Annotated in this window: 108 protein-coding genes, 1 other RNA gene and 2 pseudogenes (2 of these 111 only partly in view); 37 read left to right on the top strand and 74 right to left on the bottom strand. The window is 63.6% G+C overall.

From position 1 onward, the window contains the following. Positions 1 to 235, top strand: partial view of a helix-turn-helix transcriptional regulator gene (locus EN824_RS03620; protein ID WP_189522121.1) — the 3' portion only. The gene continues 512 nt to the left of window position 1, outside the view; only the last 235 of its 747 coding nucleotides appear in the window; its start codon lies off the left edge, out of view; its stop codon occupies positions 233 to 235. 126 nt (positions 236 to 361) lie between these two features. Continuing rightward, positions 362 to 565 carry a hypothetical protein gene (locus tag EN824_RS03615; protein ID WP_127267979.1) on the top strand — a complete coding sequence of 68 codons (204 nt, stop codon included), beginning with the start codon at positions 362 to 364 and terminating at the stop codon, positions 563 to 565. 241 nt (positions 566 to 806) lie between these two features. On the opposite strand, the gene EN824_RS03610 is transcribed toward EN824_RS03615, so the two are convergent. Continuing rightward, positions 807 to 1,610, bottom strand: coding sequence for a L,D-transpeptidase (locus EN824_RS03610; protein WP_135931905.1), 804 nt, complete (start codon positions 1,608 to 1,610; stop codon positions 807 to 809). 355 nt (positions 1,611 to 1,965) lie between these two features. On the opposite strand from EN824_RS03610, the gene EN824_RS03605 reads away from it, so the two are divergent. Continuing rightward, on the top strand, positions 1,966 to 3,426 hold the full coding sequence (locus EN824_RS03605) for an MATE family efflux transporter (RefSeq protein ID WP_245520941.1): 1,461 nt from the start codon (positions 1,966 to 1,968) through the stop codon (positions 3,424 to 3,426). Positions 3,427 to 3,456: 30 nt separating this feature from the next. Here the strand turns inward: EN824_RS03605 and EN824_RS03600 are convergent, their stop codons facing one another. Beyond that, positions 3,457 to 4,665: an MFS transporter gene (locus EN824_RS03600; protein ID WP_135931903.1), complete on the bottom strand. Its 1,209-nt coding sequence runs from the start codon at positions 4,663 to 4,665 to the stop codon at positions 3,457 to 3,459. A 211-nt stretch (positions 4,666 to 4,876) separates the two neighbouring features. After that, entirely contained in the window at positions 4,877 to 5,284 is a 408-nt protein-coding gene (locus tag EN824_RS03595; RefSeq protein ID WP_127871674.1) for an SH3 domain-containing protein, read from the bottom strand. Between the two features lie 240 nt (positions 5,285 to 5,524). On the opposite strand from EN824_RS03595, the gene EN824_RS03590 reads away from it, so the two are divergent. Then, positions 5,525 to 6,100, top strand: a complete 576-nt coding sequence (locus tag EN824_RS03590) for a TMEM175 family protein (protein WP_127280053.1) — start codon at positions 5,525 to 5,527, stop codon at positions 6,098 to 6,100. A gap of 57 nt (positions 6,101 to 6,157) precedes the next feature. Here the strand turns inward: EN824_RS03590 and EN824_RS03585 are convergent, their stop codons facing one another. Further along, positions 6,158 to 6,439, bottom strand: a complete 282-nt coding sequence (locus EN824_RS03585; RefSeq protein WP_023792142.1) for a hypothetical protein — start codon at positions 6,437 to 6,439, stop codon at positions 6,158 to 6,160. Between the two features lie 137 nt (positions 6,440 to 6,576). Between EN824_RS03585 and EN824_RS03580 the strand changes: the two genes are divergently transcribed. Then, positions 6,577 to 7,443 (top strand): SDR family NAD(P)-dependent oxidoreductase, encoded by an 867-nt coding sequence (locus EN824_RS03580; protein ID WP_135931902.1) that lies wholly within the window; start codon positions 6,577 to 6,579, stop codon positions 7,441 to 7,443. Between the two features lie 3 nt (positions 7,444 to 7,446). Here EN824_RS03580 and EN824_RS03575 read toward each other — a convergent pair whose 3' ends face one another. The 3 genes from EN824_RS03575 to EN824_RS03565 all read right to left on the bottom strand — a co-directional run bounded on the left by EN824_RS03575 (position 7,447) and on the right by EN824_RS03565 (position 9,500). Next, complete coding sequence (locus EN824_RS03575) at positions 7,447 to 7,872, bottom strand: low affinity iron permease family protein (RefSeq protein ID WP_127871678.1); 426 nt, start codon at positions 7,870 to 7,872, stop codon at positions 7,447 to 7,449. Between the two features lie 382 nt (positions 7,873 to 8,254). Further along, positions 8,255 to 8,896, bottom strand: coding sequence for a DapH/DapD/GlmU-related protein (locus EN824_RS03570; protein WP_127871679.1), 642 nt, complete (start codon positions 8,894 to 8,896; stop codon positions 8,255 to 8,257). Positions 8,897 to 8,981: 85 nt separating this feature from the next. Next, complete coding sequence (locus tag EN824_RS03565) at positions 8,982 to 9,500, bottom strand: CreA family protein (RefSeq protein WP_135931901.1); 519 nt, start codon at positions 9,498 to 9,500, stop codon at positions 8,982 to 8,984. Positions 9,501 to 9,692: 192 nt separating this feature from the next. On the opposite strand from EN824_RS03565, the gene EN824_RS03560 reads away from it, so the two are divergent. From EN824_RS03560 to EN824_RS03550, 3 genes are all read left to right on the top strand, one after another. Then, the gene (locus EN824_RS03560) at positions 9,693 to 10,271 is read left to right on the top strand and encodes an SCO family protein (protein ID WP_135931900.1); all 579 of its coding nucleotides are present in this window, start codon (positions 9,693 to 9,695) and stop codon (positions 10,269 to 10,271) included. A gap of 65 nt (positions 10,272 to 10,336) precedes the next feature. Next, entirely contained in the window at positions 10,337 to 11,209 is an 873-nt protein-coding gene (locus tag EN824_RS03555) for a 50S ribosomal protein L11 methyltransferase (RefSeq protein WP_135931899.1), read from the top strand. A gap of 231 nt (positions 11,210 to 11,440) precedes the next feature. Beyond that, positions 11,441 to 13,285: an aminopeptidase P family protein gene (locus tag EN824_RS03550; protein WP_135866378.1), complete on the top strand. Its 1,845-nt coding sequence runs from the start codon at positions 11,441 to 11,443 to the stop codon at positions 13,283 to 13,285. Between the two features lie 244 nt (positions 13,286 to 13,529). Here EN824_RS03550 and EN824_RS03540 read toward each other — a convergent pair whose 3' ends face one another. Both EN824_RS03540 and EN824_RS03535 read right to left on the bottom strand, forming a co-directional pair. Beyond that, positions 13,530 to 13,826, bottom strand: coding sequence for an AzlD family protein (locus EN824_RS03540; protein WP_135881907.1), 297 nt, complete (start codon positions 13,824 to 13,826; stop codon positions 13,530 to 13,532). After that, complete coding sequence (locus EN824_RS03535; RefSeq protein WP_127279895.1) at positions 13,823 to 14,551, bottom strand: AzlC family ABC transporter permease; 729 nt, start codon at positions 14,549 to 14,551, stop codon at positions 13,823 to 13,825. The genes EN824_RS03540 and EN824_RS03535 overlap by 4 nt, the downstream gene beginning before the upstream one ends. 221 nt (positions 14,552 to 14,772) lie before the next feature. Here EN824_RS03535 and EN824_RS03530 point away from each other — a divergent pair, with 221 nt between their 5' ends. Next, positions 14,773 to 15,531, top strand: a complete 759-nt coding sequence (locus EN824_RS03530) for an SDR family oxidoreductase (protein WP_127279894.1) — start codon at positions 14,773 to 14,775, stop codon at positions 15,529 to 15,531. A gap of 123 nt (positions 15,532 to 15,654) precedes the next feature. Here the strand turns inward: EN824_RS03530 and EN824_RS03525 are convergent, their stop codons facing one another. The 21 genes from EN824_RS03525 to mraZ form a co-directional block, all read right to left on the bottom strand. Next, complete coding sequence (locus EN824_RS03525) at positions 15,655 to 16,350, bottom strand: TIGR02453 family protein (RefSeq protein ID WP_127871684.1); 696 nt, start codon at positions 16,348 to 16,350, stop codon at positions 15,655 to 15,657. Next, positions 16,347 to 18,551, bottom strand: coding sequence for an NAD-dependent DNA ligase LigA (ligA, locus tag EN824_RS03520; RefSeq protein WP_127871685.1), 2,205 nt, complete (start codon positions 18,549 to 18,551; stop codon positions 16,347 to 16,349). Before ligA ends, EN824_RS03525 begins: the two co-directional genes overlap by 4 nt. Positions 18,552 to 18,684: 133 nt before the next feature. Further along, the gene (recN, locus tag EN824_RS03515; RefSeq protein WP_127871686.1) at positions 18,685 to 20,358 is read right to left on the bottom strand and encodes a DNA repair protein RecN; all 1,674 of its coding nucleotides are present in this window, start codon (positions 20,356 to 20,358) and stop codon (positions 18,685 to 18,687) included. Between the two features lie 183 nt (positions 20,359 to 20,541). Beyond that, the gene (locus EN824_RS03510; protein ID WP_127279708.1) at positions 20,542 to 21,411 is read right to left on the bottom strand and encodes an outer membrane protein assembly factor BamD; all 870 of its coding nucleotides are present in this window, start codon (positions 21,409 to 21,411) and stop codon (positions 20,542 to 20,544) included. A gap of 262 nt (positions 21,412 to 21,673) precedes the next feature. Continuing rightward, positions 21,674 to 22,624: a UDP-3-O-acyl-N-acetylglucosamine deacetylase gene (gene lpxC / locus EN824_RS03505; protein ID WP_127279709.1), complete on the bottom strand. Its 951-nt coding sequence runs from the start codon at positions 22,622 to 22,624 to the stop codon at positions 21,674 to 21,676. A gap of 280 nt (positions 22,625 to 22,904) precedes the next feature. Further along, on the bottom strand, positions 22,905 to 24,584 hold the full coding sequence (gene ftsZ / locus EN824_RS03500; protein ID WP_127871687.1) for a cell division protein FtsZ: 1,680 nt from the start codon (positions 24,582 to 24,584) through the stop codon (positions 22,905 to 22,907). A 66-nt stretch (positions 24,585 to 24,650) separates the two neighbouring features. Then, the gene (gene ftsA, locus EN824_RS03495; RefSeq protein ID WP_010910249.1) at positions 24,651 to 25,958 is read right to left on the bottom strand and encodes a cell division protein FtsA; all 1,308 of its coding nucleotides are present in this window, start codon (positions 25,956 to 25,958) and stop codon (positions 24,651 to 24,653) included. Continuing rightward, the gene (locus EN824_RS03490; RefSeq protein WP_127280469.1) at positions 25,955 to 26,896 is read right to left on the bottom strand and encodes a cell division protein FtsQ/DivIB; all 942 of its coding nucleotides are present in this window, start codon (positions 26,894 to 26,896) and stop codon (positions 25,955 to 25,957) included. Before EN824_RS03490 ends, ftsA begins: the two co-directional genes overlap by 4 nt. After that, positions 26,884 to 27,810: a D-alanine--D-alanine ligase gene (locus EN824_RS03485; RefSeq protein ID WP_127280468.1), complete on the bottom strand. Its 927-nt coding sequence runs from the start codon at positions 27,808 to 27,810 to the stop codon at positions 26,884 to 26,886. Before EN824_RS03485 ends, EN824_RS03490 begins: the two co-directional genes overlap by 13 nt. Before the next feature lie 303 nt (positions 27,811 to 28,113). Beyond that, positions 28,114 to 29,079 (bottom strand): UDP-N-acetylmuramate dehydrogenase, encoded by a 966-nt coding sequence (gene murB / locus EN824_RS03480; protein ID WP_127280467.1) that lies wholly within the window; start codon positions 29,077 to 29,079, stop codon positions 28,114 to 28,116. Beyond that, complete coding sequence (gene murC, locus EN824_RS03475) at positions 29,076 to 30,476, bottom strand: UDP-N-acetylmuramate--L-alanine ligase (RefSeq protein WP_127871689.1); 1,401 nt, start codon at positions 30,474 to 30,476, stop codon at positions 29,076 to 29,078. Before murC ends, murB begins: the two co-directional genes overlap by 4 nt. Beyond that, complete coding sequence (murG, locus tag EN824_RS03470; RefSeq protein WP_127275790.1) at positions 30,473 to 31,600, bottom strand: undecaprenyldiphospho-muramoylpentapeptide beta-N-acetylglucosaminyltransferase; 1,128 nt, start codon at positions 31,598 to 31,600, stop codon at positions 30,473 to 30,475. Before murG ends, murC begins: the two co-directional genes overlap by 4 nt. Before the next feature lies 1 nt (position 31,601). Further along, entirely contained in the window at positions 31,602 to 32,753 is a 1,152-nt protein-coding gene (ftsW, locus tag EN824_RS03465) for a putative lipid II flippase FtsW (protein ID WP_127275791.1), read from the bottom strand. After that, complete coding sequence (gene murD / locus EN824_RS03460) at positions 32,753 to 34,153, bottom strand: UDP-N-acetylmuramoyl-L-alanine--D-glutamate ligase (RefSeq protein WP_127275792.1); 1,401 nt, start codon at positions 34,151 to 34,153, stop codon at positions 32,753 to 32,755. The genes ftsW and murD overlap by 1 nt, the downstream gene beginning before the upstream one ends. Positions 34,154 to 34,161: 8 nt before the next feature. Beyond that, a complete protein-coding gene (mraY, locus tag EN824_RS03455) occupies positions 34,162 to 35,244 on the bottom strand; it encodes a phospho-N-acetylmuramoyl-pentapeptide-transferase (protein ID WP_015317207.1) in 1,083 nt (360 codons plus the stop codon). A 17-nt stretch (positions 35,245 to 35,261) separates the two neighbouring features. Continuing rightward, the gene (locus tag EN824_RS03450) at positions 35,262 to 36,734 is read right to left on the bottom strand and encodes a UDP-N-acetylmuramoylalanyl-D-glutamyl-2,6-diaminopimelate--D-alanyl-D-alanine ligase (RefSeq protein ID WP_127275793.1); all 1,473 of its coding nucleotides are present in this window, start codon (positions 36,732 to 36,734) and stop codon (positions 35,262 to 35,264) included. After that, positions 36,731 to 38,185 (bottom strand): UDP-N-acetylmuramoyl-L-alanyl-D-glutamate--2,6-diaminopimelate ligase, encoded by a 1,455-nt coding sequence (locus tag EN824_RS03445; protein ID WP_127275794.1) that lies wholly within the window; start codon positions 38,183 to 38,185, stop codon positions 36,731 to 36,733. The genes EN824_RS03450 and EN824_RS03445 overlap by 4 nt, the downstream gene beginning before the upstream one ends. 54 nt (positions 38,186 to 38,239) lie before the next feature. After that, positions 38,240 to 39,964 (bottom strand): penicillin-binding protein 2, encoded by a 1,725-nt coding sequence (locus tag EN824_RS03440; protein ID WP_127275795.1) that lies wholly within the window; start codon positions 39,962 to 39,964, stop codon positions 38,240 to 38,242. Then, positions 39,961 to 40,356 (bottom strand): hypothetical protein, encoded by a 396-nt coding sequence (locus EN824_RS03435; protein WP_127275796.1) that lies wholly within the window; start codon positions 40,354 to 40,356, stop codon positions 39,961 to 39,963. Before EN824_RS03435 ends, EN824_RS03440 begins: the two co-directional genes overlap by 4 nt. A gap of 4 nt (positions 40,357 to 40,360) precedes the next feature. Further along, positions 40,361 to 41,377 carry a 16S rRNA (cytosine(1402)-N(4))-methyltransferase RsmH gene (gene rsmH, locus EN824_RS03430; RefSeq protein ID WP_135866365.1) on the bottom strand — a complete coding sequence of 339 codons (1,017 nt, stop codon included), beginning with the start codon at positions 41,375 to 41,377 and terminating at the stop codon, positions 40,361 to 40,363. Continuing rightward, a complete protein-coding gene (gene mraZ, locus EN824_RS03425; RefSeq protein ID WP_127275798.1) occupies positions 41,374 to 41,847 on the bottom strand; it encodes a division/cell wall cluster transcriptional repressor MraZ in 474 nt (157 codons plus the stop codon). Before mraZ ends, rsmH begins: the two co-directional genes overlap by 4 nt. A gap of 407 nt (positions 41,848 to 42,254) precedes the next feature. Between mraZ and EN824_RS03420 the strand changes: the two genes are divergently transcribed. Then, the gene (locus EN824_RS03420) at positions 42,255 to 43,370 is read left to right on the top strand and encodes a cystathionine gamma-lyase (protein ID WP_135866362.1); all 1,116 of its coding nucleotides are present in this window, start codon (positions 42,255 to 42,257) and stop codon (positions 43,368 to 43,370) included. Between the two features lie 8 nt (positions 43,371 to 43,378). Here EN824_RS03420 and EN824_RS36630 read toward each other — a convergent pair whose 3' ends face one another. The 8 genes and pseudogenes from EN824_RS36630 to EN824_RS03385 form a co-directional block, all read right to left on the bottom strand. After that, a complete protein-coding gene (locus tag EN824_RS36630; protein WP_335930821.1) occupies positions 43,379 to 43,558 on the bottom strand; it encodes a type II toxin-antitoxin system RelE/ParE family toxin in 180 nt (59 codons plus the stop codon). A gap of 41 nt (positions 43,559 to 43,599) precedes the next feature. Further along, positions 43,600 to 43,680: pseudogene (locus EN824_RS36625) on the bottom strand (type II toxin-antitoxin system RelE/ParE family toxin); the annotation flags it as partial. Beyond that, positions 43,677 to 43,952: a type II toxin-antitoxin system ParD family antitoxin gene (locus tag EN824_RS03410; RefSeq protein ID WP_135919279.1), complete on the bottom strand. Its 276-nt coding sequence runs from the start codon at positions 43,950 to 43,952 to the stop codon at positions 43,677 to 43,679. The gene EN824_RS03410 and the pseudogene EN824_RS36625, both read right to left, overlap by 4 nt. 178 nt (positions 43,953 to 44,130) lie before the next feature. Continuing rightward, positions 44,131 to 44,530, bottom strand: an RNA gene (rnpB, locus tag EN824_RS03405) — RNase P RNA component class A. A 65-nt stretch (positions 44,531 to 44,595) separates the two neighbouring features. Further along, positions 44,596 to 45,315 carry a transglycosylase SLT domain-containing protein gene (locus EN824_RS03400; protein WP_135931898.1) on the bottom strand — a complete coding sequence of 240 codons (720 nt, stop codon included), beginning with the start codon at positions 45,313 to 45,315 and terminating at the stop codon, positions 44,596 to 44,598. Between the two features lie 211 nt (positions 45,316 to 45,526). Further along, on the bottom strand, positions 45,527 to 46,282 hold the full coding sequence (locus EN824_RS03395; RefSeq protein WP_127871694.1) for an N-acetylmuramoyl-L-alanine amidase: 756 nt from the start codon (positions 46,280 to 46,282) through the stop codon (positions 45,527 to 45,529). Next, on the bottom strand, positions 46,279 to 46,998 hold the full coding sequence (locus tag EN824_RS03390; protein ID WP_127275803.1) for a DnaJ family molecular chaperone: 720 nt from the start codon (positions 46,996 to 46,998) through the stop codon (positions 46,279 to 46,281). The genes EN824_RS03395 and EN824_RS03390 overlap by 4 nt, the downstream gene beginning before the upstream one ends. 139 nt (positions 46,999 to 47,137) lie before the next feature. Further along, on the bottom strand, positions 47,138 to 47,344 hold the full coding sequence (locus EN824_RS03385) for a hypothetical protein (RefSeq protein ID WP_127275804.1): 207 nt from the start codon (positions 47,342 to 47,344) through the stop codon (positions 47,138 to 47,140). Between the two features lie 185 nt (positions 47,345 to 47,529). On the opposite strand from EN824_RS03385, the gene EN824_RS03380 reads away from it, so the two are divergent. The 3 genes from EN824_RS03380 to EN824_RS03370 are packed head-to-tail and all read left to right on the top strand — an operon-like array spanning position 47,530 to position 53,293. Then, complete coding sequence (locus tag EN824_RS03380) at positions 47,530 to 51,282, top strand: hydantoinase B/oxoprolinase family protein (RefSeq protein ID WP_135931897.1); 3,753 nt, start codon at positions 47,530 to 47,532, stop codon at positions 51,280 to 51,282. Positions 51,283 to 51,314: 32 nt separating this feature from the next. Continuing rightward, positions 51,315 to 52,613, top strand: coding sequence for a DUF3419 family protein (locus EN824_RS03375; RefSeq protein WP_135928334.1), 1,299 nt, complete (start codon positions 51,315 to 51,317; stop codon positions 52,611 to 52,613). Next, the gene (locus EN824_RS03370) at positions 52,610 to 53,293 is read left to right on the top strand and encodes a class I SAM-dependent methyltransferase (protein ID WP_135928333.1); all 684 of its coding nucleotides are present in this window, start codon (positions 52,610 to 52,612) and stop codon (positions 53,291 to 53,293) included. The genes EN824_RS03375 and EN824_RS03370 overlap by 4 nt, the downstream gene beginning before the upstream one ends. Here the strand turns inward: EN824_RS03370 and EN824_RS03365 are convergent, their stop codons facing one another. Further along, a complete protein-coding gene (locus EN824_RS03365; RefSeq protein ID WP_135928332.1) occupies positions 53,294 to 54,673 on the bottom strand; it encodes a serine hydrolase in 1,380 nt (459 codons plus the stop codon). It abuts the gene before it with no gap. 287 nt (positions 54,674 to 54,960) lie between these two features. Here EN824_RS03365 and EN824_RS03360 point away from each other — a divergent pair, with 287 nt between their 5' ends. Together EN824_RS03360 and EN824_RS03355 are read left to right on the top strand one after the other, a co-directional pair. Then, on the top strand, positions 54,961 to 55,761 hold the full coding sequence (locus EN824_RS03360; RefSeq protein ID WP_135928331.1) for a GH25 family lysozyme: 801 nt from the start codon (positions 54,961 to 54,963) through the stop codon (positions 55,759 to 55,761). 292 nt (positions 55,762 to 56,053) lie between these two features. Next, on the top strand, positions 56,054 to 57,232 hold the full coding sequence (locus EN824_RS03355) for a lytic murein transglycosylase (protein ID WP_127279250.1): 1,179 nt from the start codon (positions 56,054 to 56,056) through the stop codon (positions 57,230 to 57,232). Between the two features lie 187 nt (positions 57,233 to 57,419). On the opposite strand, the gene EN824_RS03350 is transcribed toward EN824_RS03355, so the two are convergent. Further along, the gene (locus EN824_RS03350; RefSeq protein ID WP_189521739.1) at positions 57,420 to 57,701 is read right to left on the bottom strand and encodes a hypothetical protein; all 282 of its coding nucleotides are present in this window, start codon (positions 57,699 to 57,701) and stop codon (positions 57,420 to 57,422) included. A 249-nt stretch (positions 57,702 to 57,950) separates the two neighbouring features. Continuing rightward, the gene (locus EN824_RS03345) at positions 57,951 to 59,171 is read right to left on the bottom strand and encodes an alanine racemase (protein ID WP_135928329.1); all 1,221 of its coding nucleotides are present in this window, start codon (positions 59,169 to 59,171) and stop codon (positions 57,951 to 57,953) included. Positions 59,172 to 59,450: 279 nt separating this feature from the next. Here EN824_RS03345 and EN824_RS03340 point away from each other — a divergent pair, with 279 nt between their 5' ends. Beyond that, positions 59,451 to 60,368: a DMT family transporter gene (locus EN824_RS03340; RefSeq protein WP_135881928.1), complete on the top strand. Its 918-nt coding sequence runs from the start codon at positions 59,451 to 59,453 to the stop codon at positions 60,366 to 60,368. A 410-nt stretch (positions 60,369 to 60,778) separates the two neighbouring features. Here EN824_RS03340 and metF read toward each other — a convergent pair whose 3' ends face one another. After that, the gene (gene metF / locus EN824_RS03335; RefSeq protein ID WP_135928328.1) at positions 60,779 to 61,696 is read right to left on the bottom strand and encodes a methylenetetrahydrofolate reductase [NAD(P)H]; all 918 of its coding nucleotides are present in this window, start codon (positions 61,694 to 61,696) and stop codon (positions 60,779 to 60,781) included. Next, the gene (locus EN824_RS03330; RefSeq protein ID WP_127279245.1) at positions 61,696 to 62,718 is read right to left on the bottom strand and encodes a metalloregulator ArsR/SmtB family transcription factor; all 1,023 of its coding nucleotides are present in this window, start codon (positions 62,716 to 62,718) and stop codon (positions 61,696 to 61,698) included. Before EN824_RS03330 ends, metF begins: the two co-directional genes overlap by 1 nt. Positions 62,719 to 62,895: 177 nt before the next feature. On the opposite strand from EN824_RS03330, the gene tsaA reads away from it, so the two are divergent. The 4 genes from tsaA (at position 62,896) to EN824_RS03310 (ending at position 65,819) form a co-directional block, all read left to right on the top strand. Continuing rightward, a complete protein-coding gene (tsaA, locus tag EN824_RS03325) occupies positions 62,896 to 63,420 on the top strand; it encodes a tRNA (N6-threonylcarbamoyladenosine(37)-N6)-methyltransferase TrmO (RefSeq protein WP_135916652.1) in 525 nt (174 codons plus the stop codon). After that, on the top strand, positions 63,417 to 63,731 hold the full coding sequence (locus EN824_RS03320) for a DUF2293 domain-containing protein (protein ID WP_135881930.1): 315 nt from the start codon (positions 63,417 to 63,419) through the stop codon (positions 63,729 to 63,731). Before tsaA ends, EN824_RS03320 begins: the two co-directional genes overlap by 4 nt. Before the next feature lie 137 nt (positions 63,732 to 63,868). Then, the gene (locus EN824_RS03315) at positions 63,869 to 64,825 is read left to right on the top strand and encodes a D-amino acid aminotransferase (RefSeq protein WP_135931896.1); all 957 of its coding nucleotides are present in this window, start codon (positions 63,869 to 63,871) and stop codon (positions 64,823 to 64,825) included. Positions 64,826 to 64,979: 154 nt separating this feature from the next. Further along, on the top strand, positions 64,980 to 65,819 hold the full coding sequence (locus EN824_RS03310) for an SDR family oxidoreductase (RefSeq protein WP_135881932.1): 840 nt from the start codon (positions 64,980 to 64,982) through the stop codon (positions 65,817 to 65,819). A 38-nt stretch (positions 65,820 to 65,857) separates the two neighbouring features. Here EN824_RS03310 and EN824_RS03305 read toward each other — a convergent pair whose 3' ends face one another. Next, the gene (locus EN824_RS03305; RefSeq protein ID WP_135866338.1) at positions 65,858 to 66,475 is read right to left on the bottom strand and encodes an MOSC domain-containing protein; all 618 of its coding nucleotides are present in this window, start codon (positions 66,473 to 66,475) and stop codon (positions 65,858 to 65,860) included. Positions 66,476 to 66,512: 37 nt separating this feature from the next. Continuing rightward, entirely contained in the window at positions 66,513 to 67,049 is a 537-nt protein-coding gene (locus EN824_RS03300) for a TetR/AcrR family transcriptional regulator (protein ID WP_281041225.1), read from the bottom strand. A gap of 190 nt (positions 67,050 to 67,239) precedes the next feature. Between EN824_RS03300 and EN824_RS03295 the strand changes: the two genes are divergently transcribed. From EN824_RS03295 to EN824_RS03285, 3 genes are all read left to right on the top strand, one after another. Then, positions 67,240 to 67,659: a hypothetical protein gene (locus EN824_RS03295; RefSeq protein WP_127281080.1), complete on the top strand. Its 420-nt coding sequence runs from the start codon at positions 67,240 to 67,242 to the stop codon at positions 67,657 to 67,659. Between the two features lie 5 nt (positions 67,660 to 67,664). Further along, on the top strand, positions 67,665 to 68,081 hold the full coding sequence (locus tag EN824_RS03290; RefSeq protein WP_135866336.1) for a glyoxalase/bleomycin resistance/extradiol dioxygenase family protein: 417 nt from the start codon (positions 67,665 to 67,667) through the stop codon (positions 68,079 to 68,081). Between the two features lie 117 nt (positions 68,082 to 68,198). Then, positions 68,199 to 68,765: an isoprenylcysteine carboxylmethyltransferase family protein gene (locus EN824_RS03285; protein WP_127278587.1), complete on the top strand. Its 567-nt coding sequence runs from the start codon at positions 68,199 to 68,201 to the stop codon at positions 68,763 to 68,765. 20 nt (positions 68,766 to 68,785) lie between these two features. Here EN824_RS03285 and EN824_RS03280 read toward each other — a convergent pair whose 3' ends face one another. Then, the gene (locus EN824_RS03280; RefSeq protein WP_127278586.1) at positions 68,786 to 69,907 is read right to left on the bottom strand and encodes a beta-ketoacyl-ACP synthase III; all 1,122 of its coding nucleotides are present in this window, start codon (positions 69,905 to 69,907) and stop codon (positions 68,786 to 68,788) included. A gap of 270 nt (positions 69,908 to 70,177) precedes the next feature. Further along, on the bottom strand, positions 70,178 to 70,951 hold the full coding sequence (locus EN824_RS03275) for a helix-turn-helix transcriptional regulator (RefSeq protein ID WP_127278585.1): 774 nt from the start codon (positions 70,949 to 70,951) through the stop codon (positions 70,178 to 70,180). A gap of 82 nt (positions 70,952 to 71,033) precedes the next feature. Between EN824_RS03275 and EN824_RS03270 the strand changes: the two genes are divergently transcribed. Both EN824_RS03270 and EN824_RS35845 read left to right on the top strand, forming a co-directional pair. Further along, positions 71,034 to 71,645 carry an NAD(P)-binding domain-containing protein gene (locus EN824_RS03270; protein ID WP_127278584.1) on the top strand — a complete coding sequence of 204 codons (612 nt, stop codon included), beginning with the start codon at positions 71,034 to 71,036 and terminating at the stop codon, positions 71,643 to 71,645. Positions 71,646 to 71,988: 343 nt separating this feature from the next. Continuing rightward, positions 71,989 to 72,108, top strand: a pseudogene (locus EN824_RS35845) (transposase); the annotation flags it as partial. Here EN824_RS35845 and EN824_RS35840 read toward each other — a convergent pair. After that, complete coding sequence (locus EN824_RS35840) at positions 72,067 to 72,582, bottom strand: hypothetical protein (protein WP_245464384.1); 516 nt, start codon at positions 72,580 to 72,582, stop codon at positions 72,067 to 72,069. The pseudogene EN824_RS35845 and the gene EN824_RS35840 sit on opposite strands and share 42 nt — an antisense overlap. Before the next feature lie 74 nt (positions 72,583 to 72,656). Between EN824_RS35840 and EN824_RS35835 the strand changes: the two genes are divergently transcribed. Further along, positions 72,657 to 73,241 carry a transposase gene (locus tag EN824_RS35835; RefSeq protein ID WP_245520940.1) on the top strand — a complete coding sequence of 195 codons (585 nt, stop codon included), beginning with the start codon at positions 72,657 to 72,659 and terminating at the stop codon, positions 73,239 to 73,241. A 178-nt stretch (positions 73,242 to 73,419) separates the two neighbouring features. Here the strand turns inward: EN824_RS35835 and tam are convergent, their stop codons facing one another. After that, positions 73,420 to 74,190: a trans-aconitate 2-methyltransferase gene (gene tam / locus EN824_RS03260; protein WP_127278583.1), complete on the bottom strand. Its 771-nt coding sequence runs from the start codon at positions 74,188 to 74,190 to the stop codon at positions 73,420 to 73,422. A 47-nt stretch (positions 74,191 to 74,237) separates the two neighbouring features. Next, positions 74,238 to 75,887 (bottom strand): energy-dependent translational throttle protein EttA, encoded by a 1,650-nt coding sequence (gene ettA / locus EN824_RS03255; protein WP_135931895.1) that lies wholly within the window; start codon positions 75,885 to 75,887, stop codon positions 74,238 to 74,240. A gap of 259 nt (positions 75,888 to 76,146) precedes the next feature. On the opposite strand from ettA, the gene EN824_RS03250 reads away from it, so the two are divergent. After that, entirely contained in the window at positions 76,147 to 77,433 is a 1,287-nt protein-coding gene (locus EN824_RS03250; protein ID WP_127278581.1) for a GGDEF domain-containing protein, read from the top strand. Positions 77,434 to 77,482: 49 nt separating this feature from the next. On the opposite strand, the gene EN824_RS03245 is transcribed toward EN824_RS03250, so the two are convergent. Next, positions 77,483 to 78,490 (bottom strand): ribonuclease, encoded by a 1,008-nt coding sequence (locus EN824_RS03245; RefSeq protein WP_135931894.1) that lies wholly within the window; start codon positions 78,488 to 78,490, stop codon positions 77,483 to 77,485. A gap of 189 nt (positions 78,491 to 78,679) precedes the next feature. On the opposite strand from EN824_RS03245, the gene EN824_RS03240 reads away from it, so the two are divergent. The 3 genes from EN824_RS03240 to EN824_RS03230 all read left to right on the top strand — a co-directional run bounded on the left by EN824_RS03240 (position 78,680) and on the right by EN824_RS03230 (position 82,533). Continuing rightward, complete coding sequence (locus EN824_RS03240) at positions 78,680 to 79,612, top strand: alpha/beta hydrolase (RefSeq protein ID WP_135931893.1); 933 nt, start codon at positions 78,680 to 78,682, stop codon at positions 79,610 to 79,612. A 99-nt stretch (positions 79,613 to 79,711) separates the two neighbouring features. Beyond that, the gene (locus EN824_RS03235; protein ID WP_135931892.1) at positions 79,712 to 80,887 is read left to right on the top strand and encodes a CaiB/BaiF CoA-transferase family protein; all 1,176 of its coding nucleotides are present in this window, start codon (positions 79,712 to 79,714) and stop codon (positions 80,885 to 80,887) included. Next, positions 80,884 to 82,533: a thiamine pyrophosphate-binding protein gene (locus EN824_RS03230; RefSeq protein ID WP_135931891.1), complete on the top strand. Its 1,650-nt coding sequence runs from the start codon at positions 80,884 to 80,886 to the stop codon at positions 82,531 to 82,533. Before EN824_RS03235 ends, EN824_RS03230 begins: the two co-directional genes overlap by 4 nt. 133 nt (positions 82,534 to 82,666) lie before the next feature. Here the strand turns inward: EN824_RS03230 and EN824_RS03225 are convergent, their stop codons facing one another. From EN824_RS03225 to EN824_RS03205, 5 genes are all read right to left on the bottom strand, one after another. Next, a complete protein-coding gene (locus EN824_RS03225) occupies positions 82,667 to 83,110 on the bottom strand; it encodes a CHRD domain-containing protein (protein ID WP_127279293.1) in 444 nt (147 codons plus the stop codon). 203 nt (positions 83,111 to 83,313) lie between these two features. Continuing rightward, positions 83,314 to 84,285, bottom strand: a complete 972-nt coding sequence (locus tag EN824_RS03220; RefSeq protein ID WP_027160663.1) for an ABC transporter substrate-binding protein — start codon at positions 84,283 to 84,285, stop codon at positions 83,314 to 83,316. Positions 84,286 to 84,325: 40 nt separating this feature from the next. Then, positions 84,326 to 85,480, bottom strand: a complete 1,155-nt coding sequence (locus EN824_RS03215) for an ABC transporter permease (protein WP_135881944.1) — start codon at positions 85,478 to 85,480, stop codon at positions 84,326 to 84,328. Continuing rightward, positions 85,477 to 86,355, bottom strand: coding sequence for an ABC transporter permease (locus EN824_RS03210; RefSeq protein ID WP_135931890.1), 879 nt, complete (start codon positions 86,353 to 86,355; stop codon positions 85,477 to 85,479). Before EN824_RS03210 ends, EN824_RS03215 begins: the two co-directional genes overlap by 4 nt. Positions 86,356 to 86,751: 396 nt before the next feature. Continuing rightward, a complete protein-coding gene (locus EN824_RS03205; protein WP_127871720.1) occupies positions 86,752 to 87,543 on the bottom strand; it encodes an ABC transporter ATP-binding protein in 792 nt (263 codons plus the stop codon). A 138-nt stretch (positions 87,544 to 87,681) separates the two neighbouring features. On the opposite strand from EN824_RS03205, the gene EN824_RS03200 reads away from it, so the two are divergent. Further along, positions 87,682 to 88,086, top strand: a complete 405-nt coding sequence (locus EN824_RS03200) for a cupin domain-containing protein (RefSeq protein ID WP_127280216.1) — start codon at positions 87,682 to 87,684, stop codon at positions 88,084 to 88,086. Between the two features lie 23 nt (positions 88,087 to 88,109). On the opposite strand, the gene EN824_RS03195 is transcribed toward EN824_RS03200, so the two are convergent. From EN824_RS03195 to EN824_RS03175, 5 genes are all read right to left on the bottom strand, one after another. Beyond that, positions 88,110 to 88,487 (bottom strand): hypothetical protein, encoded by a 378-nt coding sequence (locus EN824_RS03195; RefSeq protein ID WP_127280215.1) that lies wholly within the window; start codon positions 88,485 to 88,487, stop codon positions 88,110 to 88,112. Positions 88,488 to 88,489: 2 nt separating this feature from the next. Then, a complete protein-coding gene (gene hydA, locus EN824_RS03190) occupies positions 88,490 to 89,941 on the bottom strand; it encodes a dihydropyrimidinase (RefSeq protein ID WP_127280214.1) in 1,452 nt (483 codons plus the stop codon). Positions 89,942 to 90,005: 64 nt separating this feature from the next. Continuing rightward, positions 90,006 to 91,256: a Zn-dependent hydrolase gene (locus EN824_RS03185; RefSeq protein WP_135866313.1), complete on the bottom strand. Its 1,251-nt coding sequence runs from the start codon at positions 91,254 to 91,256 to the stop codon at positions 90,006 to 90,008. Further along, entirely contained in the window at positions 91,257 to 91,520 is a 264-nt protein-coding gene (locus tag EN824_RS03180; protein WP_245512112.1) for a DUF559 domain-containing protein, read from the bottom strand. A gap of 139 nt (positions 91,521 to 91,659) precedes the next feature. Then, positions 91,660 to 92,988, bottom strand: a complete 1,329-nt coding sequence (locus tag EN824_RS03175) for an aspartate aminotransferase family protein (protein ID WP_135866311.1) — start codon at positions 92,986 to 92,988, stop codon at positions 91,660 to 91,662. A 225-nt stretch (positions 92,989 to 93,213) separates the two neighbouring features. On the opposite strand from EN824_RS03175, the gene EN824_RS03170 reads away from it, so the two are divergent. Next, positions 93,214 to 93,849 (top strand): TetR family transcriptional regulator C-terminal domain-containing protein, encoded by a 636-nt coding sequence (locus EN824_RS03170; protein ID WP_127279388.1) that lies wholly within the window; start codon positions 93,214 to 93,216, stop codon positions 93,847 to 93,849. A gap of 16 nt (positions 93,850 to 93,865) precedes the next feature. Here the strand turns inward: EN824_RS03170 and EN824_RS03165 are convergent, their stop codons facing one another. Beyond that, entirely contained in the window at positions 93,866 to 94,753 is an 888-nt protein-coding gene (locus tag EN824_RS03165) for a helix-turn-helix transcriptional regulator (RefSeq protein ID WP_127279389.1), read from the bottom strand. 103 nt (positions 94,754 to 94,856) lie between these two features. Between EN824_RS03165 and EN824_RS03160 the strand changes: the two genes are divergently transcribed. Together EN824_RS03160 and EN824_RS03155 are read left to right on the top strand one after the other, a co-directional pair. Next, complete coding sequence (locus tag EN824_RS03160; protein WP_135866309.1) at positions 94,857 to 95,696, top strand: SDR family NAD(P)-dependent oxidoreductase; 840 nt, start codon at positions 94,857 to 94,859, stop codon at positions 95,694 to 95,696. Then, positions 95,693 to 96,415, top strand: coding sequence for an SDR family oxidoreductase (locus EN824_RS03155; protein ID WP_135931889.1), 723 nt, complete (start codon positions 95,693 to 95,695; stop codon positions 96,413 to 96,415). Before EN824_RS03160 ends, EN824_RS03155 begins: the two co-directional genes overlap by 4 nt. 9 nt (positions 96,416 to 96,424) lie before the next feature. Here EN824_RS03155 and EN824_RS03150 read toward each other — a convergent pair whose 3' ends face one another. The 7 genes from EN824_RS03150 to EN824_RS03120 form a co-directional block, all read right to left on the bottom strand. Then, on the bottom strand, positions 96,425 to 96,802 hold the full coding sequence (locus EN824_RS03150) for a DoxX family protein (protein ID WP_135931888.1): 378 nt from the start codon (positions 96,800 to 96,802) through the stop codon (positions 96,425 to 96,427). A 69-nt stretch (positions 96,803 to 96,871) separates the two neighbouring features. Beyond that, on the bottom strand, positions 96,872 to 97,330 hold the full coding sequence (locus tag EN824_RS03145; RefSeq protein ID WP_127871730.1) for a carboxymuconolactone decarboxylase family protein: 459 nt from the start codon (positions 97,328 to 97,330) through the stop codon (positions 96,872 to 96,874). A gap of 28 nt (positions 97,331 to 97,358) precedes the next feature. Then, complete coding sequence (locus EN824_RS03140; protein ID WP_135866435.1) at positions 97,359 to 97,877, bottom strand: Rrf2 family transcriptional regulator; 519 nt, start codon at positions 97,875 to 97,877, stop codon at positions 97,359 to 97,361. Between the two features lie 406 nt (positions 97,878 to 98,283). Continuing rightward, positions 98,284 to 99,597 (bottom strand): NAD-dependent dihydropyrimidine dehydrogenase subunit PreA, encoded by a 1,314-nt coding sequence (preA, locus tag EN824_RS03135; protein WP_135931887.1) that lies wholly within the window; start codon positions 99,595 to 99,597, stop codon positions 98,284 to 98,286. A 14-nt stretch (positions 99,598 to 99,611) separates the two neighbouring features. Further along, positions 99,612 to 100,454 (bottom strand): methyltransferase domain-containing protein, encoded by an 843-nt coding sequence (locus tag EN824_RS03130; RefSeq protein WP_127279324.1) that lies wholly within the window; start codon positions 100,452 to 100,454, stop codon positions 99,612 to 99,614. Between the two features lie 5 nt (positions 100,455 to 100,459). Continuing rightward, the gene (locus EN824_RS03125; protein ID WP_127873167.1) at positions 100,460 to 101,815 is read right to left on the bottom strand and encodes an NAD(P)-dependent oxidoreductase; all 1,356 of its coding nucleotides are present in this window, start codon (positions 101,813 to 101,815) and stop codon (positions 100,460 to 100,462) included. A 116-nt stretch (positions 101,816 to 101,931) separates the two neighbouring features. Then, the gene (locus EN824_RS03120; RefSeq protein ID WP_127279322.1) at positions 101,932 to 102,663 is read right to left on the bottom strand and encodes a gamma-glutamylcyclotransferase; all 732 of its coding nucleotides are present in this window, start codon (positions 102,661 to 102,663) and stop codon (positions 101,932 to 101,934) included. A 177-nt stretch (positions 102,664 to 102,840) separates the two neighbouring features. Between EN824_RS03120 and EN824_RS03115 the strand changes: the two genes are divergently transcribed. Next, positions 102,841 to 103,617: a VOC family protein gene (locus EN824_RS03115; RefSeq protein ID WP_127279321.1), complete on the top strand. Its 777-nt coding sequence runs from the start codon at positions 102,841 to 102,843 to the stop codon at positions 103,615 to 103,617. A 42-nt stretch (positions 103,618 to 103,659) separates the two neighbouring features. On the opposite strand, the gene EN824_RS03110 is transcribed toward EN824_RS03115, so the two are convergent. Then, positions 103,660 to 104,148, bottom strand: a complete 489-nt coding sequence (locus EN824_RS03110; protein WP_135931886.1) for a hypothetical protein — start codon at positions 104,146 to 104,148, stop codon at positions 103,660 to 103,662. 200 nt (positions 104,149 to 104,348) lie between these two features. Here EN824_RS03110 and EN824_RS03105 point away from each other — a divergent pair, with 200 nt between their 5' ends. Further along, positions 104,349 to 104,744, top strand: coding sequence for a DoxX family protein (locus EN824_RS03105; RefSeq protein WP_135866296.1), 396 nt, complete (start codon positions 104,349 to 104,351; stop codon positions 104,742 to 104,744). A 22-nt stretch (positions 104,745 to 104,766) separates the two neighbouring features. On the opposite strand, the gene EN824_RS03100 is transcribed toward EN824_RS03105, so the two are convergent. Continuing rightward, the gene (locus EN824_RS03100) at positions 104,767 to 107,208 is read right to left on the bottom strand and encodes an FAD-dependent oxidoreductase (protein WP_135931885.1); all 2,442 of its coding nucleotides are present in this window, start codon (positions 107,206 to 107,208) and stop codon (positions 104,767 to 104,769) included. Between the two features lie 69 nt (positions 107,209 to 107,277). After that, positions 107,278 to 108,816, bottom strand: coding sequence for a trimethylamine methyltransferase family protein (locus tag EN824_RS03095; RefSeq protein WP_127277959.1), 1,539 nt, complete (start codon positions 108,814 to 108,816; stop codon positions 107,278 to 107,280). A gap of 216 nt (positions 108,817 to 109,032) precedes the next feature. Between EN824_RS03095 and EN824_RS03090 the strand changes: the two genes are divergently transcribed. Further along, a complete protein-coding gene (locus EN824_RS03090; protein ID WP_127277960.1) occupies positions 109,033 to 109,623 on the top strand; it encodes a transglycosylase SLT domain-containing protein in 591 nt (196 codons plus the stop codon). Between the two features lie 13 nt (positions 109,624 to 109,636). Here EN824_RS03090 and EN824_RS03085 read toward each other — a convergent pair whose 3' ends face one another. Together EN824_RS03085 and EN824_RS03080 are read right to left on the bottom strand one after the other, a co-directional pair. Then, positions 109,637 to 111,967, bottom strand: coding sequence for an ABC transporter ATP-binding protein (locus EN824_RS03085; RefSeq protein ID WP_135931884.1), 2,331 nt, complete (start codon positions 111,965 to 111,967; stop codon positions 109,637 to 109,639). 48 nt (positions 111,968 to 112,015) lie between these two features. Beyond that, positions 112,016 to 112,055: the 3' end of an ABC transporter permease gene (locus tag EN824_RS03080; RefSeq protein WP_127277962.1), read on the bottom strand. 1,118 nt of this gene lie beyond the right edge of the window; only the last 40 of its 1,158 coding nucleotides appear in the window; its start codon lies beyond the right edge, outside the window — the gene reads right to left on this strand; its stop codon occupies positions 112,016 to 112,018.

Raw genomic sequence — 112,055 nt, 5'->3', positions numbered from 1 at the left:
CACCTACACCGCCCGAACCCAAGTTCCGACGTGGGATGGTGATCACGGTGAAATGTTCATCTCCAGCCGGACCCCGTACGAGCTGGTTACTATCTGTCGCGTGATTGTAGCCCATTCCGGCCAGGGCGACCGCATCACGACTAAGGCCAATGACATCTTTGTCCCAACAAAGCCGCTCTCGGACGCGCCGACCGAAAACGACAAGAAGCCTTTGGACGACGAGATACCTTTTTAGTCCAATGTAGCTGAGCTGGATTGAGGTATCATCAAACCTGGGACATCCACGAGCTCTCTCAAGCGCTAACGGCGGCGTAATACGAAAGCAGGAAATGATTAACCACCACGGTCTATGGTCTCAGGCATGACGAAGAAAATCGTATCCTTTCGGCTCTCGGCACATGAGATCGAGCTCATCGAGAAAAGCGCGCGAAGATTCAAAGTGAGCCGTTCACAGGCTCTCAGCGCCGCCATTCGAGCGTTCGACCACAACTATATGGCTGAAGACGAAACCTTTGTTCAGCGAACTCCCTGGTGGTTTGAATCCCTTGATGGTGACACAAGATGAGCAAGCTGGATCCGAATAAGCTTATGATGGTTCTCGCAGTGATCACCCTCGTGGTTATTGCCGCGATGTCGGGATACAGGCTGCAGATCGGCCCCAGCGGACTGACATTTGAGCACGGCGGAGCTGCCGATGCTGCTGCAAACTCGAAGCTGATCGCCCGTAGCTATCCCATTGAGCAGTGCGGCCGGCCTTTTTTGGAGTCAGACCGCTTCGCTGCGGTAGTCCACAATTTCTTGAAAACCTACTTCAGGAACTCGGCGTCCTTCGGCACGCCCGCATCGATCGGCTCGGCCGTCCTGCTCGACACGGCCATGATCTTGCCGGCGGCCGACAGGTTGGGCCGCACGAAGACCTGGGCCGGGCCGTTGACGCGGCTGTAGAGGTCGATGATGTCCTGGTTCATGAAGCGCACGCAGCCGGACGACGCGTTCTTGCCGATGGAATCCCATTCCGGCGTGCCGTGCAGCCGATACATCGTGTCCTTGCCGTCGCGGAAGAGATAGAGCGCGCGGGCGCCCAGCGGGCTCTGCGGGCCGGGCGGCATGCCGTCCTTGTATTTCGCCAGTTCCGGCCGGCGCTGGATCATTTCGGGCGGCGGCGTCCACACCGGCCACTTCTTGCGCGCCTGGACCACGGCGCTGCCGGTCCATCCGAAACCGGCCTTGCCGAGACTGACGCCGTAGCGGATGGCCTTGCCGCCGTCGCGCACCAGATAGAGGAAATGCTCGGAAACATCGACGACGATCGTGCCGGGCTTTTCTCCGGTCGGATCGGCCACGACCTGACGCACGAACCTCGGATCGAGCTTGGCAACCGGGATGGCCGGCAGCTGATAGCCCTCATCGGTGCGCGCCGCATACATGCTTGCGGTATCGCCCAAAGCCGGCTCGCTTGGCGCGGCCGACGGTGGGGCCGGCGCCGCTGTCGGCGGCGCAACATCGGTCGTGGTGCACGCCGAAAGCGTCAGGGAAGCGGCCCCCAAAGCGGACGCGCCGAGAAACGCGCGCCGGTTCAGGCGCTCGGAAAAAATCGACCTGTCGGACATGAACCCCCCGGTTTATGCATAAGATCTCGCAAGGAATGCGGCCCCACGTTCAGGACCAATATCCCATTCCGGGAGATTTGAGAACATGATTGGATCAGGGCAAGCGGACTGCCGCCTTCAGTGCATCGCCCGCGATCAAGCCTAAAGCGCGCCGCGTCGAAACGGATTCACGCGTCGCGCTTCAGGGTGTTGCTTGATGCATGTCGTTCTCGCAAAACCGAGGTCACTTTCGCGCGACATGCATTGCACGATCGAACGGTCACCGCTCCTCGGCGTAGGGTGCATCTTGGTTCGGCCTGCGATATCGTCGCCGGCCCGAGTCACATTTGCCAGGTTACCCGCCATGGACGAAAAAATGCCCGCGCGTCGGCGCACCGGCGACCTGACCAGCGGCCCGATCCCGCGCACGCTGCTGCTGTTCGCCCTGCCGGTGCTCGGCTCCAATGTGCTGCAATCGCTGAACGGCTCGGTCAATGCCGTCTGGGTGGGCCGATTCCTCGGCGAATCGGCGCTGACCGCGACCTCCAACGCCAACCTCGTTCTGTTCCTGATCCTCGGCACGGTGTTCGGCATCGGCATGGCGGCCACCATCCTGGTGGCGCAGTCGGTCGGCGCCCGCGACCTGCCCGAGGCGCGCCGCATCGTCGGCACCAGCGCCACTTTCTTTTTCCTCGTTTCGGTGGTGTTCGCGGTCTGCGGCTGGATCTGGGTCGATACCATCCTGGGCGCGCTTGGCACGCCGGCCGACGCCTTGCCGCTGGCGCGCTCCTACCTGCGCATCATCTTCGTCGCCGTGCCGATGATGAACCTTCTGTCCTTCGTCATGACCGTGCTGCGCGGTGCCGGAGATTCCCGCACGCCCTTCATCTTCATGGCGCTGGCGGTGGTGCTCGACATCGTGCTCAATCCCCTGCTCATCCGCGGCATCGGCCCGTTTCCCGAACTCGGCATCGCCGGTTCCGCCACCTCGACGCTGATCGGCCAGACCGTGAGCGTCATCGCCATCCTCGTCGTGCTCTACGCGCGCAAGCATCCGTTGCGGCTGGCCGGCGCCAATCTCGCTCTGCTGCGCCCCGATCCGGCGCTGCTGCGCATCGTCGTCTTCAAGGGCGTGCCGATGGGCCTGCAGATGATCGTCACCTCGGCGGCGGCGCTGACGGTGATGGGCATCGTCAACTCCTATGGTTCGCAGGTTGCCGCCGCCTACGGCATCGCCGCGCAGCTCTGGACCTACATCCAGATGCCGGCACTCGCCATCGGCGCCGCGGTCTCTTCCATGGCGGCGCAGAATGTCGGTGCGGGCCGCTGGGACCGGATCGGCCGCGTTGCCGCCTCAAGCGTCGGCTTCAATCTTGTCCTGACCGGCGCCCTCGTCGCGCTGCTATGGGTCTTCGACCGCTCGATCCTGGGCCTGTTCCTGAGCAGTGACAGCGCCGCCATCGATATCGCTGCCCACATCAACACGGTCGCGTCCTGGTCGTTCATCCTGTTCGGCATCACCATTGTGCTGTTCGCCACGGTGCGCGCCACGGGGGCCGTGATGCCGCCGCTGATCATCCTGGTGATCTCGGTGCTCGTCGTGCGCACCGGCTTCGCCTATTACATGCGCGGCGTGATCGGCGAGGAAGCGCTGTGGTGGAGTTTCCCGGCCGGTTCGATCGCCTCGCTGGTCCTGGCTGCCGCCTACTACCGCTTCGGCGGCTGGCGCAGCTTGCACATGATCGAGAACAGGCCGGCTGCCGGCGAACCGCCCGACACCGGCCTTGGCATGCCGCGCCAGCGCGCGAACATGACGCCTGAAACGCCGCACGGCTGAAGCACCGCTGCCTGCCAGTTGGCGGCTATCTCAGCGTCTTTGCCTGAGCCCGAAGGCAAGCGCCACCAGCGCGAACACGATGATCATGACCGCGAAGGCCAGGCTCGCAGCGACAGGGCTGGCATAGGTCGACACGACGCCGATGCCGATGACAGGCAAGGCGTTGCCGACAAAGCAGCAGACGAAGAAGCTGGACACCACTTCGGCACGGCGATCCTGCGGCGCGATCTCGTTCACCACCTGCAGGCCACCTCGGTAGCCAAGTGCGGCCACGACACCGCAGCAGGCCGTCGCCACGATCATCAGTGCCATCGAGGCCAGCATCTGCGCCGCCACCACCAGCAGCACGCTTGGGATCATCAAGGCCAGGGCGGCCAGCATGGCCTTGCTGCTCTGCATGCGCATCAGCGCCACGATGCTGGCCGCAGCGACGATTGCCAGTTCAAAGAACAGTGCGCCGGCAACGGCATGGTTTGCCTCGTGCAGCTGCTGCGCCAGGATGCTCGGCGCCAACGCGGCATAGAAGCCGACCAACGCCATCGCGCCGAAACCGGTCACCGCCGGCGCGACGAAGCGCGTGCGTATCTTCTCAGGCACGGAGAGGTGCGGCCGCATCGAAATCCGCCCCAGGCCACCCGGTTTCGCCACGGTTTCACGGGTGCGCCAGACCAGGACCGCCACCACCGCGAGCGCCATGAGATAGACGATGAAGACCAGCCGCAGCGGCCAGGGCTCGTATTGAGCCAACAGGCCCGATATCAGCGACCCGAAGCCGAGACCGAGGAAATTGGTGCTGGTGGTGATGACGCTGGCACCTGATTTGTCGGCGGCCGGGAGAAGCTCGGCAATCCAGGCGGTCCCCGTCCCCGCACCGATGCCGATACCAAGCCCGCTCAGGATGCGCGCCACGTCGAGCGAGAGGACATTTCCGGCGAACAGGAAGATAAGCGCGCTGACAATGGCCACGATCATCGCCGCCAGCGCTGCTGGCCGGCGTCCGACCACGTCCGACACGCCACCGAACACCAGCAAGGCGCCGAGATTGCCGACGACATAGACCGCGTAAATCAGCGTCAGAGTGATCTGCGAAAAGCCGAATTGCTGCTTGTAGATGATATAGAGAGGCGTCAGCACCGTGCTGCCGGCAAACAGCACCGCGATCATCGCCGCGACAGCCGGGATCGCGAGGACGTCGCCGCTGGCCTCGTTCTGGGTCTGCGCCAAATCGCGAAAGGCCATGGCCAACCTCGTCACCAGTTTCAGGGATCGCGACGTTAACGCGCCCTTACGACAGGCGTTCCGGTGAACGGCCACGCTCCTGACACCATGGTGGGCCTTGCCCCACCAGGCCCATTGCCAAAAACGCTGATCGGGGCCAGCGGCCCCGATCGGTCACGGCATCCCTTCGTGCCGTATTGGATGCAAGCGGTCTATTTGCAGGAGACCGGGCCTACTTGCAGGGAAAGCCGGGCGCGATCTTGCATTTGCCGGGACGCGGCTTGTGCGGCGGGCGGTGGTGCGGAGGACGGTGATGAGGCCGATGGTGCCAGTGCGGCGGCCGATGCGGCGGGCGCACGATGATGACCGGCGGATGCACGACATGGGTCCGCGAGAGATAGCCGGAACTGGCCCAGCCGCTGACACCGCCGCCATGGATCCTGCACCAGCCAGGCTGGCAGCCGGTCACGTCGACCCTGAAGCCGGCCGGCAGCGTCCCGACCTTGGCGTATCCCGCGCCAGGCCCGGTGCGCACGTTGAGGCTGGTCGTGGTATGGGCGCCGTAGGCGAAGGCGGCGGCGGACGTCCCCAAGACGGCGGCCAGAATGGTCGCTATCGCAAGCAGAAATCGAAGTTTCATCAGTCCCTCCATTCGGTCGCCGGCCGTTCGACTGCTTCGGCCGGGACTGCATCGCAAGGGGAGAGGCAGCGCCAAGAAAAGTCAACAAGTGGCCAACGCCAACCACCACGATCACCGGTCCGGGCGTATGGTTTCCCCTGATATAGTTGAGGATTTTTTCGTGCGCCGTTTATCGGCGCGCCAACATCCGCTAACGATTTACTATCTTTCGGCAATTCGTCGCGGACCGAGGCAGTGATCATGGGCAAAGGCAGGGTCGAGGCATTCACCGACGGTGTGGTGGCGATCATCATCACCATCATGGTGCTGGACCTGAAGGTACCGGAGGGCGAGGATTTTTCGGCCCTGCTGCCGCAGTGGCCGATCTTCCTGTGCTACGTGCTCTCCTTCATCAATGTCGGCATCTACTGGAACAATCTGCACAACATGTTCCACACCGTGCAGCGTGTCGACGGCCACGTGCTGTGGGCGAACCTGCATCTGCTGTTCTGGTTATCCCTAATGCCGGTGACGACCGCCTTCATGGGCGAGAACCATTTCGCCACGGTGCCGGTCGCGGTCTACGGTTTCGACCTTGTAATGTGTGCGACCGCCTACAGCATGCTGGTGATTGCACTGCATCGGCTGCATGGGCCGGATACCGGATTCGCCAAGGCCATCGGTCGCGACCGCAAGGGAAGGATTTCGCTTGCCGTCTACGTAGCGGCCGTTGGGCTGACCTTCCTCGACCGGTGGATCGGCGTGGCGCTCTATGTTGCCGTCGCCCTGGTTTGGCTGGTGCCGGACACCCGCTTTGCACGGGTATTGGAAAAATAGCTTCTTTGTCCGGCGCAATTCCTGAGGGAAAACCACCTCACACGTTCCTGGACTTGCTTAACCGCGCATCGCTTTCAGCTTCTCCGCCACGGAAGCGGCAAGGTCGGCGTAGCGCTCTTCCAGCCGCTCCGCCGCCTTGATGATCGAGAAATCATGGCCGAACTTCTCCAGCGCCATGCGCAGTTTCTCGACGAACTCCGCTTGCTTTTCCAGTGCGGAGAACAAGGTTTTCACCTGAGCTTCGCTGATATCCGGGTTGGCCAGCATCTGTGGCACCTCGCGTCCCATCTGGTCGCCGGTGGCGGTCTGCTCCTTCAGAATTGCAACCCAATCCGTCAATCGGAAATCTCCCTTTTGGCGTCGCAGCATGCGCAGCCACGAGCGGACTGGTCAACCCGACGAGCCCCGACAAAGGCTTGCACAAGCCTGTTCCGGCGCTAAGTTCGGCGCCATTCGAAAAAAGGAAACCACCGCCGATGATCCCCGACGCCGAGATCCAGACAGCCCTGCCAGCGCTTGGCCGAGGCAATACCGCCGTCATCACCGGCGCCGCCAGCGGCATTGGCCTCGCGGCGGCCAAACGGCTGGCGTTGATGGGCATGAAGATCGTGCTCGCCGACATCGCTGGTCCGCGCCTCGACGATGCCTCGCGGGCCGTTGCCGCCATCGCCGGCGACGACGCCGTGCTTGCGGTTGCATCGGACGTTTCGAAGGCCGATGAGGTCGATCGCCTCGCCGACCGGGCATTCGGCGCCTTTGGCGAGGTCTCGCTGCTGATGAACAATGCCGGCGTCGGCGACAATCCTGGAAAGCCCTGGGAAAACCGCGATGGCTGGAAGCGGCTGCTCGACATCAATTTCTGGGGCGTCGTGCATGGCGTCGAAGCCTTCGCGCCGCGCATGCTGGCGGCGGCCAAGCCGGGCCTGATCGTCAACACCGGCTCCAAGCAAGGCATCACCACGCCGCCCGGCAACCTCGCCTACAATGTTTCCAAGGCTGGCGTGAAGACCTTTACCGAAGGCGTGGCGCACGCGCTAAGGAACGAGCCCGGCGGCCGCCTGTCGGCGCATCTGCTCATCCCCGGCTTCACCTATACCGGCCTCACCGAAGGCGCGACGGAAAAGCCCGCTGGCGCCTGGACGGGTGAACAGGTCGTCGATTTCATGCTGGAATCGCTGGTCAGGCGCGACTTCTACATCCTGTGCCCGGACAATGAGGCGGCGCGGCCGCTGGACGAAAAGCGCATGGCCTGGGCAATCGGCGACATTATCGAAAACCGTCCTGCCCTGTCGCGCTGGCATCCCGACCACAAGGACGCATTCGCGGCGTTCACGAAAGGCTGAGCTTCAAGCCGCGCTCTTTTTCGCGCCTCGCTTCTGGGCAACCGCCTTCTTTGCCGCCGTGGTTGCGATCTTCTCGTCGTGCCGCTTAGCGGCTCGCTCGCATTTGGCGCGGATCTCCTCGACCTCGGATTCGGTCAGATGTTCGATGCCGATAAAGTTGTTGTGGCCCTCGCTGACCCGGATCAATTCGTCGAGCTTGGCCTGGATCGCCGCGCCGTCACGGTTCTGGGTGTTCTGGATGAGGAACACCATCAGGAATGTAATGATGGTCGTGCCGGTGTTGATCACCAGTTGCCAGGTGTCCGAGAAACCAAAGACCGGCCCGCTAACCGCCCAGACGATGACGACCAGGCAGCAGCCGGCAAAGGTCAGCGGCAGGCCGGTTATATGGGCGACCCAGTTGGCGGCCTTGGTGAAAAGCTTTTCCATGTATCGAGCGCCCTCAATGTTTGCGGCATTGAGAAACAAGCGGCGGACCTTTGGGTTCCCATCGAGAACCGAATGTAACCGGCGCAATTGAATGCACGCTCAGCGCGCATTCGGCGCAAAACACACCTTATCGGTTCAATGTCATGGTAACCCTGCAGGCAAAGAGCCTGTTCCTCCGCTTCACAGCGGTTTACCTCCAGCCCCTTCCGCCGCGCCACCCCCGCATGGCGGAAGGGGCTTCATTCCGGAAAGCGCGAAGAATAGTTCCCCGAAGAGCCAACTCGCGCCCAGACAGCCGGCCGCTTCACTTACCCGCAGGGCATTGGCCTGTTGATACTCTGCACGGTCGCGACGGCCAGGCCCTGCCGTTCTCTGCCGGAACTCAAACGGCGTCGTTTTCCCAGCGGTCGAGGAAGGCCTCGATCGGCATCGCCTGCATGTCGGGAACCGCCCTGGCGAGTTTTTCCACCGGCCAGTCCCACCAGGCGAGAGCCTCGATGCGCGCCGCTATTTCAGGGACAAAACGCGGCCTGATCGGCTTCGCCGGCACGCCGGCGACGATCGTGTAGGACGGCACGTCCCGCGTCACCACCGCATTGGCGCCGATGACCGCGCCATTGCCGATGGCGATGCCAGGCAAGATGACCGCGCCGTGGCCGATCCAGACATCATGACCGATGGTCACGGCCTTCGACCGCCGCCGTTCGCGGAACGCGGCATCGACGCCCAGCCAGCGAAAATATTCGTTCGGCCGATAGCTGACCTTGTGCTGGGTCAACCGCTCGATCGGATGTTCCAGCGCATTAATGCGGCTGTTGGCGGCGATCGAGCAGAATTTGCCGATCGTCGTATAGATCGCCTCGGCATGGCGTTCGAAATAGGAGAAGTCGCCGACGATGACCTCGCGCAGCACGACGCGTTCGCCGATCGCGGCGTAGCGGCCAAGCTTGCAGCCCTTCATCTCCGCGGTCGGATGGATGCGCGGCTCAGGGTCTTTCGCAACGAGATCTTCGGAACGGTCCATGCCGGCGGCTTTACGCCGGGATGATTGGTCCCGCAAGGCGCGGCCAATCATCGGTCAGAACAGGACCAGGAAGACGTTCGCCCGCCTATTTCGGTTTGCCCTTGCTCCACACCACGTTCTGGCCGTAGAGCGGCACGGTCGTGACCGACATTTTGGCCGAGCCGTTCTGCACCTGGCGTGAATGCGACAGATAGATCAGCGTTTCGTTGGCCTTGTCGTAGATGCGGTTTACCACCTGCTTCTTCCAGATCAGGCTGATACCTTGCTTGAACACCTCCTCGCCGCCTTCGCTCGTATCAATATCCCCGATCGTGATCGGACCTGTCTGACGGCAGGAGATCGAGGAATCGCTGGGATCCTCGAACCAATTGCCCTTGTGCAGGCGGTCGATGACGCTGCGATCGAAATAGGAAACGTGGCAGGTGACACCCTCCACTTTCGGATCCTTGATCGCCTCGACGATGATGTCGTTACCGACCCAGTCGACGCCGACCTTGCCGACTTCCTCGGCAACGGCGCTACCGGCGCCAAGCACGACGCATGCGGCCAAGGCGCTTCCGATCAGTTTCCGCCCAGCCAGTTCGAGCCCAATCAGTTCGAGCAAAGAAGCCTCCTCGGTTCGAGTTGCCGGTCTCAGGTGGTGCGGACTGTGCGGCTTTGCAAGCAGGTGGGTCAACCACAACGGTTGCGGCAACGCGGCACTTTGCCTGCGCGGGGCCAAACCGCTAAGACTGTGGCCGAACAAGGGGCGCATGGTTTGGCCGGCGCCCCATGACGTTACAGACGGACATTTCTGATGATGCGTTCTATCCTGGTCGGCATTCTCGTTCTGATGGCGGCCGGCATCGGCTGGCTGACCTTCGACTGGTATCGCGGCCACTATGGCGGCGAACCCTTCGGCGCGCCCTTCACCCTGGTCGACCAGAAAGGCGCCCCGATCACCGAGGCCGCCTTCCGCGGACAGCCCAGCGTCGTCTTCTTCGGCTTCACCCATTGCCCCGAAGTCTGCCCAACGACGCTGTTCGAGCTCTCCGGCTGGCTGAAGACGCTCGGCGACGACGGCAAGAACCTGCATGCCTATTTCGTCTCTGTCGATCCGGAGCGCGACACGCCCCAGGTCATGAACGCCTATGTCAGCAATTTCTCCGACCGCATCACCGGCATCACCGGCGACCCGGACAAGGTCCACGCCATGGCCAAGTCGTTCGGCATCTACTGGAAAAAGGTCGACACCGGCGATGGCGATTACACGATGGACCACACCGCCTCTGTGCTGCTGCTCAACGGCAAGGGCGACTTCGCCGGCACGATCGCCTATGGCGAGAACGCCAGCACCGCCGTGGAGAAGCTGAAGCGCCTCGCCGCGAAGGGCTAGAGCTTGATCCCGGAAAGTGGAACCGGTTTTCGGACAAGATCAAGCCTGGAGGAACATAAATTCACATGACCCAGACGCGGCTTCATTTCACTACCGGAAAGATCGAGGCTGGTCGCATCTTCGCGGCGCTCGAAACGGCCTTCGAGGATGAAGGCTTGCCGATCGCCGTGCTGGAGGTCGACGAAGACGCCGACATCCACGAGGTCTCGCTCTACGCCGACGGCGACGTCGACGCGGTCGAGGCGCGGCTGAAGGACATTCTCGCCGGCCTCGCTTTGTCGAGACCTGTCGAGCGCGAGGCGCTGCCCGACATCGACTGGGTGGCGCGGTCGCTGGAAGGCCTGAAGCCGGTGCGCGCCGGCCGTTTCTTCGTCCACGGCGCGCATGACAAAAGGAAGCGCCACAGCGGCGAGCTCGCCATCGAGATCGAGGCCGGCCTTGCCTTCGGCACCGGCCATCACGGCACCACCGCCGGATGCCTCGAAATGCTGGAGAAAGTCGTGCGGCGCGAGCACCCGCGCAACGCGCTCGACCTCGGCACCGGCAGCGCGGTGCTGGCGATCGCGGTCGCCAAGCTGGCGCATATTCCGGTGCTGGCCACCGACATCGATCCGGTGGCGGTCAGGGTCGCCGCCGCCAATGCGCGGCTGAACCACGTCAAGGGCCTGATCGAGACGGTGACCGCGCCGGGCTTTCACCACCCGATCTTTGCCAGGCGCGCGCCCTTCGATCTCATCGTCGCCAACATATTGGCGCGGCCGCTGATGCGGCTGGCGCCGCAAATGGCCGGCCATATCGCGCTTGGCGGCTCGATCGTGCTGTCGGGCATCCTCGACCGTCAGCGTGACGCGGTGATCTCGGCCTATGTCGGCCAGAACTTTCGCCATATCAGTACTTTGCACCGCGAGGGCTGGGTGACGATCCACCTCAAGCATTGAGGCCGGCAAGCCGGTTGCCGATCCTCGTAGGTTAATTCCTAGAACTTGATGCGTGTTGGCAAGGCGGCATCACCGAGAGAATGCCGGCGCCGTCCCCTTTCACGCCATGGCTGGACCAGTCTCATTTGGTTGTCACCCGGCAGTCGCTGTAGCAGTTTGCGCCAGCTGGAAATCGATTCCGCTTTTCCAGGCCCATAGGTTACGGTCGCGCGGATACCAAGGAGGCCCACCATGTTCCAGACCTTCGATTCCGCGGGCGACCCGGCGGTCGGCAAGCCGCGCGTGGCGCTGCTGCGCCAATGGCTCAGCGACAATGGCCTCGATGGCTTCATCGTTCCGCGCGCCGACGAGCACCAGGGCGAATACGTGGCCGATCGATCCGCACGGCTGAAATGGCTGACCGGCTTCAGCGGCTCGGCCGGTGTCGCCATCGTGCTGCGCGACCGTGCCTTTGTCTTTGTCGACGGGCGCTACACGCTGCAGGTGCGGGGCGAAGTCGACCTCGGCATCTTCTCGATCGAAAGCCTCGTCGACAACCCGCCTGCCGTCTGGCTCAGGGATCACCTGGGCAAAGGGGCGCGGCTGGGCTTCGATCCCTGGCTGCACACGATCGGCGAGGTCAAGGCGCTGCAGGCCTCCGCCGACAAGATCGGCGCGGTGCTCGTGCCGCTCGACAGGAACCCGATCGACATCATCTGGAAGGATCAGCCCGGCGCACCCGTGACCCCGGTCGAGCTGCACCCGATCGGCTTTGCCGGCGAGCTCGCCAAGGACAAGCTGGCGCGGCTGGCGACGGCGATCGGCAAGGAAGGCGCTACCCATGCGGTGCTGACCGACCCCTCCTCCATCGCCTGGGCCTTCAACATCCGTGGCGGCGACGTGCCGCACACGCCGCTGGCGCTCGGCTTCGCCATCCTCGCCGCCGACGGGGCGCACCAGCTGTTCATAGACAGCCGCAAGTTCTCGCGCCAGGTCGCCGCCTACCTCACCCAGCTTGCCGATCCGCATGAGCCCGGCGAATTCGAGGCCGCGATCGCAGCACTTGCCAAGAGCGGCGCGAAAATCGCGCTCGATCCGGTGCTGGCGGCCGACCGGCTGCGCATGCTGGTCGAGGACAATGGCGGCACGGTGATTGCCGCGCCCGACCCCGCCCGCATCCCTCGCGCCACCAAAAACCAGGCCGAGATCAACGGCTCGCGCGCCGCGCATCGCCGCGACGGCGCGGCGGTGGCCAAGCTGTTGTGCTGGCTCGACCGGCAGAAGCCCGGCTCGCTCGACGAGATCGCGGTCGTCACCAGGCTCGAAGAGACGCGCCGGCAAACCGGCGAGGAAACCCAGATGCCGCTGCGCGATGTCTCCTTCGACACTATTTCCGGCGCCGGCCCGAACGGCGCCATCATGCATTACCGCGTCTCGCGCGCCACCAGCCGCAAGCTTGAGGCCGGAGAGCTGTTCCTGCTCGATTCCGGCGCGCAATACCAGGACGGCACCACGGACATCACCCGCACCGTGCCGATCGGCCAGCCGACCGAAGAGATGCGCGAACGCTTCACGCTGGTGCTGAAAGGCATGATCGGCATTTCCACGCTGCGCTTCCCCGCCGGCACGCGCGGCTCCGAGATCGACGCCGTCGCCCGCATGGCGTTGTGGAAGCATGGCTGCGACTTCGCCCATGGCACCGGCCATGGCGTCGGCTCCTATCTTGCCGTGCATGAGGGTCCGCAGCGCATCGCCCGCACCGGCACCGAAAAGCTGCTCGAAGGCATGATGCTGTCCAACGAGCCCGGCTATTACAAGGAAGGCGCCTACGGCATCCGCATCGAGAACCTCATCCTGGTGACGCCGGCCGAACAGATCGAGGGCGGCGACATCGCCATGCACGCTTTCGAGACGCTGACGCTGGCGCCGATCGACGTCAGGCTGGTGCGATCGGACTTGCTGACCCGTGACGAACTGCACTGGCTCGACGCCTACCACGCCCGCGTCGCGGCCGAGATCGGGCCGATGCTCGACGGCGAAACACTGGCCTGGCTGGAAAAGGCGACGGCACCACTGCCGCACGACGCGAAGATTTGAGTCGTCGGACATTCAGCTTTGGAAGGCTGGCGCTGCCCCTCATCTGCCTGCCGGCATCTTCTCCCCGTATAGTGACGGGGAGAAGGGGCTGATTGCACCCTCGCCGCTTTTTTTCTGCGGCGCCGGCGATTGGCGAAACCATCAGCGAGGGCGTCTTTCTCCCCGTCACTATACGGGGAGAAATGCCCGGCAGGGCAATGAGGGGCGGCGCAAACCTTCGAAGCAATAGCGCCGGCAGGGCTTCTCATCCCACGAACTGCCGTGCCACGATCAACACCGCAGCACCCGCCAGAAACATCGCCATCAGCCCGCCACGCAACGAGACCAGGGCGGTAACGACCAGCGCTGCCCACTCCGCCGGTCCGGCATTCAGCAGTTCCGGCGCCACCAGCGTCGTCAGCACTGCCGCCGGCACCGCGTTGAGGCCGGCTTCTACGCGCGGATGGATGTGGTCGAAGCGGGAGATGACCAGATGCCCGCCGATGCGCGTGAGATAGGTGGCGATCGCGCCGGCGATGATGATCCAGAATGTCGTGCTCATGGCCTTGTCTCCACGCCGCTATGGTGCGGCGGCAGGATGACAGCCAGCAGCACGCCGGCGATGGCGCCGATGGAGACGTGCCAGGGCGAACCCACCGTCTTGTAGGCAATGATGGACGCGCAGGCACTGGCGACGACCACCGGCAGCCACAGCGGCCGCTTGCGGAAGCCCATCACAAGGCCGAGGAAATAGATCGGCAGCAGGAAATCGATGCCCAGCGCATGCGTATCTGGAATGAGCTTGCCGAACAGCGCACCGAGCGCGCTTTCGACGATCCAGAACAGATAGACCGGCAGGCCAAGCCCCAGATACCAGGCGAAGCCCACAGTCTGGCCGGATTGCGCGCGTGCCTCGGCGACCGCGAATTGCGGATCGGTGAGGATGAAATAGCCGAGTGCTTGGCTGATGACAGGCCAGTGCGCGATGCGCCGGCCGATGCCGGCGGAATAGAGCACGTGACGGAAATTCACGGCGAAGATCGAGAGCACGACCAACCATGGCGCGACATGCTGGCCGAACAACTGGATGCCGACCATCTGGCTGGCGCCGCCATAGACCAGCGCGCTCATCAGGAAGGCTTCAAGGACCGAAAACCCATTGTCGACGGCGAGCGCACCGAACAGCACCGCGAACGGCGCCGACGCCACCACAACCGGCATGGAGAGCCTAACCCCTTGCCAGAAATCGCTTTTCGCGCCGCTCTCTGAAATCACGTCCGTCGCCATCGGCCACTCCATGAGGAGTGGCGGTATGTAGGGGGCATGCCCAGCCTTGTCACACGAATTCGCTTGAGCCAAACGATCAGCGGAAATCATCGGCAAGCCTTTCACGCCGGAATTTGGCCCGCGCTCCGTCATATCGACGCGAGATCACAATGGCTCTGCAGTTCCGCGTAAAGGCACGCTATTGTCCGGTGATTGCAGATTGGCGAAAAAAGGGGTTGCGGATGATCGTTTATAATTTCACCGGCAGGCATGCGGTCGTCACCGGGGCTGGCGGCGGCATGGGCGAGGCGATTACCCTGGCGCTGCTCGATGCCGGCGCTTCCGTCACCGCCATCGACATCAAGCCACGCCCGGCATCGCTCGCCGCCTATGACGACAGGCTCATTTTCGCGCAGGGCGATCTCACCGATGCCGCCTTTGTCGAACAGACCATCAATGCTGCGGGCCGTGAGCGCGGCGGCATCGACTATCTTGCCAATGTCGCAGGGGTGCTCTGGTTCGGCCGCGACAAGTCGGCCCTGGAGATGGACCTCGACGTCTGGGATCAGGTCTTCAACATCAACCTGAAATCCTTCGTGCACACGGCGCGGGCGGTCGTGCCACATATGCGCGCGGGCGGCCGCGGCGGCGCCATGGTGCATTTCTCGACCATCCAGTGGTATCGCGGCGATCCGACCCCGCAGGATGCCTACCAGGCCTCGAAGGCCGGCGTCTGCGCGCTCTCCAAGTCGCTCGCCATGCAACTGGCCGGCGATCGCATCCGGTCGAACGCCATCTGCCCGGGCATGGCGCTGACGCCATTGCAGGCGCGCTGGGACACCGAGGAGAAGCGCGCCGCCGTCGCCAGCTACACGCCGCTCGGCCGCATCGGCACGCCGCAAGACATGGCCAACGCAGCACTTTTCCTGCTCTCCGACGCGGCAAGTTACGTCACTGGAATTGAACTGGCCGTCGACGGCGGTCTTTTGATGCGGATGTAGCGCCGCAATCAAAGCGCTGGGCTACAGTATGTCGCGGCGAATAGGATTCGCCGACCTCCTGTAAGCTTCTGATTTTATGCATGTCGTTGTCCCGGAACCGAGGACATTTCCGGGCGACATGCATTAGCTTCCCGGCGCCGTGCCCTCGATCGCCCTGCCCCAGTCGAGCAGTGGCTTGGCGCGCATGGTGAAATCGACGAGTTCCTCGACCAGTCCCGGCCCGTGGATACCAGCCGGATCGATTGCGTGGCGAACGGCGAAGTGCCGGTTGCGGATGGCGGCGACAAGATCTTTGTCGGCGACGTGTTCGAAGCCGCGCGGCGTGCGTTTCATGCCGCCTTCGGCATCGAGTTCGAGGCCATTTTTCCCCAGCGCCGCCACCACGGCGCGAAACGTATCGGGATGGCTTGAGATGGCCTTGCGCATGGCCGTCAGCAGTTCCGGCGCCGGCTGCCACCAGGCGACGCCGGCAAAGCAGCGCTCGAGCCCGATATGGACGAAGAACACACCCTGCTCCATCTTGGTGCCGTCCGGCGACAGGATAGCTGACAGATGCCGGTTATAGGGTCGTTTGTCCTTGGCGAAGCGCACGTCGCGGTTGATGCGGAACAGCGACTTCTTGCGATCGCCACGCAGGCCGAGGCCAGCCTGCGCAAAACGCAGAGTAAGCGTCTCGACGAGATCCCCCAGTGGGTCGCGCAATTCCTTTTCGAACAGGTCGCGGTTTTCCAGGAACCACTCGCGACTCTGGTGGAAATCCAATGCCTTCAGGAACGGAATGGCCTTTGGGCCGAACCCTTTGAATGCCCCGTCCGTCACGATTTGCCGACCCGCTGCAGCCAGGTGTCCTCATCGATGACTTCGACGCCGAGTTCGCTGGCAAGCTTGAGCTTGGAACCGGCGCCAGGACCGGCCACCAGCAAATCGGTCTTGGCCGAAACCGAGCCGGCCACCTTGGCGCCGAGACGCTCGGCCATCGCCTTGGCTTCCGAGCGGGTCATCTTTTCCAGCGAACCGGTAAAGACGATCGTCTTGCCGGCGACTTCGCTGTCGGCCGAGACGGTGACGATATATGGCTTCGGCTTGACCTGCTGCAGCAGCTTCTCGAGCACGTCGTCATTGCGCTCGTTGCCGAAGAAATCGCGAAGCGCATCGATCACCGTATCGCCAATGCCGTTGATCGATGGGAAGACCGCATGCGGATTCTCCGCCGCCGCAGTCTCCTTGCCGACTCGGATAAGCTCCTCGATGGTCGAGAAGGTTCGCGCAAGTACCGCGGCCGTGGTTTCGCCGATATGGCGGATGCCGAGCGCGAAAATGAAGCGGTCGAGCTCCGGCTCGCGGCGCGAATCGATTGCCGCAAACAGCTTGTCCAGGCCTTCATAGTTGCGGTCCTCGACGCTGCGCACATTCTTGCGCGTCTTGCCGGACGCCGCCTCGCGCTGCCTTGCCTGCTCCTCGCGCCGCTCGGCCAGCGCCTTGGTCACGGCGGGGCGGCGCTCCCTCAGCGTGAAGATGTCGGCGGCTGTCTTGATCAACCCGGCATTGAAGAACGTGTCGATATTCTCCGCGCCCAGGCCTTCAATATCCAGGGCGCCGCGCGACACGAAATGGCGCAGCCCTTCCACGGCCTGCGCCGGGCAGATCAGTTCGCCGGTGCAGCGGCGGCGCGAATCCTCCTTGCCGGTCTTCTCGTTGATCTCGCGCGTCGCCGGCGAGCCGCAGATCGGGCAGGTGTGCGGGAATTCGTATGGCACGGCATCGGGCGGACGCTTGTCGATGACGACACTGACGATCTGTGGAATGACATCCCCTGCGCGCTGGATCACGACGGTGTCGCCGATGCGCACGTCGATGCCGTCGCGGATCGGCTGGCCGGTGCTGTCTAGGCCCTTGATATAATCCTCATTGTGCAGCGTGACGTTTTCCACCACGACGCCGCCGACGGTCACCGGCGCAAGCCGCGCGACCGGCGCCAGCGTGCCGGTTCGGCCGACCTGGATGTCGATCTTCTGCACGGTCGTCATCGCCTGTTCGGCCGGGAATTTGTGCGCGACGGCCCAGCGCGGCTCACCGGTGACGAAACCCCAGCGGCGCTGCAGCTCCAGCTGGTCGACCTTGTAGACGACGCCGTCTATGTCATAGCCGAGCGACGAGCGCTGCTCCTCGATCCGGTGGTAGTGCGCGACCAGTTCCTCGACCGATTTGGCCCGCACCATCAGAGGGCTGATCTTGAAACCCCAATCGGCGAATTTCTGCACCGATTCGTACTGGGTCGGCGCCGGATCGGCCGTAGTATAGCCCCACGCATAGGCGAAAAATTTGAGGTTGCGGCTGGCGGTGACGGAGGGATCCTTCTGGCGCAGCGATCCGGCCGCCGTATTGCGCGGATTGACGTAATCCTGGCCGCCGACAGCCGCCGAGCGCGCCTTGAGCGCCTCGAATTCGGCATAGGTCATATAGACTTCGCCACGGATCTCGATGATTTCAGGCCAGCCTGATCCTTTGAGCTTCGCGGGAATGTCGGCGATGGTCCTCAAATTGGCGGTGATGTCCTCGCCGACCGCACCATCGCCGCGCGTCGCACCTTGCACGAAGACGCCCTTTTCGTAACGCAGCGAAGCCGACAGCCCGTCGATCTTCGGCTCGGCGGTGAAAGCGATGTCGAGGTCCTTGTCGCGGTCGAAGAAGCGCCGGCCACGGTCGATGAAATCGGTGACATCTTCGTCGGTATAGGCCTTGGCGAGGCTGAGCATCGGCACGGCGTGGCGAACCTTGGTGAAGCCTTCCGCCGGTGCGGCACCAACCCTGAGCGAGGGCGAATCCTCACGCACCAACCCGGGAAAGCGCTCCTCGATGGCAAGATTGCGCCGTCGCAACGCGTCATACTCCGCGTCCGTGATCGTAGGCGCGTCCTCGGCATGGTAGCGCCGGTCGTGACCGGCGATCTCTTCGGCAAGGCGCTGGAGTTCGGCTTCAGCCTCGCTTTCGCTGAGCGAATCGACGGGTTTTTCGGCCATGCTTTTGTCCCTGAACGGTGGCGCGCCACAATAGAGCATGATCGTGAAAGGTGGGAACCGGTTTTCGGAAAAGATCATTCCTGAACAGCAGGATGGAGCCATATCCTGACTCGCCCCATGACGCCCGATAGTCTCATGCCGCGTTTGTATTCTCGCGCAGCAGCCGCTCGGCGGCGGCGCGCGCCTCGTCGGTGATAGTGGCGCCGGCCAGCATGCGGGCGATCTCCTCCTGCCGCGCCGTCCTGTCCATCTCGGCAATTCCGGTCGCGACACGGTCGGTGCTGCCCGATTTGGAGATCAGGAAATGTGTTGCCGCGCGCGCCGCCACTTGCGGAGCATGGGTGACGGAAAGCACCTGGACACGCTTCGACAGCCGCGCCAGCCGCTGGCCGATGGCGTCGGCCACCGCGCCGCCCACGCCGGTGTCGATTTCGTCGAAAACCAGTGTCGGCGCCGAACCGCGATCGGCAAGCGCCACTTTCAGCGCCAGCAGGAAGCGTGACAGCTCGCCACCCGACGCGACTTTCATCATCGGGCCGGGCCGCGTGCCGGGATTGGTGCGCACCCAGAACTCGATCTGGTCGATGCCCTCCTCCATGCGGCTCTCGGCCTCGCTCTTCATCTCGACGATGAAGGCCGCGCGTTCGAGCTTCAGCGCCGGCAATTCGGCCATCACCGCCTTGGTCAGGCCGACCGCCGCGGCATGGCGAAGCGAGGACAGCTGTGCGGCGGCGATGTCGTAGGTTTCGCGCGCGGCGGCGGCCTGCTTTTCCAGTCCGTGCAGGCGCTCCTCGCCGGCATCGAGGTCGGCTAGATCGGCAACCATCGTGTCGCGCAATTGCGCCAGATCGTCGACGGCGACGCTGTGCTTGCGCGAGGCCGCGCGCAGCGAAAACAGCCGCTCCTCGGCCTTCTCCAACCGTTGCGGGTCATATTCGGTGGCGCGAAGCGCCGCCTCGACGCCCGATTGCGCCGCGTCGAGCGACAACATCGCTTCATCCAGCGACTTGACCACGTCCTCGAGCAGCCCGGGCGCCTCCGTCGCCTTGCGCTGCAGCCGCCTCAGCAGGCTGGCCAGTTGCGGCAAGGGCGAGGACGGGCCCGAAAGCACATCCTGCGCGTCGTGGATTTCGGAGGCGATCTTTTCGGCGCGCATCATATGGGCGCGCAGCTCGGCAAGTTCGGTTTCCTCACCGGGCTGCGGATCGAGCTTGGTCAGTTCGGCGACCGCGGCGCGCAGATAGTCGGCCTCCCGGGCGGCGGCCGCCACCTTGGCGCGATGGCGCGTCAACTCCTGCTCGCAGGCGCGCCAGTGCCGCCATGCCTCGCCTGTCGCGCGGACGGCGCCGAGATGGCCGCCGAAAGCATCGAGCACATCGCGGTGCGCGCCCGGATCGACCAAAGCGCGTTCGTCATGCTGGCCATGGATCTCGACCAGTGCGCGGCCGACATCGCGCATCAGCGTCACGCTGGACGGCTGGTCGTTGACGAACACACGGGTACGGCCGTCCGCCGTCTGCACGCGGCGCAGGATGACGTCGCCGTCATCCTCGATGGCGTTTTCGGCAAGCAGCGCGCGCACCGGATGGTTGCGCGGAACATCGAACACGGCAATGACCTGGCCCTGCGACGCGCCATGGCGCACCAGCGAGGCATCGCCGCGCGCGCCGAGCGCCAGCGACAGGGCATCGAGCAGGATGGATTTGCCGGCGCCGGTTTCGCCGGTCAGCACGGAGAGACCCGGCTGGAAGTCGATGTCCAGCTTTTCGATCAGGACGATATCTCGGATCGACAGTCTGGAAAGCATGAGAAACCGGACCTATTGCATGCCGCCCAGAAGTGGACCCGGTTTCGGGATAACGACAGGCACGAAAACAAAAAAATTAAGGCGGCACCCGACAGTTGGAGTCGCAGCGCCGCACTATCTTTTTGTTTGAGCTTCGGATCAATCCGAAAAAGCACACTGCGCGCTTCGCTCGGAGCTCCGCGGTCAGGCGCCGGTGATCAGCTTCCCGGCCTTGGATATCCACGATCCGGCATTTTCGCGTGGCGCCAGACCGTTGCTCTGCAGCAGCTTATAGGAATCCTTGTACCACGAGCTGTCGGGATAGTTGGTGCCGAGGACCGCGGCCGCCGTCTGGGCCTCCGAGGTCAAGCCCAACGCGTAATAGCTTTCGGTGAGGCGGGCGAGCGCTTCCTCGACATGGCGGGTGTTGGAATAGTTTTCGACCACGGTGCGGAAGCGCTTGACGGCGGCGATGTACTCGCGGCGCTCCAGATAATAACGGCCGATCTGCATTTCCTTGCCGGCGAGCTGGTCGTTGGCGAAGCGGATCTTTTCCTTGGCGTCGTCGACATATTCCGACGTCGGCCAGCGCGTCACCAGGTCTTGCATCGTCTGCACGGTCTGGCGTGCTTCCTTCTGGTCCTGCGTCACGTCCTTGATCTGGCGATAGTAGCTGAGACCGATGATGTACTGGGCATAGGGTGCGTCATCCGTGGACGGATAGAGGGCCAGGTACCGCTTTGCCGACTGGATCGCGTCCTCGTAGCTGCCCTTCCGATAGTCGGCAAACGCGCCCATCACCATCGATTTGCGGGCCCATTCCGAATAGGGATGCTGGCGGTCGACGGCGTCGAACTTCTTGCTCGCCTCGTCCAGGCGTCCCGCATTCATGTTTGCGAGGCCCTGATTGTAGAGAACGTCGGCCGGCTCGGTCTGGTCGACATAGGTCGAAAGGTCGATATCTTTCTCCGACGACATGCAGGCCGACAGAAAGAGCGATGGAACAACCACCGAAAGCGCCAGGAAGACAGACCGCTGCGGCGCTTTCGATTGACCGACTCGCTTGAAGAACATGATTGGATTGCGCCCTTTCGGCGTTATTTTAGTGCCTCTTGCATGCTGTTGTCCCAAAAATGGTCCCCACTTCTAGGCGACATGCATTAATCGACGGCAGCAGCCATAAACCATAACCGCCTTGCCCGGCAACGCTATGTCCAGCCAATCGCACATTTTTGTGGCGACGGACCGCAGCGCGAAAATCTATGCAATTTCGCTGATGGATGATGCATTCATGCAACACCCATACCGCCATGCAATGCGAAAAAGATTAAGAAAATCAGATCATCCATGGCGCATAGAGCGGCGCGTTGACGGCGTTCATCTCGGCGGCCCGGCCACGCTCGCGGCGTGTCGTCTCGACGATCTCGAAGGCCGTGCGGTCCGACAGCAGGCGCCGCAGCGCGGCGGCGTTCAGCCGGTGGCCGCCGCGATAGGAGCGGAAACAGCCGATGAAGCGCGCGCCGGCCAGCGCCAGGTCGCCCATGGCGTCGAGCGTCTTGTGGCGCACGAATTCGTTGGGGTAGCGCAGGCCACCCATATTGATGACGCGGTTGTCGTCACCGATCACCAGCGAGTTCTCGAGCGAGGATCCCAGCGCATAGCCGGCGGCCCACAGCCGTTCGACGTCCTTCATGAAGCCGAAGGTGCGGGCGCGGGCGATGTCGCGGCGGAAAATATCGGCATTGATGTCCGATGCGAACAGCTGGCGGCCGATCGCCGGGCTTTCGAAATCGATCTCGACCTCGAAGCGGGTGCCGTCATAGGGCCTGAACTCGGCCCAGGAGGCGCCGTTCTCGATGCGGACCGGCTTGACCACCCTGATATAGCGGCGCTTGACGGCCAACACCTCGATGCCGGCCTGGTCGATGGCTTCGACGAACGCCATGGCACTGCCGTCGAGGATTGGGACCTCGTGGCCGTCGATCTCGATGATGACATTGTCGATGCCGAGCCCGAACAGGGCGGCCATGATATGCTCGACCGTGGCGATGTGCTCGCCCGAGGGATCGCCAAGCATGGTGCAAAGATCGGTGGCGCCGATCTCGGAAAACAGGGCGCGGAACTCACGGCCCTGCCCGTCGCCATTGAGAAGCTGGAACACGATGCCGGTATCGGCATCCGCGGGCAGGAAACTGATGGAAACTTCTTTGCCGCTGTGAACGCCGGTGCCTGTAAGCGACGCGCGCGTCTTCACTGTCGTCTGGTGGTCGTGCAAGACAATCCCCATAAGCCCGTAATGCCTAGGTCCGCTTCTCCAGCCCGAGGGCGCGGCTCTTGTTAAATCGGCAGGCAGGGCTACTTCCCCCGAAATCCCCGCATACCGACCATGGTAGGCAGCGAAGATAATGTCCCGGCAGGGAGACTCCAAATCACGGTTTCTTACTCTTTGTAACCGCGAACTGGAACCTGTATGACACGATAACCTATTGATTATACAGCCTTTTAAACGTTAACAGGCAAGCAATTTCTTGCTTGCCTGTTAACAATTGTTACAATCCGTTAACCGCTCAGTTGGCCTGGCGGCGCAGGAACGCCGGAATCTCCAGCTGATCATCGTCCTGAGTCGCCCTCACCTGCGGCGTCAGACGGCCCTGGTCGTCCAGCTGGCCGCGGCGCGGCGCGTAGAGCTGGGCGTCCTGGCTGGCGAGGCGGCGCACTTCCGGTGCGGCCTGGCGCAGCTTGGGCTCGCGCGGCTGCGCCGGCTGCAGCCGTGCAGGCTCCTCTTCGCGGCGGGTCAGGCCATTGGTCAGGCGCTTCAGGAGACCCATCGGGCCGCTGTTCTCATGGTCGGCGGGACGGCTCTTGGCGTCGACCTCCGCCTTCACGACCGGCGGAAAATCCTCGACGCGCGGCATGCGCTGCGGCGCCATCGCCACCGGCTGCTGGACCTCACGCAGCATTTCGCGCGGCTGCGCAGCCGGCTGCATCATCTGCTGGACAACAGGCTGAGGCATCGGTTGCGCGGGCGGCGCCTGGAAGATCTTGCTCTGCGGGCGGAAATCGTCCGCATGGGCGACCGGTGCCGGACGAGCCTGCGCCATGGCAGCGGCGTTCGCTTCGGCCAACTGGATGGCTTCGGCAACTGGATCGGCGGCGCGCGGCTCATACACGGCCTGCTGGACCGGCGCCGGGCGGCTTTCCACCGCGGCGACGGCCGGCCGGGCGGCCGGCTTCGGCGGCGCCGTGCGGATCGAGATCGGCGCGGCGGCGATTTCAGCGGCCGACTTGTCGATGCCGGTCGCGACCACCGAGACGCGGATGACGCCCTCGAGTTCCTCGTCGAAAGTGGCGCCCAGGATGATGTTGGCGTCCTGGTCGACTTCTTCGCGGATGCGGGTCGCCGCCTCGTCGACTTCGAAAAGGGTCAGGTCGCGGCCGCCGGTGATCGAGATCAGCAAGCCCTTGGCGCCCTTCATCGAGGTTTCGTCGAGCAGCGGGTTGGCGATCGCGGCTTCCGCGGCGGCCATCGCGCGGCCTTCGCCCGAAGCTTCGCCGGTGCCCATCATCGCCTTGCCCATCTCGCGCATCACCGAACGCACGTCGGCGAAGTCGAGGTTGATCAGGCCTTCCTTGACCATCAGGTCGGTGATGCAGGCAACGCCGGAGTAGAGCACCTGGTCGGCCATCGCGAAGGCGTCGGCGAAGGTGGTCTTGTCATTGGCCAGCCGGAACAGGTTCTGGTTGGGGATGACGATCAGCGTATCGACGCACTTCTGCAGCTCCTCGATGCCGAAGTCGGCCGTCTTCATGCGGCGCTGGCCTTCGAAGTGGAACGGCTTGGTGACGACGCCGACGGTGAGGATGCCCTTCTCGCGGGCTGCGCGGGCAACCACCGGAGCAGCACCCGTACCGGTGCCGCCGCCCATGCCGGCGGTGACGAAGCACATATGGGTGTTGGTGAGATGGTCGAGGATCTCGTCGATGCACTCTTCCGCCGCCGCGCGGCCGACTTCCGGCTGCGATCCGGCACCGAGCCCCTCGGTGACATGCGCGCCAAGCTGGATCAGCCGCGAGGCCTTCGACATGGTCAGCGCCTGCGCGTCGGTGTTGGCCACGACGAACTCGACACCGCGCAGTCCGGCGGTGATCATGTTGTTCACGGCATTGCCGCCGCCGCCGCCAACACCGAACACGGTGATGCGCGGCTTAAGCTCGGTGATGTCCGGCTTCTGCAGATTGATGGTCATTGTCTCCGTCCTTTGCCTTTCACGCCGCTTCGCCGCCGCGGCCGCCTATGGGGCTGTCCCCGTCAATTAGAAACTGTCTCTCAACCACTGACTCATGCGATGCAGTTTTCCGCCCGTTCCGGTCATCCTGAGACCGGAAATACCTTTCGCCGGATGGCTCTCGAAGCTCGCCATCTGCGGATAGATCAGAAGCCCGACCGCGGCCGAGAAAGCCGGGCCTTTCGCTGCTTCTGGCAGGCCCGCCACGCCGAGCGGGCGGCCGATGCGCACATTGCGCCCCAGGATGCGGCGTGCCGCCTCGGGCAGGCCGGCCAGTTGGCTGGCGCCGCCGGTGAGCACGACGCGCTTGCCGACCGCATTGCCGTAGCCGGATTTGTTGAGCCGGTCGCGCAAGAGTTCGAGCGTCTCGTCGATGCGGGCGCGCACGATGCGCGTCATCACCGAACGCGGGATCTGCAGCGGCACGTCGCCATCGTCGCCGATCGGCTGGATCGAGACCAGATCGCGGTCGTCGGCGCTGCCCGGCAGCGCCGAGCCGTGCATCACCTTCAGCCGCTCGGCGGCATCGAGCGACGTCGAAAGCCCCTTGGCCATGTCGAGCGTCACATGATTGCCACCGATGGCGATGGCGTCGCCATGGACGAACTTGCCTTCCGAAAACACCGAGATCGTCGTCGTGCCGCCGCCCATGTCGATGCAGGCGGCTCCGAGTTCGAGCTCGTCGTCGACGAGTGCCGCCAGCCCGCTGGCATAGGGCGTCGCCACCATGCGCTCGACCGACAGGTGCGAACGGTTGATGGAGAGCTCCAGATTTCGCATCGGCGCCGCATCACCGGTCAGCACATGCATGTCGACGCCAAGCGCATCGCCCACCATGCCGCGCGGATCGCGCACGCCGCGCTCCGCATCGAGCGAGAAGCCGACGGGCAGCGAATGGATCACCTCGCGTTCGGCCTTCAGCGCCTGCTTGGCGCCGGCACCGAGCACGCGCTTGATATCGGCCTCGTCGGCCTCGTGGCCGCCGAGGTTGATGGTGGCTGAAAAGGCTTCGCTCTTCAGTCGTCCGGCGGTCATGTTGACGATCAGCGAATCGACCGTCAGCCCGGCCATGCGCTCGGCGGCGTCGACGGAGAGGCGGATGGCATGCTCGGCGCGGTCGAGATCGACGACGACGCCTGACTTCACCCCTTGCGATTTCTGGTGGCCGATGCCGATCACCTGGATCCGGTGAGAGCGGCCGCGCAGAAGCTTGCCGTCATCGTTCGGCTTCAGCTTGGCCACCATGCAACAGACCTTGTTCGAGCCGACATCCAGCACCGTCAGGGTGCCGGACCGGCGCGACGAGGCATCGCCAGAACCGCCAAGCCAGCTCATATCTTCGTCTCCGGCTTGCGCTTGAGGGTTTTCGGCTTCTCGTTGAGCGCGGCCTCGCGCTGCGTCGCCGCCTGCGGCGTCAGCTCCACGACCAGCCGGTCTGTCAGGCGCATGTCGACAGCGGCGATATCGCGCGACAACAGCCCCTTGTCATGGTCCATCTTGACGAGTTCGGCGAGCGCCTGGTCCTCGTCGTCTTCGGGCAGCTTGACGGTGATGCCGTTGTCCAACTTGAGGTCCCAGCGCCGCTCGCCGACGCGGACATAGCCTTTGATGCGGCTGGCGAGGTCGGGATATTGCTCGATCTTGGCCAGGAAATCAGGCGCCTTGGCCGGCGCGCCGGTGCCGATCAACAGCGGCAGGAGCACCTGCTTGCCGCCCGAGAACGGCGCGATGACGGCGCCATCCTTTTCGATGACGGAGAGATCATCGCCCTGCTGCCAGAGCGCGAAGGCTTCGCGCTCCTCGACGCGCACTTCCAGCGTGTGCGGATAGACCTTGCGCACCGCGGCAATCTCGATCCACGGCAAGGTAGCGATGCGCTCCCGCGCGGCCTCGGCATCGAAGCCGATCAGCGACGTCCAGCCATCGAGCTCGAGCCGGTCGAGAATGTCGATCTCGGAAGTCTGGCGGTTGCCGACCACCTTGACCTGATCGACGGCAAAGCCGGTACGGGCGGTGATGCTTTGAATGATGCCGTCGGCATGACCGCCAAGGTAGGCGCCATAGGCCCCGCTCGAAGCCAGCAGCACCGACGACATGATCGCGGCGGAGAAGCGCGGCGCCTGAAATTCACCATCACCCAGGCGCGTCAGGATGCGCACCGGGCGGCGAAGCACGCGCGGCAGAACGAAATGGTCCAACGACAATGGCAGGCCGAACAGCGACGGCCCGGCCGCGCCCCTCACCTTGCCCTGTCCCCATTTCAACGCAGACACGAAGCGTCCTCCACCATCCAACTCAACAGTTCACCAAACGAATGCCCGGCATGGGCGGCAATTTCAGGCACCAGAGACGTCGGCGTCATGCCCGGCTGAGTATTGACCTCGAGCCATACAACCTCGCCATTTTCGGAGTGACGATCGTCATAACGGAAGTCCGACCGGGAAACGCCCCGACAGCCGACAGCTTGGTGAGCCTTGAGCGCCAGTGTCTGTATTTTTTGGTAAATATTCGGTGAAACTTTTGCGGGGCATTCGTGTTTTGATCCGCCCGCGACATATTTTGAATCATAGTCGTAGAAGGAATGGCCCGTTGGGATGATCTCGCAGACGCCGAGCGCCACGTCTCCCATGACGGCGCAGGTCAGTTCGCGCCCATGGATGTAGCGCTCGACCATGACGGTATCGCCATATTTCCACTCGGACGACCCGATGACCTGCGGCGGATGCGACTGCCCCTCCGAGACGATAACGACACCGAAGCTCGACCCTTCGCTCACCGGCTTGACCACATAGGGCGGCTTCATCGGATGCTTGTTCTGGATGGAGAAACGATTGGCGACCTTTGATTCGGCGACAGGCACGCCGACCGATTTGACGATCTTCTTCGCCTGCTCCTTGTTCATGGCGAGCGCCGAGGCGAGCACGCCGGAATGGGTGTAGGCAATGCCGAGATATTCGAGGATGCCCTGGATGGTACCATCCTCGCCAAAAGGCCCATGCAGCGCATTGAAGGCGACATCGGGCTTGAGCTCGGCGAGCACCGAACCGACGTCGCGCCCGACATCGACACGGGTAACCTGATAGCCTTCCTGCTCGAGCGCATCTGCACAGGCCTTTCCAGAAGACAGGGACACGGGCCGCTCGGACGAGAAACCTCCCAGCAATACGGCCACATGCTTGTTCTTCATTCCCCGTCATCCCCTCTCACGGCGGACTAAAAACCCAAGGATTTCCGCAACATTGAGTCCGAGTCTCCCGGCAGGTTGCCCCCCCAGACGGAAAACGCGGGTAACGCGTCGAACGACTCAAATCAGGAAACGCTTTAGGGCAGAGAATCAGAGAGTTGATTCACTGGCAAGTGCTTATGATTCCGAGGGATTCACTTTGTGAGAAAATGAATGCGAAAACCGTCTCGCTGAGTCTTTGCAGCAACGATTTCAAGGCATTTCGATCTCGTTGAAGTTCACGCATCACGTGAACTTCAAGATGCGCTAAAGAAGCTGACCCAGGAACTCCTGCACTGCATGCCCGGAGCGGAAATTGCCGATGCGCTTGATCTCCCACTGCAGCCGGATGCCCGAATGCTCGAGTACCCGCGCGCGCACCGTCTCGCCGAGATATTCGAGGTCGTAGCCGGTCGCGGTTCCGGTGTTGATCATGAAGTTGCAGTGCATCGGCGACATCTGCGCGCCCCCGATCATCAGGCCGCGGCAACCCGCCTTGTCGATTTCCTTCCAGGCCGAGGTGCCTTCCGGGTTCTTGAAGGTCGAGCCGCCCGTCTTCTCGCGGATCGGCTGCACGGTCTCGCGATGGTTCTGCACCGCCTCCATCGCCGCCTTGATCGCTGCCTTGTCCTCGGCAAAGCCTTCGAAGACGGCCGACGTGAAGATCAGCCCGGTCGGTGCCGCCGAATGGCGGTAGGCATAGCCCATCTCGGCGTTGCTCAGCGTCTGGACATTACCCTTGCGGTCGAGCGCACGCACCTCGACGACGCGCTCGCCCGTCTCGACGCCATTGGCCCCGGCATTCATCCTGAGCGCACCACCGATGGCGCCTGGAATGCCGTGGTAGAAATGAAAGCCGCCGATGCCGGCCTCGAGCGCCACCGCCGCCACACGCTTGTCGGGCGTGGCGGCACCTGCCCTGATCCTGATCGGGGAAATGACTTCGGCCTCGCCAAAGCCCTTGGCGGAAAGCCTGACGACGAAACCCGGAATGCCGCCGTCGCGGACCAGAAGGTTCGAGCCGACACCGACAATCGTCAGGGGGATCTCTTCGGGAACCGCCTTGAGGAACGCGGCAAGATCCTCCTCGTCGGCCGGCTGGAACAGTGCCTCGGCAAGGCCGCCTGCCCGGAACCAGGTGATCTTGTCCATCTCGGCATTTGGCGTCATGCGGCCACGCAGGCCGGCCAGCCGGTCGCCAAGTCTGTCGATCAGGGCCTGGCCGTTCATCATGAGGCGGCGAGCTCCTTCGGCAGCGCATAGGCCCATTGGGTAATATTGCCGGCGCCCAGGAAGACGACGAAGTCGCCGGGCTTGGCGATGTCGCGGATGACAGGCGCGATATCGGCCGGCCCCTCGATGTAGCGCGCGTCGCGATGGCCGCCGGCACGTATGCGCGACACCAGCGCGTCCGAGGTCACGCCGTCGATCGGCTCTTCGCCGGCGGCGTAGACCGGCGCCACCATCACCGTGTCGGCATCGTTGAAACAGGCGGAGAACTCGTTGAACAGATCGTGCAGCCGGGTGAAGCGGTGCGGCTGGGCAATGGCGATAACACGCCCATTGGTGGCGCTGCGCGCCGCCTTCAGCACCGCCGAGATTTCGACCGGGTGATGGCCGTAGTCGTCGAACACGTCGACACCGTTCCAGGATCCGGTATGGGTGAAGCGGCGCTTGACGCCGGCGAAGGACGACAGGCCCTTCTTGATTGCCTCGGCCGACAGGCCGAGTTCGTGCGCGACCGCGATCGCGGCCGTCGCGTTGGACACATTGTGGCGGCCAGGCATCGGCAGGCGCAGGCCCGCTATCGTCGTCTGGCCGCGCCCCTTGCGGTCGCGGATGATCACGTCGAACTCCGAGGTCGCTCCCGCCATGCGGTGGTTGGTGAAGCGCACGTCGGCCTGAGCGTTCTCGCCATAGGTGATGACGCGCCGGTCCTCGATGCGCCCGACCAGCGCCTGCACTTCCGGGTGATCGGTGCACATCACGCCGAAGCCATAGAAAGGCACGTTCTCGACGAACTGGCGGAACGCTTCGCGCACATTGTCGAAGTTGCCATAATGATCGAGATGCTCGGGATCGATGTTGGTGACGACGGCGATGTCGGCAGGCAGCTTGAGGAAGGTGCCGTCGCTTTCGTCGGCTTCGACCACCATCCACTCACCGTCGCCCATGCGCGCATTGGTGCCGTAGGCATTGATGATGCCGCCATTGATGACGGTCGGGTCGAGCCCGCCGGCTTCGAGCAGGGTCGCCACCATCGAGGTCGTCGTCGTCTTGCCATGCGTGCCGCCGATGGCGACAGCCTGGCGGAAACGCATCAGTTCGGCCAGCATCTCGGCGCGGCGGACAATGGGCAGCAATTTCTCCCGCGCCGCCTTCAGTTCCGGATTCGACTTCTTGATCGCCGTCGAGACGACGATGACCTCGGCGTCACCGAGATTCTCGGCCTTGTGACCGACGAAGCATTCGATGCCCTTGTCGCGCAGCCGTTGCACATTGGCGCTGTCCGCCTGGTCGGATCCTTGCACCTTGTAGCCGAGATTGTGCAGCACCTCGGCGATGCCGCTCATGCCGATGCCGCCAATGCCGATGAAATGCACGAGGCCAATGGTCTGCGGCATCTTCATGGGTGCGTCCCCTTCCTGAAATCCGATACTGTTTTGCGGGACGCAATAGCCTCTGTGAGATCGGCGAGCAACCGTGCCGCGTCCGGCCGGCCGACCGATTTGGCCGCGGCAGCCATCGTCGCGAGCCGCTCCGGCTGGTCTATCAGGGCGCCGAGCAGTGCCGCGATGCGCTCGGACGAAAGCGATGATTGCACATGCACTTCGCCGCCGCCGGCGGCGGCAAGCGCCGCCGCATTGGCCGCCTGGTCGTGGTCGAGCGCAAAGGGATAGGGCACCAGCAGTGCCGGCCGGCCGATGACGGCGATCTCCGAGACGGTGGAAGCGCCGGAGCGCGAGATCACCAGATGCGCCGCCGCAATGCGCGCCGCCATGTCGGTAAAGAACGGCGAGACCTCGACGGCGACGCCGAGCGCGGCATAGGCCGCCTTCACCCGCGCCACGTCGTCCGCGCGAGCTTGTTGGGTAATGACGAGGCGTCTGCGCTGTGCATCGGAAAGCAGCGCGACTGCCCCCGGCATGGCATCGGAAAAGAATTGCGCGCCCTGACTGCCGCCGAACACCAGCAGGCGGAAAGGCTCATCCCCGGTTGAAGCCACGTAAGGTGTCCTGGCTGCTTCGAGCACCGCTGGCCTGACCGGATTGCCGGTCGTCACCGTCTTGGCGCCGGCCGCACTCTCATCTTGCGGCAGGAAGCCGCCGGCGATCGCGTCGACGCGGCCGGCCAGCGCCCGGTTGGCGCGCCCCATCACCGCGTTCTGCTCGTGGATCAGCGTCGGCACCTTGCGCCGCGTCGCCGCATAGAGCGGCGGCAGGGTCGGATAGCCGCCAAAGCCCACGACGGCCTCCGGCTTGATCCTGCCGATGACGGCGGAGGCCTGACGCACGCCGCTCCAGATTTTCCAGAAGGCGCCAAGCAGGGCGAAGGGGTTTTTCGAGCCCAACGTCGCCGACTGGATGGGATGGATGGCCGCTGCCGGGAAATGGCCGGCAAACCGTTCGGCGCGGGTGTCGGTCGCCAGATGCACCGCCCAGCCGCGCTCGATGAGTTCATGCGCCAGCGCTTCGGCTGGAAACAGATGTCCGCCGGTTCCGCCCGCGGCGAGAAGGATAACGCCTCTGGCCATGTCACTCCGCCGGCATGGCGCGCTGCGGCAGCGCAAAGCCCATCTGCTTGCGCTTTTCCGGCCGCTTGCGCGTCAGCGCCAGCACCATCCCCATCGAGATGGCGATGGCGATCTGCGAGGAGCCGCCATAGGAGATGAAGGGCAGCGTCATGCCCTTGGCCGGCACCAGCTGCAGGTTGACGCACATGTTGATGACGGCCTGCAGGCCGAACACGGTGACCAGGCCGCCGACCGCATAACGGGTGAAGTCGTCATGCTCCTTCAGCGCCGTGTTGAGACCGCGCAGCACGATGAAGGCGAAGATCGACATGATGAAGAAGCACATGATCAGCCCGAACTCCTCGCCCGCGACCGAGAAGACGAAGTCGGCATGGCTGTCGGGGATGACCCGCTTGACGGTGCCCTCGCCCGGCCCGACGCCGAACCAGCCGCCATTGATCAGCGCGTCACGCCCCATGTCGACCTGGAACGTGTCGCCTTCGCCGGTGAGGAACTTGTCGATGCGCAGCGCGACGTGCGGAAACACCGTATAGGCGGCGAAGACGCCGCCGACGCCGGCCGCACCGAGCACGATGATCCACAGCCACGGCAGCCCGGCCATGAAGAACATGATGCCCCAGGTGCCGGTGGTCAGCATGGTCTGGCCGAGGTCCGGCTGCGCCACCAGCAGCGACACGACCAGCACCAGCAGCAGCATGGCGAACAGATTGCCGGGAATGTCGGGCTGGCGTTTGTGTTCGGCGAACAGCCAGGCGCACATGATGACGAAGGCCGGCTTGAGGAATTCCGACGGCTGGATCGACAGGCCGGCGAGCGAGACCCAGCGCCGTGCGCCCTTCACCTCGACGCCGACATAGAGCACCGCCACCATCAGCACCAGCATGAGGCACAGCATGATCAGCGACATGCGCCGGATCTCTCTGGAATCGAGGAAGGAGACCGCCAACATCACGCCGAGCGCGGGCACGGTGAAGATGATCTGTCGGGTGGCGAAATGGAAACTGTCGAGGCCGATGCGTTCGGCGACCGCGGGACTTGCCGCGAAGGACAACACGATGCCGAGCCCCATCAGCGACAGGAACGCCGCCAGGAACCAGCGATCGATGGTCCACCACCAGGTTGCGACCGGACTTTTGTCGAGACGGCTCTGCATTATCGTGCCCCTCCGATGGGTTTGACGCCATCTATAGCGCTCGCAGCTTGCCTGAAGGCTTCGCCGCGGACCTCGAAATTCTTGAATTGGTCGAAACTGGCGCAGGCCGGCGACAACAGCACCACCGCCTCGCCGCTGTCGTCCTTGGCCGCGTCATGCGCGGCATGCTCGACCGCGGCCGCCAGCGTGCCCGAGATTTCGTAGGGCACGGCCTCGCCCAGCGTCGCCGAAAAGGCGGGGGCGGCCTCGCCGATCAGATAGGCCTTGGCGATGCGCGGGAAGAAGCCGCGCAACGGTTCGATGCCGCCCTCCTTGGGCAGACCGCCGGCGATCCAGTAGATGCGGCTGAAGCTGGACAGTGCGGGAGCAGCCGCATCGGCGTTGGTCGCCTTGGAATCGTTGACGAACAGGACATGGTCCTTGCGGCCGACCTGCTCCATGCGGTGGGCGAGGCCCGGGAAGCTTTCGAGCCCCGACTGGATCTCGCCGAGGTCGAGACCGACCTTGAGGCAGGCGGCGACGGCGGCCAGCGCGTTCTGCGCATTGTGCTGGCCGCGCAGCGAGCCGATGCCTTCGAGGAAGGCGACACGGCTGTAGCGGCCATGCACCGCTTCCATCAGGTTGGTGCCGTCGGCGAAATAGCCGTCGGTCAGCGGCAGCCGCTTGGAAATACGGATGACCTGCCGCCCCGCCCGCTCCAGCCGCTCGGCGATCTGCGCGCACCAGGAATCGTCGATGCCGATGATCGCCGTCTCGCTGCCCGCCACCAGCCGCTCCTTGATCGAAGCATAGTGCTGCATGGTGCCGTGGCGGTCGAGATGGTCGGGCGTAAGGTTGAGCAGGATGCCGGCCGTCGGATTGATCGAGGGCGCAAGGTCGATCTGGTAGGACGAGCATTCGACCACATAATGCCGGTCGGGCTTCGGCGGATCGAGCGTCATCACCGCGCGGCCGATATTGCCGCCCATCTGCGTGTCGCGCCCGGTAGCTTGAAGGATATGCGCCGTTAGCGCCGTCGTCGTCGACTTGCCGTTGGTGCCGGTGATGGCGATGAAGGGAGCATCCGGAGCGCTGAGTGTCCTCTCCCGGCAGAAAAGCTCGATGTCGCCGATCACCTCGACGCCTGCGCCACGCGCGAGCTCCACCGTCCAGTGCGGCTTGGGATGGGTCAGCGGCACGCCGGGCGACAGCACGAAAGCGGAAAAGCCGGCCCAGTCGGCGCCACGCAGGTCGCCGGTTGCGATGCCGGTGGCGGCGGCCTTGGCGACGCTGTCGGGATTGTCGTCCCAGGCCAGCACTTGCGCACCGCCCTCGATCAGAGCGCGCGCCGTGGCGATCCCCGAGCCGCCGAGCCCGAAGAGCGAAACACGCTTGCCTGCGAAGGATGCGGCGGGGATCAAATGGCAGCCTATCTGAGCTTGAGGGTGGAGAGGCCGACCAGCGCCAGGATGACGGCGATGATCCAGAAGCGGATCACCACCTGGCTTTCGGTCCAGCCGAGCTTTTCGAAATGATGATGGATCGGCGCCATCAGGAACACGCGCTTGCCGGTCATCTTGAAGTAGCCGACCTGGATGATGACCGAGAGGATCTCGACCACGAACAAGCCGCCGACGATGACGAGCACGATCTCGTGCTTGGTGGCGACCGCGACCGTGCCGATCAGGCCACCCATGGCGAGCGACCCGGTATCACCCATGAAGATCGCCGCCGGCGGCGCGTTGAACCAGAGAAAGCCAAGGCCGGCGCCAATGACCGCGCCAAGCACGACCGCCAGTTCGCCGGTGCCCGGCACGAAATGGATCTGCAGGTATTCAGCGAAGACCGCGTTGCCCGAGAGATAGGCGATGACGCCGAAGGACGCCGCCGCGATCATGATCGGCACGATCGCCAGACCGTCGAGGCCGTCGGTCAGGTTCACCGCATTGCCGGCGCCGACGATGACGAAGCAGGAGAACGGGATGAAGAACCAGCCGAGGTTGATGATGAATTCCTTGGCGAAGGGGAATGTCAGTGACGACGAGAACGGCGCCTGGCCATTGTGCATGATCGCCCAGGCGGCGATGCCGGCGATAACGAATTCCAACGCAAGCCGCGCCTTGCCGGAGAAGCCGAGATGCGACTGCTTGGTCACCTTCAGATAGTCGTCATAAAAGCCGATCGAGCCGAAGCCGAGTGTCACCAACAGCACCACCCAGACATAGATGCTGGACAGGTTCGCCCATAGAAGCGACGAGCCGATGATACCGGACAGGATCATCAGTCCGCCCATGGTCGGCGTACCCGCCTTCTTGAAATGCGTCTGCGGCCCGTCGGCGCGGATCGGTTGGCCCTTGCCTTGCCTGAGCCGCAGCGAATTGATGATGGTCGGCCCGAAGATGAAGACGATCAGCGCCGAGGTGATCAGCGCCCCGCCGGTGCGGAACGTGATGTAGCGGAAGACATTGAAGACAGAGACCTTGTCCGCGAAATCGACCAGCAGTGTGAACATGCGCTTTCGTCCCCCGACTAGGTCTGGTTGCTGGTTGTCGTCTCGGCCGGGAATTTGCCCAGCAGCGCATCGACCAGTTTTGCAAAACCGATGCCCTTCGACGATTTGATCATCACCACGTCGCCCGGCCTTAGCGCGGCGAGCAGCAGCGGCTTCAACTCCTCGACGCCGGCGCGGTATTCCGTCCTGATATCGTCCGGCAGCGCTTCCGCCAGCGAGCGCATCTCCGGCCCGCCGAGAAAGACTGTCCGCGTGCCCGTGCCGACGATGAGATCGGCAAGGGCGGCATGCAGCTTTGCCGAATGGTCGCCGAGCTCCAGCATGTCGCCGAGCACCGCGATGCGTCTGCCCTCGCCTGTCACCGGCGTTGCGTTGAGTAGCGCCATGGCGGCCGCCATCGAGGCCGGATTGGCGTTGTAGCTCTCGTCGATCAGCGTGATCGGGCCACCGTGCATAGGGCTACCGGGCTGGCCCGAAGTCGGGCCACCGGGATGCCGCAGCACATGGCGCTTGCCGCGCCCGCGCTCGGCGGAGAGATCGGCCAGCGCCAATGCCACCTTGTCGAGATCGGCGCCGACCAGATGCGCGGCGCCTAGCACCGCCAGCACGTTCTGCACCATGTGCCGGCCAGGCGCTCCGATACGAGCGATCATATCGTGGCCGCTGATCCTGGCGGCGATGTCGGAATGGTCGGCATGCAACTCGCACTTGACCAGCTTGAACGTCGAGCGCGCATTCTCGCCGAAGCCATAGACATGCTCGACGCCGGCAGCTTGCGCCATCTTGTCCAGCAGCTTGAAACGCGCATCGTCGCGGTTGAGAACCGCGGCGCCCTCGGGTTCCAGCCCTTCAAAAATCTCGGCCTTGGCCCTGGCGATCTCGTCCAGATTGCGGAAGAAGCCGAGATGCGCGGCCGCGATCATGGTGACGATGGCGACATGCGGCCGCACCATCTTCACCAGCGGCCGGATCTCGTCGGGATGGTTCATGCCGATCTCGAACACGGCATAATCGCAGTCATCGGGCATGCGCGCCAAGGTCAGCGGCACGCCCCAATGGTTGTTGAACGACTGCGCCGAGGCATGCACCTTGCCGACGGCCGAAAGCACGTGGCGCAGCGCCTCCTTGGTGGTGGTCTTGCCCGCGGAACCGGTGACCGCGATGATCTTGGCCTGCGAGCGGGCGCGCGACGCGACACCGAGCTTTTCCAGCGCAACCAGAACGTCCTCGACGACGATGATCGGCGCGGTCAGCCGGCCAAGCGACGGCAGCTTGCCTTCTGCCACCACCAGCACGCCGGCGCCGGCCTTGATGGCCGCGGTGACGAAGTCATGGCCGTCCATCGTCTCGCCCTTGATGGCAAAGAAGGCGTCGCCCGGCTGCAGGCTGCGGCTGTCGATCGAAATGCCCGATATACCTTCGGGCATGGGGCCGAGCGGCCGCCCGTCCGTGGCGGCAACCAGCGCTTCCGAAGTCCACAGCAAACTCATGCGGCACGCTCCCTGAGCGCGGCGCGCACTTCCTCGTGGTCGGAGAAATGCAGGGTTTCCGAGCCGATCGTCTGGCCTTCCTCATGGCCCTTGCCGGCCACGATCAGCGTGTCGCCGGCATGCAGCATGCGGACAGCCTCGTGGATTGCCTTGCGCCGGTCACCGATTTCGATGGCGCCGGGCGCCGCGGCAAGAATGGCGGCGCGGATGCTTTCGGGCACTTCGGAGCGCGGATTGTCGTCGGTGACGATGACGACATCGGCGAGCCGGGTCGCGATCTCGCCCATGATCGGTCGTTTGCCCCGGTCACGGTCGCCGCCGCAGCCGAACACGACCATCACGCGACCGGTGGTGAACGGACGCACCGAGGCCAGCACATTCTCCAGCGCATCCGGCTTGTGGGCGTAATCGACATAGACCGGAGCCCCGCTCGCCGTGGTACCGACAAGGTCGAGCCTGCCCGGCGCGCCTTTCAATTTCTCCAATGCCCCCAAGGCCTTGGCGACAGGTGTTCCGGTGGAAATGGCAAGCCCCGCCGCAACCAGCGCGTTGGCGATCTGGAAATCGCCGGCGAGCGGCAGGTCGATTTCGTGGATCACACCGTCGGCTTCGACCTCGGCACGCTGGCGATGACGCTCATGCTCGACCCGCTTCAACCTGAGGAAATCGCCATGACGGCCGACCGTCAGCACGTCGAGCCCGGCGGCCCGAGCTGCCTTTATCGTGGGTTCCGACCAAGGATCGTCGGCGAAGACGATAGCCGGTGCGCCCTTCGGCAGCAGCGTGTCGAACAGGCGCAATTTGGCACGGTGATAATCCTCGACCGTCGGATGGTAATCCATGTGGTCGCGGCCGAGATTGGTGAAGCCGCCAGCCGAGAGCTTCACCCCATCGAGGCGGCGCTGGTCGAGCCCGTGGCTGGAGGCCTCAATCGAGGCGTGGCTAACGCCGGCATCCGCCAATTCCCGCAGCAACTGATGCAGGGCGACCGGATCGGGTGTCGTCAGTGAACCATATTCGTTGCGGCCAGGCGCGACCACGCCGGTGGTACCGATCGAGGCGGCAGCGTATCCCGCCTGCTCCCAGATCTGCCGGGTGAAGGCGGCGACCGACGTTTTGCCACTGGTACCGGTCACGGCGACCATGGTTTGCGGCTGCCTGCCGAAATAGCGGGCGGCACTCAACGCCAGTGCCAGGCGCGGATCATCGACCGCCAGCACCGGAACCGGCAAATCGGCCAGGCCACTGCCTTTGCCCGTGACGATCGCTGCAGCGCCACGTCGGGCCGCGTCGGCGGCGTAGCTCGCGCCATCGGCCTTGGTTCCGGCAAGCGCGAAAAAGACGACGCCGGGTTTCACCTGGCGGGAATCGGACGAGATGCCTGTAACCTCCAGATCGACGGAAGCTGTTCCTTCGACTGGCAGGATACCGGCTAGATCTTTGAGCTTCATCGAGTCCCGTTCACCGCAACAAAATAGCGCGCAGTTGCCGGCGCGCCCCAAGAATCACTGATAGGAAACCAGCGTTGCACCATTTTCATGGCTGAAATCTGGCTTCACGCCAAGCATGGCCGCTGCACGCCTGATGATATTGCCGGCCATGACCCCCGCATTGTTGGCCGCGACGTCGGTCATCCCAGGCTTTTCCGGATGCGGGGCGTCGGCGATCGTGAACACCAAATATTGCGGATCGTCCATCGGGAAGGCGGCGACAAAGGTGTTGAAATTCAATTCCTTCGAGTAACGGCCGTTGATGACCTTCTCGGCCGTTCCGGTCTTGCCGCCGACGCGGTAGCCGGGAACCCGGGCATTTCTGGCCGAACCCTTCTCGGCGTTGAGCGAATAGAGGTAGCGCATGCCCTCGACGGTCTTTTCGGTAACCACTTTCTTGGCCGCCGCCATCGCATCCTCCTGGCTGCGGACCAGAAATGTAGGCTGCATCAGAAAGCCGCCATTGACCAGCGCCGCGCAGCCGACAGCCGCTTGCAGCGGCGTCGTCGACACGCCATGGCCGAAGGCGATGGTGAACGAATTGACCTGCTTCCACACCTTCGGCTCGGTCGGGCGGGCGACTTCGGGCAGTTCGGTCTGCATCTTCTCCAGAATGCCGAGGCGATGCAGGAATTCGCGGTGCGCCTCGATGCCGACCAGCTCGGCCTCCCTGGCCGACCCGATGTTGGACGAATAGAGGAAGACCTCCGGCAGCGACAGCACACGGTTCTTGCCGTGGAAATCGTGAATGGCCTGGTGGCCGACCCGGATTGGATGCGAAGCGTCGAAGCGGCTCGACATCGTCGCCTTGCCGGAATCGAGCGCCATGGCCGAGGTGAAGCTCTTGAAGGTCGAGCCCATCTCATAGAGCCCCGCCGACATCCGGTTAAGCCGGTCCTTGTCCTGCGCGTTGTAGGGATTGTTCGGATCGAAATCCGGCACCGAGGCCATGGCCACCACTTCGCCGGTCTTGACGTTGAGCACGACGGCGCCAGCGCCCATGGCGCGATAGCGCTCCAGGCCGGCGGCGATCTCGTCGCGCACCACATGCTGGACGCGCAGATCGATCGAAAGCTTCACCGGCCTGAGATCCTTCGCCACCGCCAGGCCCGACGCCTGCAGGTCGCTCAGGCCCTGCTCATCGATATATTTCTCCATGCCGGAGATGCCCTGGTTGTCGATGTTGGTCAGGCCGACGATGTAGGAGGAGGTCTCGCCGCTCGGATAAAAACGGCGCTTTTCGGTGCGGAAGCCAAAGCCGGGAATGCCGAGCTGCATGATGTCGGCCTGCTGCTTGGGCGTCAGTTGCCGCTGCAGCCAGACGAAGCCGGCGCCGCTCTTCAGCTTGTGATAGGTCTGCTCGTAGTCGATTTCGGGCAGCACCGTCGACAGCTTCTCGATAGCCTCATCGGCATCGACGATGCGGCGCGGCTCGGCGAACAGCGACGCCGTCTTGATGTCGGTGGCCAGAACTTCACCGTTGCGATCGACAATGTCGGGACGTGACGCCGTCACCCGGCTTTGCGGACCGCCCGACAGGTCGGGTGTCTGGAAACCGAGATAGACCAGCCGCCCCGATATGGTCGAGAAGATGCCGAAGAACACCGCCATCGTCATCACGATGCGGGCCTTGCCCTTGCCGCCGGTCGCCTTGCGGGCGCCTTCGACCACGATCGACCCGTCCTCGCTTGTCCTGGCGCGGCCTACCGTGGCGAAGCGCTTCAGCAGTTTGCCGATCATTGGGCGATGTCTCCGGTGACGACGGGATCCTTGTCGCCCGAGGGCGCCTTGTCGGAATTGTCGGCCACGGCGCCCTGGCGCCCGTTCAGGATGTCCTGGATGTCGAGCGCCTTGGCCGGCAGGTCGCCCAGGCCCACGATCTGCCGGCCACTGACCGGCTCCAATGCGAGCTGCGCCTTATAGAGTTCGGCCAGCTTCTGCAGCCGCGACGGCTGGGTGAGCAGGCTCCAGTCGGCCTTGAGCAGGTCGATCGTGTCCTCCTCAAAGCGTATCTCGGCATGGATCTTCTGCACGGCCGCCAACTGGTCCTCGGCCTCGCGCTTGGCCTTGTAGGTCAGGGCCGCTGCCGAAACCATGACGGCGATCAGGACAATGTCGCTGGTACGAAACACGTGCTTACCTCTCCCCCGGCCGATCGATGCCGGGAAGCTTTGGAAGGCCGAAAATCGAAAAATCGTCGCCGCGCGCCGGCGCCTCGGTGCGGACCGCCGCGCGCAGCCTGGCCGAGCGGGCGCGTGGGTTGGCCGCAACCTCGGCGTCGCCTGCCGTCACGCCGCCACCAGCCTTGCGGAAAGTCGCGGTGCGCGCCTGCGCCTCCGGCATGTGGCGCGAGCCGGTCATGGCGTCGGCGCGATCGGCGATGAAGCGCTTGACGATGCGGTCTTCAAGCGAATGGAACGTCACCACGACAAGTCGGCCGCCTGGCTTCAGCGCGCGTTCGGCCGCGAACAGCGCCTTGGCCAATTCACCGAGCTCGTCATTGACGAAGATGCGCAGCGCTTGAAAAACGCGGGTCGCCGGATGGATCTTGTCCTTCGGCGCGCGGCCGATATGCGTCTCGATGGCGTCGGCGAGTTCCAGCGTGCGCTCGAACGGCCGTTTTTCCCGGCGCGCCTCGATCATGCGGGCGATACGGCCGGCGTGACGCTCCTCTCCGAGGAAGCCGAAGATGCGGGCAAGGTCGCCCGGCTTGAAACTGTTGACGACATCGGCGGCGCTCAGGCCCGCCTGCGCCATGCGCATGTCGAGCGGGCCGTCGAAGCGGAAGGAAAAGCCGCGCTCGGCCTGGTCGATCTGCATCGAGGAGACGCCGATGTCGAGGACGACGCCATCGGCGCTGTCGATGTGTTCGTCGAGCGTCGAGAACGGCGCCTGCACCAGCCTCAGCCGACCGCCGGACTGCGCCTCGAGGTCGCGGCCTGCCGCGATGGCATCCGGATCGCGGTCGATCGCAACCACGGACGCGCCAGCCGCCAGGATGGCCTTCGTATAGCCACCGGCGCCGAACGTACCGTCGATGATGATGTCGCCCTCCGCCGGCGCGAGCGCTTCCAGCACTTCGCCAAGGAGGACCGGAATGTGGCGGACCGATCCGCCAACGGCGTTGTTATCATCGCCGTGGCCCACCATCATTCCGGTCGCTCCCCAGCCTTGGCCTCGTGAGCCTTCGTCCCCTGCCGAAGCTGCAAAAGCCTGGCCCGCGCCTGCGCCCCATAGGTCGCAAGCCGTCCCGGCTCCCAGATCTGAAAGAAATTGCCGCGCCCGACAAAGGCCACTTCCGCGGAGATGCCGGTATGTTCGCGAATGAAATCGGTCATGGTTATGCGGCCGTCCTGGTCGAGTTTCAGGAACGCTCCGTCGCCATGGCAGAAGAACGACATGTCGTCCGCCGTCTGCAGGAAGGGGTCTTCCCGAGCGATGCGCTGCTCGTAACGGTCGAGCAGGTCGAGCCCGCCGACATCCATCGCCGTCAGGTCCAGGCAACGCAGCGCGTAGAGTTCCGAATAGCCGCGCTTCTGCACCACGGCACGAAAATGCGCGGGAACGGACACCCGCCCCTTCGCATCGATCCTGCTCACCGTGTTCGACAGAAACCGGTCCATCACACGTTACAGCCGCTTGCGCCGCCGCACCCCTCTTCATCGTGTCGCACGCGCCACCGCCGCGCGTTGCCTGCCCCGCACCCACCTCGTCCACAGGGGAGAAAACCGGCAAACGCACAGCCGCCGCGGCTGCCCGATTGGCGAACGCTTTACCCTGACGCGGAACGAAGGCTTTGATGTCGAAATGGGATATCATGGGGCACTATGGGCGTCAACGGGAATAGGCTTCTCAGACACGCGCGCCACGCCGACGAGAAAGGCTTTGACAGCGCGCCTCGTCTTTATGATCCATTAAGCCTAACGAAGCGTTTAGAGCCTGCCTGGCCCAACTGGAGGCGCCTTGCCGCAAACCGCGGCCGGGCATAGCGTCTCGTCCATCTCACCGACCACCAAGGGATTTGAAATCGATGCCTGAAACTGCGAAGTCGCGCGCTGCGGCCCTTCCCCATTTGCGTCGCAGCGGGTTCGCCATGGGCGATTCCATTCCCCTGCCGCTGACCATGGCCGCCATCTTCCATGCACCGGGCGACGCCACCGGCTTCAACCAGTACGGCCGCTTCAGCAACCCGACCTGGGATGCCGTCGAACACATGTTGTCCCATCTGGAAGACGCGCCTTGCGTCGGTTTTCCCTCGGGGATGGCGGCGATCTCGGCGGCATTCTTTGCCGTGCTCAAGGCCGGCGACCATATCCTGCTGCCTTCGGACGGCTATCACACCACCAGGGCGCTGGCCGATCGCTTCCTGAAGCCGCTCGCGGTCACCTACGATGTCAGGCCGACATCGACCTTCCTCGACGGCGGCTTCGCGGGTTACCGCCTGGCCTTCGTCGAAACGCCCGCAAATCCGGGACTGGACATCTGCGATATCGCCGCTGTCGCCGAAGCCGTTCACAAGGCCGGCGCGCTGCTGGTGGTCGACAACACAACGATGACGCCCTTCGGCCAGCGCCCTCTCGATCACGGTGCCGATATCGTTGTCGCCGCCGACACCAAGGCGCCCAATGGCCATTCCGACGTCCTGTTCGGTCATGTCGCCAGCCGCAATGCCGACATCATCGCCGCCGTGACCGGCTGGCGCGAGGTCTCGGGCAGCATCCCCGGCCCGTTCGAAGCCTGGCTGGTGCATCGCGGCCTGGAAACATTGGACGTGCGCTTCGACCGCATGTGTTCGTCGGCGGAGGTGATCGCGCGGCGGCTGCAGGGCCATCGGGCAATCAGCGGCCTGCGTTATCCCGGCCTGGAAGGCGACCCCTCGCACAATCTTGCCCGCGCCCAGATGGAGCGCTTCGGCTTCCTCATCTCCTTCGAACTCGCTTCCGAGCAGAAAGCCGAGGATTTCATCAACGGCTGCGAATTGATGCAGGCCGCGACCTCCTTCGGCGGCGTCCACACCTCGGCCGAGCGGCGTTTGAAGCGAGGCGACGCGGTGCCGGCTGGCTTCGTACGCCTGTCGGTCGGCTGCGAGCCGGTGGAAGAACTCTGGAAGGCGATCGAGGCCTCGCTGGACAGGGTCAGCGGCTGAGCGAACCGTCAGGGATTGAGATCATCGACCTCGATCTTTCGGCGACCATGCAGCACACGGACGATTTCGACGGCATCGGCACCGACTCGGTACAAGGTGAGGTAGTCGCCGACGACCAGGTGACGAATACCGGTGCTATGTCCTCGCGCGGCGCGCCTGAAAAGGGGTAAGCTGCGAGTTGTAGCCATCTCGCCTCGAAACGATCAAGCAACCGATCGGCTGCAACCTCGTTGTCGCGCGCAATATGAAGCCAGATCGCAACCAAATCTTCTTCCGCACGCGCGCTTCGCTGGATGGTCAGCAAATTCATGCCGCATCGTGGGATCGCAAACGCCTGCGGGCCTCGGCCTTGATTTCATCCATTGACGCGAAGCGGCCCGGCCCGCTGTCGATCCCCTCCTGCACCAGCTTGCGCAGTTCTTCGACCGTGTAGCCCATCAGGTCGCGGCGGTCCTTCCATTGCCGCAACGCATCGCGGATCACCTCGCTCGCCGAGGCGTATTCTCCAGCCGCGACCACATCGTCGACCGCCCGCGCCAGTTCCGGCGAAAGCGTGATGCTGCGTTTGTCCACCTGACCCATGATAGGCTCCCGATGATGAGCCGCGATGGTACGATTTAATCGCACCAGTTTCAAGGAAGTCGGCGGAGATCTCTGGCTGTGGCGACGCAAAGTAGCGCCGCGCCCTTGAATCAGAAGCTGTGCCCAAGGGCGCAACCTTCTGATATCGAAAGACTTAATCCATATATGATGGAGAAAAATTGCCAGCCGGCCTGTAAGCCGGGTTTTGTATGGCCCTCGCCCCTTGCGAGGCGAGAACGTGGCGGCCATTCATCTTGGGCGCATGTTGCCATGCGCCTCACGCAACCTACCCGGACGGTGAGCCGGAAACAGCCCTCGAGGGTTTCCCCTCGCACCGCCCCTATTCGGTCTTGCTCCCGGTGGGGTTTACCGTGCCGCTCCTGTTGCCAGTCGCGCGGTGGGCTCTTACCCCACCCTTTCACCCTTACCCCGACAAAGTCGTGGCGGTTTGCTTTCTGTGGCACTTTCCCTGGGGTCGCCCCCGCCGGCCATTAACCGGCACCGTGTCTCCATGGAGCCCGGACTTTCCTCACCCGCGGCCTTTCGGCGTTTGCGGGTGCGGCCGCCCGGCCAGCTGGCAGAGCGTATAAAGGGGTTCACACCCCAAAACGCAACCGAAAAAGCCGATTGTGACCGGTTCTCGTCAAGCCGGCGCGCCGACAGCCGCCAGCTGAACCTTGACCTTGCTGCAGTAAGCCGCGGAAACCGGGTTCATGCGAGTGGCGCCATGGCCGGCATTGTATTTGAGGATCGTGCCGCAGGTCGTGCCGCCACCCAGGTCGCGCGCCATGGCGAGGTACTTCATGCCGTATTTGATGTTGGTGTCTGGATCGAACAGGCCCTTGGCCGACCCGTTGTAACCCATCATCCGCGCGGTTGCCGGCTTGATCTGCATCAGGCCGATCTCACCGGCGCCGCCGACCATGTTCGGCCGATAGTTGCTCTCGATCTTGATCACGGCGTGGGCCAGCGACACCGGAACCCCGTAGCTCGCCGCGTAGCGGGCGACAATCGCGGAATATTGGCCGCTGCTCGCCACTGCCGCGGTCGCCGCGGCGACGTTGCTGAGACCGATCGATGCCGTCGTCGTCATGTCAACGGTCTTGCGGCCGCGTTTCGTCTGCCTTTTGGCGGGGGATTTCCTTGCCTTGGTCCAGCTTGCCTTTTCCACTTTCGCGGAAGCCTGCTTCGTCGTCGCCTTCGCACTCTTGGTGCTTTTGGCCGAAATGGCCTTGCCTTTGGCGGATGTCGCGACCAGACCCTGGTCGGCCCGCTGGCTTAACGGTGCGGCGTCGGCCGCGCTGAAGGCAAAACTCATTACCCCGGCAGCAAGAGCTGCCGTTAAAACGGTCAATTTCTGCATGTGATCCTGTTCTGTTGGGACCACGCGAAGATTTTCGCGCGGCATCGCTTGATCAATATCGGATCACCCGGGGGCTGGACGTCCGACAAACTGTACGAAAGGCCCTTTGAAGCCCGATTTGGCGCCAATGAAGGCGGGGCAAGTCACTTTAAGTGACAGGTTGTAACTTTACGGTTGAGGAGGATTACTTGGACCGGCTCTTGACGTGAGGTCAACTCGTGACGGAGGCAAGCAGCCTCTGGAGCGTGCGCATCGTCGAGCCGTCGGCAACTCCGTCGACCCGGCGCGGTCGGAAATGCCGTTGGAAGGCCTCGACGACGATCCGTGTCCGATCGTCGAAAACGCCTGTTATCTCGACACCATAGCCATAGAGCGACAGCATCGACTGCAGCGCCTCGACATCGGCACCGTAATCGCCTGGCTTCAGCGCGGCTCCGCGCCTGACGGGCGCGGCTGGCACGAGATGACCGACACCGGCCTTAAACAGCACGGCCCATGGAAACTTCTCGCCAGGATCGATCTTGCGACCAGGCGCCACGTCGGAATGCGCCAGCACCCGCTCGGCGGCGATCGCATGCCGTGCTGCAATCCCCTTGCACAGCCTGATCACCGCATTGATCTGGCGTCGCGGAAAGCCGGGATAGCCCAGCGAATGGCCCGGATTGACGATTTCGATGCCGACCGAGCAGGAATTGATGTCGGTGTGTCCGAACCAGGAACTCTGGCCGGCATGCCAGGCTCGGTCGCTTTCCCGGACCATCTGCACGATGTGGCCATTCTCATGGACGAGATAGTGCGACGAGACTTCACTCGCCGGATCGCACAGCCAGGCTTCGGCACCGATACCGGTCGCCATGCCCGTATAGTGCAGCACGATCATGTCGGGCTTCTGCCTGTCGCGCCTTGGCCCGAAATTCGGCGATACCCTGACCTCGGCACTCGGCTCGTCGGGCAGGAAGCCGCTCATGCGTGCCGCAGGCCCCGCTCGATCATCTCGTAGGCGGCGTTGATCGCCGCGACCCTGGTCGTCGCGATCTTGATGAATTCCTGCGGCAGTCCGCGCGCGATCAGCCGGTCCGGGTGGTTGTCGGACACCAGCTTGCGGTAACGCTTCCTGACCTCCTCGAACGGCTTGCCGCGCTCGATACCAAGCACGACATAGGGGTCGCCGGCGCCAAGATTGACATGCCGCGCCATGATCGATTCGTAGTGCGCCTCGTCGATGCGGAAGATCTCGGCGATACGATGCAGGAAAATGCCTTCGCGCTCATGCACCAGCCCGTCGGCCTTGGCGATGTGGAACAGGCCGTCGAGTATGTCTTCCAGCATCACGCAATTGGAGTGCCCGGAGCCGCACATCTGCGCCATGCGCTCGGCATAGGTTTCGAAACCGGCCACATCCCGCTGGGCGAGATCGAACAGCCGCGCGACATTGCGCGTCTCTTTCGCCGGCACTTCGAAGATTTCCTGGAAGGCGCGCACCTCATCCTGGGTGACGATGCCGTCGGCCTTGGCCATCTTGGCCGAAAGCGCGATCATCGCCACTGAGAAGGCGACGCGGCGGCGCAGGTCGGCGTCGCCGGAGAAAACCGTGCGCACAGCCTCGACCACGTCGGCGACGCCAGACGTGGTTGAAGACGAAACCCGGGTGATGAAGTCGCCGAGGCGGTCCCAAATCGACATGGCCAGCTTCATAGAGCCAACCGGTCCCCGCTATCAAGCCAATAACGGCCAACTTGTGGGGCCTGTGAACGAAGGGCCCCTACGAGAAAAAGGCCGACATCAAGCCGGCCTTCCTCCCAAGACACTTACTGCTTACAAACTACTGCGCGGGCGCAGGAGCAGGCGTTGCCGGAGCCGGCTCGGCAGGCTTGGTCGAATTGTCAGCCGGGGCCGCAGGCTTCATCGGCTGCTCGGCGGCCGGCGGATTGGTGCTCTGGGTCGTGGTCTTGTCGGTGCCGCTATCGCTGCATGCCGCGACGCCAAGCAGGACAAGCGCCGAAACCGACGCAAGAATGAGCTTTTTCATGACATCTCTCCTTCAACACACGCTCACGTTGCAGTGAACGGTCGAAGGGAAAATGCATGACCGGGCCAAGGGTTTCGTAACGTTGCGTTTCCACCTGTAACATCAATGGCATGCAGGCGACATTGCTGCCGGCGCTTCGGCGCTTTAACAACGACACCGGACAACGGAATACCGGAGACAACCGCATGACCGCCAAATGGGATTTCTGGATCGATCGCGGCGGCACCTTTACCGATATTATCGGCCGTGACCCGCAGGGCGGGCTGCATCCGCGCAAGCTGCTGTCGGAGAATCCCGAAGCCTATGCCGATGCCGCCATTCAGGGCATCCGCGATCTGCTCGGCCTTGGACCGGCCGCCGCGATCCCGTCCGGCCTGATCGGCGACATCAAGATGGGAACGACGGTGGCCACCAACGCCCTTCTGGAGCGCAAGGGCGACCGTGTGTTATTGCTCATCACCAAGGGGTTTCGCGATGCGCTCAGGATCGCCTACCAGGCGCGACCCGACATTTTCGCCAAGGAAATCATTCTTCCCGAGCAACTCTACGAGCGCGTCATCGAGGTCGGCGAGCGCGTGCTCGCCGACGGCCGCGTCGAACGGCTGCTCGATATCGCGGCTTGCCGGCCGGCCATAGAACAAGCGAAAGCCGATGGCATCGATGCCGTTGCCATCGTCTTCATGCATGCCTGGAAATATCCAGACCACGAGAAGGCGGTGGCCAAGGTCTGCCGCAAGCTCGGTTTCGGCCAGGTCTCGGTCAGCCACGAGGTCTCGCCGCTGATCAAGCTGGTCGGGCGCGGCGACACCGCGGTGGTGGATGCTTATCTGTCGCCCATCCTGTCGCGCTATGTGCAAAGGGTGGCGGGAGAACTGGGCGCGGCGCCAATCTCCCCCCTCGTGGGGGAGATGTCGGCGAAGCCGACAGAGGGGGGCGCTGCCCCGCCAACGTCTCGTTCTGTCGCGCCCCCCTCTGCCCTGCCGGGCATCTCCCCCACAAGGGGGGAGATCAGCCAGTCCCCGCCTCGTCTGATGTTCATGATGTCTTCCGGCGGTCTCACCGCCGCCGACATGTTCCAGGGCAAGGACGCGCTGCTGTCGGGTCCGGCCGGCGGCGTCGTCGGCATGGTCGAGACGGCCAAGCTCGCCGGATTCGAAAAAGTCATCGGCTTCGACATGGGCGGCACCTCCACCGACGTTGCCCACTACGATGGCGAGTACGAGCGCGCCTTCGACACCGAGGTCGCCGGTGTGCGCGTCCGCGCGCCGATGATGCGCATCCACACCGTCGCCGCCGGCGGCGGCTCGATCCTGCATTACGAGGCCGGCCGTTTCCGCGTCGGACCGGACTCTGCGGGCGCCAATCCCGGCCCGGCCGCCTACCGGCGCGGCGGCCCGCTGGCGGTCACCGATGCCAACGTCATGCTCGGCAAGCTGCAGCCCGATTTCTTCCCCTCGATCTTCGGCCCCGGCCAGGACGCGCCGCTCGACGCGCAAACCGTGCGCGCGAAATTCGCGGCACTTGCCGCCGGGATCGGCGATGGCCGCTCACCGGAGGCGGTCGCCGAAGGCTTCGTCACGATCGCTGTCGAGAACATGGCCAATGCGATCAAGAAGATTTCCGTGCAACGTGGCTACGACGTCACCGAATATCTGCTGAACTGCTTTGGCGGCGCCGGTGGCCAGCACGCCTGCCTGGTCGCGGATGCACTCGGCATGGAGGCGGTGCTGATCCATCCTTTCTCCGGCCTGCTTTCGGCCTATGGCATCGGGCTGGCGTCGGTCTTTGCCTCACGCCAGCAGGCGCTGCTCAAGCCGCTCGCCGAGGAATCCAGAGCGGAGATCGGCAACCTCATCGCCATCTTGAAAAGGGCCGTGGTCGCGGAGCTTGCGGCGCAAGGCATCGCCGAGGGCTCGGTCGCCACCAGGCCGGTGCTGCACATCCGTTATGACGGCACAGATACGGCACTGCCGGTGAATTTCGAGGCAGACTCGATCTTCCAGGCCAGGCGCGATTTCGAAATCGCCCACAAGGCGCAATTCGGCTTCGTCTATGACGACAAGCCGATGATCGTCGAGACCGTCGGCGTCGAAGGCACCGAAACCGGCCAGACGACCGCCGAAGCCTATGCGCCCACCGGACCTGCAAGGGTCAACTCAGCCGCTTCCGAGAGCCGGCGTATCTATACGGAAGGCCGGTGGCATGAAGCAGGCGTCTACCGTCGCGAGAACCTCAGGCCGTCCAGTCTGGTCGCAGGCCCCGCCTTGATCACCGAGCCGAACCAGACCATCGTCGTCGAGCCGGGTTGGCAAGCCGAAATCACCAACCTCAATCACGTCGTCATACGCCGCACGGAAAGGAAAGCGCGCGCCGCCGCCCTTGGCACGCAAGCCGATCCGGTGATGCTCGAAGTCTTCAACAATCTGTTCATGTCGATCGCCGAGCAGATGGGCGTGACGCTGCAGAACACCGCCTATTCCGTCAACATCAAGGAAAGGCTGGATTTCTCCTGCGCCGTCTTCGACCACACCGGGGCGCTGGTCGCCAATGCGCCGCACATGCCGGTGCATCTCGGCTCCATGGACCGCTCGGTCGAGACCATCATCAGGCTGAACTCCGGCGACATCCACGCCGGCGATGTCTTTGCCTTGAACGCCCCCTATAATGGCGGCACGCATCTGCCCGACATCACCGTGGTGACGCCGGTCTTCGACGATACCCAGAAGAACATCCTCTTCTGGACGGCCTCGCGCGGCCACCATGCCGACATTGGCGGCACCGCCCCCGGCTCGATGACGCCGCTCGCCACCACGGTCGACGAGGAAGGCGTGCTGTTCGACAATTTCCGCATCGTCGACCGCGGAAAATTCCGCGAGACGGAGCTGCACACGCTGCTCACCGAGCATCGCTATCCGGCCCGCAACCCGCACCAGAACATCGCCGACCTGAAGGCGCAGATCGCAGCCAACGAGAAGGGTGTGGCGGAGCTGCGCAAGATGGTCGCGCATTTCGGTCTCGACGTCGTCGAGGCCTATATGGGCCATGTCCAGGACAACGCCGCCGAAAGCGTGCGCCGCGTGCTGGAACGGCTGCCGGACACGTCGGATTATGAATATCCGACCGATACCGGTCAGGTCATCAAGGTGAAGATCACGGTCGACCGGCAAAAGCGTGAGGCGACTGTCGACTTCACCGGCACGTCGCCTGTCATGAAGAACAATTTCAACGCGCCCGAGCCGGTCGCCCGTGCCGCCGTGCTCTACGCCTTCCGTGTCATGGTCGAGGACATGATCCCGATGAATGCCGGGTGCCTCAGGCCGATCAACATCGTCATCCCCGATGGCTGCATGCTCAAGCCCACCTACCCTGCCGCCGTCGTCGCCGGCAATGTCGAGACTTCGCAGCACGTCACCAACGCGCTGTTCGGCGCCATGGGCGCGATGGCCAATGCGCAAGGCACGATGAACAACCTGACTTTCGGCAACAAGCAGTACCAGTATTACGAGACGATTTGCTCCGGTTCGCCCGCCGGACACATGAACTCCGGCCGCGGCTTTGCCGGCACGTCGGGCGTGCACACCCACATGACCAATTCGCGCCTCACCGACCCGGAGGTGCTGGAGCTGCGCTTCCCCGTGGTGCTGGAGGATTTTCACATTCGCGAGGGTTCCGGCGGCAAGGGCAAATGGAATGCCGGCGACGGCACCAAACGCACCATCCGCTTCCTCGAGACGATGGAATGCGCGATCCTGTCCTCGCACCGCAACCGCCCGCCGGAAGGACTGGACGGCGGCGGCGACGGCGAGACCGGCTCGACCAAGGTGCGCCGCAACGACGGCACTGTTGAGACGCTGAAGGCTTGCGACCAGACCGTGCTCGACGCTGGCGAAGCCGTCATTGTGACCACGCCGACGCCCGGCGGGTTCGGCAAGTTGTAAGAAAGGCGTCAACAGGCTGTCACCGGCCTGTCATGACCCTGCGTTACCCGCTTGCGCCAAAGCAAATGGGGAATCACTTTGCCATGACGGACGTCTCCTCGGATCTGGTTTTTCGCCGCGGCAAGGAAGTTGGAAAGGCCGTCTACCAGAACCGCGCGCTTTCGAAAGCCGGCATCTCCGAGCGGCTGTTCGCCTTCCTGTTTTCCGGCCTCGTCTATCCGCAGATCTGGGAAGACCCCGACGTCGACATGGACGCGATGCAGCTCGGCCAGGGCCACCGCGTCGTCACCATCGCCTCGGGCGGCTGCAACATCCTGGCCTATCTGACCCGCTCCCCGGCACAGATCGACGCCGTCGACCTCAACGCGGCCCACATCGCGCTGAACCGCATGAAGCTGGAGGCGGTTCGCCATCTGCCTTCGCAAGGCGACCTGTTCCGTTTCTTCGGTGCGGCGGACACGAGCCACAATTCCGAAGCCTACGACCGCTTCATCGCCCCGCATCTCGATCCGGTCAGCCGCCATTACTGGGAGCGCCGCAACTGGCGCGGCAACAGGCGCATCGGCGTTTTCGATCGTAATTTCTACCAGACCGGCCTGCTCGGCCTGTTCATCGCCATGGGCCACCGCACGGCGAAATTCTTTGGCGTCGACCCAGCGGGCATCATGCAGGCCAGCAACATCGGCGAACAGCGCCGCTTCTTCAACGAAGAACTGGCCCCGGTCTTCGACAACAAGCTTCTGAAATGGGCGACCTCGCGAAAAGCCTCGCTGTTCGGTCTCGGCATCCCGCCGGCGCAATATGATTCGCTGATCACCTCCGGCGACGGCACCATGGCCAGCGTCCTGAAGGCCCGGCTGGAAAAGCTCGCCTGCGATTTCCCCCTGGAAAACAATTACTTCGCCTGGCAGGCTTTCGCCCGCCGCTACCCGGAACCAGGCGAGGCCGCCCTGCCCGCCTATCTCGAAAGGCAAAACTACGAGACCATCCGCGGCAATATAGACCGCGTCGCCATTCATCACGCCAACCTGATCGAATTCCTCGCCGGCAAGGATGCCGGCGCCGTCGACCGCTTCATCCTGCTCGACGCGCAGGACTGGATGACCGACGACCAGCTCAATGCGTTGTGGTCGGAAATCACCCGGACCGCCTCGGCCGGCGCCCGCGTCATCTTCCGCACCGCCGCCGAGCCCAGCCTGTTGCCGGGGCGCGTCTCGACCTCGCTGCTCGATCAGTGGGACTATCAGGACGAAGCATCGCGCGAATTCTCGGCCCGCGACCGCTCCGCCATCTATGGCGGCTTCCACCTCTATGTGAAGCGCCCGGCATGAGCACGACGGAACTGCCGGCCAGCCCCGAATTCAAGGCTAACCATGCCGAACTGATGGACGGCGTCTACCGCTGGCAGCGCCACATCTATGACCTGACCCGCAAATACTACCTGCTTTGCCGCGACCGGCTGATCGCGGGGCTGGACGTGCCGCCTGGCGGCGCCGTTCTGGAACTCGGCTGCGGCACCGGCCGCAATATCATCCTGGCTGCCCGCGCCTATCCCGATGCCCGCTTCTTCGGCCTGGATATTTCGGCCGAAATGCTGGAAACGGCGAGCAAGGCGATCGACCGCGAAGGCCTGTCGGACCGCGTCGTGCTGGCACGAGGCGACGCCACCGATTTCGACGCCAAGGCACTATTCGGCAAAGGCAGCTTCGACCGGGTCTTCGTCTCCTATTCGCTATCGATGATCCCGGGCTGGGAGAAGACGGTCTCGGCAGCACTTGCCGCGCTGGCCCCGACGGGCTCGCTGCACATAGTCGATTTCGGCCAGCAGGAAGGTCTGCCGGGGTGGTTCCGCGCGTTGCTGCGCGGTTGGCTGAAGAAATTCCACGTCACGCCACGCGAATCCCTGCGTGATGTTCTGGAATCGCAGGCCGAGCGAACCGGCGCAACCTTCCGTTTTCGCACGCTTTATCGTGGCTATGCCTGGCTGGCGGTGATTGGGCCACACAGCTAGCTAGTGCAGCGCCTTCACCAGCGCCCCCACCATCGCCCGCGGGCGATAGTTGAGTTTGGCCGGCGTTAGCCCGAGCCTCACCACGACCAATTGCTCGGACGGGATGATGGCGACGGTCTGCCCGTCATGCCCTTCCATCCAGTAAGTCTCCCTGGGCAGGCCTGCCGCAACGCCGGCGCCGGGGTTTTCCTCGTCGCCCGGTGCCTCGATCCACAGCTGGCCCTTGCCGTAGACTTTCGAGGCGGGCGCCGGTTCGCGCATCCAGTCGACGAAGCCGGCCGGCAGCACCTGGTTGCCGTTCCACACCCCGCCTTGCAGCAGGAACTGGCCGAAGCGAGCCCAGTCATGCGCCGTGGCATAGAGGTAGGACGAGCCGACGAAGGTGCCTTGCTCGTCGGTTTCGAGCACCGCGCTGTGCATGCCGAGCGGCTCGAACAGAGCCGTGCGCGGCCATGTCAGCGCCTTGGCCTTGTCGCCGATCGCGTCCTGCCAGAGGCGCGACAGCATCACCGCCGTGCCGCTCGAATAGGAAAACATCTTGCCGACCTCGCCGGTGAGCGGCTTGGCTTCGGCAAAACCCGCCATGTCGGGTTCGAGATAGAGCATGCGCGTCACATCGGCGACGTCGCCATAGTCTTCGTTGAATTCCAGCCCGCTCGACATCGCCATCATGTCGGCAAGGCTGATCGCGGCGCGGCCGTCCCTCTTCCAAGGCGTAAACAGGTCCTTGTTGTCGACCGCCATCTTGCCGTCCTTGACCAGCGTGCCGACGATGGCGGCGTTGACCGTCTTGGTCATCGACCAGCCGAGCAGCGGCGTCTTGGCCGAAAAGCCGTCGCCATAGCGCTCCGCGACCACCCGCCCGTTCTTGACCACGACGATCGCGCGCATGCCGGCGCCGGCCATGGCATCGTCGCCGACGACCTTCGAGACCTCTGGATTCTGCGATGCATCGACCCGTTCGCCCTCCGGCCACGGCGCATCCTGGTTTGTCGCCGCGGGTTCGGCATGGACCGTCGTGCGCCGCGCCTTGCCGACATCGCCGTCCGGAACCGAGGCGCAGCCCAGCCCGTCGCGGGCGACCGCCTCGCTCTTGCCGAGGAAGCCGAGCAGGCCGGCCGAAACCGTCCCCCGGTTCTTGTCGACGGAGACCCGCATCAGCCGTAGCAGCGGATGGCCGGGCGCCTGCACATCGACGGCCAGCACCTCATTGGCGTCGCGGCCGGCGATGAAGACGTTGGAGCAGACGATCTTGGCCGAATAGCCCGAGCCGACGCGGATGAGTTCCGGCGGCGCGATATAGAGCCAGGCAAACAGCGCGGCGACCGCCAGCACGATCAGGCCAAGCAGCCATTTGACGATCTTGACGACGAACCGCATCCATTGCCTCCCAGGCGCTCGCCTGACCTTATGTCATCGATTTGCCGCCATTGCTTCCGCAAAATCGGTGCTCTTGTCGAGCGCCATCAACGGATTATCAACCATGATCGGCGATCACAGGGATGCATGTCGCCCAGAAGTGCGCAGCGGTTTTGGGACAACGACATGCACGAAAAACGACTATGCTGGGCGATGCGTGGGGCGATCGCCTGGAGGGGGCCAGACCAACTTCGGCCATCGGTGCACAGACCCATCAGCGACCGGCTGATTCCGGCTTGGAAGTTGCGATGCGCCGTCTTGCGGTCCTTTTCATGCTGACGCTGCTCGGCGCCTGCTCGACCGTCGACGATTTCTCGCCGCTGTCGCCGTCCGCATCGAGCAGTCCGACGGTGGCCGTGCGCGCGCCGCGCTTTGCCGATTCCAAGCCGCATGAGTGGGACAGCGGCGCGCCGTGGAACTATGCCGTCCACGGCACCGACGTCTCCAAATACCAGACCTCGGTCGACTGGCCGACGGCCAAGGCCAGCGGCATCTCCTTCGCCTTCATCAAGGCAACCGAGGGTGGCGACCGCTTCGATGAATATTTCAGCGAGCACTGGGCGCGCACCAGAGCCGCCGGCGTTCCGCGCGCTGCCTATCATTTCTTCTATTTCTGCACTCCGGCGGCGCAGCAGGCGCGCTGGTTCATCCAGAACGTGCCTGTCGACCGCTCCGCCATGCCGCCGGTTCTCGACATGGAATGGAACCCGAAATCGCCGACCTGCCGCCTGCGCCCCGACCCGGCCACCGTGCGAGCTGAGATGACCACCTTCCTCGAAATCGTCGAGCGGCATTACGGCAAGAAGCCGATCATCTACACCTCGGTCGATTTCTTTGATGACAACGAACTGTCGACCTTCCGTGGCTATCCCTACTGGCTGCGCTCCGTCGCCGGCCACCCGCGCGAAAAGTATGGCAGCCACCCCTTCACCTTCTGGCAATACACCGGAACCGGCATCGTTCCCGGCATGACCGGCAAGTCCGACATCAACGTCTTCAACGGCTCGGAAGCCGCCTGGAACAAGTGGCTGCGGCAGAACACACGTTGACCCCGTGGCAAAGGCTGCGAAGACACCAGGAATAGGGCCGCCGCAGAAGACCCGTTGACACCATGGCAACGGTAGCGAGGCCGGCTGGATTGGTGGCTGCGGCAGAAGACCCGTTGACACCGTGGCAACGGCAGCGAAGCCGTCTGGAAGAAGGGCCACCGCAGAAGACCCGTTGACACCGGGCCTGCCGCCTGCTTTTCGACACTACCAGCGGTAAAGAGTGCAACCGCTGGTAATTCAGGGCGTTGGCCTCCAGGCACGACAAAGCCCTCTTCGTTTCGAAAGGAAGCTGATGCGACTGCGTTCTCAAGCCCTCGCGGCGCTGTTCTTGTGCGCCACGGCCTTGCCGGCGATGGCGCAGGAATGCGGCGGCGATTTCGAAACCTGGAAACAGGGTGTGGCGGCGGAAGCCAAGGCTGCCGGTGTCGGCGCCGTCGGTCTCGATGCGCTGGAGGATGCCAGGATCGACGAGAAGGCTCTGGCTCGCGACCGCGCCCAGGGAGTCTTCACGCAAACCTTCGTCCAGTTTTCTAACCGCATGATCTCGGCCTACCGGCTGAAGCAAGGTGCGGCGAACATGAAGAAATACGCCGATATCTTCGCCCGCGCCGACCAGCAGTTCGGCGTCCAGGCGCCTGTCATCACCGCCTTCTGGGCGCTTGAAACGGATTTCGGCGCCGTCCAGGGTGATTTCCACACGCTGAGCGCACTGGTGACGCTGTCGCATGACTGCCGCCGCCCGCAATTGTTCCGGCAGCAACTGGTGCCGCTCTTGGAACTGATCGATCGCGGCGTGCTGCCGGCCGACGTCACGGGCGCCTGGGCCGGCGAGATCGGCCAGACGCAGATCCTGCCATCCGACTATCTTGCGCGCGGCGTCGACGGCGATGGGGACGGCAAGATCGACCTGCGAAACAGCGTGCCGGACGTGATCATGACCACCGGCAACAAGGTGCTGTCGCGCGGCTGGAAGCGCGACGAGCCCTGGATCCAGGAAGTGCGCGTGCCCGACGAGATGCCATGGGACCAGACCGGCCGCACCAACAAATTGCCGCTGACACAGTGGGCGCAGTGGGGCGTCACCAACCCCGACGGCTCGCCGCTGGTCGACAAGGGCCTGCAGGCCGGCCTGGCGCTGCCCATGGGCCGCAAGGGTCCGGCCTTCCTTACCTATGAGAATTTCGACGTCTATCTCGAATGGAACCAGTCCTTCACCTACGCGCTGACCGCGGCCAATCTTGCCGCGCGGCTGGCGGGCGCACCGCCCCTCGATCCGCGCAATCCCGAGCCGGGTCTCAACAACGACCAGATGAAGGCGCTGCAGACCAAGCTTGAGGCCAGCGGTTACGATGTCGGCACGGTCGACGGCATTCTGGGCACCAATACCCGCGAAGCCATCCGCAAGGAGCAGATGCGGCTAGGCCTGCCGGTTGATGGCTGGCCGACGCCGGAGTTGCTGGGAAAGCTGTAGCTCCCTCTTCCTTCTCCCCTTGTGGGCCTGTTGCGTAATTGGCTGGTTGTGATTCTCTGAGATGAAACTCGGATGAATCGCAATGGCGGTGAAGCAAACGGGTCAGCTTGGCGGAGGTTTTTCTTGGCGGCAAGGTGGCTGGCGGGTCTTTCGCATTTCCTCCCCAGCGCTCCGATTCTGTCGAAAATCAGCCTAAATAGCAGATAGAATTATTTTCTGGATTTATTTTCACAAATAATTTTTCCCCCACATCCATCCTGTCACTAACTTTGTGTAAATTGTCACGGAGGATAGAATGGAAAAGTCTCCCGTTAAATTCGTATCGCACTTCCAGGCAATAATCCGGAGGATCGGATCCCTGCAAAAGACGATCTATTACTGTCGCTTCGACAGATGGCCAGTGAGCAGATTTCCTTTTATAATACGCATTTTGAACATAACCAGAAACGGCAATAATAAAAGCCGCCATCAAAATAACGCCTATAAGGAAATATAATACCATAGTAGCCGCTCGATACAAACTTCCACCGACGCCCTAGACACTTCTCTTCGGCTTAGCGTCCATCGTCAAGTAGCTCTTTCGCAGGTCCATGCCGCAAGAACTCTTCGCCCCGAAGGTGCTGGACCTGGCCCGCATTGCGATTCCTCCGAGCTTCATCTCAGGGAATCACAACCAGCCAATTACGCAATAGGCCCACAAAAGGAGGAGGAAGAAAGCTTAATCCGCCATCGTCTCCAGGCTCGCAAATCCCTGTGGCGCGTCGCCCTCGTCGAAGGGCGTCGTCACCTCGACGAAAGTATCGGGATAAAAGCCATTGAAGCGTGTCCTGAGCGACAGCGAGTAAGCGCCGATATGGCCGATCTCGATCCAGTCGCCGGTATCGACGGTTTCCGGCAGCCAGAACGGCCGCGACAGGATATCGACGGAATCGCAGGTCGCGCCGCACACTTTGAACGGCACGATGTTGTTCTCGTCGCCATTGCGCGTGCGGATCGCCGGATCGGGGATGAAGCGCGCCGGCAGCGTGATCTTGCCGGTCCATGAATCCGATAGCGACGCCCAGATGCCGTCATTGATGTAGAGCCGCTTGCCCTTGCGCAGGAGCACGCGCACGATCAGCGACAGGCAGCGCGCCACGATCACCCGGCCCGGCTCCGCCACGAGCGGTACCTGGTCGAATTGATATTCCTTCAGGTCGCCGGAGAGCCGCGACATGATCTGGCCGAGCGACGGCATCTCGATCTGCTTGCGGTTGGGATCATGTCCGTATTCGGCCGGAAAACCGCCGCCGACATCGAGCCCCGCAATGTCGAAGGTCAGCCGGTTGCGCACCCAGTCGGCCGAGGCCAATGCCCGCTCATAGGTGTCGGGGTCCTCGATCTGGCTGCCGACGTGGAAGCACAGGCCGACCTTGTAGCCGGTGCGGTTCAGCCGCTCGGCGAGTTCGACCGCATAGGCCGGCCCGGCGCCGAATTTCTTCGACAGCTCGTAGGCGGCATGCCCCTTGGTCTGCACGCGCACGAAGACGGTGACCGCGCCCGGATCGATATCGAGCGCCCGCACCACCCGGGTCAGCTTAGTGATCTCGTCCTCATGGTCGAGCGAAATGACGCGGATGCCGTATTTTTCCAGCGCCAGCTTGATGTCGGACTGTGCCTTGACCGGGTGCATGTAGAGCATCTCGGCATCGGGCGAGACAGCGCGCACGGCGGCGAACTCGCCTGGGGAAGCGACGTCGAAGGCAGTGACGCCGGCCTCGACCAGCGTCTTCAGCACGATCTGCTCGCCATTGGTCTTGACCGCATAGGCGGTCTTGCCGGGGAACATGCCCATGAACTGCCTGGCATCGGCCTTCAGCACCTGCGGGCGGAAGCAATAGACCGGATCGTCCGGGCGAAGCGCCAGTGCCGCCTCGCGGGCATTCTCGAATCGCTGCATGGACGAATCCTCGACTTCGACTGCGCACAATTAATCCAAGCTAGCGGCTAGCGCATGACCCCGAAAGTCAATTTCGACTTTTCATCTTGCAGCGTCCTTTGCGCGTCTCTGGAGACGCGCGGCGCTGCAATGAATACAATTCTCTGTCTCGCGCCCCCTGACGGTGCCGCATTGGCTTGTCAGAAGGCCATCGGTCCAGTTTCGGGTGGCCCTTGTCGGCGAACCGGATATGGCTTCTGCCTTGTGGTTGGCATTCCGGCCATCTGGGGGAGGATTCATATGGCAGTGACCGCTACATCTGCGTCACGTGGACCGATGGCGCTCAAGGACTGGGGCCAGTTGCTGCTGCTCGGCGCGATCTGGGGCGGCTCGTTCTTCTTCGCCCGCATCGCGGTGGCGGAACTTCACCCGCTGGTGCTGGTGCTGTTTCGCGTCGCCATCGCCGCGATCGCGCTGCAGCTCTATCTCGGCTTGCGCGGCCCGTCTTTCCGCCTCGCTCTGCCGCATGCCGGCCTGTTCTTCCTGCTGGCCTTCACCAACAACGTCGTCCCCTTCTCGCTGATCTTCGCCGGCCAGACCCAGCTCGGTGCCGGCGTCGCCTCGGTGCTGAACGCGACGACACCGTTCTGGACGCTGATCCTCGCCAATGCCCTGACCTCGGACGAAAAGCTGTCCTGGAACAAGCTCGCCGGCATCGGGCTCGGTGTCGCCGGCACCGCCGTGATGATCGGTCCCGGCCTGCTCGCCGGGCTCGGCGGCCCGGTCTGGGCCAAATTCGCGCTGATCGGCGCATCGCTCTCCTATGGCGTTGCGCTGATGGTCGCCCGCCGCTTCAAGGGCGTGCCCTCGCCGGTCGTCGCTACCGGACAATTGACGGCCTCGACCATCATCATGATCCCGATCGTGCTCTTCGCCCATGGCCCCGCCGGCCTGTTCTCCGCCTCGCCGCCGGTGTGGGCGGCGGTGCTGGCGCTGGCGCTTCTATCGACGGCCTTCGCCTATATCCTCTATTTCAACCTCGTCGCCTCGGCTGGGGCCACCAACGCCTCGCTGGTCACGCTGATCGTGCCGGCCAGCGCCATGCTGCTCGGCTTCCTGTTCCTCGGCGAACGGCTCGAACTGTTCGAGATCGGCGGCGTGGTGCTGATCGGTCTCGGCCTTGTCACCATCGACGGGCGCCTGTTCGGAAGACGTTAGTGCGCGGCATGCCCGCATCGCGGTAGCGCTGTCATGACACGCCAACGACACCATCCGGCCATAATTTATTCACAGGCATGAAGCCGGCTTTTGCCGAAGAGTTTCAACGGCTAACGGCAAAACCGAGGTCGCGAATTCCACATTTACGTCGCAATGCAGCACATTTTCCGCTTGCCTGTGGCACAAATGAACCTAGACTCCGGGGCATAGCTCTTTAAGAGGAGGCTATGTCATGGGACTTACGAGGCCAATCAACGCATTGATGATTTGTGCTGCGTTTGCTTTCATCGGCGCCCTCATTATGGGCGTCCTTCCCTGAACCCGCCAAGACGGGGAAGACCAGCACCTAATAGTCCAACCAATTCGAAAGGCCGGGTTTTTACCCGGCCTTTTGCTTTTCCAGCCGACCGTTACGCAGCAGCGGAACCCGCGACCTCCGCCTCGTGCGAGCGGATGCCGATCATGTGGCAGACGGCGAACACCAGATCGGCCCGGTTCATCGTGTAGAAGTGAAAATCACCAACGCCGCGCTCGACCAGGTCAAGCACCTGCTCGGCGGCCACCGCGGATGCCACCAGCGCATGCGTCTGTGGGTCGTTCTGCAGGCCGTCGAAGCGCTCGGCCAGCCAAGCCGGCACCAGCGCGCCGCAGCGCGCCGAGAAATTGGCGACCTGGGTGAAATTGTGCACCGGCAGGATGCCGGGCACGATCGGGATGTAGATGCCGGCGCGGCGCGCGCGCTCGACGTAACGCTCGTAGAGATCGTTGTCGAAGAAGAACTGGGTGATGGCCCGCGTCGCGCCATTGTCGACCTTGCGCTTCAGCATGTCGATGTCGGTGGCGAAATCAGGGCTTTCCGGATGCTTTTCCGGATAGGCCGAAACCGAGATGTCGAAATCGCCGGCGCCCTTCAGCGCCCCGACCAGCTCGGCGCCATTGGCGTAGCCGTCCGGATGCGGCCGGTAGGCAGCGCCGACGCCTTCCGCCGGATCGCCGCGCAAGGCGACGAAGCGCTTCACGCCCATGTCGGTGAATTCCCGGATCACAGCGTCGACCTCATGGCGGGCGGCATCGACGCAGGTCATGTGCGCCGCCGGCGTCAGGCTGGTCTCCTTCAGGATGCGGCCGATGGTGCGCGCCGTGCGCTCACGTGTCGAGCCGCCGGCGCCATAGGTCACCGAGACGAATTTCGGCTGCAGCGGCTCCAGCCTTGTGACCGTATCCCACAGCCTTGCCTCCATCTCGTCGTTCTTCGGCGGGAAGAACTCGAACGAAACCCTGACCTTGTCGCCGATATCGGGACGGCGGGAAAAACGAAACTGGTTCATCAGGCGATTTCCCCTATCGAGCTCACTCTGGTCTGCTGGCTGGCGTTGGCAGGATCGGCGATCAGCAGGCGCCGGTCGCGGCCAAGCCAAAGCTTGACGGTGAGCCTGGCCTCGTTGCCGCCGCGCGGTTCGAATTCCTGGGCATCCTCGAGATCGAGGCCGGCTTCGGAGAACCACTCCCCGATCTGCCGGTCGGAAAAGCCCAGCCGCATATGCGCATGCTCGTCGCGCAGGAACTCAAGCGCGTGCGGCGCGAAATCGACGATGACCAGACGGCCCGCCGGGCGCAGCAGCCGCGCTGCCTCGTGGATGGCGCGGGCCGGATCGTCGAGATAGTGCAGCACCTGGTGGATGGTGACGAGATCGAAGGCATCGCGCTCGACCGGCGGCGAGAAGATATCGCCCTGCCGCACCTGCGCATTCGAAACGCCGGCCTTGTCGAGATTGGCGCGCGCCACGGTCAGCATCTCGCGCGACATGTCGATGCCGATGCCGCGCCGGTAGAGCGGCGAGAAGATTTCGAGCAGCCGCCCGGTGCCGGTGCCAAGGTCGAGCATCGACTGGAACGGCCGCTTGCCGACCAGCTTCAGCATCGCGGCCTCCACGGCGCGGTCGGGCACATGCAGCGAGCGGATATGATCCCAGCTTGCGGCATTCTGCGAAAAATACTCGGTGGCGCGGTCCTGGCGCTTGCGCTTGACCGAGGTCAGCCGCTCCAGGTCACGCTCGACCTGCGGGTCGGCGCCCCGAATGCCGGAGACCAGCCCCATAACGAAGTCCCGCGCGGAATCAGCGTCCGACAGGCGGAAGAAGGCCCACGACCCTTCCTGGTAACGGCCGATCAGCCCGGCCTCGAGCAGCAGTTTCAGGTGCCGCGAGACACGCGGCTGCGACTGGCCGAGAATTTCGGTAAGGTCGGAAACGGTGAGGTCGCCGCGCGACAACAGTGCCAATATGCGCAGGCGGCTGGATTCGGCCGCCGCCTTCAGCGTATCCACCATGGTGTCGAGCGAGACATGCATTAGCGTATTCTCTTTGAAAAAGATATAAACATATGTTTATGTCGATTTTCGAAAGCACGCAAGCGCTATGTCGCTTCCGGACAAGAAAATGCCGCATGCGTGATTTTTCGGTGCATGGCGTCCAAAAACGTGTAGCGGTTTTGGAACAATGACATGCATCAGCAGGAAGATCGGCCGATGAGCGAACCGCGTGAGATGTTCGAGGCACGCGAAGGCGAGCGGAGACTGGACCAGGATCCGGCGACGATGCCGCCGGATGGCGGCATCGTCTTCATCGGCCGTATCGCCTCGCCTTGGACCACCCGGGAAAGCTGCCCGAAGAACATGCGCGCCGCACGCGAAACGGGACAGCCGGCGGTGCTGACCATCGACGCGCCCTACCGCAGCGGCCTGCAAGGCCTGGAGCGCGCCAGCCACGTCGTCATCCTGTCCTGGCTGCACCACGCACCGCGGAATCTGATCGTGCAAAAGCCCCGCCATGCGGCTGATGCCAAAGGCGTATTCGGGTTGCGCTCCCCTGCCCGGCCGAACCCGGTCGGCCTGCACGTGGCCAAGCTCGTCGCGCTCGACGTTTCCACTGGGCGCATCGACCTCGACGCCATCGACGTGCTCGACGGCACGCCGGTCATCGACATCAAGCCCTATTTCGCCTCGACCGATGCCATTGCCGAGGCGACCGTTGGGGGGCGCGAGGAGCGATGACCGCTCCGACCGGCCGCCGCCGCGCCATCGCCAAGGCGCTGACAGCACTTCTGCCGCTGGCCCCCTATGCCGACATGGAGAAGATTCGCACCGACGCCGGCTCGGTGCATATGAAGACCTTGCCGCCCACGATCGCGGTCTGGCTGGCGACGATTGCCCATATCCGTCACATGCACACCGACTACGAAAAGCTGCTGGCCGAGGGCTATGATCGCGACTCGGCGCGTTTCTTCGTCATCGAGCAGACCAACATCGTGCTCACACGCTGGCGCGCCACCCGCCTGCTCGACGCCGATGACGAGGAGGAATGAGGTTGTGCCGGGCCGCATGGCGCTCACCGCGTCATGCTGGCCGGGTCTTCATCTCGAGGATGACTGAAGTCGGACCACTGGCTCTATGCGCTCGGGCTGCCGGCAATAGCTTGTGACGCCATGGCTAGGAGCTGCCGATGAGCCAAATCGCACAAGATATACCGTCCCTGCCCCAGGTCGGCGACCACCACGTAGACCCGCATTCCTATCCCGACGGCATCGCTTTCCTCGACGGCCAGTACCTGCCGATGTCGCAAGCCAAGGTCTCGGTGCTGGATTGGGGCTTTCTGCACTCGGACGCCACTTACGATACGGTGCATGTCTGGAACGGCCGCTTCTTTCGCCTCGATCTGCATCTCGATCGTTTCTTCGGCGGGCTCGACAAGCTGCGCATGACGATCCCATTCGATCGCGATGGCGTGGCCGGGATCCTGCACAATTGCGTAGCACTTTCGGGTCATCGCGCCGCCTATGTCGAGATGCTGTGCACGCGCGGCGCTTCGCCGACCTTCAGCCGCGACCCGCGCCAGGCGATCAACCGCTTCATGGCGTTCGCCGTGCCGTTCGGCTCGGTCGCCAATGCCGAGCAGTTGCAGCGCGGCCTGCGTGTCGCCATCAGCGACAAGGTGCGCATTCCGCCGGCCTCGATCGATCCGAAGATCAAGAACTACCACTGGCTCGACCTCGTGCGCGGCCTCTACGATGCCTATGATCGCGGCGCCGAGACGGCCCTCATTCTCGACTTCAACGGCAATGTCGCCGAAGGTCCGGGCTTCAACGTCTTCCGCGTCAAGGACGGCAGACTGTCGACGCCGGCCATCGGCGTGCTGCCGGGCATCACCCGCCGCACTGTCTTCGATCTCTGCGCGGAGGCCGGCCTCTCGGCAACGGCCAAGGACGTCAGCGTGGCCATGTTGCGCGGCGCCGACGAAGTCTTCATCACCTCGACCGCCGGCGGCATCATGCCGGTGACGGAGATCGACGGTGCTGAGATCGCGGACGGCAAGGTCGGGCCGATCACCAGCCGACTGATGGCGCTCTACTGGCAAAAGCACGACGACCCTGCCTGGTCGACCCCGGTGAACTACCCCTGATTCACACGATTTCTTGTTCTGCGGGGAAGCCCCGAGTTCAAAAAGGTTCCCCTCGCCTCTGGAAAATCACCGGACAGGCCGTATATGCCCGGAAGCGGAGAAGCCTCCGTTTCCATCCAGAAATTGCGCCCGCAGGGGCAAGGGATCCCACATCATGACATCAAAGGTTTGGTTCATCACCGGTTCGTCGAAGGGCTTTGGCCGCGTCTGGGCCGAGGCCGCATTGGCGCGTGGCGATCGCGTTGCCGCGACCGCCCGTGACACAGGCACGCTCGCCGATCTCGTCGAAAAATACGGCGACAACATCGCCGCGCTAAAGCTCGACGTCACCGACAAGAAAGCCGTCGATGCCGCTATCGCCGAGGCGCACAAGCGCTTTGGCCGGCTCGACGTCGTCATCAACAATGCCGGCTACGGCCATTTCGGCGCCATCGAGGAAGTCAGCGAGCAGGAAGCCCGCGACCAGATCGAGACCAATGTGTTCGGCGCGCTGTGGGTCACCCAGGCAGCCCTGCCGATCATGCGGGCGCAGCGGTCCGGCCACATCATCCAGATCTCGTCGATCGGCGGCGTCAATGCCTTTGCCTCGCTCGGCCTCTACCATGCCTCGAAATGGGCGCTGGAAGCCTTCAGCCAGTCGCTAGCCATCGAGGTCGCGGAATTCGGCATTCATGTCACGCTGGTCGAACCGGGCGGTTTCTCCACCGACTGGTCGGGAGCATCGGCCAAGGTCTCCAAGCCGATCGAGGCCTATGCGCCTGCCCGCGCCAAGATGGCCGAGCGCCGCGCCAACTCGGTTGCCGGCGACCCCGAGGCGACAGGGCCGGCGATGCTGGCCATCGTCGATTCGGCCGAGCCGCCGCTGCGGATATTCTTCGGCGATGGCGGCCTGCCGATGATCCGCCAGGAATACGCCAACCGCCTCGCCACCTGGGACAAGTGGGACCACGTCTCCGTCATGGCGCAAGGCGCCAACAAGAACCGCAAGGGCTGACATCTGGTATTTGCTGCGCCGCCTCCCGGGCGGCGTAGCTATGCCTGGTAGATCCACTGCTCCGGCACGCGCACCGAAATCTCTTCGCCGGTGCTGACGATGCCGGGCTTTTCAACCCAGGCGACCACGCCGCGCAACCGCTTCGCCGCCTTGGGAAACAATAGCGCACCGGCTTCGACATCGGCCATTCCGACGTTCTCGGCGATCGATCGTCCGGCGATACGGCATGGTCCGTTCTGGGCGTCCACCTTGAGGGTCACGCCGCCCTTGAAGAACAACAGCGTGCCGGCCGGCAGCATCGACAGATGCGGCACGTCTTCGATCACCAGATTGGCACCGATCCACTCGGGCTTGATTTCGGCGAGCCCCATCCGTTCGGCGACAATGGCCAATTCGTCCGCCGCCACGATGGACAATTGCCTTTCATTGCGCATCTCGGTGCCGCGCGGGTACCACGGCTCGCGTCCGCCCGAGCGCCGCGTCGGCCCGGCATGGAAATCGCCCGATATGCCGTCGAAACCCAGCCGCAATTCGTCCACCGAACGCGTCTGGAAATGATCCGATGGCGCGACATAGAGCGCGGCCGCGCGGGCTGAAAGCTTCTTCGCCGGGATGATTTCGACCGGCTTCTCGGCCTCGGGGAAGAGATCCAGCATGGGCTTCAATCCTTGATGACGCGCTCTGGTTTTGCCCTTAGGCCGGCAAGGCCGCAAGAGCGGTTTGGGCCAAAACGCGCAACTCTTCGGCCGACGCACCGTCCCGCGCCTGGATCGACATGCCATTCATGACACCAGCAATATATCTGGCGAAGTCTTCGACAGAGAGGTTTTGGGGCAAATCGCCTTTTGCCTTGCCTTTGGCAAGCCGCGCCGCGATCGCCGCTTCGCTTTCCTTGCGGTAGGTCCTGAGTTCATCCGCAATGGCTTGTGCCTGCGGTGAAGCCGCCAGCGCGCCACTGACGAAAAGACACCCTCCCGGCTTGCCGGGCCTGGAATAGGCCTCCGCGGCGCCCAGCAACAAGCGCCGCATCGCCTCCCCCGTCGACACCGGCGCGCTCAGCGCTTCCAGGGCGAAGCCTATCTCGGTCTCGTGGTAGCGCATCAACGCCTTGCGGAACAAAGTCTCCTTGTCGGTGAAGGCGTTGTAGATCTGTGGCGGCGTCAGCCCCATCGCTTCGCGCAGCATGGCCAGCGACGTCGCCTCATAGCCATGCTCCCAGAAAAGATGCATCGCGGCATCGAGCGCCCGGTCGGGGTCGAATGCGCGCGGCCGGCCGCCGCGTTGCTTGTCCGAATTTTCCATAGTGATCGATACGAAACCTGTTGACTCGCCTTTCCCTTATAACATATCAATTGATACGAAACTTGGCAAGCCGGAAGATGACCTCCCGGTGAGGCCGTACACCCGAGGAGAAAATCAAATGCCGATCACCGTGACAGCGCCGGAAGGCGTCCTGACCCCGGCGGGAGAGCGCGAAATCCTGCCACGCCTGAGCGCTGCCCTCATCGAAGCCTCCGGCGCCGCCGGCAATTCATTCTTCACCGCGATCGTCGGCGGCACCGTCCATGTCCTGCCGGCGCGCAACATTTACGCCGGCGGTGCCAACCGGCCAGTCGTCATGGTCGAATTGAAATTGCCCAATATCGGCCTTGGCTCCGTCGAAGCCCGCGAGACCTTTATCACTGCCGCCGCCCGAATTGTCGGCGAACTCTGCGTACCGGGGCACAGGCCGGAAAACACCTGGATCAACATCGTCAACGCGCCCGACGGCGGCTGGGGCATCGGTGACCGGCAGTATACAGGCGACGCGCTGATCGCGGCCGCTGCCGCCGCGCATTGACGAACATGCGGCTCTCCCCTTCGCTGTTCTTCACCACCAACTGCGAGCCCGCGCTGGCCTTCTACGAACAATGCGGTCTTGGCCGGGGAACGATCCTGCTGCGCTGGGGCGACAACAATATGCCGGTGCGCACCGAGGCCATGCGCGGAAAGGTCCTGCATGCTCGCTTCGAAGGTCCGGGTGTGCTGTTCCATGCGTCGGACAATGACGACGCGGAGCCGATGAAGGGCTCCGCCATGATGCTCGAATTCGACGGGCCCGCCGCGGCGCCAGAGGTTCTCGCCCGCCAGGAGCTTTTCGCCCGCATGGCCGAGGGCGGCCGGATTACCGTGCCGTTTGCCCGGCAATATTGGGGGACCAGCTTCGGCATGCTGGTCGACGCCTTCGGCGTGCAGTGGATGTTCAGCTGCTCCAATGAATAGACGCCGGTCGCCAACCGCCTCGATCACGACCTTCTTACCGAAGAACGGCGCCACGCAGCATTGTCGCCGCGCTGCGTCGGCTTCATGGTGAGGTCGAGACCGTCGACGGAGGTTCTCATGCGTCCCGGAGCGGCAATCGCGGCGCTTTGGTTGATCTGGGTGGTCACATGGCTCGCGGCTGCCCTATGGGCCGATCCGGCCCAAAAGCGCGCCACCATTGGGGCGGAGGCTCGCTATCGCGTCTTCTGGCTGGCCGGCACCGTCCTGCTGTTCGTCCCAGCGCATGGCTATGAGGGCCGGCTGAGGTTGTGGACGCCGACCCTTGCCGAAGCCTGGACCTGCGTTACCGTGATTGCGGTCGGGATCGGCTTCGCCTGGTGGGCGCGTATCCATCTCGGGCGGTTGTGGTCCGCCACGGTCACCGCCAAGGCGGAGCATCGCGTGGTCGACACCGGCCCCTATCGCCTGGTCCGGCATCCGATCTATACCGGGCTGCTGTTGGCAGTACTCGCCACCATGGTGGCGAAGGGCACGGTCTGGGGCATTGCGGGCACGGCCCTGCTCATCATCGGCGTCGTTGTGAAAGCCAGGCTGGAGGAGCGTTTCCTGCGCGACGAACTCGGCCCAACCTATGACGACTACGCCAGGCGGGTGCCGATGCTGGTTCCCTTCACGCCGGCCTGACGCGGCGCGGCGTCCTCCATTCAGAGCATGCGCAAAAGCGCGCCGCCGATCGAATATCCCGCCCCGAACGCGCAGATCAGGCCGAAATCCCCTGGTTTCATGTCGGCATGGTTCTCCGACAGCGCGATGATGGCGCCGGCGCCCGCCGTGTTGCCGAGCCGCTCCAGCACCATGGGTGCGCGGTCATGGCCAACATCGTGGCCGAATGCCAGTTTCAGGATCATCGCATTCATGCGCGCATTGGCCTGGTGCAGCCAGAAGCGCCTGATCGCCTCCGGCGTCAGCCCGTGTTCGGCGAGGAATTCGACGATGAATTTGTGCCCGGCGACGGTGACTTCCTTGAACACCTTGTTGCCGACCTGCTTGATGAGATTGCCCTCCAGGTCGATCATGTAGGGATCATCCTGGGCAGTGCGGGTGTGATAGCCGAGATTGGTGCGGATGTTGTTCGACATCTGCGTCCAGAGGCGCGTGTCCAGCACCTCGAATCGACCCGGCCGCCTCTCGCCCTGGGTGAGCCCCTCCACCACCATCGACACCGAAGCGTCCCCAAAGATGAAGTGCGTCTGCCGGTCGCGGAAATTGAGATGGCCGGTGATGATCTCGGGCGTGGTCACCAGGATGCGCTTGTGGGCGCCCGAGCGCACCAGATTGACCGCCATGTGCAGCGCCGCCGCCGCGGACGAACAGCCAAGCCCCATATCGAAGCCGGCACCCCGCGTGCCCAGCGCCTCCTGCATCTCGATGGCGATCGCCGGATATGGCCTCTGCTGATGCGAGGACGAGCAGATCACCAGATCGATGTCCGACGCCTCGATGCCGGCGTGCTCGATCGCCTTCCCCGCCGAAGCGACGCCGAATTCCGCCTGCAGCGAGAGCGCGTCGTCCGGGCGCGCCGGAATGCGCGGCGCCATGCGGGTCGGGTCCAGAATGCCCTCCCGTTCGATCACGTGGCGGGCGCGCACGCCCGAGGCATGGACGATGAAGTCGGCATCCGATTTCTGCAGCAGCGTCTCGCCGGCAGCCTGGCGCCGCGCGTTCTCCGTGTCGACCCAGGCGTTGAAACTGGCGACCAGTTCCTCATTCGTGATGACAGGCTTGGGGATTTCGGCGCCGATGCCGCTGATGATGACGCGATGCATGTTTCAGTCCGTCCCATCCGCGAGCGATGCGGCTTCATGTGGGCGCCGAAACGCTTCGGCGCAACACTTTTCTCATCAGGCCGGTTTACGCCGGATTAAACCAGGCAGTCCGTCTGAAAACCCTCGGAGCGGTTCCTGATAAGGGTTTTCAGACGGACTGCCTAAGTTTCGCGACTGATTCACGCGATATGCTCAATTGTAGAGATGGGATGTATCGCGTTGGACCGCGTTAGAGATATGACGCTATCGACATTCCCGGGGGCGAGATCGTCAGGGATCGAGAATACGCGCTGGTGTCTGGCCGAAAAGATTCCTGAAGGCCACGATGAACGAGGAAACGTCCGCATAGCCGACGGCTAAGGCGGCTTGAGTGACGCTCTCACCGACCGCCAAATGTTCGAGTGCGTGCTGAAGCCGCATTTGTTGCCGCCATCGACCAAAAGTCATTCCCGTGTCGCGAAGAAACCAGCGCGCGGCCGTGCGCTCAGTCAGCGCAGCTTCGGCAGCCAAGATCGAGAGTGGGCGATTACAGGCTGGATCGAGAAGGAGGCGGTCGGTAATGCGGTGCAACCGTTCATCGACAGGTTCGGGAAGCGCTATATCCGATGGCCGCAGACCCTGCAGACGATCGAGAAGGACGGACATGAGCCGCGCTTCCGGTCCGTCCTCTGGATAGGAATCGCCAAACTTCGACGCGGCAATCAGAAGTTCGTCCGCGAGCCGATCCACCGCGACAACGCGAGGCATGATCGGGATGTTCACACGTTCCGGTTCGACGTAGCAGGTGGTTAGCCAGAAAGGAGATCGGGCCTCGATCCGGTGTTCGATCCCGCCACCCATCCATACGGCGCGCTGTGGCGGTATGACGAAGCGCGCCGTTCGCGTTCTGACCGTCAGAACGCCAGTGCTGACATGAATGAGCTGAACGCGCCGGTGGGAGTGCCACGGTACATTTACCCGGTCGTGCCGATCGGAGAGAACGAACACAGGGCGTAACGATGCGTCCGGATCGACGATTGGGTTACGAGTTGTCTGTTTGGCCATATTTTTTGACACCTATGGGCGAGACTACCATACTGTGGCCGTCTACGCTCTCTCCATCGACAGAAACGACGGAGATGCGTTGATGAAAATCGTAATTCTTGGCAAGGGTAACATGGGTACCCCCCTTGCGCTTCTCGCGCAGGCGGCAGAGCATCAGGTCCAGAGCTTCGACAGCAAGACGAACCCTGTGGCGGCTCTACAGAGCGCGGACGTTGTGATCCTCGCGACGAAGTATGAACAGGCGCTGGCACTCCGCGAAGACAGAGCCGTCGTCGCGGCGCTTAGCGGCAAGGTCGTGGTGGATATCACCAACCCGCTCGCGACCGACTACATGAGCCTGACGGTCGGCCATACGAGCTCGGCCGCCGAGGAAATCGCGCTGCGCTTGCCTGGCGCCCATGTCGTGAAAGCGTTTAATACGGTCTTCGCCGCTCTTCTTGCTCAGCGCGCTGCCGGCAACCGCGTCGAAGTTCCGGTGTTCATTGCGAGCGATCACGAGGCCGCCGCGCAAACCGTCGCTGGTCTCGCGGGGGCGATGGGGTTCACAACGATCTTTTCTGGTCCGCTCTCAAACGCCCGGTATCTGGAGCCGATGGCGGAGCTGATGATCCAGCTCGGCTATGGTCTCGGCCATGGTGATCGGATTGGCTTCGTGATGCGCGACGAAGGCAGGGCGACTGCCGCCGCCGCCTGAACTTCGGACGCCGAAATCAGCGTTCGCTGCGCTGTACGGATTGCCCGCATCTCAGTCGATCTGGATGCGGGCATTCTATATTTCTGATGAAAGGATCGAGCCCGCCGTACCAGCGGAGATTCCTTACGCTAGCCTGCCATGATATATTTTCCCATGGGACGTCTATCAGGAACAGACCGCTCACAACTACTCCTTGTGCCTGAATCAGTAGACGAATATGTCGGGCCGGATAATGCGGTTCGCTTCATTGAGGCCTTCGTTGATGGCCTTGATCTTGCCGCTGCTGGCTTCGAGCGGGTGACGGCGAAGGAGACGGGTCGCTCCGGGTTTCGATCCTGCCGATCTGCTTAAGCTGTACGTTTACGGGTATATCAACCGCGTCCGGTCGAGCCGACGGCTGGAAGCTGAGGCTCATCGCAACCTAGAGGTGATCTGGCTTCTGCGGCACCTGAAGCCGGATTTCCGCACGATCGCCGCCTTCCGCCGGGTGAACCGCTCCGCGTTTCGGCAGGTGTTTCGCGAGTTCGTCATCCTGTGTCGGCAACTCGACTTGTTCGGCCGAGAGCTGCTGGCCGTCGATGGCACGCGCATCAAGGCGGTGAACAACAAGGATCGCAACTTCACACGCGGGTCGCTCTCGAAGTTCATCCGTGAAGCGGATGAGAAGCTGGCCGATTGCATGAAGCGGCTCGACGAAAGCGATGCCGATGAGGACAAGGTCGGTAGCGGCACTGGCCCCGGCGGTCATGGCGGCGGCCTTGCGGAGAAGATCGCGGCGATAAAGGGCAAGCGGGATCGCCACAAGGCGATGCTGGACGAGTTGGATCGCACCGGCGAGGACCAGATCTCGCTGACCGATCGCGATGCCCGCGCCATGGCACGCATGACGAAGGTCGGCGTCGGCTACAACGTGCAACTGGCCGTGGACGTGAAGCACAAGCTGATCGCCGAACAGGAGGTGTGCAACCAGGTGCTCGATATGGGCTTCTGGCGCCGGCGGTCTAAGCGGCGATGGAGACGCTGGAGGTCGAGCGCATCGAGGCAGTTGCGTATCGGGGCTACTTCAAGATCGAGGATATCGAGGTCTGCGAGAAGGCGGGCATCACCGCTTATGTGCCCAAGCCGATCCGCGGTCCTGCCGTCGCTCAAGGCTTCTTTTCCAAGGAGGACTTCCGCTACGATCTGGAAAAGGACGTTTATCTCTGCCCGGGCGAGCATGTGCTTTCGCCGCGTCATTTTGGTAAATCGCGCGACAATGTGAAGATCGACTACGTCAACCGCGATGCTTGCAAGGCGTGCCACCTGCGCGAGCGCTGCACCAAAAGCTTCCGCCGCGTTTCTCGCCTTGAGAACGAGGCGGTGCTCGACCGCATGGCGGCGGGGCTAGCTGACCGGCCCGACATTCTCGACCGGCGGCGCGAAAGCGTCGAGCATCCGTTCGGCACGATCAAACAGTGGATGGGTCAGGGTACGTTCCTGATGCGGCGACTCGACAACGTCCGCGGCGAGTTCAGCCTGACCGCGCTCGCCTACAACATCAAAAGAGCCATCACGCTCATTGGCGTTCCCGGCCTGATCGCGGCCCTACAGGCATAGGGTGGCTCGTTTGCGGTGTTCTGGCCCAAACAGACATCGTTGCGCCTTGGGAACGCCGCTCACACGCTCAGGAAGCGGAAAACTACGAAATCGCGCCCGAAGCTGCCGTTCACGCCGGAATCGAGCTACCCTCTATCGCTAGAAGAGTTCTCGGACGGTCTGCAAGATTTACGCGAGCCTATCCAGCCCGTTTGGCGACAATGAAAATGCGGGGGAACCGCAGCAGCACCTTGCCATCGGCGGTCTTCGGATAGGCCTTGGCGATCCTGGCCGTGTAGCTGTCGAGGAACAGCTTGCGTTCGTCCGCTTCCAGCGGATCGAGGAACGGCTTCAGCCCGGTGGCCTTGACCCACTCGACGATCGCCTCGGCGTCGGCCAGCGGATGGTTGTAGATGGTGTGCCAGATGTCGAGCCGAGCGGAGAGCAGCGACAACAGGTCATAGTAGAACGATACCGGCGGCAGCGGCGCACGCGCCGCTCCCTGTATCTTTGCCGCGAAAGGCGCTTCCGCGGCGGTTTCCCGCATCAGGCGGTGCGAATCCTCGCCCATATTGTCGGGCATCTGGATCGCCAGCGCGCCACCGGGCGCCAGAAAACCCATCAGGCGCTGGAACACCGCCGGATGTTCCGGCAGCCACTGGAAGACGGCGTTGGCGAAAATGACGTTGACCGGCGCGGCCGGCTGCCATGTCGCCGCATCGGCGAGGTCGAAGCTGACATTGGGCAGGCGCGCCCTCGCCTTTTCGATCATGTCGGGCGAGGTGTCGAAGCCGCTCACTTGCGCATCCGGCCAGCGCTCGACCAGAAGTTCGGTCGAATTGCCCGGCCCGCAGCCGATGTCGACGACCCGGCGCGGAAAGTCGACCGGCACCTGTGCTACGAGGGCACGCGCCGGCCGTGTGCGTTCGTCCTCGAATTTCAGATATTGGGCGGCGGACCAATCAGCCATTTGAGCTCTCCTCGTATCCCAGAGAAATTCGCCGCCCAATCAACCCCTTACCGCGTCAGCCGCTTGTGCGTCATGCGGTGCGGGGCCGCTGCTTCCGCGCCCAGGCGGCGCAGCTTGTCCTTCTCGTATTCCTCGAAATTGCCCTCGAACCATTCGACATGCGCGTCGCCCTCGAAGGCGAGCATGTGGGTGGCCATGCGGTCGAGGAACATGCGATCGTGGCTGATGATGACCGCGCAGCCTGCATAGGCTTCCAGCGCGTCTTCTAGCGCGCCCAGCGTTTCGGTGTCGAGGTCGTTGGTCGGTTCGTCGAGCAGCAGCACATTGCCGCCGCCCTTCAGCATCTTGGCGAGGTGCACGCGGTTGCGCTGACCGCCCGAGAGATTGCCGACCTTCTGCTGTTGGTCGCCGCCACGGAAGTTGAAGGACGAGCAGTAAGCGCGGCTGTTGATTTCGTGCTTGCCGAGCTTGATGATCTCGGCGCCGCCTGAGATCTCTTCCCACACCGTCTTGTTCGCATCGAGTGCGTCGCGGCTCTGGTCGACATAACCGAGCTTGACCGTCTCGCCGATGCGCACTGTGCCCGCGTCCGGCTTCTCCTGGCCGGTGAAGGTCTTGAACAGCGTCGTCTTGCCGGCGCCGTTCGGGCCGATGACGCCGACGATGCCGCCCGGTGGCAGCCTGAACGACAGGTTCTCGATCAGGAGCTCGTCGCCAAAGCCTTTGTTGAGGCCTTCGACCTCGATGACGACGTTGCCGAGGCGCTCGCTCGACGGGATGACGATCTGCGTGTCGGTCGGCTTGCGGTTCTGCGACTGCTCGACCAGTTCCTCATAGGCCTTGATACGCGCCTTGGACTTGGTCTGGCGTGCTTTGGGCGACGACTGGATCCACTCGCGCTCGCGCCAGATCGACTTCTGGCGGGCATCGTCCTCGCGGCCTTCCTGGATCAGGCGCTTGGCCTTGGCGTCGAGATATCTGGTGTAGTTGCCCTCGTAGGGAATGCCGCGGCCACGGTCGAGCTCGAGGATCCAGCCTGTGACGTTGTCGAGGAAGTAGCGGTCGTGGGTGATGATCAGCACCGAGCCCGGATAGTCGCGCAGGTGCTTTTCCAGCCAGGCGGTGGTCTCCGCGTCGAGATGGTTGGTCGGTTCGTCGAGCAACAGCAGATCCGGCTGTTGCAGCAGCAGCCTGCACAGCGCGACGCGGCGACGCTCACCGCCCGACAGGTTGGTCACTTCAGAATCGGCCGGCGGGCACTGCAGCGCGTCCATCGCCATCTCGACCTGCTGCTCGAGATCCCACAGGTTGAGCCGGTCCATCTCGTCCTGGAGCTTGGCGGACTCATCCGCCGTCTCGTCGGAATAGTTCATCATCAGCTCGTTGTAGCGCTCGATGATGGCGGTCTTCCTGGCAACGCCGTCCATGACGTTTTCCATCACGGTCTTGCTGTTGTCGAGCTGCGGCTCCTGCGCCAGGTAGCCCACGGTCGCGCCCTCGGCCAGCCAGGCCTCGCCCTGAAACTCCTTGTCGAGCCCGGCCATGATGCGCAGGATCGTCGACTTACCCGAACCGTTGGGGCCGAGGATGCCGATCTTGGCGTCCGGATAGAAGGACAGATGAACGTTATCGAGCACCTTCTTGGTGCCATAGGCCTTCGACAGGCCGGACATGTGATAGATGAACTGGCGTGCCACGCGCGCTTTCCCTGAAAAACTGACTGGATTTGCCGAATTGAATGGAGGTTGGCCGCTATGTAGGCGATGCGGCGGCGAACGGCAATCGCTTTTGCCAGATCGGGCCAACCACACGGACAAGTGTGCACCGGCAGCCAAGTTTTCAACCGGTCGATGGCGCACGGAAATCTCCGGTTAACCCTTCCGCGTCAAAACAGGATCGGGTTGGAATCGCCGGCTTGCCCCGATTCCTGGCGCGAGAGAGATCGGATCGACGGCATTGCTGAACAGTTTCCTGCTCCTTGCCGAAGCGGTCGTCTACTTCAGCGTCATGGTGACGCTTTTCCGCTTCCGCAAGCGCATCGGCCTCGGTGTCTTCGTCTGCGCGCTCGGCGTCATGCATTTCCTGGAGACTTATCTCGCCAGCGTCTTTTACGTCGCCCTGCCGTTCGGCATGGTCTCGCCAGGCTCGGCGGTGCTCTTTTCCGGCAAGCTCGTGATGCTCCTTCTGCTCTACATGAAGGAAGACGCCGCCACCGTGCGCCAGCCGATCTACGGCCTGCTGCTCGGCAATGCGCTGATGATCGGGCTGGTGCTGCTGCTTCGCATGCACGCCATCGCGCCGCTGCCGGACGGCCGGCTCCCCGACATCGGCTTCATCGACGAGATGGGCTGGCTGATGGTGTGGGGCACGACGCTGCTGGTCATCGACGCCATCCTGATCATTCTGCTCTATGAAAAGCTTGGGCGCACCCTGCGCAAGGCACAGTTCGCGCGCATCCTGATTTCGGTCGCCTGCGTGCTCACCTTCGACCAGGCCGGCTTCTTCACCGCGCTGCATTTTGTTGCCGGGGCGCCGATCGCGGTCTTCTTCGGCGGCTGGTTCGCCAAGATGGCGGCGGCACTGACTTTCAGCGCCATGCTGGTTGCCTACCTCAAATGGTTCGAGGTCCGGGACGTCCAGATGCCGCGTGGGCTGACCGACATTTTCGAGACGCTGACCTATCGCGAACGCTACGAAGCGCTGGTCGAGCATGTCGGCCGCGACGGCCTGACCGGCCTGTTGCACCGCGGACGCTTCGACGCCGACGGTGAAGCCGCCGTCCAGGCCAGCCTGCGCACGGCGAGGCCACTCAGCCTGCTCATCGTCGACGTCGACCACTTCAAGTCGATCAACGACCGTTTCGGCCATGCCGAGGGTGACAAGGCGCTGAAGGCGGTCGCAACCGTACTTTGCGAGGCGGCGGGCGCCGAGGACCAGGTGTTCCGGATCGGCGGCGAGGAATTCGCCATCCTCAGTTCGCGTCCGCATTCCGTCGCCAGGCTGTTTGGCGAAAGCGTCCGCACCGCGCTCAAGGCATCGGCCGCCACCAGCCGGTTCGAACTGACCGTCAGCGCCGGCGTTTCCAGCGTCAGCGAAACGACGCAGTGCCTGGCCGACCTGTTCGCGCTCGCCGACCAGCGCCTTTACAAGGCGAAATCGACCGGACGCGACCGCGTCGTCGGTGAACCCGGCGGGCATGAGGCCGACGCTGCGATCGCCTGGACCAGGTCAGCCCAGGTTTAGCCCTATCCGCGACGGCCGCGCCGGCTTGCCGGAAACGGCGATCCCGCACTTACTGGAACCCGATCGCGTCGACCGTGCCGGTCGGGCAACCGGCCTTGTTGGTCGGCACCGAGGCCAGCAGCAGGTCCTTGAGCGAGCTGTTCGGGCCGATCGGACCGGCAAGGCCGAGTGTCAGTTCGCCGATCAGCCGCCGGCCGTTCGACGGATCGATGACGCAGGACACCCGCACCCTGTCGCCTGCTCCCGCACCGAAGGCCTGGTCGAAGGCACCGCGAATCTGGTCCGCCGTCAGCTTGCCACCGATATTCCTGGCGAAGAGGTCGTGCACGGGCGAGCTGTTGACCTCGCGCATCAAATGGAGGGCGTCGGAAAAATACTCCTGCTGGCTTTTGCCGTAGCAGGTGCCGTGCTTGATCCATTCATGCCGTTCCAGCTTCGAGGCGGTGCCCGGCATCACCTTGTCGAGCTCCGCGCGGGTATCGGCATCGAGGTTGACCGGCGGCAGGTCCTGCCAGTGGGCCGGATTGTCATTGGCCTTGTCGCTGGCCGAAGCCTGGCAATAGAAATTGCCGTTCGGCTGCGGCCACAGACCGTGCAGCGTGAAATTGGTGGCATCGAATTCGCCAGGATTTTGCGCCTTGCATTCGGTCTTGTTCGACTTGGTCTCGCAGAAGGCCGGCTGCCAGCTCAAGGCGAAGACATATTCGGGTTTTCCCGAGGCGGCGGGCTTGCCTTGCCCACCCGGCGCCGCCCGCACGGTCGCCGCGCTGCTGCCCGAAAGGTGGCCGCAACTCACCTTCACCCAGCGGCGCTCGGGATCGGCGCCCGGCACCTGGATGAGGTAGTGGGTCGGCGTGTCCTTGTTGCCGGCAAGCAGCTGATAGCTCTGTCCGGCATCGGTCGAGACATTGCCGGGGTTCTTGCCGTTCTTGATCGCCTGAGTCGCCGGACACGCAGCGTCGGCCACGAAGGTGCCGCTCATCTTGACGTCGGCATGCGCCGCGCCTGCCAGCGAGCCCGCCAACAAGGCCAATCCGAAAATAACAGCAATGCGCATGGAGAATCCCCGGCTGGAAGAAAGTGGGCGACAGACTGAAGCTGTCTCCATGTCAGAATTGCGATAATTTGCGGGCCCGTGGCAAGAAAGATCGTCGCGGAAAAGCCGGCAGGCCAGATTGACGCAAATCTGGCACCGGCGCACACGTTTGGACATGACAAAGGCGGAACCAGGGGGAGACCGGCCGGCATGCCATTCAGCCAGCAGCGCGTGGTTCGCTCGTCGACCGGCGCAGACCTCAATCTGTTCGTCCGGCGGGCCGACAGCCCTGCGCGTGCGGTGGTCCAGATCAATCACGGCCTGGCCGAACATGCCGCCCGCTACGACCGCTTCGCCGATTTCCTCGCTGCCCGGGGCTTCCACGTCTACGTTCATGACCACCGTGGCCATGGCGCGACCAAGGCGCCCGACGCGCCGCTCGGCAGATTCGCCGACACGGACGGCCCGGCCAAGGTGATCGCCGATGTCGACGCCATCCACGATCTCATCGCCGGCGAGCAGCCTGACCTGCCGGTAATCCTTTTCGGCCACTCGATGGGCGCGTCCGTGACGCTGAACTACCTGTTGCGCCATTCCAGGCGCATTCATGCCGCCGCGATCTGGAACGGCAATTTCTCACAGGGCCTGCTCGGCCAAGTGGCGCTCGGTATCCTCGCCTGGGAACGGATGCGGCTCGGCTCCGATGTCCCGTCGCGCCTGCTGCCGAAACTCACCTTCCAGGCCTGGGGCAAGGCGATGCCCAACCATCGCACTCTGTTCGACTGGCTGTCGCGCGACGAGGCGGAGGTGGCGAAATACATCGCCGATCCGCTCTGCGGCTGGGATGCCTCCATCTCGATGTGGCGCGATGTGGTCGCCATGGCGCTCAACGGCGGCAAGGATGCAGGCTTTGCCGCCGTTCGCCGCGACATCCCCGTCGCGATCGTTGGCGGCGAAAAAGACCCGGCCTCGGACTACGGCAAGGGGATCACCCATCTCGCCAATCGTATGCGCAAGATGGGCTTTTCGAATCTGGTTTCAAAGGTTTACGCCGACACCCGCCATGAAAGCCTGAACGAGGTGAACCGCGACATCATCATGGACGATTTCGCCAGCTGGGCGGACAATGTCTTGAAAGCGTGACGGGTTGGCCCATTGCAAGGACCGTGACAGCCGCTGCCGGGCTTGATAGAGGCACTGCTTTCGCGGCAATCACGGTGATTGCGGCAACCACGGTGATTTATGGCCGAACCCCCGCTGAAAGGCGTCCGCGTTGTCGAACTCGCCCGCATTCTTGCCGGCCCCTGGGCCGGGCAGTTGCTTGCCGATCTCGGCGCCGACGTCATCAAGGTCGAGAGCCCGGATGGCGGCGACGACACCCGCAAATGGGGTCCGCCCTTCGTCATGAGCCATGACGGCGAGAACCTGTCAGCCGCCTATTACCATTCCTGCAATCGCGGCAAGCGTTCCATCGCCATCGACTTTTCGACGCCGGAAGGCGCCGAGACGGTGCGCCGGCTGGTCGCGACGGCGGATGTGCTGATCGAGAACTTCAAGCTCGGCGGCCTGAAGAAATACGGGCTCGACTACGGCAGTCTGAAGAAAATCAACCCTCGCCTGGTCTACTGCTCCATCACTGGCTTCGGCCAGGACGGGCCTTATGCGCCACGCGCCGGTTACGACTTCATCATCCAGGCCATGGCCGGCATGATGTCGATCACCGGTGAGGCCGGCCGCGAGCCGCAAAAGGCAGGCGTCGCCATCTCGGACATCTTCACCGGTCTCTATTCGGTGATCGCCATCCAGGCCGCACTTCGCCATGCCGAACAGACCGGCGAGGGCCAGCACATAGACATGGCGCTGTTCGACACCCAGATCTCGGCGCTCGGCAACCAGAACCTCAACTATCTCGTCTCGGGCAAGTCGCCAGTGCAGATGGGCAATGCGCATATGAACATTGCCCCGTACGAAGTGCTTCCGGTCAGGGACGGCCACATCATCCTGGCTGTCGGCAATGACGGCCAGTTCGGCAAATTCTGCGCCGCCGTCGGGCTGGACGATTTGCCGGCGAATCCCGATTTCGCCACCAATCCCGCCCGCGTCGCCAACCGCGTGGACCTTCGCGCACGCATCATCGAGGCGCTGAAGACCTGGGATCGCGATCCGCTGCTGGCGCAGCTCGAAGCCGCCAGCGTGCCGGCAAGCCCGATCAACACGATCGGCCAGATGTTCGCCGATCCGCAGACCATTGCCCGCGGCATGCGGCTCGACCTTGACGACGGCCATGGCAACCGCCTGCCGTCGGTGCGCGCCCCGATGGTGATGTCGGGCACACCGCTCAGCTATGAGCGCCCCTCGCCGCGTCTCGGCGAGCACACTGACGAAATCCTTGCCGAACTGGAGAAGTCTGGGAAATGAAGACCGGTGGACAACTGATCGTCGACGCCCTCGAAGCCAACGGCACCGACCGTATCTTCTGCGTGCCGGGCGAATCCTACCTTGCGGTGCTCGATGCGCTGCATGACTCTTCGATCCGCACCATCGTCTGCCGCCAGGAAGGCGGCGCCGCCATGATGGCCGACTGCCAGGGCCGGTTGACCGGCAAGCCCGGCATCTGCTTCGTCACCCGCGGCCCCGGCGCCACTAACGCTTCGGCCGGCGTCCACATCGCCATGCAGGATTCGGTTCCGCTCATCCTGTTCATCGGCCAGGTCGCCAGCCACGCCAAGGAACGCGAGGCGTTCCAGGAGGTGGACTATGTCAGGTTTTTCGGCGACATTGCCAAATGGGTGGTCGAGATCGACGACGCATCGCGCATCCCCGAATTCGTCACCCGCGCCTTCGCCGTGGCAACGTCGGGCCGGCCTGGCCCGGTGGTCATCTCGCTGCCGGAGGACATGCTGACCAGCGAGGTCAAGGCGCCGCAAGCACTTCCCCATACGCCGGTCGAGACCTATCCAGGCGGGGCCGAGCTCGACGCGCTGGAAATGCTGCTGAGCAGCGCGAAGCGTCCGTTCGTCATCCTCGGCGGCACGCGCTGGAACGCGGACGCCGTGGCGCGGATGCACGAAATCGCCGAGACCTGGTCGCTTCCTGTCGGCTGTTCCTTCCGCCGCCAGATGCTGTTCGACCATCTGCACCCGAACTATGCCGGTGATGTCGGCATCGGCATCAATCCGAAGCTGACGGCGGCGATCAAGCAGGCCGACGTCGTTCTCTTGATCGGCGGCCGCATGGGCGAGATGCCATCTTCGGACTACACGCTGCTGAAGAGCCCTTATCCCGACCAGGCACTGGTGCACGTCCATGCCGATGCCGGCGAACTCGGCCGGGTCTACCGCCCGACGCTGGCGATCAATGCATCGCCCGCGGCTTTCGTGGAGGCTTTCGCCAAGCGCAAGCCGGCCGGAATGCCGGCCTGGGCGGAAGAAACGCCAAAGTTGCACGCCGCCTATCTCGACTGGTCGACGCCGCCGGAAAGCGGCCCCGGCCCGGTGCAGATGGGGCCGATCATGAATTACCTGGAAAAGGTATTGCCCGACGACGCCATCCTCACCAATGGCGCCGGCAATTACGCCACCTGGGTGCATCGCTTCCATCGCTTCCGCCGCTTCGCCACGCAAGGAGCACCGACCTCCGGCTCGATGGGTTACGGCACGCCAGCGGCCGTCGCCGCCAAGGCGCTTTATCCGGAGCGCACCGTGGTCGCCTTCGCCGGCGACGGCTGCTTCCTGATGAACGGCCAGGAATTCGCCACCGCCGTGCAATACGACCTGCCTATCATCGTCGTCGTCGTCAACAACGGCATCTACGGCACCATCCGCATGCATCAGGAGCGCGAATATCCGGGCCGTGTGGTCGGCACCGACCTGAAAAATCCCGACTTCGCGTCGCTTGCCCGCGCCTATGGCGGCCATGGCGAGACTGTCGAGAAGACCGAAGACTTTGCGCCTGCCTTCGAACGTGCCCGCGCCAGCGGCAAGCCGGCGATCGTCGAAGTCCGGCTCGATCCCGAGGCGATCACGCCGACCCGCACGATGACGCAGATTCGCGACAAAAGCTGAAGGAACCGATCGGCTCCAAAGAGAAGGTGCTGCATTCCAAGCTGCCGATCTCCCCCCAGGTGGGGGAGATGTCCGGCAGGACAGAGGGGGGCGCTGTCCCGCCGGCCTTCAAGCGCGAGCGGCGCTCCGGACCCTACATCGCCTTTTCGATTTGGCCACGAATCTCGCCGTCCTTGTGGGCGGCCGTGTGCACGTTGACGTAATACTTGCCGGCCTCCAGGTCAGCGGCCTGCGCATCGGTCAACGTGGCCGACCCCTTGATCGGGCTCTTCAGCTTGCCTTTGAACGGGATCACGGGATCAGCGTTTTCACCCATTGCCGCCGGGCCGTGGATATGCGCGGCCACTGCCGGGCCACTGAGGCCGGAATACTTCACGTTCCAGCTGAGCTTCTTCTTGGTCGTGTCGAAGGTGAGAGTGGCCGTCCCCTTGCCTTTGGTGGTGACGGCCGGGCTCTGCTGGCCGCCATCGAGGGTCGCCTTGTATTTCACCATCTCGGCCATTGCCGGTGATGCGAACAGGAAAGCGGTGGAAATAGCGAGCGCCGATAGCGCCGGAAGGAAGGAGTGAGCGCGCATGAAGAACCTCCGATTGAATATTGAATAAAGCATGCGTCGCGGTTCCCCCGACGCGCGCATGCTTCATTGCAACGGATGGGCGGCGCAATGTATCCCTGCACACGGTTTTGTGATTGGAGCGCATGGAAAAGGGGCGGTCGCCCGCCCCTTTTGGTATCAGCCGTCAAACCGGTCGCAGGCGCTGTTGATCACGCCAGTCCGGCTTACTTGACCGCCTTGTCGGTAATGGCCGTGGTGTAGGCGCCGGTCGGCTCCTTGGTGATGATCTTCTGGTCGAGCAGCGCCTTGGCGGTGCGCTCATAGGTCGCCGGGTCGAGCTTGCCGTCGGCATTGTCGATCAGCTTGGCGACTTCGCTCATCATGCGCTTCTGGTGGTTCTCGTCCTGGCCACCGCCGTCCATGACGATCCCGGCAGCTTCGTCATTGTTGTCGACGGCGTATTTCCATCCCTTCATCGAGGCGCGCACGAAGCGCACCATCTTGTCCTCGAAGGCCGGATCCTTGAGCTTGTCTTCCGAGGCGTAGAGCCCGTCCTCGAGCAGGTCGTTGCCCATCGCCGAGTAGTTGAACACGGTGAGCTGTTCGGGCTTGTAGCCGGCGTCGATCAGCTGCCAGTACTCATTGTAGGTCATGACCGAGATGCAGTCGGCCTGCTTCTGGATCAGCGGCTGCACGTCGAAGCTCTGCTTCAAGACGGTGACGCCGTCCGGGCCGCCCTCGGTCTTGAGCCCGAGCTTGTTCATCCATGCGTAGAAAGGATATTCATTGCCGAAGAACCAGACGCCCAGCGTATGACCCTTGAAGTCGGCTTCGGTCTTGATCGGCCCATCCTTCGGGCAGACCAGTTCCATGCCGGCCTTCTTGAAGGGCTGGGCGATGTTGACCAGCGGCACGCCCTTTTCGCGCGCGGCGAGCGCGCCACCCATCCAGTCGACGATGACGTCGGCGCCGCCGCCCGCGATCACCTGCTCGGGTGCGATGTCGGGGCCGCCCGGCTTGATGTCGACATCGAGGCCTTCGGCCTCATAGAAGCCCTTGGCCTTGGCGACATAGTAGCCGGCAAACTGCGCCTGCGTGACCCATTTCAGCTGCAAGGTCACCTTGTCGGCGGCCATTGCCTGGAACGCGGCCAGCGACATCGCGCCGGCCAGAACTGGAATAATAAGTCTTTTCATTTTTTTACCCTCTGAAGTTAGTGCCCTAAACCCACCGCCCCTATCCACCACGGACAGAGGGATGCCAAAACGTGACGGCCCTTTCGACAAGGGCGACCACGCCATAAAAGACCGAACCCGCAAGTGCTGCAACTGCGATTTCGGCCCAGACCATGTCGATGTTCATCCGCCCGACCTCGGTCGAAATGCGGAATCCCATGCCGACTACCGGCGTGCCGAAGAACTCGGCGACGATGGCGCCAATCAGCGCCAGCGTCGAGTTGATCTTCAGCGCGTTGAAGATGAAGGGTGCTGCCGCCGGCAGCCGGAGCTTGATGAGCGTCGGCCAATAACCGGACGCATAGGTGCGCATTAGGTCGCGCTCCATATGGCCGGACGCGGCGAGCCCGGCGACCGTGTTCACCAGCATCGGGAAGAAGGTCATGATGATGACCACGGCCGCCTTGGACTGCCAGTCGAAGCCGAACCACATCACCATGATCGGCGCCACGCCGATGATCGGCAGCGCCGAGACCATGTTGCCGATCGGCAAGAGCCCGCGCCGCAGGAACGGCACGCGGTCGGCAAGGATGGCGGTGATGAAGCCGGCGCCGCTGCCCACGACATAGCCGAAGAGCACCGCCTTGAAGATGGTCTGCCGGACATCGGCGCCGAGTATCGGCAGCGAACCGGCGATGCGCGCGCCGATCGCGCTCGGCGGCGGCAGCAGGATGAAGGGGATGCCGGCGCCCCGCGTCACCGCCTCCCAGATGATCAGTATCCAGGCGCCGAAGATGGCGGGGATGATCAGACGCAAAGCGGTCCGCGCCCAACCCGCTATCGGGCGGAGCCCCGACAGCACCGCGACGCAACGCCAGCCTAGCAGCCAGACGGCCGTCAGCAGCAGGAAATACGGCGCCAGTGCCGCGCCTTCGAAACCTGCGATCCCCGATATCAGCAGCCAGGCGACGAGATGCGCGCCGATGAACAGCACGACGGCCTCTGCAACGGATGGAATCCTGACCATCGAGATCAGCGCCGCGACCACGGCAAGGCCGAGCATCAAGCCCTTCGTTCCCAGATAGGGATAGTTGATGCTCGCCGTCGGGTCCGCAAGCGCTGCCGCTTCCGGCCTCGACATGGCGCCAAGCGCGACCGCGATCAGGCACAGCGCAATCGCCAGCACCGCTTGCCAGGAAGGTTTCAGCCAGTTCATGCCGGCCTCCCGCCCATGGCGCGGTCGACGATGCGGCCGGCAATGCCGACCACCATGACCAGAAGTGCCGCCACGATCGAGCCCGCGACCAGCGCCGACCAGATGTCGATCGATTGGCTGTAATAGGCGCCGGCCAGAAGCTTGGCGCCGATGCCGGCGACCGCGCCTGTCGGCAGTTCGCCGACGATGGCGCCGACCAGGCTTGCCGCCACCGCCACCTTCATCGAGGTGAACAGGAACGGCACCGAGGCCGGCACGCGCAATTTCCAGAAGGTTTGCGTGCGGCTGGCATTGTAGGTGTGCATCAGGTCGAGATGCATGATCTCGGGCGAGCGCAGGCCCTTCACCATGCCGACCGTCACCGGGAAGAACGACAGATAGGTCGAGATCATCGCCTTCGGGATCAGCCCGGTGATGCCGATCGCCGCCAGCACGACGATGATCATCGGCGCCACCGCCAGGATCGGAATGGTCTGCGAGGCGATGATCCACGGCATCAGGCTGCGGTCGAGCGTCGCCACATGCACGATGCCGACGGCAATGACGATGCCGAGCGCGGTGCCGAAGGCAAAGCCGAGCAGCGTCGAGGACAGCGTGACCCAGGCGTTGTAGACGAGGCTGCGGTTCGAAGTGATGGGCCGCAGAAAGGTGTTCTCGAAGAAATTCACCGCCACTTGATGCGGAGCCGGCAGCGTCGGCTTCGGCTGCGACAGCGTCTTGCCGATGAACTCGACAGTGCCGGGGGTTTCGTTGGCACGGGTGTCGAGATCGCGCTGGAAGGGCGCGTTGAGGATGACGGCGAAAACGTACCAGAGCACGATGACACCGGCCAGGATCGATGTCACGGGGACGAGTTTGTCGCGGAAGGTGTCCATCAGGAGGCCTCGCCAGCGAGGCGCCCTCCTCTCCCCATCGGGGAGAGGGTGGCCGGAGCGAAGCGGAGGTCGACCACCTTCGCGCTCGTCATCCTAGGGCGGAGCGACGCGAAGCGTCGCGCAGACCCTAGGATCCATTCCGTGACGTCGATCAAGGAGTGTAAGCAGTAGAGAAAATTCCCCTTCGAAGGCACAGCGGAGGGTGCATCGTTTTGCACCGTTGCGGAGCTCAGAAGTAACGGCATGGATCCTAGGGTCTGCGCCGCGTCGCTTCGCTCCTTGCTTCGCCCTAGGATGACGAAATCGCGGCGGGCGGCTTCCATAACGCAGGCCGCTGCGCGCCTGCTCCACCCCAGGATGACGAAGGCGAGGTTGATCGCTCGCTTGCCGGGGCGCTCAATCATCATAACTATGCCCCGCCCTCAACCCGTCGCGCACCCGCGCGGCGATCGCCAGGAATTCGGGTGTCTCGCGGATGTCGAGCGGCCGCTCCTTCGGCAGCGTCGATTCGATGATGTCGCTGACCCGGCCCGGACGCGGCGACATGACGACGATGCGGGTCGACAGATAGACGGCCTCCGGAATGGAGTGGGTGACGAAGCAGATGGTCTTGTTGGTCCGGCCCCACAGTTGCAGCAATTGCTCGTTGAGGTGGTCGCGCACGATCTCGTCGAGCGCGCCGAACGGCTCGTCCATCAACAGGAGGTCGGCGTCGAAGGCCAAGGCGCGCGCGATCGAGGCGCGCTGCTGCATGCCGCCTGAAAGCTGCCAGGGATATTTCTTCTCGAAGCCGGTGAGGTTGACGAGGTCGAGCGTGCGCTTGATCCGCTCCGCCTGCTCGGTCTTGGACAGGCCCATGATCTCCAGCGGCAGCGCCACATTACGCTCGATGGTGCGCCAGGGAAACAGGGCGGCTGCCTGGAAGACATAGCCATAGGCGCGTTTCTCGCGCGCCTGTTCCGGCGTCATGCCGTTGACCGAAATCATCCCCGAAGTCGGCTTCTCCAGATCGGCGATGACGCGCAGCAGCGTGGTCTTGCCGCAGCCGGACGGCCCGATGAAGGAGACGAACTCACCCTTGCCGATGGTCAGGTCGACATTGGACAGCGCCTGGACCGGGCCGTCATTGGTCTGGAAGGTGAGGCCAAGCTTGCTTGCCGAAACGACGGCTGGCGAAGATCCCGTCATCGGTTGCGGCCTGCCTTGTCACCGCACCGGGGCGCCGGCTGAAATCCGGTTGCTTTTATCGCGATGTTGTTTTCCACTTGCCCTGTCCCATTGGCCCACCGACCTTGTTCCACTCAATCGACGCCCGGAGTTTCCCCGATGTCGCCCAAACCCACTTGTCGTCTTATTCGCCCTGACAGCACCTATGAAGGCAAGCAGGGGTTGACCTATCTGGCCGGCATCGCGACCGAAACGGTCGGCTCATCCGGCATCTGCATGCACGTGCTGACCATGCCGCCCGGCGCCCGCGCCAAGGCGCATCTGCACGAGAACCACGAAACGGCGATCTACGTGCTCTCCGGCGAAGTCCATACCTGGTATGGCGACCGGCTCGAACATCACATCGTCGTCAAGGCCGGCGACCTCTTCTACATCCCGGCTGGCGTGCCGCATCTGCCGGCCAATCTCAGCAACGCCCCCTCTTCGGCCGTCATTGCCCGCACCGATCCCAACGAACAGGAAAGCGTCGTTCTGCTGCCGGAACTGGATGCGCTCGTCGCCTGACACCGACGCGAGGGTTGTCGCCATCATTTGCACCGGGAGACTTCACCCATCACATTGCCGTCTTCGTCGACGACAGACAGTTTCTTGGCATTCTTGGCGCTGTGCTTGATGGTGAAGGTGGCCGGCGACTTGCCGTCCTCACCTTCGGCTTCGCACTCGGCCTTGATCGTCAACGAGCCATCGGCCTGCGCCTTCGTCTCGGTGAAGGTGCAGGCGCTGGCCGCCGTGATCAGTTCCTTGTCGGTCAGAAGCAGCATCTGATCGGCGGCGACTTCCTGACCGTTCTTGTTGATGCAGCCATACTTGTCGCCATAAGGCTTGCTGAGATCGATCCCGGCTGCCGACGCATGGCCCGCTGACAAAAGCGCCGCGGCGGCGATGGCAAGATGAATGGCGCGCATGGTCAAACCCCCGTCGCCGGGATGCCCGTCCGCTCGACCTTGCGCGGCGCGGTGATCTCTTTCCACGTCGACAGCGCCCGGTTGACCGCGGCGTTCGGCTCCCTTCCGACGAACTCGCCATGGCCGGGCTTCGCCTTCACGTCCGACTCCTCGATCGACAGTTCGCCGCGCGAGAAGACGAAGCGCGGCAGGCCGGTCACCTCGACGCCTTCGAACACATTATAGTCGATGACAGACTGCTGCTTCTTCGAAGATATGGTCTTCTTGCGCTGGGGATCCCAGACGATGATGTCGGCATCCGCGCCTTCGACGATGGCGCCCTTCTTCGGATACATGTTGAGGATCTTGGCGATGTTGGTCGAGGTCACCGCGACGAACTCGTTCATCGTCAGCCGTCCGGTGTTGACGCCTCTGGTCCACAGCACCGGCAGCCGGTCCTCGAGCCCGCCGGTGCCGTTGGGGATCTTGGTGAAGTTGCCGACGCCGAAACGCTTCTGGTCCGTGGTGAAGGCGCAATGGTCGGTCGCCACCACCTGCAGCGATCCGGCCTGCAGGCCGGCCCACAGCGAATCCTGGTGTAGCTTATTGCGGAAGGGCGGGCTCATCACCCGGCGCGCCGCATGGTCCCAGTCCTTGTCGAAATACTCGCTCTCATCGAGGGTCAGGTGCTGGATCAGCGGCTCGCCGAACACCCGCATGCCTTTCTGGCGCGCCCGCCGGATCGCCTCATGGCTCTGCTCGCAGGAGACATGCACGACATAGAGCGGCACGCCGGCCATGTCGGCGATCATGATGGCGCGGTTGGTCGCCTCGCCCTCCACTTCCGGTGGACGCGAATAGGCGTGGCCCTCAGGCCCATTATTGCCGGCCGCCAGGAGCTTCTGCGACAACGCCGCGACCACATCGCCATTCTCGGCATGGACCAGCGGCAGCGCGCCAAGATCGGCGCAGCGCTGGAACGACGCGTACATCTCGTCGTCGTCGACCATCAGCGCGCCCTTGTAGGCCATGAAGTGCTTGAACGAGGTGATGCCCTTGTCGACCACCGTGGCCATTTCGTCGAACACCTGCTTGCCCCACCAGGTGATTGCCATGTGGAAGGAATAGTCGCAGGCGGCCTTGGAGGTCTTGTTGTCCCACATCTGCAAGGCTTCGAGCAGCGATTGCTGCGGCGCCGGCAGGCAGAAATCGACCACCATCGTGGTGCCGCCAGCGAGCGCCGCGCGCGTGCCGGATTCGAAATCATCGGCCGAATAGGTGCCCATGAACGGCATTTCGAGATGGGTGTGCGGGTCGATGCCGCCCGGCATGACATAGCAGCCGGTGGCGTCGTACTCATGGTCGCCGTGCAGGTCCGAGCCGATGGCGACGATCTTGCCGTGGCTGAACAGCACATCGGCCTTCCACGTGCGGTCGGCGGTGACGACAGTACCGTTCTTGATGACTTTGGTCATTTATCTGTTCCCTGTTCTCTTCGCGCTTCTTGGTGAGCGGCGTTTCGAATGTAGATCTCTTAGTTCACTCCACGATGACGGCCGTCTCCACCACCGCGTGGAACAGCACATCGGCGCCGGCCGATGCCCATTCCTTGGTGATCTCCTCGGCCTCGTTGTGCGACAACCCGTCGACGCAAGGGCACATCACCATGGCGGTCGGCGCCACGCGGTTGATCCAGCACGCATCGTGGCCGGCACCGGAGACGATGTTGCGGTGCGTGTAACCGAGCCGATCGGCGGCATCGCGGATTGCCTTGACGCAGTCCTTGTCGAAGGTGACCGGATCGAAGTGGCCGACCTGCTCGATCTCGTATTTGATATCCAGCGCGTCGCAGATCGTGTCGATGCCTTCGCGGATGCGGCCATCCATGGCATCGAGCACTTCCTTTTCGGGCGAACGAATGTCGATGGTGAAGATGGTGCGACCGGCGATGATGTTGCGCGAGTTCGGATAGACTTCCATGTGCCCGACAGCGCCGACCGCGTCGGGCTGGTAGTCCATGGCGATCTCGTGCACCAGCTCGATCACGCGCGCCATGCCGAGCCCGGCGTTGCGGCGCTTGGGCATCGGGGTCGAGCCGGTATGCGCCTCCTTGCCGGTCAGCGTCACCTGCAGCCATTTCAGGCCTTGGCCGTGGGTGACGACGCCGATGTCGATGTCTTCGTCCTCGAGGATCGGGCCCTGTTCGATATGCAGTTCGAAGAAGGCGTGGATCTTGCGGTCGCCGACCTTTTCGGTGCCCTTCCAGCCGATGCGCTCCAGTTCCTCGCCGAATTTCTTGCCGTTCTTGTCCGTGTGCTCGTAGACGTCGGCCTGGTCGAGCACGCCGGCGAACACACCGGAGGCCATCATCGCCGGCGCGAAGCGCGCGCCTTCCTCGTTGGTCCAGTTGGTGACGACGATCGGATGTTTCGTCTTGATGCCGAGATCGTTGAGCGAGCGCACGATCTCCAGGCCGCCGAGCACACCGAGCACGCCATCATATTTGCCTCCGGTCGGCTGCGTATCGAGATGGCTGCCGACATAGACCGGCGGCAGGCTGGGGTCGGTGCCTTCGCGGCGGGCAAACATGGTGCCCATTTCGTCGACGCCCATTTCGAGCCCGGCCGCATCGCACCAGCGCTTGAACAGATGCCGGCCCTCGCCGTCCTCGTCGGTCACGGTCTGGCGATTGTTGCCGCCGGCAATGCCGGGGCCGATCTTCGCCATCTCCATCAGCGAATCCCACAAACGGTCTGAATTGATTCGCAGATTTTCGCCGGGTGCGGCCATTCAAAACCTCTCCAATTGCGCGGCGTCCCCCTCCCCCTCGAGGGGAGGGTAGCCGCGAAGCGGTCGGGTGGGGTCGCCTGACATAAGCTCGACCTTCCCCTTGACCGCCTGCGCGACATGCCAGGCGCTGTTTATGACATCGGGCTCGTCAACGCGAAAGATATCGAACCCGAGCGAACGCAGATAAGCATCGCGAACGGCGTCGTGCCGTTTGCCCTTTTCGTGTTCGTGCAGATCGCCATCCGCGCGCGCCTTCTGGCGCATTTCGAAACTCACGCGAGTCCGGGGCATCAACGGCGGCCTCGCGGCAAAAGATCAGGTCGGCGCCCGGTCGCACCGACCCCACCCGACCGCTTCGCGGCCACCCTCGCCTCGAGGGGGAGGGATATCCGCGCCCAGATCTTCAATCGATCGACCTCAATACATCCCGCACATGGTCGATCAGTTCGTTGATCTGGCCCTTGGTGATGATCAGCGGCGGCGACAGTGCGATGATGTCGCCGGTGGTGCGGATCAGCGCGCCGCGCTCGAAGGCCTTGACGAAGGCGGAGAAGGCCCGCTTGGTCGGACTGCCGGCGATCGGTGCCAGCTCGATCGCGCCGATCAGGCCGATGTTCCTGATGTCGATGACATGCGGCTCGCCCTTCAACGAATGCAGCGCATCTTCCCAATAGGGCGCCAGTTCCTCGCCGCGGGTGAGCAGTCCTTCTTCCTTGTAGGTGTCGAGCGTGCCGAGTGCGGCAGCGCAGGCGATCGGATTGCCCGAATAGGTATAGCCGTGGAAGAACTCGATCATGTGCTCGGGGCCGGTCATGAAGGCGTCGTGGATTTCCTTCTTCACGAACACCGCGCCCATCGGGATGACGCCGTTGGAGACACCCTTGGCGGTGGTCATGATGTCGGGCGTGACGCCGAAATAATCGGCGGCGAACGGCGCGCCGAGGCGGCCGAAACCGGTGATGACCTCATCGAAGATCAACAGGATGCCGTGCTTGGTGCAGATCTCGCGCAGCTTCTCGAGATAGCCCTTCGGCGGCAGGATGACGCCCGTTGACCCGGCGACCGGCTCGACGATGACGGCGGCAATGGTCGAGGCGTCATGCAGGGCGACGATGCGCTCCAGCTCGTTGGCGAGCTCCGCGCCATGCTCCGGCACGCCCTTGGAGAAGGCGTTCTTCTCCGGAAGGTGGGTGTGGGGCATATGGTCGACGCCGCCCAGCAGCGTGCCGAACATCTTGCGGTTGGTGACGATGCCGCCGACCGAGATGCCGCCGAAATTGACGCCGTGATAGCCGCGCTCGCGGCCGATGAGCCGGGTGCGCGAGCCCTCACCCTTCACGCGGTGATAGGCGATCGCCATCTTCAGAGCAGTCTCGACCGATTCCGAACCGGAATTGGTGAAGAACACATGGTCCATGCCCTTGGGCGCGATGTCGACCAGGCGGTTCGCCAGTTCGAACACGATCGGATGGCCCATCTGGAAGGCCGGTGCGTAGTCGAGTTCGGCGGCCTGGTGCTGGATCGCCTCGGTGATCTTCGGGCGGCAGTGGCCAGCGTTGACGCACCACAGGCCGGCGGTGCCGTCCAGCACCTTGCGGCCGTCGCTGGTGGTATAGTGCATGTCCTTGGCGGACACGAACATGCGCGGCGCCTGCTTGAACTGCCGGTTTGCCGTGAACGGCATCCAGAATGCGCTGAGATCGTTCGGCGTGACTTTCAGCCGGTTGGACATGACCAAGACTTCCCCTTGTAACCTGTTTCGGTGCGTCCAACGCTTGGTCTTTGCCGTGCTTTCATGCTACGCAAATTTTGACCGATTGGACAAACGTTAGCACCGCCCTGTCGGCGGTCAAGGATTACTAGCGGAAATGCGGCTCCTGAAGTGCGTTCCACAGGCTAGGGAAAAACTGGTCCAGAGAATTGGTCCAGATGACCGTCAATGCGAGGGTCCGCAACGGTGACCATCAGCACGCAAGCCCCTCGCCGCACCCGCATCCAGCAGGAAAAGCGCGAACTGATCCTGGAGGCCGCACTCGAAGTGTTCTCCACCAACGGCTTCCGCGGCTCAACCATCGACCAGATCGCCGAAGCCGCCGGCATGTCGAAGCCGAACCTGCTCTACTATTTCCGCCGCAAGGAAGACATTCACGAGACGTTGATGGAACGGCTGCTCGAAACCTGGCTGGCGCCGCTGAGGGAACTCGATGATATCGGCGATCCGATGACCGAGCTCAGGAGCTACATCAGGCGCAAGCTGGAAATGGCGCGCGACTTTCCGCGCGAGAGCCGGCTGTTCGCCAACGAGATCCTGCAGGGGGCACCGCGCATCATGCCGCTGCTGGCGGGCGAACTGAAGACGCTGGTCGACGAGAAAGCAGCGGTCATCAAGGGCTGGATGCGCGCCGGAAAGATCGCGAGGACCGATCCCTGGCACCTGATCTTCTCGATCTGGGCGACCACCCAGCACTATGCCGATTTCGACGTCCAGGTCCGCGCCGTGCTCGGCCCGAACCGCGGCGGCGACGGCCGATTCGAGGATGCCGCCCGCTTCCTTGAGCAATTGTTCCTCGATGGGCTGAAGCCGAAGGGCTGACCAATTCCACAAGGCCTCACGCGCTGCGCCGTTCGGCCGGCATCGCGTCGAGCAATTGTTGCAGCTTGGCGACCGAGTTCTGCTCGGCAAGCGGTGTATAGACGATCAGCCGCATGTCCGAGCCGTCGTCGATCGACAGGCTCATATGCTCGAAAGCCATCAAGCCGGCCTTGGGATGCCGAACGTGCTTCACGCCGGTCAGCCTGCGCGCCACGTCGCGCCGCGGCCACCAGTCACGGAACTCGGGACTTGAACTCATCATCAGGGCGATCAGCCTGTCGAAATCGGGATCGCCGACATATTTGGCGCTTTCGGCACGAAACGAGGCGAGCACCACACGGGCGAGTTCTTCCCAGTCGACCAGCAGGCGGCGATGGTGCGGATTGGTGAACACCATGTGGACGATGTTTCTGCTGTCGCCCTCCAGCAGGCCATAGTCGCCGAACACAGCCGCCGCGGCCGGGTTCCAGGCAAGCACATCCCAGCGCCGGCCGACCACTTGGGCCGGCTGCAGGACGAGGCTTTGCAGCATATGCAACAGCGTAGCGTCCACCTTCTCGGGCGCCGCCACACGACGTTCCGGCTGCTGGCGGCCGGCGAGAATGAACAGATGCCGCTTCTCGACGGCGTCGAGGCGCAACGCCTCGCAGAGCGCCGAGAGCACTTCGACCGAGGGCCGCACGTCCCTGCCCTGTTCGAGCCAGGTGTACCAGGTAGTGCCGACACCGGCGATCATCGCAACTTCCTCGCGCCGCAGACCCGGCGTGCGCCGTCGCGGACCTGTTGCGATGCCGGTGGCCAACGGCGTCAGCCTTTCCCGGCGCGAACGCAGGAAGGCGCCGAGTTCGCGCCGGCGGCTCTCGTCGGCTGATTGGGTGGGGGCAGCAGAGATGGAAGCGTTCATACCGGCTATTATAGCAGTATTGATACCAGGATAAAGTTTGAACTGTTTGCCGTGGGCGAAGCGTCCCATCTTGCGTTCGGAGCAGCAACAGGAGGCTCTGAACATGGAATTGAAAGACAAGACCATTCTCATCACCGGATCGACCGACGGCGTCGGCCGGGTCGTGGCGCAATGGCTGGGCGCCTCCGGCGCACGGGTACTGGTGCATGGCCGCGATGCCACACGCGGCAAAGCCGTTATCGCCGAGATCGAAGCCGCCGGCGGCAAGGCCGAGTTTCTCGCGGCCGATCTCGCGTCGCTGGCGGAGGTAAGGCGCCTCGCCGAGGCCGTGCGCGCCAGGACGAGCCGCCTCGACGTCCTCATCAACAATGCCGGCGTCGGCACGGCTGGCGACAAGCGACAGACGAGCGCCGACGGCCACGAACTTCGCTTTGCCGTCAACTATCTCGCCGGCTTCCTGCTGACCTCGGAGCTGCTGCCGCTGCTCAGGGCAAGTGCCCCGGCGCGCATCGTCAATGTGGCGTCCGCCGGCCAGCAGGCGATCGACTTCAACGACGTCATGCTGACCCACGGCTATAGCGGCGTGCGCGCCTACTGCCAGAGCAAGCTGGCGCAGATCCTGTTCACCATGGATCTGGCCGAGCAGTTGAAAGGCAGCGGCGTCACCGTCAACGCGCTGCATCCGGCGAGCTACATGAACACCACCATGGTCCGTCAGGCGGGGGTGAAGCCATGGAGTTCGGTCGAAACCGGCGCCGACGCCATCTTGAACCTCGCCACCGCGCAAAAGCTCGAAGGCCGCAGCGGCCTCTATTTCGACGGACTGCGCGAATCCCGCGCCGACGCCCAGGCTTACGATGCCAGGGCAAGACAGCAATTGCGAAGCCTGAGCCTCGACCTCGTCGGGCTGGCTTCGCCAAAATCGAAGGAAGAACCGTCATGACCGTCACAACCGAACACACAGTCATCATCGGCGGCTCGTCCGGCATCGGCCTGGCGACAGCGCGCAAACTGCTCGGCCCGGGCATGAAGGTCACCATCACCGGGCGCAACCAGGACAAGCTCGTCAGCGCCTGGAAAAGCCTTGGTGGCGCAGCCGACAAGGCCGCCTTCGACGCGTCGAAGCCCGATGAGGTGCGCCAGTTCTTCGATCGGCTCGGTCCGTTCGACCACCTCGTTCTGGCGGCGAGCGGCGGCAAGGGCCTCGGACCGTTCGAGACGCTCGATCTCGCCGACATCGCTGGCGGCGTCGACGAAAAGGTGCGGCCGCAACTGTCCTGCCTGCAGGCCGCGTTGCCGACGTTGAGCAAATCCGGATCGGTCACCTTCATCTCGGCGGTCTCAGCTCAGGTCACCATGCCCGGTGTCGCCGGCATCGGTGCCGTCAACGGCATGCTGCTGACCGTGACGCCGATCCTGGCTGTCGAGCTGAAGCCGCTGCGCGTCAACGTCGTGGCGCCCGGCGTCATCGACACGCCGTGGTGGGACTTTCTGCCGGAGGAGCAGCGGCAAGCAGTCTTTGCCGAATATGCGGGGAAAACGCCGGTCGGCCGCATCGGTCGCGCCGAGGACGTCGCATCGGCGATCGCCTTCCTCGTCTCCAACAGCTTCATGACCGGCCAGGTGCTGACCTGCGACGGCGGCCTGCGGTTCGCGGCCTGACTTCGGCCATCAAACGGATTGTGCGATCAGCGTCAGGAACCCACCGCCGAGCGCGACATTGCCGATGAAACCGTTGATGCGGGACGCCCGGTCCGGACCCTGATGATCCCAGAAATTGTGGAACATCGGCGTCGCGACGACCAGGAACAGCACCAGCGCCGCGCAGGCGATCACGGTCCAGAGGCCTGATATCACCAGCGCCCCTGCAATGACCTGCAGGACAATGCCTGCCCACAGTGCCAGCCGAGCCTGCGGCACGCCGCGCGCGGCCATCAACCCGGTCAGGAAGGCCGCGTTCTGGATGTTGCGCAGGCCGGCGAAGACGAAAGCGCCGCCGGCCAGCAGGCGGCCGAAAAACAGCAAGGTCGAAGGCAAATCGGCAGGCATCAAACGCTCCCCTTGAAACAGTAGAAGCGCCGCCTTATTCGGCGGCGCCCCAACAAACATCCGGACCGATCAGGCCGCCTTGGCGGCCGGCATCGGATGGATGGCGTGGAACGGGATGCAGAGCCGGTTCCAGGTGTTGATCATGCCGACCGCGACGGACAGCTTGACCAGTTCCTCTTCCGAAAAATGCTCCAGCGCGCGCGCATAGAGCTCGTCCGGCACCCCGTTGTCGGCGACCAACGTCACCGCTTCGGTCCAGGCCAAGGCGGCGCGTTCGCGCTCGGAAAACAGCGGCGATTCCTTCCAGGCGGAAACCAGATAGAGCCGTTGCTCGGTCTCGCCGTCGCGCCTGGCTTCGCGGCTGTGCATCTCGACGCAGAAGGAACAGCCATTGATCTGCGAAGCCCTGAGCTTGATCAGGTGAAGCAAGCTCACCTCCAGCCCGCATTCGTCGACCGCCTTGTTGAGCGCCGAGACCGCCTTCATGATTTCGGGCGCCTTGGCGAAGAACTGCATTCTCTGTTTCATCGTCTTTCCTTTCGCATCGTCGGGAGGGTTAGGTTTGGTTGGTTGAACTGGATTTCTGCGGCCGCTGATGGCGCTCGACAAAGGCGCAGCTCGCGGCAAACGATCTGGGGTCGCCTTCCGCCGCGTAATCCGCCACGATGTCGGACAGTTTCACCTCGGCCAGCGCTGCCCGATAGGCGCGCTCCGCCTTCAGCATCGCGGCATTGATGCCGCAAGGTTTGACATAGGCCGAGGCATCGATCTTGACCGGACCGTTGCGGCGGATCTCGCCGCAGCGAAACGCGGGTTCGCGGCCCTCGACGGCCAGCACGATGTCGAGCAGTGTGATGCGTTCCGCAGCCCGCGCCAGCCGATAGCCGCCCGCCGGACCCGGCACCGATTCCAGAATGCGCGCCGCGCTCAACATATTGAGATGCTTCAGGAGATAGCTCGGCGACAGGCCGAACGCTTCCGCCAGTGCCGCGCCCGGCATGGTGCTGTTGCCGTCCACACTGGCCAGCGTCGCCGCACAGTGGATGGCCGCCTCAACGCCCTCGCCCAGCTTCATCGTGATGATCTCCAATTCATGGACATCTTTTATCGTGGATAATTTTTATCGGCAATAGGAAAATGGAACGTCCTGCTTTTTAGAACGGGAACACGTTGATGATTGGCGAAATGGGCGAGGACAGCGTCTTTCTCCCCGTCACCATACGGGGAGAAATGCCCGGCAGGGCAATGAGGGGCGGCGCCAACTTTGCGATCCAATTACTGAGATCATAGAAAATCGCCCGGTGCCAAACACCAGGGCAGGTTGCGCAGATCGTCAGTGACGCCCGAGGTGCGGGTGCGGTGCGCAGATTATCTCAAAAGGTCGCGCTGCCCCTCATCCGCCTGCCGGCACCTTCTCCCCGTATAATGACGGGGAGAAGGGAAAGCTGCTGCGCCCTCGGCGCTCTTCTCGTGACGAAACCCTACTCCGCCGCCACCTTGGCCATCGGGTTGTTCGGGTGCGTCGTCCAGTTGGCGTAGACCGGCGACACGGGCTTACCGGTGCGTTGGTCCATCACGCCCGCCGCCAGCGGCTCCATGGTGATGCAATTGTCGACCGGGCAGACATTGACGCACAGATTGCAGCCGACGCACTCGGCCTCGATCACCTCGAAGTGCCTGACGCCGTCGACCATGTTGGTGATCGCCTGGTGCGAGGTATCTTCGCAGGCGATGTGGCAGCGGCCGCATTTGATGCAGGCGTCCTGGTCGATATGCGCCTTGGCGACGTAGTTGAGGTTGAGATACTGCCAGTCGGTGACGTTGGGCGTGGCGCGGCCGATGACGTCGTCGAGCGAGCGGTGGCCCTTCTCGTCCATCCAGTTTTCCAGACCGGCGATCATCTCCTGCACGATCTTGAAGCCATAGGTCATCGCCGCCGTGCAAACCTGCACATTGCCGGCGCCGAGCGCCATGAATTCGGCGGCGTCCCGCCACGTGGTGATGCCGCCGATGCCGGAGATCGGCAGGCCGCGCGTTTCGGGGTCGCGGGCGATCTCCGCCACCATGTTCATGGCGATCGGCTTCACCGCCGGGCCGCAATAACCGCCATGCGAGCCCTTGCCGTCGATGGTCGGCATCGGCGCGAAACTGTCGAGGTCGACGCCGGTGATCGAATTGATGGTGTTGATCAGCGACACCGCGTCGGTGCCGCCGGCATGGGCAGCGCGCGCGGGTTTGCGGATGTCGGTGATGTTGGGCGTCAGCTTGGTGATGACGGGCATGCGCGTATATTGCTTGCACCAGCGCACCACCATCTCGATGTATTCCGGCACCTGGCCGACGGCCGCGCCCATGCCGCGCTCGGACATGCCGTGCGGGCAGCCGAAATTGAGCTCGATGCCGTCCGCGCCGGTCTCCTCGACCAGCGGCAGGATGGCCTTCCAGCTCTCTTCCTCGCAAGGCACCATGATCGAGGCGATCAGCGCGCGGTCGGGCCAGTCCATCTTGACCTGCTTCATCTCGCGCAGATTGGTCTGCAAATCGCGGTCGGTGATCAGTTCGATGTTATTGAGGCCGAGCAGGCGCCGGTCGGCGCCCCAGATCGCGCCGTAGCGCGGGCCGTTGACGTTGACCACCGGCGGCCCCTCTTCGCCCAGAGTCTTCCAGACCACACCGCCCCAACCCGCCTTGAAGGCGCGGATGACATTGTAGGCCTTGTCGGTCGGCGGCGCTGACGCCAGCCAGAACGGGTTGGGCGACTTGATACCGACGAAATTGTTTCTGATATCAGCCATGACAGGGGTCCCTTTCAACCGAGACGAAGAAGCAGTTCGACGGGCGCGAGAATGCCGCCCTCGAGGGCAGCGATGAGGTTGGCCATCTTGGTGCGGGCGTCCTCGCCCATGACGAGGCCGAGGCCTGGCGATGGCTTCCTGCCTTCGGCTTGCGCGGCGGCCAGCCGGGCACGCATCGCGGCGAAAAACTCGACGGCGAAGGCGCCGCGCGGCCGCTCCGCGGTCACCGAGAAGCCCGCCGCCGCCGCGGCCGAGCGGTAATCGTCGGGCGTGGCGACGAAGGATATGGTCTCGTTGGATGCCCACGGAAGCGGGTAGGTCAGCGCTCCGTCCTTGAGCCGCATCACGTCGTAGACGGCAAAGACGCCGCCGGGCTTCAGCACACGGGCGGCCTCGCTCATCAGCTTCGCCTTGTCGGGAAGGTTCATGCCGACATGCAGGATCATTGCCGCATCGAAGCCGGCCTTGGCGAACGGCATGTCCAGCGCGCTGCCTTGCACGAAGTGGGTCTTGTCGGCCATTCCCGTCCGCTTCGACAGGCTGGTGGCGATATCGACATAGCTTTGCGTCAGGTCGATGCCGGTGACGTCGACGCCAGCGTTGTTGGCGACAAAGCGGGCCGGTCCCCCTATCCCCGATCCGATGTCCAGCAGCCTGGCTCCAGGCTTCAACCCAAGCTGGCTGATAAGGTCCCTGGTGGCGGCCACGCCGCCAATGTGGAATTCGTCGACCGCTTCGAGATCGCCGGCGCGCAAATGGGCAACATCGACACCCGCACCGGCGAGCGCGGCAAGGATTCGCTCCTCCAGGCCTGAAATCTCGTAGTGACGGGCAATGCCCGGTTCCACCGTGGCCATGATCCTTATCCCTGGGTCAGACTCCTGTGGATGCTCTCAGCCGCGTCGCGCCCTTGCGCCACGGCGGACACGGTGAGGTCGTCGCCACCGAAAATGCAGTCCCCGCCGGCCCAGACCTTGGCGAGCGACGTGCGCCCTTCCCCGTCGACCTTGATGCGGCCGGCTTCGAGATCGATCGATGCCCCGCTGCCATTGAGGGCAGCCGGGACAAAACTCTGGCCAATGGCCTTGAACACCTGGTCGGCAACCAGCGTCAGCGTCTCGCCGGTGCCGGCAAGCCTGTCGCCGTTGAGCGCGGTGTATTCGAGTTCAATGCCCGACACCTTACCACCTTCGGCAATCACCCGCTTCGGCTGCAGCCAATGACGGATGGTGACGCCGTTGGCGGCCGCCAGATCCTGCTCGAATTCGGAGGCGTTCATATGGTCCTGGCCGCGCCGGTAGCAGATCGTCACCTCCTCGGCGCCAAGCAGTTTCGACTGCACGGCGGCATCGATCGCCGTCATGCCGCCGCCAATGACGACGACGCGGCGGCCGACCGGCAGCCCGGAGAGGTCGCTGGCCTGGCGCAGTTCGGCAATGAATTCGACCGCGTTGGTGACGCCGGCCGCATCCTCGCCATCGGCGCGCAACGCGTTGACGCCGCCCAGCCCCATGCCGAGGAACACCGCGTCGTAATTGCGGATCAGGTCGGAGAGCTGGTAGTCGCGGCCGAGCGCCTTGCCGTTCTGGATGTCGATGCCGCCGATCGCGGTGACATAGTCGACCTCGGCCTGGGCAAAGTTGTCGACGCTCTTGTAGGCGGCGATGCCGTATTCATTGAGGCCGCCGGCCTTCGGACGCGCCTCCAGGATGGTCACGTCATGGCCATGGCGAGCGAGCCGGTGCGCGGCGGCAAGGCCGGCCGGGCCGGCGCCGACCACGGCGACCGTCTTGCCCGTCGCTGTCGCGCGCGGATAAAACTGCTTATTCTCGGCCATCGCGACATCGGTGGCGTAGCGCTGCAAACGGCCGATCTGCACCGGCTTGCCTTCCGCCACCTCGCGCACGCACACCTCCTCGCACAGCGTCTCGGTCGGGCAGACGCGGGCGCACATGCCGCCCAGGATGTTCTGGTCGAAGATGGTCTTGGCCGAACCGATCGGGTTGCCGGTCGAGATCTGGCGGATGAACAGCGGAATGTCGATCGAGGTCGGGCATGCATTCATGCACGGTGCGTCGTAGCAGAAATAACAGCGGTCGGATTCGACCAGCGCCTCGTGATGATCGAGCGGCGGATGCAGGTCGGAAAAATTGTCCGCGTATTGGTCAGCCGCAAGGCGGCCGCCGACAATACCCTCTTTGAACTGACCCTCTGGCATTTTCAGTTCCCCATGTTTTCGTTTTGGGGAAGGCTAGCACGTTTTATTTTTTTATCAATTGGTCAATTTTTGAGGCAAGTTGCTGAAAAGACTGGATAAAAACATGATAATTGCGGTCAAGTTATTGGCGGCGGTGACGCGAGGATATGGCCGCCGTCCATGCCAATGCCATGGATCGACCTGATCTCATCGGCGACCAATTTCTGCAACGTCCAGAGATTGCGGTCGCGGATGCCGAATTCCTCGAGATGGCTGACCGTGTTGTAAAGATATTCCGCGCCTGAGCCGACATGGCCGCAGGCGCGCGCCAGCACCCGTGCCACGGCTTCCAGCGGCTGCCCGAGCGAAGTGCCTCTGCCCGTCACCCCGACCCAGAAACCCAGCGCCCGCAACGGCCCTTGCGCGGTACGCACCGGAACCCACCGGACCGAAGCGACGCTCTCATGATCGTCGATCTCGCGCCGCAACAGTCTTTCGATCTGAGCAGTCTTCTCCCCTTCCGGTAACCGATAGATCACACCATCGCATCGGCCGCCGCGTTCGAGCGCCATCATCAGTCCAGGCTGCGCGGCGCTGCCGCGCCAGCGGACCATGTCGATGCAGAAGGAGCGGTGCCAGCCATGGGCGGTGGCGCGCTGGCGTTCGACGGACTCGAAAGCCGGCTTCCAGATCAGCGAGCCATAGGCGAACACCCATAGCGGCCCCGCATCGGCTTCATTGGACAGCCGCGCCGAAAGGTCCCGAAAATCCTCGTCGCTCAGTTGCGTCCAGCTGCCGCTAGGCCCGGGATCGGCCTCCTCGCGATGGCACAGTGCAACAAGCTCGGCTGTAAGTGACATCTGCCGCATGGATCGAGCCCCCCTTTTCGAAGCCAAGCAAAGGCGAAAATCGCAAGGCACGCAAGATTGCCAGAAGGCTGCGCCTTGCCGTTCCCGATTTCTAGCCCAGATGTCGGATTTCTGTCGTCGAGATCGTCCTAGGATGGATCGAACGACGATCGGCGCACAACGGTGAGGAGACCGACCATGCCAAAATCCCCGATGCCCTTCTTCTGGTACGAACTAATGACGTCGGACCTCGACGCCGCGGAGGCTTTCTACACAACCGTGGTCGGCTGGACGGCGCAGCCCTTCGACAAGGCGCCCGGCATGCCGCGCTATATCGTCATGAATGTCGGCGAGCGTGGCGTCGGCGGCCTGATGACGATGCCCGAGGATGCGGCCAAGATGGGCATGCCGCCCGCATGGCTGGGCTATATCCACGCCAGGGATGTCGACGCGGCAACAGCGTCACTGGAAAAGGCAGGCGGTGCCGTTCACCGCCGGCCCGACGATATTCCAGGCGTTGGCCGCTTCGCCGTCGTCGCCGATCCGCAAGGCGCCACCTTCATGTTCCTGCAGCCGAACGGTCCGGACCAGCCCGTCGTGCCGGCCAGCACGCCCGGCCATATCGGCTGGCACGAACTCTACACGAGCGATTGGAAGGCCGCGTTCGATTTCTATTCCGGCCAGTTCGGCTGGGCCAATGCCGGCGAATTCGACATGGGGCCGATGGGCATCTACCAGACCTTTACCGCCGGCCCTGAATCCGGTGGCGGCATCATGAACAAGCCCGAGCAGATTCCGGTCCCGGTCTGGCAGTTCTATTTCAATGTCACCGGCATCGACGCGGCGGCCAAACGCGTGACCGACAATGGCGGCAAGATCCTGATGGGACCCATGGAGGTTCCCGGAGGCAGCTGGGTCGTGCAATGCCAGGATCCGCAAGGCGCGCATTTCGCTTTGATGGCGCCGGTGCGGTAAGCGTCCGCGCCACCCGCTGAAATCACGCTTGCTGGCGTCGGCTCATTCCGGCGCCAATACCGCGACCTTCAGGTCAGCCTTCTTGGCACCGCTAAACTGGACAGTGGCTGTGCCGGCGGCCAGCTTGAAGCGCACGCTCTTGCGGACACTGGGGCAAGTCTTGACGCCGCTATAGCCGGACGATTTCACGGCCTTGCCGTCCTGGATGACATCGATCCAGGCCTCGCCCGACAGGCTGATCTGGATGGCGCCGTCCGGCGGCACCGCCACGCTGGCAACGGCGCCGAACGTGCCCTCCGCAGGGGCGCGTTCGGGCGGCACCGCGAAGCCGGCCTTTTCGGCCGGCAGCAGCGCCAGGTCCGCGGCGGCCCCCACCGCCAGCGTCGCTCCGGACGGTGTCGAGGGTGCCTCTGCAAACAGCGCCTGTTCGCGCGTCACCGGCCATTTAAAAGCCTCGCAGCCGGCGTCCTCGGCCATGGCGAGGCTGGTGCCCATAAGGATTGCGAACAGGCTGATGACGACTTTTTTCATGGCAAGGGACCCACATGTCTGGAGTACTCACAATCAATACAACCATAGCGATATAATTGCAACCCTGGCGGGCACAATATCAAAAGCCGGACCGGGGAACATTTCCAATCACCAATTGTTGATGGCAGGCCGGGGGAAGTGAATGGTCCGTTGCCCGGTGATAATCTATGGCCGGCCGGGAAGCTGAAATGGAGTTTTAGATGAAGCTTTTCGATGGCCTCTCCAAATACCAGCCGCAGGCGCTTGCCGCGCTGCGCATCATGACCGCGCTGCAGTTCGTCGAGCACGGCACGCAGAAACTGTTCAATTTCCCAGCCAGCGACCACGCCGCCGCCGCCTTGAGCGGACTGCCGCTAGCGGCCGGTATCCTCGAATTCGCCGGCGGCGTTCTGCTGGCGCTGGGCCTTTTCACCCGCCCGGTCGCGTTCCTTCTGGCCGGCGAAATGGCGATCGCCTATTTCATGGCCCACTATCCGCGCGACTTCTTCCCCATCAACAACAGCGGCGATTCGGCGATCTCGTTCTGCTTCATCTTCCTCTATCTGGTCTTCGCCGGCGCCGGCGCCTTCGCGCTGGACAACCGCCGCAACGCGTGATCCCCCATGTGGGGGTGAGCCCTCACCCCCGCATCCGTTCGAAATTCGCATCGAACAGCGGCGCCGCCTGCATGCGCGCCGCATGGCGCTTGCCGAGTAGCTCTATCTCGAAGCCGTGGCTCTCGTCGGCGATCTCCTTCGGCACATAGCCGACGGCAACCGACTTCTTCGAATGATGGGCATAGCCGCCCGACGTCACCCAGCCGCGCACCGCGCCGCCGAACCAGATCGGCTCATCGCCGATGACGTCGGCATCGTCGGAGTCGACGATGAAGGCGCGCAGCCTGAGCTTGCCGCCCTGCTTGCGCTCGGCCAGCGCCGCCGCCTTGCCGATGAAATCCGCGTCCTTGCCGTAAGCGACGAAACGGTCGAGCCCGGCCTCCAGCGGCCCGTAGATCGGCCGGTATTCGCGCCCCCATGAGCCGTAGTTCTTCTCCAGACGCAGCGCGTTAAGGGCGCGCGAGCCGAACAGGCCGATGCCGAACTCTTCTCCCGCCGCCATCAGCGCCTGATATGCGGCGCGCTGATATTCCGGTGCCACCCAGATCTCGTAGCCGAGATCGCCGGTGTAGCTGACCCGGCCGACCAGGCACGGCGCCATGCCGACATCCATCCTAGCTATGGCCATGAACGGAAACGCCGCATTCGATATGTCGGAGCGCGTGGCTTTCGCCAGCACGTCCCTCGCTCTGGGACCGGCGATCGACAGGCCGGTGAGCTTCTGCCCCAGCGCCTCGATGTGGACGGAGCCGTCGTCAGGCAGATGCTGTTCGAACCAGCGCATGTGATATTGCTCGGCAATGCCGGAACCGGCCAGGAACCAGCCCGCTTCTTCCCGATCTTGGGCGCCCAGATTGGCCAGCGTGAAATCGCCGATCAGCCTGCCGTCTTCCTTCAGCATCGGCGCCAGGGTCATGCGGCCGGGCTTCGGCAGCTTGCAGGCGAGCATCCGGTCGAGCCATGCCGCGACCCCCTCGCCGGTCACCTTGTATTTGGCGAAGCTCGATATCTCCGACAGGCCGACGCCCGAGCGCACCGCCGCCACTTCGGCGGCGACATGGGTGAAGTCGCTCGAGCGCCGCCACGAGAACTCGTCCTTGACGCCTTCCGGCGCGTACCAGAGCGGCACCTCCAGCCCATAGGCGACGCCCCACTGCGCGCCCTTGGCCGACAACAGGTCGTAGACCGGCGTCGTCTTCAGTGGCCGCCCGGCGGGCAGTTCCTCATTGGGGAAGCGGATCGAAAAGCGCCTGGAATAGTTTTCGCGCACCTTGGCGTTGGTGTAGACCATGGTCGCCCAGTCGCCGTAGCGGGCCACGTCCATAGCCCATATGTCGGCGCCGGGATCGCCCTCGATCATCCAGTTGGACAGCGCCAGGCCGACGCCGCCGCCCTGGCTGAAGCCGGCCATCACGCCGCAGGCGACCCAGAAGCCCGGCAGGCCGCGCACCGGCCCGACCAGCGGATTGCCGTCGGGCGCGAAGGTGAAAGGCCCGTTGATGATCTGCTTGATGCCGGTGTTCTGGAAAGCCGGGAAATGCCGGAAGCCAACCTCGAGCGACGGCGCGATACGGTCGATGTCGGGCGCCAGCAATTCATGGCCGAAATTCCATGGCGTGGAGAATTCGGACCACGGTTTGTTGGCCTTCTCGTAGGTGCCCATCAGCATGCCGCCGCGCTCCTGGCGCAGATAGAGCTCGCCGTCGAAATCGACCGCATGGATGATCTCGGTGCCGGTTTTCTCGTTCCAGGCGGCGACCTCCGGCATGTCCTCGGTGATCAGGTACATGTGTTCCATCGCCAGAACCGGCAGTTCGAGCCCGACCATGCGGCCGACCTCGCGCGCCCACAGGCCGCCGGCATTGACGACATGCTCGGCCACCACCTCGCCCTTGTTGGTGATGACGCGCCACATCCCGTCGGGACGGCGCACAATGTCTTCCACCTTGGTGAAACGTTCGATCTCGGCGCCCAGCTTCCGCGCCGCCTTGGCATAGGCGTGCGTGACGCCCGAGGGATCGAGGTGGCCGTCCTCCTTGTTGCGGACGGCGCCGACGAACTGGCTGGGGTCGAGCAGTGGCATCAGTTCGGCCGCCTCTTTCGGCGAGATTTCCTCCAGCTCGATGCCGAGATAACGGCCCTTGGCGACGACCCCGCGCAGCCAGTCGAGCCGCGCCTCGGTGGCAGCCAGAAGCACGCCGCCGGTCAGGTGGACGCCGGTCGCCTGGCCGGACAGCTCCTCGATCTCCTTGTAGAGGTTGATGGTGTATTTCTGCAGCTTGGCGACATTGGGATCGCCATTGATCGTGTGCATGCCGCCGGCCGCGTGCCAGGTCGAGCCGGACGTCAGCTCGTCGCGCTCCAGCAGCACGATGTCCGTCCAGCCATGACGGGCGAGATGGAACAGCACGGAACATCCGACGACGCCGCCGCCAATGACCACGACCTTTGCATGCGATTTCATGGATTTTTCTCTGATATCAATGAGTTGGATGGGTGAGATGAATCGAGACGGGAAGAGCGGACGCTGAAATCACGGCTCGCCCTGCCCGATCGCTTCCTTGCGTCTGGCCACATAGGCCTCGAGCTCTTCGCGCACGGCGATGTCCATCGCCGGCTCGACATAGTCTTCAAGCGCCTTCTTCCACAGCCGCGTCGCGCGCGCCGTCGCGTCGAGGCCGCCGGCCTCCTGCCAGGCCTCGAAATTCTGCCAGTTGGACAGCATCGGCTGGTAGAAGGCGGTCGCATAGCGCTCCAGCGTGTGCGGCTCGCCGAAGAAATGGCCGCCTGTCGGCACCGCACCCAGTGCCTCGACGGCAAGCTCGGCCTCGTCGACCACGATCGGACGCAAAAACTCCATCATGTGCTGGATCATCTCGACGTCGATGATGAATTTCTCGAACGATGCCGTCAGCCCGCCCTCCTGCCAACCGGCGGCGTGGTAGACGAGATTGCCGTGGCCGAGCACCGCGCCCCAGAGCGCCATCAGCGTCTCATAGGCGCCTTGCGCATCGGCGGCGTTGGAAGCCGAGCCGGGCGTCGTCCGGTATGGCAGGCCGTAACGCCGCGCCAATTGCCCCGAGGCGATGTTGGCCTTGGTGTTTTCAGGCGTGCCGAAGGCCGGCGCGCCCGACTTCATGTCGACATTGGAGGTGAAGGCGCCGTACATGACGGGCGCGCCCGGACGTACGAGCTGTGTCAGTACCACGCCGAACAGCGCCTCGGCATTCTGCTGCGCCAGGGCGCCGGCCAGCGTCACCGGGCTCATCGCCCCCATCAGCGTGAACGGCGTCACCGCCACCGACTGGCCGTATTCGGCCATCGTCACCAGCCCCTCGGCCATCATCTCGTCGAAACGGCGCGGCGAGTTGACCGAGATGATGGTGGCGATACCGGGATCGTCGCGCATCTGATCCAGCGTCAGCCCGCGCGAAATCGCCATCATCTCGATGCCATCCAGCGCCCTGCCCCGGCCGATCGCCGAGACATGAAAACTCTTGTCGGTCAGCGTCAGATTGGTGAAGTAGGTGTCGAGATGGCGTGAGTTGGCCGGCAGCTCGACCGGCGCGCAGACCTGATTGCCGAGCATGTGGATACAGTTGAAATGCTGCGCCAGCCGGGTGAGATCGGCATAGTCACGCAGGTTGCCGGCACGACGGCCGCGCTCCATGTCGTGCACGTTCGGCGGCCCGGCGACCAAGGTGAAATTAATGGTATTGCCGCCGAGGTGGATCGACTTGGCCGGATTGCGCGGTGTCAGCGTGTAAGTGGTCCGCGTCGTCTTCAGCGCCTCTTCCACCATGCCGCGATCGACGCGCACATTCGCCGTCGCATGGTCGACCGTGGCTCCGGCCTTCTCGAACAGCGACAGCGCCCTCCGGCTCATCACCTCGATGCCGAAATTCTCCAATATGTGCATCGACGCCTGATGGATCGCCTCGATCTGGTCAGACGACAACAGCGCCATCGGCGGATAGGGATTCGTCACCCGTCTGGGCGGCAGCTGCGCGATGGGCGCTGGCCCCCTGTTGCTGGTGCGCTCGGCGCCGCGCTTGCGTCTTGGTTCGGTCATGCCGGCATCAAAGCTTCGGCAGTGCGGCCGGTCTGTCAGAAATACGCCGTTTGCCGGCGTGATTTTAGCCAAGGCGGCATTTTCTCGACACCAGTTTATAAGAGGCGACCGTGTGCGTCGGAATATTGATATGATGTTTTCTCATCTGCTCGTGCCGACGAAGCGTTAACGGCCGCAGCAAGATTCCCTTTATGATTTCGGCCTATTGCTCCTCCCATGCGTAGGTCGAGTTTTAGTAAAATTGTTGCGGTTTGCGCGCTGTTGGCGCTTTCGGCTTGCGCCACCGCGCCCAGCCACATCAACAATGTCTGCGCCGTCTTCGACCAGAATGACGGCTGGTTCGACAATTGGCAGTCGGCCGCCGAGCGCTCGTCGCGGAAATACGGCGTGCCGGTGCCGGTGCTGATGGCCACCGTACGCAAGGAATCCGGCTTCAAGAGCAACGCCCGGCCGCCGCGCACCAAGCTGCTTGGCTTCATCCCCTGGAAGCACGTCTCCTCGGCTACCGGCTTCTCGCAGGCACTGGACGGAACCTGGTCGCAATATCAGCGCGAAACCGGCAACTGGGCGGCACGGCGGACGAAATTCGCCGATGCCGTCGATTTCGTCGGCTGGTATCATTCCAAGACAGCCGACAGCTACGGCGTCGCGCGCAACGACACCTACAACCTCTACCTCGCCTACTATCTCGGCTGGAGCGCCTATGGCCGCGGCAACCGTGGCGACGCCGGCGTGCAGGGTTACGCCCGGGCCACCGACAAGATGGCCCGCGACTATGACGCGCAGCTACGGCAATGCGGCTCCTGATACCTGCTTCAGGTTAGTGCCGCCGCGTCGTGTCTTTCGGCTTCGAAACACCGGTCTCCGAAACCTCGTCGCGCACTTCGTGGCGACGGGCTCGCATGCCCGCCTCGCCCTGCTCCGCGGCGTCCCCGATCTGGTCGGCTTCCGCGCTGCCCTTTTTGCCACGCGGCCGGTTGGGCGCTGTCCCCGCCAAGCCCGGTCCGGTGCCGTGCGCATCGTCCGGCACGCCCTCATGCGCGGCATGTTCCTTGTCGAACTTGATGACCGGCTCCATGGTCTTGAGCACGTCGTCGGAAAGCCAGCACAGGCTCATATGGCCGTCGCCGAGATTCTTCACCGGCGGCACCTTGGTTTCGCAGAGATTGTCGGGCACCAGCTTCTTGTAGCCGCAGCGGGTCTGGAACGGACAGCCGGTGGGCGGGTTCATCGCCGAGGGGATGTCGCCTTCCAGCACGATGTGCTTCTTCACCACGCTGGTGTCGGCAATCGGGATCGCCGACAGCAGCGCCTCGGTATAGGGATGATAGGGCGGCGCGAAGATCTGGTCTGTCGTGCCCTGCTCGACGATATAGCCGAGATACATCACGACGACGCGGTCGGCGATGTAGCGCACGACGGACAGATCGTGGCTGATGAACAGCATCGTCGTCTTGTTCTTGCGCTGGATGTCCATCAGCAATTCGGTCACCGCCGCCTGCACCGAAACGTCGAGGGCCGAAACCGGCTCGTCGGCCACGACAACCTTGGCGTCGCCGGCAAAGGCGCGCGCCACGCCGATGCGCTGCTTCTGGCCGCCGGAAAGCTGGCGCGGCTTGCGGGTCTCGAAGGCGCGCGGCAACTTCACCAGGTCGAGCAGCTCCAGCATGCGCTTGCGCCGGTCGGCGACCGTCTTTCCGATATTGAATTTTTCCAGCGTGCGGATGATCTGCGACCCGACCGAATGGCTGGGGTTGAGCGTATCGAACGGATTCTGGAACACCATCTGGATCGACGACACGGTGTCGACGCTGCGGCTCTCGATGCCGGTCGACTGGATTTGCTTGTTGCCCAGCGTCACGGTGCCGGCACTTGCCGTCTCAAGTCCGAGCAGCACCTTGGCCAGCGTCGATTTTCCGCAGCCGGATTCGCCGACGATGGCGACCGTCTCGGATTCGCGCGCCATGAACGATATCGTCTCGTTGGCCTTGACGACGCGGCCCTCGCTCGAGCCGAACACCTCGCTGCCGCCGACCTTGTAGTATTTCCTGAGATCCTCGATCTTGAGCACCGGCGCGCCGGGCACGACCTTTTCGTTGACCTTCTTGGCGCCGGGCGGCAGCGCTTCCCAGTCGATCTCGTTGAAGCGTACGCAGCGCGAGAAATGGCCCTCGTGTCCGGCGACTTCGACCATCGGGATTTCGGCGGCGTTGCAGACGCCCTCGACGAAATGGTGACAGCGCGGACCGAAATTGCAGCCCTTCGGCCGCTCATGCGGCAGCGGCAACTGGCCGGGGATGGAGATCAACGGCCGTGAATTTTTGTCGGCGCCCGGCAGCGGGATCGAGCGGAACAGCCCTTGCGTATAGGGATGGCGCATCCGGTCGAACACGTCCTTGATCTTGCCGGTCTCGACCGCCTCGCCCGAATACATCACCGTGATGCGGTCGCAGGTTTCCAGGATGAGGCCGAGATTGTGCGACACGAAGATCATCGAGGTGCCAAACTTCTCGCCGAGACCCTTGACCAGATCGACAATGCCCGCTTCAACCGTCACGTCGAGCGCGGTGGTCGGCTCGTCGAGCAGAAGCAGCGCCGGCTTCGACAGCAGCGCCATCGCAATGACGATGCGCTGCTGCTGGCCGCCGGAGAGCTGGTGCGGATAGGAGCGCATCATGCGCTCGGGATCGGGCAGCTTGACCGCGCGCACCATTTCGAGGGAGCGTTTGTAGGCCTCTTCCTTCGACACCTTGTCGTGGATCAGCGGCACTTCCATCAACTGCTGGCCGACCTTCATCGCCGGATTGAGGCTGGCCATCGGCTCCTGGTAGATCATGGCGATCTTGTTGCCGCGGATGGCGCGCAGCTCCTCGTCGGAGAGCTCGCCCATGTCCTTGCCCTGGAACTTGATCCTGCCGCCGACGATCTTCCCGATGTTGGACAGGTCGCGCATGATGCCGAGCGACACGGTCGACTTGCCGCAGCCGGATTCACCGACGATGCCCATCGCCTCGCCGGGCATGACCGTGCAGGAAAAATCCATCACCGCCGGTATCTCGCCCTTGCGGGTGAAAAAGGAGATCGACAGGTTCTCGATCTCGATGATCGGCCCACTGGTCGGCTTGGCGGGATTTCGAACTGCCTCGTTCATGGGTCGCTCCAATCCAAATTGTACCAGACGCGGGTCAAGGCCCGTCAATCAGTCTTTCATCGATTGTTCACGCAGCGAGTCGGCCAAC

The sequence above is a fragment of the Mesorhizobium sp. M8A.F.Ca.ET.181.01.1.1 genome (assembly GCF_004792025.1).
Lineage (GTDB): Bacteria > Pseudomonadota > Alphaproteobacteria > Rhizobiales > Rhizobiaceae > Mesorhizobium.
Note: the sequence above shows the minus strand (reverse complement) of the source record. Positions and strands in the feature narration are given on the sequence as shown.

Bases quoted from the DNA above. Each gene is read 5' to 3' on its own strand.
- EN824_RS03100 (WP_135931885.1), bottom strand. From the start codon at position 107,208: ATGAAATCGCATGCAAAGGTCGTGGTCATTGGCGGCGGCGTCGTCGGA.
- EN824_RS03280 (WP_127278586.1), bottom strand. From the start codon at position 69,907: ATGCATCGCGTCATCATCAGCGGCATCGGCGCCGAAATCCCCAAGCCT.
- EN824_RS03350 (WP_189521739.1), bottom strand. From the start codon at position 57,701: ATGGCGGCTTTTATTATTGCCGTTTCTGGTTATGTTCAAAATGCGTAT.
- EN824_RS03365 (WP_135928332.1), bottom strand. From the start codon at position 54,673: ATGCGGTTCGTCGTCAAGATCGTCAAATGGCTGCTTGGCCTGATCGTG.
- EN824_RS03355 (WP_127279250.1), top strand. From the start codon at position 56,054: ATGCGACTGCGTTCTCAAGCCCTCGCGGCGCTGTTCTTGTGCGCCACG.
- EN824_RS03095 (WP_127277959.1), bottom strand. From the start codon at position 108,816: ATGACCGAACCAAGACGCAAGCGCGGCGCCGAGCGCACCAGCAACAGG.
- EN824_RS03275 (WP_127278585.1), bottom strand. From the start codon at position 70,951: ATGGCCAAACAGACAACTCGTAACCCAATCGTCGATCCGGACGCATCG.
- EN824_RS03085 (WP_135931884.1), bottom strand. From the start codon at position 111,967: ATGAACGAGGCAGTTCGAAATCCCGCCAAGCCGACCAGTGGGCCGATC.
- EN824_RS03105 (WP_135866296.1), top strand. From the start codon at position 104,349: ATGAAGCTTTTCGATGGCCTCTCCAAATACCAGCCGCAGGCGCTTGCC.
- EN824_RS03120 (WP_127279322.1), bottom strand. From the start codon at position 102,663: ATGCGGCAGATGTCACTTACAGCCGAGCTTGTTGCACTGTGCCATCGC.
- EN824_RS03210 (WP_135931890.1), bottom strand. From the start codon at position 86,355: ATGGACACCTTCCGCGACAAACTCGTCCCCGTGACATCGATCCTGGCC.
- EN824_RS03110 (WP_135931886.1), bottom strand. From the start codon at position 104,148: ATGAAAAAAGTCGTCATCAGCCTGTTCGCAATCCTTATGGGCACCAGC.
- EN824_RS03600 (WP_135931903.1), bottom strand. From the start codon at position 4,665: ATGGCCTTTCGCGATTTGGCGCAGACCCAGAACGAGGCCAGCGGCGAC.
- hydA (WP_127280214.1), bottom strand. From the start codon at position 89,941: ATGACCAAAGTCATCAAGAACGGTACTGTCGTCACCGCCGACCGCACG.
- EN824_RS03175 (WP_135866311.1), bottom strand. From the start codon at position 92,988: ATGTCCAACCGGCTGAAAGTCACGCCGAACGATCTCAGCGCATTCTGG.
- EN824_RS03270 (WP_127278584.1), top strand. From the start codon at position 71,034: ATGAAAATCGTAATTCTTGGCAAGGGTAACATGGGTACCCCCCTTGCG.
- EN824_RS03370 (WP_135928333.1), top strand. From the start codon at position 52,610: ATGAGCACGACGGAACTGCCGGCCAGCCCCGAATTCAAGGCTAACCAT.
- EN824_RS03610 (WP_135931905.1), bottom strand. From the start codon at position 1,610: ATGTCCGACAGGTCGATTTTTTCCGAGCGCCTGAACCGGCGCGCGTTT.
- EN824_RS03550 (WP_135866378.1), top strand. From the start codon at position 11,441: ATGTTCCAGACCTTCGATTCCGCGGGCGACCCGGCGGTCGGCAAGCCG.
- EN824_RS03440 (WP_127275795.1), bottom strand. From the start codon at position 39,964: ATGATCGGCAAACTGCTGAAGCGCTTCGCCACGGTAGGCCGCGCCAGG.
- murC (WP_127871689.1), bottom strand. From the start codon at position 30,476: ATGAAGATGCCGCAGACCATTGGCCTCGTGCATTTCATCGGCATTGGC.
- murB (WP_127280467.1), bottom strand. From the start codon at position 29,079: ATGATGAACGGCCAGGCCCTGATCGACAGACTTGGCGACCGGCTGGCC.
- EN824_RS03160 (WP_135866309.1), top strand. From the start codon at position 94,857: ATGGAATTGAAAGACAAGACCATTCTCATCACCGGATCGACCGACGGC.
- EN824_RS03215 (WP_135881944.1), bottom strand. From the start codon at position 85,480: ATGAACTGGCTGAAACCTTCCTGGCAAGCGGTGCTGGCGATTGCGCTG.
- EN824_RS03225 (WP_127279293.1), bottom strand. From the start codon at position 83,110: ATGCGCGCTCACTCCTTCCTTCCGGCGCTATCGGCGCTCGCTATTTCC.
- lpxC (WP_127279709.1), bottom strand. From the start codon at position 22,624: ATGGGGATTGTCTTGCACGACCACCAGACGACAGTGAAGACGCGCGCG.
- EN824_RS03320 (WP_135881930.1), top strand. From the start codon at position 63,417: ATGACCGCTCCGACCGGCCGCCGCCGCGCCATCGCCAAGGCGCTGACA.
- ftsW (WP_127275791.1), bottom strand. From the start codon at position 32,753: ATGCAGAGCCGTCTCGACAAAAGTCCGGTCGCAACCTGGTGGTGGACC.
- EN824_RS03575 (WP_127871678.1), bottom strand. From the start codon at position 7,872: ATGGAAAAGCTTTTCACCAAGGCCGCCAACTGGGTCGCCCATATAACC.
- EN824_RS03595 (WP_127871674.1), bottom strand. From the start codon at position 5,284: ATGAAACTTCGATTTCTGCTTGCGATAGCGACCATTCTGGCCGCCGTC.
- EN824_RS03245 (WP_135931894.1), bottom strand. From the start codon at position 78,490: ATGCGCATTGCTGTTATTTTCGGATTGGCCTTGTTGGCGGGCTCGCTG.
- EN824_RS03485 (WP_127280468.1), bottom strand. From the start codon at position 27,810: ATGAAGAACAAGCATGTGGCCGTATTGCTGGGAGGTTTCTCGTCCGAG.
- EN824_RS03530 (WP_127279894.1), top strand. From the start codon at position 14,773: ATGATCGTTTATAATTTCACCGGCAGGCATGCGGTCGTCACCGGGGCT.
- EN824_RS03400 (WP_135931898.1), bottom strand. From the start codon at position 45,315: ATGCAGAAATTGACCGTTTTAACGGCAGCTCTTGCTGCCGGGGTAATG.
- EN824_RS03360 (WP_135928331.1), top strand. From the start codon at position 54,961: ATGCGCCGTCTTGCGGTCCTTTTCATGCTGACGCTGCTCGGCGCCTGC.
- EN824_RS03580 (WP_135931902.1), top strand. From the start codon at position 6,577: ATGATCCCCGACGCCGAGATCCAGACAGCCCTGCCAGCGCTTGGCCGA.
- mraY (WP_015317207.1), bottom strand. From the start codon at position 35,244: ATGTTCACACTGCTGGTCGATTTCGCGGACAAGGTCTCTGTCTTCAAT.
- ligA (WP_127871685.1), bottom strand. From the start codon at position 18,551: ATGGCCGAAAAACCCGTCGATTCGCTCAGCGAAAGCGAGGCTGAAGCC.
- EN824_RS03305 (WP_135866338.1), bottom strand. From the start codon at position 66,475: ATGCTGGATCTCTTCCCCGAGGCCGAGAAGCCGGTCGAAATCATCCCG.
- EN824_RS03300 (WP_281041225.1), bottom strand. From the start codon at position 67,049: ATGCATCTTTTCTGGGAGCATGGCTATGAGGCGACGTCGCTGGCCATG.
- EN824_RS03180 (WP_245512112.1), bottom strand. From the start codon at position 91,520: ATGCGCCAGAAGGCGCGCGCGGATGGCGATCTGCACGAACACGAAAAG.
- EN824_RS03345 (WP_135928329.1), bottom strand. From the start codon at position 59,171: ATGCAGCGATTCGAGAATGCCCGCGAGGCGGCACTGGCGCTTCGCCCG.
- EN824_RS03340 (WP_135881928.1), top strand. From the start codon at position 59,451: ATGGCAGTGACCGCTACATCTGCGTCACGTGGACCGATGGCGCTCAAG.
- EN824_RS03220 (WP_027160663.1), bottom strand. From the start codon at position 84,285: ATGAAAAGACTTATTATTCCAGTTCTGGCCGGCGCGATGTCGCTGGCC.
- EN824_RS03295 (WP_127281080.1), top strand. From the start codon at position 67,240: ATGCCGATCACCGTGACAGCGCCGGAAGGCGTCCTGACCCCGGCGGGA.
- EN824_RS03315 (WP_135931896.1), top strand. From the start codon at position 63,869: ATGAGCCAAATCGCACAAGATATACCGTCCCTGCCCCAGGTCGGCGAC.
- EN824_RS35835 (WP_245520940.1), top strand. From the start codon at position 72,657: ATGGAGACGCTGGAGGTCGAGCGCATCGAGGCAGTTGCGTATCGGGGC.
- EN824_RS03230 (WP_135931891.1), top strand. From the start codon at position 80,884: ATGAAGACCGGTGGACAACTGATCGTCGACGCCCTCGAAGCCAACGGC.
- metF (WP_135928328.1), bottom strand. From the start codon at position 61,696: ATGAACCAGTTTCGTTTTTCCCGCCGTCCCGATATCGGCGACAAGGTC.
- EN824_RS03535 (WP_127279895.1), bottom strand. From the start codon at position 14,551: ATGGCGACGGACGTGATTTCAGAGAGCGGCGCGAAAAGCGATTTCTGG.
- EN824_RS03090 (WP_127277960.1), top strand. From the start codon at position 109,033: ATGCGTAGGTCGAGTTTTAGTAAAATTGTTGCGGTTTGCGCGCTGTTG.
- ftsZ (WP_127871687.1), bottom strand. From the start codon at position 24,584: ATGACCATCAATCTGCAGAAGCCGGACATCACCGAGCTTAAGCCGCGC.
- EN824_RS03390 (WP_127275803.1), bottom strand. From the start codon at position 46,998: ATGTCGATTTGGGACCGCCTCGGCGACTTCATCACCCGGGTTTCGTCT.
- EN824_RS03200 (WP_127280216.1), top strand. From the start codon at position 87,682: ATGTCGCCCAAACCCACTTGTCGTCTTATTCGCCCTGACAGCACCTAT.
- EN824_RS03185 (WP_135866313.1), bottom strand. From the start codon at position 91,256: ATGGCCGCACCCGGCGAAAATCTGCGAATCAATTCAGACCGTTTGTGG.
- EN824_RS36630 (WP_335930821.1), bottom strand. From the start codon at position 43,558: ATGGCTACAACTCGCAGCTTACCCCTTTTCAGGCGCGCCGCGCGAGGA.
- EN824_RS03290 (WP_135866336.1), top strand. From the start codon at position 67,665: ATGCGGCTCTCCCCTTCGCTGTTCTTCACCACCAACTGCGAGCCCGCG.
- EN824_RS03330 (WP_127279245.1), bottom strand. From the start codon at position 62,718: ATGCATGTCTCGCTCGACACCATGGTGGATACGCTGAAGGCGGCGGCC.
- EN824_RS03570 (WP_127871679.1), bottom strand. From the start codon at position 8,896: ATGGACCGTTCCGAAGATCTCGTTGCGAAAGACCCTGAGCCGCGCATC.
- EN824_RS03155 (WP_135931889.1), top strand. From the start codon at position 95,693: ATGACCGTCACAACCGAACACACAGTCATCATCGGCGGCTCGTCCGGC.
- ftsA (WP_010910249.1), bottom strand. From the start codon at position 25,958: ATGAGCTGGCTTGGCGGTTCTGGCGATGCCTCGTCGCGCCGGTCCGGC.
- EN824_RS03165 (WP_127279389.1), bottom strand. From the start codon at position 94,753: ATGAACGCTTCCATCTCTGCTGCCCCCACCCAATCAGCCGACGAGAGC.
- EN824_RS03130 (WP_127279324.1), bottom strand. From the start codon at position 100,454: ATGGCCACGGTGGAACCGGGCATTGCCCGTCACTACGAGATTTCAGGC.
- EN824_RS03385 (WP_127275804.1), bottom strand. From the start codon at position 47,344: ATGAAAAAGCTCATTCTTGCGTCGGTTTCGGCGCTTGTCCTGCTTGGC.
- EN824_RS03615 (WP_127267979.1), top strand. From the start codon at position 362: ATGACGAAGAAAATCGTATCCTTTCGGCTCTCGGCACATGAGATCGAG.
- EN824_RS03285 (WP_127278587.1), top strand. From the start codon at position 68,199: ATGCGTCCCGGAGCGGCAATCGCGGCGCTTTGGTTGATCTGGGTGGTC.
- EN824_RS03195 (WP_127280215.1), bottom strand. From the start codon at position 88,487: ATGCGCGCCATTCATCTTGCCATCGCCGCCGCGGCGCTTTTGTCAGCG.
- EN824_RS03445 (WP_127275794.1), bottom strand. From the start codon at position 38,185: ATGAAGCTCAAAGATCTAGCCGGTATCCTGCCAGTCGAAGGAACAGCT.
- EN824_RS03310 (WP_135881932.1), top strand. From the start codon at position 64,980: ATGACATCAAAGGTTTGGTTCATCACCGGTTCGTCGAAGGGCTTTGGC.
- EN824_RS03140 (WP_135866435.1), bottom strand. From the start codon at position 97,877: ATGAAGCTGGGCGAGGGCGTTGAGGCGGCCATCCACTGTGCGGCGACG.
- EN824_RS03540 (WP_135881907.1), bottom strand. From the start codon at position 13,826: ATGAGCACGACATTCTGGATCATCATCGCCGGCGCGATCGCCACCTAT.
- EN824_RS03560 (WP_135931900.1), top strand. From the start codon at position 9,693: ATGATGCGTTCTATCCTGGTCGGCATTCTCGTTCTGATGGCGGCCGGC.
- EN824_RS03605 (WP_245520941.1), top strand. From the start codon at position 1,966: ATGCCCGCGCGTCGGCGCACCGGCGACCTGACCAGCGGCCCGATCCCG.
- tam (WP_127278583.1), bottom strand. From the start codon at position 74,190: ATGGCTGATTGGTCCGCCGCCCAATATCTGAAATTCGAGGACGAACGC.
- EN824_RS03420 (WP_135866362.1), top strand. From the start codon at position 42,255: ATGCCTGAAACTGCGAAGTCGCGCGCTGCGGCCCTTCCCCATTTGCGT.
- preA (WP_135931887.1), bottom strand. From the start codon at position 99,597: ATGGCTGATATCAGAAACAATTTCGTCGGTATCAAGTCGCCCAACCCG.
- EN824_RS03450 (WP_127275793.1), bottom strand. From the start codon at position 36,734: ATGAGTTTGCTGTGGACTTCGGAAGCGCTGGTTGCCGCCACGGACGGG.
- EN824_RS03125 (WP_127873167.1), bottom strand. From the start codon at position 101,815: ATGCCAGAGGGTCAGTTCAAAGAGGGTATTGTCGGCGGCCGCCTTGCG.
- EN824_RS03150 (WP_135931888.1), bottom strand. From the start codon at position 96,802: ATGCCTGCCGATTTGCCTTCGACCTTGCTGTTTTTCGGCCGCCTGCTG.
- EN824_RS03410 (WP_135919279.1), bottom strand. From the start codon at position 43,952: ATGGGTCAGGTGGACAAACGCAGCATCACGCTTTCGCCGGAACTGGCG.
- EN824_RS03145 (WP_127871730.1), bottom strand. From the start codon at position 97,330: ATGAAACAGAGAATGCAGTTCTTCGCCAAGGCGCCCGAAATCATGAAG.
- EN824_RS03555 (WP_135931899.1), top strand. From the start codon at position 10,337: ATGACCCAGACGCGGCTTCATTTCACTACCGGAAAGATCGAGGCTGGT.
- EN824_RS03240 (WP_135931893.1), top strand. From the start codon at position 78,680: ATGCCATTCAGCCAGCAGCGCGTGGTTCGCTCGTCGACCGGCGCAGAC.
- mraZ (WP_127275798.1), bottom strand. From the start codon at position 41,847: ATGGACCGGTTTCTGTCGAACACGGTGAGCAGGATCGATGCGAAGGGG.
- EN824_RS03380 (WP_135931897.1), top strand. From the start codon at position 47,530: ATGACCGCCAAATGGGATTTCTGGATCGATCGCGGCGGCACCTTTACC.
- EN824_RS03395 (WP_127871694.1), bottom strand. From the start codon at position 46,282: ATGAGCGGCTTCCTGCCCGACGAGCCGAGTGCCGAGGTCAGGGTATCG.
- EN824_RS03205 (WP_127871720.1), bottom strand. From the start codon at position 87,543: ATGACGGGATCTTCGCCAGCCGTCGTTTCGGCAAGCAAGCTTGGCCTC.
- recN (WP_127871686.1), bottom strand. From the start codon at position 20,358: ATGCTTTCCAGACTGTCGATCCGAGATATCGTCCTGATCGAAAAGCTG.
- EN824_RS03115 (WP_127279321.1), top strand. From the start codon at position 102,841: ATGCCAAAATCCCCGATGCCCTTCTTCTGGTACGAACTAATGACGTCG.
- EN824_RS03375 (WP_135928334.1), top strand. From the start codon at position 51,315: ATGACCCTGCGTTACCCGCTTGCGCCAAAGCAAATGGGGAATCACTTT.
- murG (WP_127275790.1), bottom strand. From the start codon at position 31,600: ATGGCCAGAGGCGTTATCCTTCTCGCCGCGGGCGGAACCGGCGGACAT.
- EN824_RS03510 (WP_127279708.1), bottom strand. From the start codon at position 21,411: ATGTTCTTCAAGCGAGTCGGTCAATCGAAAGCGCCGCAGCGGTCTGTC.
- rsmH (WP_135866365.1), bottom strand. From the start codon at position 41,377: ATGATGGTGGGCCACGGCGATGATAACAACGCCGTTGGCGGATCGGTC.
- EN824_RS03235 (WP_135931892.1), top strand. From the start codon at position 79,712: ATGGCCGAACCCCCGCTGAAAGGCGTCCGCGTTGTCGAACTCGCCCGC.
- tsaA (WP_135916652.1), top strand. From the start codon at position 62,896: ATGAGCGAACCGCGTGAGATGTTCGAGGCACGCGAAGGCGAGCGGAGA.
- EN824_RS03590 (WP_127280053.1), top strand. From the start codon at position 5,525: ATGGGCAAAGGCAGGGTCGAGGCATTCACCGACGGTGTGGTGGCGATC.